This is a genomic window from Candidatus Tisiphia endosymbiont of Dascillus cervinus (assembly GCF_964026405.1).
In the GTDB taxonomy this organism is placed as follows: Bacteria; Pseudomonadota; Alphaproteobacteria; order Rickettsiales; family Rickettsiaceae; genus Tisiphia.
In genome coordinates this window covers 115,343-230,685 of record NZ_OZ032146.1, presented here as the reverse complement: position 1 = coordinate 230,685, position 115,343 = coordinate 115,343, and the positions used below count along the sequence as shown (strand labels likewise).

Here is a 115,343-nt window from a genome sequence, read left to right as displayed (position 1 = left end):
TCAAATAAAGTTAGGGCTTTTAGATCATTATATGCAACAGCAGTTACGTTCACCCTCTTTACGCTATTTAGAACCTTACATAGCGTAAGTTTTGACAATAATCTTAGTATTTTTTTAAGTTCTGGTATAATATCATTTACCTTTTTATCACTCATATTGTTATGTGATAGATCTAGTACTTTAACATTAGTCTCTTCAAGTGATTCTATAAGACCTTTTGCTCTTTTATTGCCTATTCTATTATCTGATAGATTTAGTTCTTGAACATTAGTCCCTTTAAGTGATTCAAGACCTATTGCTCCTTTATTGCCTATTCCATTATATGCTAGATTTAATGTAGTAACTTTAGTATCTGTAAGCATTGTTCCAAAGTTTATTCCTTCTATACTACCATGTAGTATACTTAATACTTTAACATTACTATCTTTAAGAAATTCTCCAATCTTTTGTACTTTTTGAGGATCAATCTTAAGAGCCCATAGACATAATTCAGTAATTTTACTATTTTTGAGTTGTTGTTCGAGCCTGTCTATGTCTAGATTATAGCTGAAAGTTAACTTACTAGCATCACTACCTAGTATAATATTACCATAAGCATCATGTAGTATAAGACCATCTTTTTCCCTAATAAGAGAAGGGGCATGGTTTTGGCTAGTTGAAGTAGTTGCAGGAGTAGTATCAAAAAGAACAGGCATCTTACTCACCCCAGTGGGACTTGTTACTCTACTCAATGAGCTATTTGGATTATCGATAGCTTTATTGGGTGGAGCAGTAGTATTAGGAAAAGCGGCAGAAGCGGCAGAAAGGAGGGTAGCAAGAGTCAAGAAACCTTGTGCAGTAAGAGTATGTGGTATAGCTCCATTAATAGGGTCTATACTATTCTGCTTTGGAAGATTAAGTGCATAATTCGGTATGGCAGGAATATTAGGTAAGGCATCTATGTTTGGTGTATTCTTTTCTTGTATGTTGTTCCCATTATTCATCTTTTTACTCAATAAGTATGATTCAGTATCTTGTTTTTTTAGGAACTCCCCCTGAATCTTCCGAACATGATTAACCCTATTTCCATTACTATACTTAATACGTCCCATATTTTTTCTCTCCAGTTATATTACAAATTATTAAAAATTTATTTACTATAGGATAGTATTAGAATAATATCTGTTAACTAATGTCAAGCAAATAATAACAATACTTTAAATATTTAGGAACTTTTTTGTAAAATAACTTAGTCTAGATAGCATTATATGTAACCTGAGTTCGATGTAAGACATCGGTTTAATAGCCCCGATGTCACCTCTAACAGAGATAATACTGATAACTTGTTACATCGAACTTAGGTTAAATTACCTTATATTCGACAACAAATTTTTGCTCTTGAATAAACTCATGATTAGCTATATCTTGAATATATCTACCAATAATATAACTCTTTTTATTATAGTTATTCAATAGCCTAGTCATGATTCTCTACTTTTTTTGATAATACTTCATCAAGTTCTTGCATAAGATCTTCAGGGAGTTGTTTTACTTTATTGGGAGATTCTTGAGATTGTGATTTTTCTAACACATTTGTAGTATCAATAATCTTTGATTTTTTAGGTAATTTAATGAATTCCAAACTATCTTGTGGTAGAGTTCTTATAAGATTTTTACTTAAATTATCTAGATACGATGTAGTCACAGATTCCTTAAGCCATCTTGGATATTTATCAATAGTAGTATTTTGCATAACGTCTTTTAGGGTTTCTGCTTGTAAGTAACTGTCAGAAAAGAAAATTGTTAGGACTAGGAAGATACATAAACAAATAATCATACCTCTAAACATGCCTGCGGCTAAGCCTAGAGATCTGTCAATGACCCCACCACTTATAACAGAGATCATCAAAAGAAATTTACGGGTTACAAAAGAGCATATGATTAGAGAGATAATATAGGAAATAATCCCAGAGGTAACTACCAATGCAATGTGGTTATTAAAATATCGAGTAATAATGGAAATAGTATATGGAGATAGGTAATAGGCAAAAAGAATTGAGACTATAAAGCCAAGTAAGCTAATAGTAAGCTTTATTATTCCTCCATATGCCCCGAGCATCGATGAAGTAGTAATAATTGCCAATATTATTATATCAAACCAAGTAAACATTAGACTTTTTAAAAAATTACTTTAAGTTTAGAACAGAAGTTGAGTATATTTACTATCATGTTCAAAATTTTTATTAAACCTCTCAGATGAAGTTTCAAAAGAGGTCTATTGAATAGCAGTAATTTAACATTATATGTATCTAAAAGCTAGTATGTTAATAAATTTTAAAATACAATAAACATTATGAGTGTAAACGATAAGATTTTTGATAATTTATCTGGTAAGGTTCTGATCGCTACTCCTTACATGCTTGATGGTATATTTAATAAATCACTTATTTATATGCTGTCTCATACAGCAGAAGGAGCAATGGGTTTAATTTTCAATAATTTGGTAAATCATATAGAGATAAAATCGTTTTTTAAAATATCTGATGATCAAGTAGATAGTAACATTATGATGCCTATATATCTAGGAGGACCAGTTGAGCATGAACGCGGATTCTTCCTACATTCTGATGATTATGATGAAAATCTACTATTGAAATTTCAGAATCATTTAGCAGTTAGCTCTAATCCTAAAATCCCTCATGATATTGCTTCTGGTCATGGTCCTAAAAATAGTTTATTTATTATTGGATACACTGCTTGGAAGGCAGGGCAGCTTGAAACAGAGATTAAGGAGAATTTGTGGATAATAACAAAATGTGATAAAGAATTTATTTTTTCTGATCATCCAGAGAATAAGTGGCACAATGCTTTACACAATCTCGGTATCAAAGAATCCCACTTTACTTCACGAATGGCTAATGCTTAACATCAGATCATAAACTTGAGAATTAATTCTTCAAGTTGTTATAGTAGTTTATGGAGGGAATCTTGACTTGGGTTGTTTTTTGTAACCCGAGTTGCCAATTAATTTATAAGAGCAGAGCTAGGTTTTATGAACATTTGAAGTTAATTTGTAACATTAAAACACTTAATAAAAACTATATTTTTTAGAAATATGTTTGTATTAAAAATGTTTTAGTATCGAGCCTCACATGAAACCAGCGTTAAATATAGCTTTTGCCAGTATAATTAATTGGCAACTCGGGTTTTTGTACAGTGATTGCAGGTTTACTAATCTACGATCTTGGTTTTGCAAACCAAGAAAATAAAGTGATGAGCTTCCGCCAAACTATTTATTTTAGCCTTTTTTATTTAATTATAGCATGCCTCTTCGGTATTTTCATTTTTTTTGATATGGGAGGAGAAAAAGCCCGGGAATACTACACTTGCTTTTTTATAGAGAAAGCTATGTCATTGGATAATATTTTTATTATATTGATGGTTTTTCAGTTTTTCTCTATTCCTTTAATATATCAGCATCGGATATTATTCTTGGGAATTCTAGGTGTCATTGTTTTTAGAGCCATAATTATATATCTAGGTGTCATTGTTATCTCGAAATTCTCTTGGTTATTATATATTTTTGCAGCTATTCTTATAGTTACAGGCATCAAAACTTTTTATATAGCAAAAAAAAGTTTTAAAGTAGAGGAATCGTATATTTATAGAATTCTACAAAAATACTTTAATCTTACTCCTAAAATTTCCGGTTATAAATTTTTTGTTAAAACTAATAATAGGTTAAGTATTACGTCTTCTTGCATCATTAATAATTATAGAAATCATGGATATTGTCTTTGCCATTGATAGTATACCAGCAATATTTGCTATCACTAAGGATCCTTACATAATTTATACTTCTAATATTTTTGCCATATTAGGTTTACGTGCCTTATTCTTATGTTTAGCTAATATTGTTGAGCAATTTAGTTATATAAAATATTCGCTAGCATTAATATTTATTGGTATAAAAATATTCGCTGAACATTTTATTGAGATTCCATCTTACGCTGCATTGGCTATGACTATTACTCTTCTGTTGTTTGGTATTATTGCTTCTATTATCAGGAAAAGGAGTGTATACTAAAATGTAAACCATTAGTAATATTTTAATTTAAGAACTAAAGAAATTTTACACTGGCATAAAATATTTTTTTATGCTAGAAGTTTGGAATTATTGTATCGTCTTATTCAAAGCTTACTTATGTATAGATTATGTTTATTCCATACAAGTCAATCATGAGTGGCTAAAGTTTGAATATTTTACTAAAATTAAATTAAGTTATGAGGTTCTAATTATGGATGCAAGTGTTGCTCAGAATATCATCGAACAAGATGTTATTGAAATCGTTGCTAATACATTAAAAGTAAAGAAAGATTCAATCACCCTTGAGTCTAGATTTGTTGAGGATCTTAAAGCCGATAGTTTAGATACAGTTGAATTAATGATGGCAATAGAAGCAAAGTATAAATGTGATATACCAGATGAAGATGCCAGTAAAATTTTAACTGTCTCTGATGTTGTACAGTACATAAATAAAAAAATAACTAATTAATGAATAATCATGTCGACTAGAAGAGTTGTTATAACCGGTATTGGGCTTATCACACCACTAGGAGTTGGTGTAAAGCCCTCTTGGGAAGGTATTATAAAGAACCGCAGTGGCATCAAGTCAATCACAAGATTTGATACTTCTAACCTTGCCTGTAAAATAGCGGGTACAGTGGATCACTCAACAGATAATGGTTTTAACCCAGAAAAATTTATTGACCCTCGCAATGTCCATAAGATGGATTTATTTATCCAATATGGTATAGGAGCAGCTACTGAGGCAATCGAGGATAGCGGGTGGAAAGTAAAAGATGAATTATCGGGAGATAGAACCGGCTTAATACTTGGTTCAGGAATAGGTGGACTTGGGATGATCGAAGAAACATCCGTAAAGTTTCATAAAGAAAATAATGGCAAAGTTAGTCCATTTTTTATCCCCTCCTCATTAATTAATCTCTTTGCAGGTCATGTTTCCATTAAATACGGATTCACCGGACCAAACCAAGCTGTCGTTACAGCTTGTTCCACTGGCTCTCATGCTATAGGGGATGCTATGCGTATGATTCAATATGGTAATGTAGATGTTATGGTTGCTGGTGGGGCCGAAGCACCGGTTACTCTGGTCGGGGTGGCTGGATTCGTTGCTGCAAGAGCATTATCTACTAAATATAATTCTACGCCTGAACTTGCATCAAGACCATGGGATCAAGATCGTGATGGATTTGTAATGGGAGAAGGGGCAGGTGTTGTAGTACTTGAAGAATATGAGCATGCTTATGCTAGAAACGCTAAGATTTATGCTGAAATTATTGGATATGGTTCTACTGGCGATGCTTATCATATGACCTCACCTCATCCCGATGGAAGAGGTGCTTATAGAGCTATGTCTGAGGCTCTTAAAGATGCAAAAATTGATGCAAGTCTTATTGATTATATCAATGCTCACGGCACTTCTACCCAAGTTGGTGATGCTATAGAGTTAACGGCTGTTCAAAAATTATTTTTGGATGCTAACCCGAATGTTCTTATGTCGTCAACCAAATCATCTATTGGTCATTTGCTTGGAGCAGCTGGTAGCGTAGAATTAATATATTCAATTCTTGCTATGCGAGACCAAGTTGCTCCACCAACTCTAAATTTGCATAAACCGATAGCAGAAGCAAAAATAGATTTAGTTGCTTTAGAAGCTAAAAATACAAAAATTAGTTATGTACTTTCTAATTCATTCGGATTTGGAGGAACTAATGCAAGCTTAATTATTAAGAAAGTATAGGATTTACTTTTGGTTTGTATCATTTTCAAAAGTTGGAGTAGGAAGCTGGTATTTATGTTGGATAATTGTTGTAAGCTCTAAGGGGGATTCAGTAATTGGTAAATGTTTGTAACATAAAGTAGTTAATATATTTTCTAGTTGTTTTGTTCCACAACACATGCTAATACTTATAAAATTTTTAAAAGTTTCTTCTATTATCTTCTGAATCTTTTCTAGAGATTTTATACTAACAGTTTCTAAATTGTTAATTCTGTCAAATATTTTAACCATTATGATATCATATATCTTGTGCTGCTATAATAATTCCATGATTTCTGCCGAGCTAATCTTTCTGTCGCACTTACCCCTAGTTAGTTTTTCTATCTGATCAGCAATTAGATCACTAAAGATATAGGCAATCTTGCTTTTGGTCAGTTTAGTATCCTCAATGGTATCATGCAGTATAGCGGTTACAGTTAAATCGGTTCTAATAGTGGTTGAAATTAATTAAAATAACCTGAATTCGATGTAACTTGTTACATCGAATTCAGTATTATATATAGAAACAATCAGGTTTGAAGCGGCTGCCCACCTGATTGTTAAAATATAATACTCCATTCAATATGTGATTTTAATTATTAAAATCACATATTGAATGATGAAAAAAGTTAAAATGCACTCGCGTCAGCCGCTTCAAGAGTGCATTTTTCCTTATAACAAAGCAAGTATCGATATAAGAATTATTAATTCTTATATCGAACTGAGGTTGAGGTTAAATACAGTGATTCACTTTCGTTCACCTCCATAGGTCATACCTGACTGTTTCCAGCCTTTTCCTTAACACTCACCACCATATTCCTTAGAATACAGCAGCTTAAGGTAGTTTGATATCTGCTCATACCAGCTGATTCCGGTGGACCTACCACCATGTTAAGTACAGCACCACTCCTCACTTCTACAGTGACTCGTACTCTTGGCACACCGAAGATAAGTCGCAAGCAGTATAACAAATATACGTGAGGATTTGAGTCTAATCCCAACGCCCAAATTACCAGCAAAAGTAGAATGATCCAAGAGGTTTAATAATAAGTCTATTGCAGATGAGTCTTTACCTGCACCACTATATCTGCAAAACCTTGTGGGTTGTTGACTGCCAATTCAGCTAGCACCTTGCGATCAATATCTATGGCAGCTTTTTTCAGTCCACCCATAAACTGCGAATATACTAAATCATGCTCACGTACTGCTGCATTAATTCTTTGTATCCAAAGCCCTCTAAAATCACGCTTACGATTTCTACGATCTCTATAAGCATATTGTAGAGCTTTTTCAACTTTTTCAATTGCTACCCTAAAGCAATTATTCGATCTCCCCCTATAACCTTTAGCAAGTTTGAGAATTTTTTTATGACGATTTTTTGAAACTTTTCCTGATTTTACTCGTGACATATCTCACCTATTTCCTTATTTAAATTATTAAATTCCATATGGAAGAAAGAATTTTTTCAAGTTCTTTGCATCTTGATCGCAGAGAATTGTTGTTCCTCTAAGGTTACGAAGCTGAGATTTTGTACGACGTCGCATGAAGTGCTTTTTTCCAGCTTGAGTGGCACAGACTTTGCCAGTAGCAGTAAGCTTAAAGCGCTTTTTTACCGCTGATTTTGTTTTTAATTTAGGCATTATAATTCCTTTATTTGGTATTTTAAGATCAGTCTAGCAAAAACTAGGCATACCAAAGCCACGTTGCTAATAGACGTAAGTATAATGTTTTTAAGTATTATTGCAAGTCAATTTTGCAAATATTTTGGCTAGGATCGTTTATATATGTTATTTTTTTCTTGCATTTTACAGGAGGTTCATACATGAGGTTAGCATATTAATTATATGAAATTATTAAAAAAGCTGTATTACTAAACAAAACTTACGCTATGAGAAAAAAAATGGTACATTATGTTGAGTATAATTTACAAATGCCAAGAGGATAAAATTGCAAGCAATACCAGTTAATAGGACAGATTACTGTCAATTTCTAATAGTGAGTCAAAAGAATTATAGTTTGACCTACTATGCTGAACATGCCAAAAAATGTAGCCATGATGTTATTAATAGATTTTTAAAAAATGAAAAATATACACCTTCTTTGTTATGGGAACATATTAAGGATGATGTTATTTTATCGCCTAACGGATATACAATATTTGATGATACGGTGTTAAATAAAAGAAATACCAAGAAAATAGAAATTGCTAGATCACAGTACAGTGGGGCTACAGGTGGTATTACTACTGGTATAGGAGTAGTAAGTTTGGTATATTATAATCCGGATATTAATAAGTTTTGGGTAATAGATTACCGAATTTTTTCGCCCGAACATGATGGAGCGACAAAAGTAGAACACCTATTAAATATGTTAAATAATGCTGTGTATAGCAAAAAGATTCCTTTTCAAACTGTGCTTTTTGACACATGGTATGCTACGCATAAAATTATGCAACATGTTGATTCCTTGGGTAAATATTATTATGCTCCTATTAAAGCAAATAGAAACGTTACTAAAACTTCCTCTTCTAAGCCTTATAAAGCTGTTAGCAAGTTAACGTTTTCAGATGAGGAAATTAAGAGCGGAGTGGAGATTCATATAAAGGGCTTTGCAAAAGATAAGCATGTTAATTTGTTTAAACTTACTGTTTCTACCAACAGAGTTGATTATATTGTTACCAATAACAAAACTCAAAAATCTTCTAAAGCCGTACAAGATGAGTGTGGCTTTCGTTGGGTAATTGAGAGCATGCATAGAGAAATCAAGCAACTTACCGGTATAGAACGATGCCAATGCAGAAAACAACGCATCCAGCGTAATCACATTAGTTGTGCATTTTTAGTGTGGGCTTTTCTAAAAAGAACTGCACACAAAATAGGTAAGACGGTTTATCAAATAAAGTTAGGGCTTTTAGATCATTATATGCAACAGCAGTTACGTTCACCCTCTTTACGCTATTTAGAACCTTACATAGCGTAAGTTTTGTAAATAAATATTTTGCTAAAAACATGATTTTAATCTTTTAAAATCATGTTTTTAGCTTTAGAAAGGTTTAAAATGCATTCGCGTTAGCCACTTTAAGAATGCATTTTTCCTTATATTAAAGCCAATTCGGGATAAGAATTAACTAATTATTATCCCGAATTGGGGTGTAATGTCTAGATAATTGTTTGAAAAGATGGATATCACTCCTGAATATGCTAACTAATCATACACGCTCTTATTTTATTTGTTTCTTCTTGCTTGGAATAGTTGCAGGGGTAAATTTTTCTTTAGTATCATTTACTATTCATTACCAATTATCACAGGCGGGATATTCAACTGATATTATTGGTGCAATGTTTCTAACATCTATTCCATATTGCTTAAAACCAATATGGGCACCGTTTATTGATAAATATTCTATACCTGTTATATGTCGGAAATTTGGCCAACGTCGTGGATGGACATTAGTTACCCAAGCATGTTTATTAGTCACTACTAGCGGGTTTTTAATTATAGACCCCCCTGTTAACATAATTATTACCGCAATTTTAATTTTTATTATTTCCTGTTGTGCAGCAACTCAAGATGTTGTTTTAGATGCATACCGTATAGAACGGACTATAAAAAAAGAAGATCTCTCAATTGCTACAACTTTTAGCTCAACTGGTTTTCGCATAGGAATACTTATTAATAGTACAGGGGCATTATATTTATCTTGCCTCTTTAATTGGTACTTTGTATATCTATATATCTTTCTTATAACAATGGCTGCACCTATAATAACCTTATATATGCAAGAACCTGTTACAAAAAAAACTCAACACATCTCTACTGATTTAATTTCACCTGCACAATATTTTCAAGTTATTGGTGATAGCTTACTATTGTTAAAACGAAATCATCCAAACTGGATGTTCATTATACTGTTTGTCTTTCTATATAAAGCAAGCGACTCAATTCCTATGGCAATGAGTTCGCCAGTGTTTATTGACTTGTCTTTTACCTCTCAAGAAATTGCTTCTATTTCAAAAGCATATGGATTCATGCTAATGATCTCTGGAGGAGTCATTAGCGGTATTTTAACTGCAAAAATAGGAATATCCCGAAGCATCCTAATATGTGGTAGTCTACAATTACTGTCACCCTTAATGTTTGTGTTTTTATCTATGCTAGGTCATGATATGCTTATATTTACTATAACAATTACTGTACAGAATTTTTGTTGCGGGCTTGGTAATACAGCGATTCTTATTTATTTTTCTAGTTTATGTAGTAGCGAATTGATAGCCACACAATACTCAATTATATCTTCTTTTGGCTCCTTCGTACGGATTATTTTATCCTTTTTATCTGGCATTTGTGCAAATTATATGGACTGGCCTCAACTTTTTTTATTGACTACGTTATTTAGCATGTTATTTGTACCAGCCTTTTTAAGGATACGTAAGATTTAATAGATTTGATACTTTACTATGCTATCTATATACGCGAATTCGGGATAAGAATTTGTCAATTCTTATCCCAAATTCGGTGAAATTATCGAAACAATCAGATTTGAGACGGCTCTGCATCTGATTGTTAAATTAATATTTTGCTAAAAACATGATTTTAATCTTTTAAAATCATGTTTTTAGCTTTAGAAAGGTTTAAAATGCATTCGTGCCAGCCGCTTCAAGAATGCATTTTTCTGATATTCTAGCCAGTTCTAGATTAAAATTAAAAATTTTAATCCAAAACTGAGGTTTCTAGTATATAATCACAGGGGCATGGTTTGATAATTGATCTACTAGAAGTGATTATGAGCAGTTATTTTGAGTTATTAGGCATAGAGAAAAAATATGATATTGACTTGCTTATCTTGGATAGTCAATATTTTGCTATGCAGTTAAAATATCATCCAGATAGAATTAATTCTAACAGCGAAAAGCAAAAAAATTTATCTGTCTCTATTGATATCAATAAGGCTTATGCAACGCTTAAAGACGATTTATCCCGAGCTGAGTATCTTCTCTTGTTAAACAATATAGTCTTGGATGGTATAACAGTTAGGCAGGGTATTTCAAAGGAAAAATTAAATGTTATATGGAATGAATTAGAGCTTGTTGAAACTACTCAACAATTAACTAAGTTACAATCTATGCTAAATAACAAAATTCTTGAAAAACAACAACTTACTAAATCGCTAACTACTGCGTTCCAAAATCACAATATGCAAGATGCTATTGATATTACTATAAGATTTAAATATCTTGAAAACTTAATTAATAATATTCAGCTAAAAATCAAGTCATGCAAATAATAGAAATTAGTGAGGCTGGTTCTTCCCAGCATAAAGAAAATGATAATGATATAGCAGTTGGCATAGATTTTGGTACAACAAACTCATTAATTGCTTGGTCAAATCAACAAATGGTACAAATCATTACAGATGATCAGAATCTAGAACTTATCCCCTCAGTTATAGCCTTTCAGGATAAAAACTTTATTGTCGGTGATAATGATATAGTCAATAATTTTCGTTCTATTAAAAGACTTTTTGGTAAAAAACTATCTGATATACGCAACAACCCTGTGTTTTTTAGTTTAGTGAAAGATTATATTGATTTAGATAGCGAAATTTTACGAATAAGGTTTGCTGGAAAATTACTGACGATTCCAGAAATTGCCGGACAAATCTTTTTGTACTTAAAGAAACAGGCTACTCAAAAATTGAATTCGGAAGTCAAAAAAGCTGTAATAACCGTGCCAGCACATTTTAACGATGCTGCTAGAGGAGAAGTAATGCTAGCTGCAAAAATTGCGGGGTTTAGGGTATTACGGTTAATTGCAGAACCAACAGCAGCAGCTTATGCATATGGTTTAAATAAAGAAAGTAGTGGATGTTATTTAGTGTATGACCTAGGAGGTGGTACTTTTGATATATCAATTCTAAATATGCAAACTGGTATATTTCAAGTCATCGCCACTGGCGGAGATAATATTTTAGGTGGTGATGATATTGATCACTTAGTGATGAAGTATTTTTGTGATAAATATAAGTTAGTAAAATCTAACGAATTAATAAAATTAGCAAAAAAAGCTAAAGAAACACTTAGTGTACAAAATAAATGTAGTATTATATATGAAGAGAAGATATTAGAATTAAATATAGAGGATTTTGAACGATTAATATCACCATTAGTAGAACGTACAATAGCTATTACTAAAGATACGCTAGAACAGGCAAATAACCCTGATATTTCAGGTATTATCTTGGTTGGGGGTTCAACTCGCATACCGTTAATTAGTAAGAGTTTAAGACAAATGTTTAATACTACTATTTTTTCAGATATTAACCCAGATAAGGCGGTAGTATGGGGGGCAGCTCTGCAAGCAGAGAACCTAACTTCGGCAAATATTAATTCCTTATTAATTGATGTAGTACCCTTGTCACTTGGTATCGAACTAAATGGTGGAATTACTGAAAAAATTATTCTGCGTAATAGTCCTATACCGATATCGGTTACTAAGGAGTTTACCAATTATGTAGATAACCAAACTTCTATGAAGTTGCATGTGGTACAGGGAGAAAGAGAAATGGTAGAAGATTGTCGGTCACTCGCAAGATTTGAACTAAAATTGCCACTAATGAAAGCAGGTGGAGTGAGGATAGAAGTAACATTTTCTATTGATGCAGATGGTATTTTATCAGTATCAGCTCTAGAAAAAAATAGTAATATATCACATAACCTTGAACTAAAACCAAGTTATGGTTTAAATGAAAGTGAAATTACCGAGATTTTAGAAAATGCTTATCAAAATGCGACTAGTGATCATAATAAGAAATTGTTGAAGGAAACAATTATTGATACAAAATCTTTGATTTATAATATAAAAAATGCTATTAGGGAGATGCCAAATCTTCTTGCAAAGAATGAAATGGAAAAAATTGATATGGCAATTAAAACTTTAGAAGAAGCAATAAACTCAAATGATCGTGATTACATTATAGAATGTAGCAAGAATTTTGAGAATATAACAGAGCATTTTCTTTCTGAAAGATTAAATAATGCTACTCTGAGCTTACTTAAAGGTAAGCATATTGATGAAATAAACTAAAAAGGAATGATAATTAATGCCTAAAGTAATTTTTGTGGTAGATAAAGATGGTACAGAAAGAATAGTGGATGCCCCTATAGGACTGTCTATTTTGGAAATTGCTCATCAAAATGACATTGATCTTGAAGGTGCATGTGAAGGTTCACTAGCATGTGCCACTTGCCATGTTATTGTAGATGAGGAATTTTATCACAAATTAAAAAATCCTTCTGAGGCAGAAGAAGATATGCTTGACTTAGCGTTTGGTCTTACCCATACTTCAAGACTTGGTTGTCAGATTATTGTTAGTGAAGAACTTGACGGTATAAGGGTTCGCTTGCCATCTGCTACCCGTAATATTAACTTATAATTGAGTATATAGAGTGATACGTAAAATTTTGTTTTTTATTTGTTTAATTTACACCATAATATGGTTTAGCATTGCTTATACTATCAAAAGCAATATAGTAAATACTATAAAAAATTCAGAGACAGATAATACTAAAATATCTTATAGCCAAATCAAAGTTTCTGGCTTTCCTATTCGCTTTCAAATTCATTTAGTCGAGCCAAAAATGAAATTTATCGATCATGTTAATTCCAAAGAAATATCTACTGAGGAAATGACATTTTTGTTTGATTTTAGTTTTAAAAAGGCTAGATTGATTTTAGGAAAACAAGGAATAAAACAACAAGAGAATTTTGATGGTAAATTAGTAGAGTATAGTGTTCAGTCCAAGGAATATATTACAGCACTAGTTAAATTTAATAAACCTATATATAAATTATCCCATGGAGATAGTTTAAAATCTATCGTAAAGTTTCTGCAAGTTAACAATAAATTACTATCCTTCATTCAGGAAGATAAGGAAATTTTTAATATTGCTGGTTTAGTTTTCCTAATCAATAAGGCAAAATCTCAGGACGGTGAAAATATAGCTCTACAATTACGTTTGTTGTACTCTGCGGGGGAAGATTTTCTTAATTTCAAAACAGCACAGCTTGATTTAGCCACACTGATCAATATTGCTACTAACCAGGGTAAAGATACAAATTCTATCAGAAATCTAAATATCGATCGTTTAGTTTTTTCTTGTGATGATAATGCCCAATTAGATTTGGTAGGGTTTTTACAATTTTTTGATAGTAAGTTACCAAAAGGTAAATTATCTTTTGAATTGACTAATTACCATGATATCATCGATAAATTGATTCCTAACAATTTGTTATTACCTAAAAAAATGGTCAAAACTATCATTGAGAAAGTTGTTAATTCTTCTTTACCTGGACTAGTTAAGACAGATGATAATGAATTAGCAACTTATGAAAAGGTGAAATTTGATATTGAGTTTTCTGATAATGGTATACATATAGGTTCAATTAATTTGCTTGAGTTTAAACTAGAGGATAGTAAAGTAGATGAGGCTATAGAAGAGAACAACACTGAAAGTTAACATGAGTTCAATATAACTTACCCCAGCATCGGGATAAGAATTAACTAACTCTTATCCTGAATTCATACTGCTAAAATTCGATTCTACTTCATGTAAATTATGGTAAGCTTTATCAACCAATTCTTTACTCATCAGTTTAATTTCAATCTGTGTTTCAATCGCATAACAACCATCAAGAGCAAATAACTCTTTTTTCTTATCTTGATCAATTTCAACCAATATTTGGTTGCCGTCTAATTTTAGGTTGATAAATTTATCTATCCGCCATTCTTCAGCAATTTTTTGAATATTATTTAAACCAGTTTTTGGCTTTGCTTTCTTATGCGTTGATACATATATATTATGTTCTTCCACCTTGCTAACTAGTTTTTTAACTCGGTTATTCCTATCAAACTCAACTTTTCGGGCTATAGAACCATTTTTTCTTAAAATATATCATTTATCGCAGAATTCTTGTAAACCTTACTCTCCTGCCTCTTCAAGCACTTCTCCCTCTCAAAGATAAGTTGCGGGTTAAGGTTTCGGCTCTCCTGCAAATTCTGCAGAAGAGGATTCTGTAAGAGGTCTATTGTTGCGTGCAATTTAGAAGTACAACTTAGAAGTAGTTTTGTCATCAAAATAATGATAGTGTTGCGAACGGATTCTTTGTGGTAATTTTGTCGTCAAAATTTGCTTCCGTTTCTCACATACATCTGCGTACTGCTTGCGGTATTCAGCTACATTTTTCCTAAAAATTCCTCAAAAATTATCCAGTTTAATTGGCAACTGGGGTTATATAAGGTGTAGGTCCAGATTGATCAATTAATTTTAATCTTTGCATTGCTTTACTATCAATTAGTGCCTCTATAAGTGGATCGTCAACTACTACACTATCCTGCCATATAGTATATAATTCTTTCTTAGCATAAGCAGGGAAATAAAATAAAATATAGAAAATAAGCTTTTTGCTTCATAAAAATACCTAGATTATTAAATAACCCGAGTTGCCAATTAATTTATAAGAGCAGAGCTAGGTTTTATGAACATTTGAAGTTAATTTGTAACATTAAAACACTTAATAAAAACTATATTTTTTAGAAATATGTTTGTATTAAAAATGTTTTAGTATCGAGCCTCACATGAAACCAGCGTTAAATCTACCTTTCATCTCTCCTATTTAATTGGCAACTGGGGTTAGCAATATAAAAATAATAATTTTATGATTAAAAAACTTTTATATACTTTTTTGATTCTTATAATTGCTTCTACTCTTTCTAGTTGCGGTCGGAATCTTGCGGCAAATACATATACTAGTGATTCAACATTAAATATTGTATTGGAAGGAAAGCTTCTTGCCAAAAGGGATGTCAAAATCACGGAGGATGAAAGACTTGGTGATAATACAATTGGTGGTCTAACTGGTGCTGTCGCTGGTGGGGCGGTTGCTGCTAGCGGAACTAATAACGCAGCTATAATTGTTGGTGGTGCTATTGTTGGAGGTGTTACTGGTGCAATAATGCAATCTGCTTTGGGAACATCAAAAGGTACAGAATATATCGTACAGGTTAATAGATCGAATTTGAAAGACGATTATTACGAAGGTAGCAGACTTTTAAGAAATGCTATAGCAGCTGTACGTGCGACAGGTATTATCACCATTGTGCAGGCTAAAGAAGATAAAACCAATCCTGTGATAAATGAGGGGCAAGATGTTCTAGTTATTCTTTCTGAGAAGAGATCTAGACTCATTCCAGCTACATATAAAAATTAATAAAAACACATAGTTAATGGTCAGAATTTTCTTTATAATTTTACTGTTTTTTTCTACATCGGCTTGTACTAAGACGACTTTTGTTAGATCTGCACCTGATTATTCGCAATCACTAACTAAGTCCAAAATTGTTTTACTTTTACCACCAATAGTTGAAGTAAATCAAATTGATGCTTTTAACAAAAAAACGAGAGTTTATAGTTATGAGGATCGCCTTGAAGAAAATATTGTAGATACATTCATAACCAAAATGCAGGACAAAGGGTATAATATTAAACTTTTCTCTAGAACAGAAATTGGTACTAATAAACTGTCAAAATACGTCGTTGACATTAAGGATAATTTTGATGAGACTCTAAATATACTCTATGCTAGTGGAGCTTGGAAAGAGGATGCGGCATATTCTATTGATGAAAAGATTCCTTCTGTAGTTGATCTTGGTGGGAAAGCCGGAGCTGATTTACTAGTTGTAATGAATTTCTATGCGGAGAGTAAAACATCTGGTGCAGTAACTAAGGATTTTTGTACAGAGATTTTGAAGGGATGTATAACTGGTAGAGTCAATTTAGACCCATCAGAATTTTCGCGAGTTAGATTAGCTATTCTTGATGTACCAACTGGTAGGGTACTATGGACACACTCGGTAGGACTGTCTAGTGATATGATTGACACCACTATTGCTAGTTTTTTTGATAGTGACAAAGTAGATAAGAAAAATCTTTCTAAGTTGTTTAATTCAGCACTTGCAGATCTCCCTGACGCGAAATAGGTCTATTATACCTTCTTATATTCATCCACAGATGGCTGGTTGAATGGGTCGATTTTTAGGTGATTTGCAATTAGTATAGTACTCAACATTACGTGAATAATTTGATCTACAATTACCTGTTCATCGATATATACAAAATTCTCTAGCTTCACTGGTCGTTTAACTTGATCTAATGCATTATATATATTATTAGCATGAGCAGTTAGAGCTATTTCAATATCTGAGCTTGCTTTGTTAGTAATAACTTGATAAAATTTATCATCCGGACCTTCTAAATAAAGCTGCAATTGACTGTGTTGATCAAATGTTCCTTTTGCTATTATAGGAGTTATACCAAAACCATTCTTACCAAGTGATTCAGCTATAATCTGTTGTTGCCATCTACATAGACCATCTAATTGATAACAATAATTAAACATAACTAATATATGTCTATTTAAAGAATATTGATTAAGGTAATACTCCGCTATCTCACAAATATTAAATCCATCAAAAATAATATCTGATATTTTTTTTGAAGCAGCTAGTACGACTTTATGTACATCAACTCCTGCAACTGCGGTTGGGAGCAAAGATGCATTAGAAATTACGCCAAATCTTCCACTACGAATGTTATCATGTTCTAGACAATTTGTACCAAAAGACTCTGCTAAATTACGTAATAAATTATTACTAAACGGTACTATTACATAAATATTTTGAGGGGGAACGTGTAAAACTTCTAAAACATACTTAGTTAATAAATAGGTTTCATTTGTGTTCCCAGACTTACTCAATGAGAAAAAGACTGCTTTACTTAAATCAACTAATGCCAGTTTTTCATCAATTTCCAACTGATCTAAACTATCAAGATATATTAGCCTTTTAGTAGCTACTGCCTTTATACTTAATAATGCTCTAACATTTAGAGAAGACGCACCAAAACCTATAACTACCACAATATCATATTTTAAAGCAAGCTGAGCTGCGAGATCCTTTATTGCATCTTGCTTAATCAGATCAAACCTTAAAAAATCATATTTATTGGCTTTAATCTGTAAAATAAGATCGTTATATACCTTGCTAAGCATTTAATCTCCAGTTACGCGAATTTAGGATAAGAATTAAGGTAATTCAGGTTATCATAATTTAAATAAGTTGCCTATACCACTACGCATTAGGCTTTTGGGATTCATATTGCTTGCCTTTTTCATGAAACCACTTATTTGTTTAAATTGTTTCAATAGACTATTCACTTTTTGGACTGATGTTCCAGAGCCTTCAGCGATACGTTTTCGACGTGAGGCATTTAGCAAATCTGGGTTTTTTCGTTCTTTTTTGGTCATAGATAAAATTATTGCTTCTTGGTGGTCTATTAATTTGCCACTTAATTTCGATTGATCGATTTTATCGATAATTTTATTAATACCAGGCAACATACTCATCATACTACTGAATCCACCTAGTTTCTTTATACTCCTCATTTGCGTTAGATAATCTTCCAAATCAAATTTACCTTTTTTAAGTCTAGCAGCCGCTCTTTCTGCCTCTTGATGGTCTATTATGCTTGCTGCTTTTTCAACGAAGGAGATGATATCTCCCATATCTAATATTCTTGAAGCTATGCGTTCTGGGTCAAATAATTCTAGATTTGTCAATTTCTCGCCAGTGCTTAAGAACTTAATAGGTTTCTTGGTAACGTGTTTAATGCTTAGAGCCGCCCCACCTTTGGCATCGCCATCAATACGGGATAAAATCACGCCGGTAATCCCTAATTTTTGATCAAAATTGCTAGCTATAAGTACCGAATCTTGCCCCGTCATTGCGTCAACTACCAAAATTATCTCTTTTGGGTCTATTAAATTTTTTATATTTGAGGCTTCTTTCATCATCTCATCATCGATTTGCAACCTACCTGCTGTATCATAAATAACGACGTCATAGGCAAATAATTTCGACTCGTGTAAAGCTCTTTTCGCAATATCTATAGGAGTATGGTTGGGGACAATAGTTAAACAATCTACCCCTATAGATTTACCAAGGATAGTTAATTGTTCCTGTGCAGCTGGTCGATAAATATCAAGAGAGACTAAAAGTACCTTTTTATTTTGATTTTTTAGCCTAAGTGCTAATTTGGCACTTGCTGTAGTTTTTCCACTACCTTGCAGACCAACCATTAAAATATTTACCGGCGGTTCAGATTTAAGCTGTAAACTACTTTCATCTAGAGACGAGGATAATATATTAATTAACTCATTATGGACAATCTTTACTATCATCTGCCCTGGAGCTACTGATTTTATGACTTCCTGCCCCGTAGCTTTTAATGTTACTTCAGCAATAAAATCCTTAACTACCGGTAGTGCAACATCTGCTTCAAGAAGGGCAATCCTAATATCACGCATAGTATCGTTTATTTGGGACTCCGATAAAGTACCACTTCTTTTGATACGATCAAAAATTTTCGTTAGATTTTGAGTTAATGTTTGAAACATAAAATGTAATAAATTACTTGAATTCACCGCATTGTAGCATATTTACTAATAATCACTAAGCATATTAGCAAAAAAAATAGTAATTAATTTGTGAAATAAAATTTTCGGATTCTATTGAGAACTAGTGATATTGTTACAATCAAGAATTTATTATTTCAATTTTCTATATTATTTTCTCTTGCTATCAATAAACCAAATCAGCAATATATTTACTAAAAAATAGATATATAAAATTAAATCAAATGGTAAAAAAGAATAGCTATATTTTGGCAACTGGCGATGAAACGGATTATAGGCTCAGTATTTTGAATAAAATATATGGCAAATATACTAATATTCTATTGGATAGGCTAGCACTTCGTCCAAATATGAAAGTGGCAATTATTGGTTGTGGATCGGGGGAGTCTATTGATGTAATATATCAGAAAATTGGACAAGATGGCAAACTATTATGCCTAGATATAAGCCAAAAACAGATAGAGCTTACTAAAAGTAAGTTAAGTAGTAAAAACATCGATATTGTTGAATACCAAGTTGCAGATATACAAGATTATCAGGGTAATGAGCAATATGACCTCGTATATTGTAGGTTTGTACTCATACATCTAACACATCCTCAAAAAGCCTTAAATAATATGTTAAGTTTATTAAAGCCGGGTGGAACTATTGCATGTGAAGAGCAGATTATACAGCTATATTTAATTATCCATATGCTCGTTCAATAGAACAATATAAAGAATTATTACATAAAATTGAAAAAAGACTTAGTGTAGATTATTCTTATGGTATAAAGCTATTTAATACTTTGTGTAGTCTTCAATTAACAGATGTAAAATTTGATTTTCATCAACCAGTTTTTAATGGGGCTGAAGAAAAATTATTATTAAAATTATCTCTTTTAGAAGAAAAAGAACATTTTATTAAGCATAAGTTGATCGATAATTTAGAAATAGAAAAGATGCTAAAAGAAATGGATCAGATTATTCAGGATAAGACGGTTATACAAAGTGCAGGTGGGGTGTTTCAATCTTGGGGGAGAAAACTCCAATGAGTAGTATAATTTACTCCCTCATAAATATATTTCAATGAACGCAAATGCAAGGCAAATAATGTTAAAATATCAGCAAGAACAAAGAAGCTTAACTAGAGAACAAAAAGAAGCGGTTGGATTGCTGTCCATTGGCACATTTTTAGAATTTTTTGATTTTATGCTTTACGTACACATGGCTACATTTCTCAATGAGATATTTTTCCCAAAAACAGATCCTAGTACTGCCACTTTGCTCGCAGCAGCTGCTTTTTGTTCATCATATGTGCTTAGACCTATAGGAGCATTAATATTTGGATATATAGGAGACAATATAGGACGTAAATCAACTTTCATTATAACTACTTGTATTATGGCTGCCTGTTGCTTCACTATGGCTAATCTCCCAACTTACGCTCAATGGGGTTATACTGCTTCTGTATGTATGGTTATATGTCGTGTTATGCAGGGACTCTCTTCTATTGGGGAAATAGTTGGTGCGGAGGTTTACGTCACAGAAATGACGAAACCACCTGCTCAATATCCCGCTGTAGCAACTATTGAAGTAATGGGGCTTTTAGGCACAACAATTGCCTTAATTGTTGCAAGTTTTGCAACTTTAGGAAATGTAAATTGGCGGATAGCTTTTTGGTTTGGAACAATAATAGCCATAATTGGAGGAACTGCTAGAAGAATTTTAATAGAAACTCCGGAATTTGCTGATGCAAAACTTCAGTTAAAAAGGGTATTTGAAAAAGCTAATATGGATATTAAAAAATTAAATAATAACCCCATTGTTAATGAAAAGGTGAATAAGAAAACAGCCTTAGCTTATTTCTTATTAGATTGCTCTTGGCCATTAAATTTCTACATTGCGTATTTTTTTGTGGTACTATTCTAAAAAATTCTTTCTGTTTTAGTACAGAACAAGTGATTCATCAAAATTTAATGCTCTCAATAATACAAATTTTTCCTTGGTGCATGTTAGCTTGGCTAAGTTACAAAATACATCCATTAAAATTACTAAAAGTAAAGTTATTTATTTTTCCATTTTTACTGAAAAATGTCACTAACTCATTTAATATGTTATTAATTCAGAGTTTTATTGTTGTCTTTTCTCCAACTACTACACCAGCTGTTCCTATCATTCTTAAAGCCCTTCCTATCTTTAAACGTTTTACATGTAGCGGTTTAATATATGCTTTTTCTCGGGCTGGTGTCTTTATTGTTTGTTCTTTTGGATTAATTTATTTAACAACATATTTTGGCTATCCAGGATTATTATTTATTATGATCCCAGTAAGTATTGGTTATATATTTGGGCTACTTCATTTTGAGAAGTTGTCTCGGGAAACTGAAAATCATCTTTAACCATAATTTTCCATTGTTTTAATAAAGAATGTTTAATAGATAAATGTTGACAGCATAGTTCAATAATTTGTTTTGTTATTGTTGGTATTTCTAAATGTATAGCTAAAGTTACAAAATGTATTACCGTCTCTTCTATAATCTTCTTAATTTTTTCAGGAGATTTTACACCAACAGTTTCTAAATTATGAATCCGATCAAAAATTTTAATCAATGCTACATCATATTTTCTTTGTTGAATTAATAAATCTAGTGTTTCCGCCGAGCTAATCTTGCCATGAGGCTTGACTAGCCACTTGACTACCAAAAATATAGGCAATCATCTTTTCAGTAAGTTCTGTATCCTCGATGGTGTCGTGTAGTAATGCGGTAACTATCATGTCAGTCCTAAACAATCGTGGAATTTCTAGGGCTGTGTACTGGGCAAACATATAAGCCACCTCTATTGGATGCGAGTAATATGGCTCACCGGATTGTCTCATTTGACTGCCATGATATTTTTTAGCATAGTAAATGCCTTTTTTGACTTCATACATGTTTATTGGTTGCTTTACTTTTGCATTGAGCGAAATTAATTCATTAAGTAACCTCTCAGCATATGTACAATACTGGTATCTTGAATTATCCCAATAGTTAATATCTTCCATAAGAACCATAATATTTTTATACTCAACTTATAGATTAAACTAAAATTTAAGCTATTACCAGGATTTTATTATTTATTCATCTTACATATAGCATTTAAAAATTGCAGAAAAGTACAAGACGTCTATTAGCGAGACCACGTGAATGTAGTGGCAATCTACATTCATTAAGATTGCTTCGTCACCACAAAGTGGCTTCTCGCAATGACGCTAGGCTGTTTTTCCTATGACTTTTAAATTGCCATGGGGGTTATGCACACAACTGTTGAAAGTTAAAAAAATCGTCTATTAGCGAAGTGCTGTTGTAAGGCTTAAACCGTCATTGCGGACGAACGTACATGAACGTGGCAATCCATGAAGCTTATCATATTGCTTCGTCGACCTATGGTCTCCTCGCTAATAGACGGTTTTTTAACTTTCAACAGTTATGGGATGACATCCAAAAGGGCAGGGATGATACCCTAGGCTATTAAACCGATGTCTTATAGTCAATTGATGAGAAGTTGGTGACGTCGTCACTCCGTCCGCTCGCCTATTACATATAGGCGTCGCTCCATCGCTCCTAGCACCAAATCCTCCTGAATTGACTATACATCAATAGTTGAGGTTAGGTTATATCTTAAATATTGCTTTAGTTAGCTCATCATAGCTCTTTAACCTAACCAATATAGGTTCTAAATCATCCAGCTTGATCATACAAGGTCCGTCACTTGGGGCATTATCTGGGTCTTGGTGAACTTCCATAAAAACACCTGCTACTCCGACGCTAACAGCTGCCCTTGCTAATATTTCAACATATTTTCTTTCGCCACCACTACTTTTGCCTATGCCACTTGGTTGCTGAACTGAATGGGTTGCGTCAAAAATTACAGGGGTCTTAGTTTCTGCCATAATTGGCAAACTACGCATATCTGATACTAGTGTGTTGTAACCAAAACATGCACCCCGTTCGGTAAGCATGATATTCTTTGCACCAAACGCTTCAAGTTTAGCATACACATTCTTCATATCCCAAGGGGCAAGAAACTGACCTTTTTTAACATTAACAACCTTATTAGTCATAGCTGCAGCATGCAGCAAATCTGTTTGTCTACATAAGAAGGCAGGGATTTGGATTATATCAACAATTTCAGCAACTTTAGCACACTGATTCTCTGTATGAACGTCAGTAAGAATAAGGCAGTTAAAGGCTGTTTTTACTTTAGACAAAATTTCCAGCCCTTTCTCAAGACCGCTACCCCGGATACCATTTATTGAAGTTCTATTAGCTTTATCGAATGACGATTTATAGATAAAGGGTATGTTAAGTTTAGCAGTAAGGGTCACAAGCTTGTCAGCCATAAATAATGCATGATCTAGACTTTCTATTTGGCAAGGTCCAGCAATAAACACAAATGGTAAGGTATTACCAATTTTGATATTATGTAAATCAATTATTTTTTGCATAACTTGGTCCTTAAATTTTACTTGGCAATTGGCAAGCTAGACTCTTCTTGTTTATCGTCAACTTGCTCAATTTTCTTAATTATCCCAAGGTTTTTCTTAGAAGACAGATTGGCAAGAATAATAGCATTAATTATAAACAAGGTGGCAAGCACTACCGTGGTTTTAGTCAAGAAATTAGCTGCAGTTCTGCCTGTTACAACACCCATATTACCACTACCACCGCTCATACCACTTAACCCATCATTGCCAGTCTTTTGCATCAGAATTACGATAATTAGCAGTATTGCTATTACAATATGAACAAAAAGTAATATATTCATCATTTTTCAAAAAACCTATAATTTAATATTTGAACTAAAATTTGATAATCAAGTGAAGATTTGCCAATCATAACCCCATCAATATTCTGTACACTTAATATTTTTTCTATATTACCTAAATTTACAGATCCACCATACACTAAGCTAACATTATTTGCAACTTGGCTTTGCTTGAGAAAATAATTGAGGGCATCAAATATCTCTATTAATTCTTCTTGGTTAGGAATAATCCCTGTTCCTATAGTCCAAATCGGCTCATAGGCTATTATCACATCTATCCCCTCCCCTATTTTATCATTTGGCAGGGATTCCACTAATTGTTTTAATAAAAAATTTTTATAATTATTATTTTTTCGTGTAGCTAGGTCTTCTCCGATACAAATAATAGGGCTAATCTTGGCATTTAAGCAATTCTCTGCTTTCTGTCTGATTAATTTATTGGATTCTTGAAAAAAGCTTCTACGTTCACTATGACCAACAATAGCGTAATTAATACCACTTAGTTTCAGTAATAGGCTTGAATATTCTCCAGTATAACTTCCTTGTTCTTCGAATTGACTGACATTTTGTCCACAAAACTCTATAGATTTAAATTTATCAGATAAATAAGCAAGATAGGGAGTAGGAGGAGCTATAATAAATTTGTTGTTATGTTGCTGCTCTATCAGTCTAGTACAAAATTTAAATGCATCATCTAAACTTATATGCATTTTCCAGTTAGCAATAATAAGTTTTTTCATAAAAATCGCTTGCAGATATTAGTGTACAGAACTATTGTAGTATACTACAAAAACTTGAAGAAGAAATTTATAATTTATGTTAAATAATATTAGAAACGCTGCTGATAGTTTTGTAATGCGTGTTTTACTTGGAATGATTGCCTTTGCATTTGTTGGATGGGGAATTAAAGATGTATTACAGACTACCAATAATTTTGATTTGATTACATTTTCTGATGCAAAAACTATTAGTGAAGAAGATTTTCTAAAGGCAAAAGCCGAACAAATTCGTGTTATTCAAAAACAAACTGGAACACATCTTAGTGAAGAAAATATAAAGCAGTTGAATATTGATAATTTTATTATTAAAAAACTTATCAATAATCGCATTATGAATTATTTAGTACACTATTATAATCTAGATATAACTGATGATACTGTGATTCAGTTTATTAAAGAATCCGCTAATTTTAAGAATGAGCAAGGTCTATTTGACATAGCACTCTTTAAAGGTTTTTTAAAAAATTCTTATATTAATGAGGAGGACTATGTATTTGATGTTAAAGAACATACCTTAAATAATACTCTAATTAGTATTTTTATAGAATCATTTCAAACACCAAAAATAATGGTCAAAAATATCGTAGACTATATGGCTGAAACAAGAGAGGTCGACCTTGTACAAATTGACCTAAAAGCTCAACCTAAAGGTGCGTTTATGACTTATGCAACTCCGACCGAGTTAGAAGAATTATACAAGCAAAACCAAGCGTTATTTGAAATACCGGAAAAACGTAGCTTGTCTTATGTAAAAATATCAAGTGAAGTGTTAGGTAAGCAAATTCATAATAGCGATGAAGAATTATTGAAGTTTTATCAGGATAACCAAGAAGAATTTGCTAATAAAAAATTTAGCGAGGTACGAAAACAGGTTAATGAATTATTGCAACAACAAAAAATAGAAGAGCTGAAGCTACTGTTAGCAAAAAATCTAGAAGATGATGTGGCAGCTGGTTCAAGTTTAACAGAAATTGCCAAAAAATATGAATTACCAATACAGAATTTAGATTCTGTAAGTTATAAGGATTTAACTAATAATATACAAGATGAATTTCAAGAGTTGGCTAAGCCTGCGAGTGGCGAGCGGACTAGGCGTAGTCAAACCGTTGTTCCTACGCGAAGTCCCATCGTGCCACAACGCCAACACTTGAAAGGCAAATTGTATATTGATCTTGACCAAAATGCTGACAGTATTTTTGATCTTGCAGAAGGAGAATTATCATATCCAATGGAGTTAACTGATAAAGGAGCTTTTATATTGGTTGAAATTAAATCTATTCAGCCAAGTAAACTACAAGAATTCTCAGCAGTCAAGGATCAAGTATACGAACTATGGTATAAGCAATATATTAGAAAGATAAATTTAGGAAACATAGAGAGTCTTGCTAAAGAATATAAACCTGGTAAAAGTAAAAAACCTCTAGACATTACTACCAACCAAGCTGCAACTTTTTCTAGGTATGAAGTTCATAATAATCAGCAATTACCAACAGAATTACTATCAGCAATTTTTAATGCTAACATTGATTCCAATACTCCAGTTTTTCAGTCAAAAGATAAGGCGTATTTTGCTTATGTAAAATCAAAAAGAATTGATAAGACGAAAAGGCAAGAAATTCAGAAAAAAAATGAAGTAGATATTGCAGTAGCCATAAGAAACAATGTTATGGATGAGCTGATTAGCTATGCCATCAAGAAAAATAAAATGAAACAAAATAGTATGTGATCATGATATAAATATGACAATTTAGATAACTAATTTTAACTATATTGTTACTAAACCTTGCATATTAATATATATTAAGATTATATTATGTCATATTAATATAATCTTAATATGTGTTTATTATGTCAAAAGATCGTACGCTATTAGTAAGGCTTTCTACCGCAAAACAATTACTTGAGAATAAAATTTATAAGACAGAACGAGCTATAAAGTTGTTTGCTACTGATAGTAGTGTTTATGAGATATTGAAGGCTGCTAATTTGGAGGAATGTTGTAATTTTGTAAAAACTACGGAAGATAGATCATCAGCTAGTCAGGAATTAAAAGCTAGTTTAAAAGGTCTACATAGTCAACAATCTGTCTTATCAAAGTATAATACAGTTAATTGCAAAAAGTTTGAAGAACGTAGTGACCAAATACACACAATAATTCAAGCTAGAAAGTTACTTAAATGTATTGACCAACATGATTTTAAGGAAGCACTGAAGATTGCTGGGTTGAGCTATATAATTAAGAAGGGTGCACCAGGAATAACTAGAATATGGATAACAGAAAATACTTTTTTTAAAAATTTGGATAAATATTTAGAAGATAAACGGGAAGAATATAAGATAATACTAGAATCATATCAAGCTGAATGTGGAGCAAGTGCTCCAGCACTACCCCTATCAACTCTTCTTGAAGGATCAAGTAACTGTAATAATACGTATGTTACTAATAACAACCATCCAGCAGCAGATTCTGCACAACCTAGTGTAAATCAACCTTTATACCCGCAACTACCTCTAGATATTACAACTACATCCCCAATGTACTCTTACCCGAAAGTTCGTAAACATGCTGCCCCACCTCCTCCAATACCACCTCCATATAGTGAAGCAGTGCATGATGTTTCAAGATCAGAATCTGATGAGAATAACCTAGAGTTTTCAGGTATTGTATATCATCATGATTAAGCTCAGCTTTGTGGTTATACCACAATTGTTGAAAGTTAAAAAAATCGTCTATTAGCGAAGTGCTGTTGTAAGGCTTAAACCGTCATTGCGGACGAACGTACATGAACGTGGCAATCCATGAAGTTTGTCATATGGATTGCTTGACCTATGGTCTCCTCGCAATGACGTTTTATAGACGCCTTTTATAGACGTATTCGTAGGTAGCCACGTACTATATGTACGCCTAGCACCTAGACCCTTTGACTCTTACTACTATCAGGATTTTGATTCTATCGTATATCAACTCTTCATTTACGAGTAGTATATTAGACCTCTTTCGAAACTCGCTTGTGCTGAGGGATTTGAAGGAGACGCTTCACCTCGAACCGCAGCGTACTCTAATGTACGTGAGGATTCGAGTACCGCATCGACGTACAAATCACCAGCAGAAGTAGAGTTTCGAAAGAAGTCTATTATTCATCTGTATTGAAATTTAATAGTTCATTAGCAAATTTATAATGGTTTTTACAATAAGTAGCAGCCACGTATAAAAAATAATCATCCTCTATATTTACTTTTTTCAAGAGTACTTTTTTATAGAATCTTTCGTAAGTAGTAACGGTAATTAGGTCGGCAGATGACAAAGTACCAAGTACAGACCAAAGTAGAGTGTTAATTGTTGTATGCCGTATATCTTCATTAATGAGGATGGTGACAGGCTTATTATTGCAGCTCATTACCCGGCGGATTAACTTACCAAAAGTACTGTGGTCATAAGGTCCTTTAGATTCGATAATTTCAACTATTGTTAATCCATCTTGTTCACTAGTAGCACTAACATCATCTCTAAGTTTTAGATCCTTAGGATGGTCATAAGCTGGATCAAGAAAGATGATTGCTTCAGAAGGTAAAGTTGTTGTATATGTCATAGCAGTATCCCCTTTGTGATTAAACTTAAAGTTATCAAGTTTTAACCACCAAAGAACCTTGAGAGATTACTTTGGCGATCGGGGAGTTAGTAAACTGTATAGCATAACAGCTACGCTAGCCTTTAGGTTTAAGGTTTACACCTTAAACCCTGAACATAGCTAACATCTCCCCGATCATAACAATCGAGGATTACACCTTTATTCGGCAGATGTGTTCCGATGCTATAAGAGGTTACTACACCCCAAAATAACTTTGCAGTTACTTCATTTTTAATTTTAAACTATACTCCTATAAAGTCAATAATAGAAAAACTTATGCGAGGATAAAAAAGGTATTATACACAATTTGCTCACAGCAATTATTCTTAAAAATTTTTCTTTTTACCCCTTGAACTGTTACAAAATCAAGCATATATAGAATACACATTATTAAGTATTAAATCTATGGAGGTAAGAATGTCTTTTAGACCATTGCACGATAGAATTGCGGTAAAACCAATTCAACAAGAAGAAAAAACAAGTGGAGGAATTATTATTCCTGATACAGCAAAGGAAAAACCAATACAAGGTGAAGTAGTAGCTGTAGGTAAGGGAACAAAAAGTGAGAATGGTACTGTCCATCCATTAGAAATTAAAGTAGGAGATAAAGTACTTTATGGCAAATGGGCTGGCACTGAAGTAAAAGTTGATGGTTTAGATTTGGTCCTTATGAAAGAAAGTGATGTCATGGGCATAATTGCATAACTATTGAAAGTTAGTAAATACAGCTTCTTTATACGTCTATTAGCGAGAAGGTCGTAAGGTCGACGAAGCAATCCAGTAACATCATTTATCTATAGATTGTTTCCTGGATTGCTTCGCTTACGCTCGCAATGACGTTGTGGTATAGGTATTTGTAAACTTTTAACAGTTATGGGCATAATTAGTTAATAATTTATTTATTGTAAGGAGAATATATATGGCAGCAAAATTAATAAAACACGGTTTACATGCACGTGAACAAATGCTAAAAGGTATTGATATTTTAGCTGATACCGTAAAAGTAACATTAGGTCCAAAAGGTAGAAATGTTGCAATTGAACAATCATTCGGGGCACCAAGGCTAACCAAAGATGGTGTAACTGTTGCAAAAGCCATTGAACTAAAAGACAAAGCTCAGAATTTGGGAGCTCAATTAGTGAAATCTGTGGCTAGCAAAACATCTGATGTTGCTGGTGATGGAACAACTACCGCAACTGTTCTAACTCAAGCAATAGCAAGAGAAGGTAACAAAGCAGTAGCAGCTGGTTTTAACCCTATGGATATAAAACGTGGTATAGATTCAGCTGTTAACCTAGTAGTTGAAGAAATTAAGAAAGCTAGTAAAAAAATCAGCAGCCAAGAGGAGATTGCTCAAGTTGGTACTATTTCATCAAATGGTGACAAAGAAATTGGCGAAAAAATTGCCGTGGCGATGGAAAAAGTTGGTAAAGAAGGCGTAATTACCGTTGAAGAAGCTAAGAATTTTAGTTTTGAAGTAGATGTAGTTGAAGGTATGATGTTTGATAGAGGCTATCTATCACCATATTTTGTTACTAATTCCGAAAAGATGGTAGCAGAATTGGAAAATCCGTTTATCTTACTATTTGAAAAGAAATTATCAAATTTACAACAAATGTTACCAGTACTTGAAGCAGTAGTGCAATCAGGACGTCCTTTACTAGTAATCGCTGAAGATGTAGAAGGAGAAGCACTTGCTACTCTGGTAGTAAATAAATTACGTGGTGGGTTAAAAGTTGCGGCAGTTAAAGCTCCTGGCTTTGGCGATAGAAAAAAATTCATGATGGAAGATATCTCTATTTTAACAGGTGGTCAGCTTATCAGTGAAGAGCTTGGTATGAAACTGGAAAATGTTAATATCAAAATGCTAGGTACTGCTAAAAAAGTTACTATTTCCAAAGAAAATACCGTTATAATTGATGGTGCTGGTAGCAAGGCGGATATCGCTGCTCGTTGTTCTCAAATTCGTACACAAGTTGATGAATCTAGCTCAGATTACGATAAAGAGAAATTACAAGAGCGTTTAGCTAAACTTGCTGGTGGCGTAGCTGTCTTAAAAGTTGGTGGTGCTACTGAAGTTGAAGTAAAAGAAAGAAAAGATCGTGTTGAGGATGCATTGCATGCTACTAGAGCTGCAGTGGAAGAAGGTGTTGTTGCTGGTGGTGGTGTTACTCTTTTCTATGCAGCAAGATCCTTAGAGTCGTTAAAAAGTACTAATGAAGATCAGCAAGCTGGTATTAACATCGTTAAGAAAGCTCTACAAGCTCCAGTAAGGCAAATTGCAGAGAACGCTGGTATGGACGGAGCTATTGTAGTTGGAAAACTTACTGATAGTAAAGAGAAAAACTTTGGCTTCAATGCTCAAGATATGACTTATGTTGATATGATTAAGGCTGGTATTATCGATCCAACTAAGGTCGTGCGTACTGCTTTACAAGATGCAGCATCGGTTGCTTCTTTGATTATTACTACTGAAGCATTTATTATCGATGAACCAGCTGATAAAGATGAGCCTGCTATGCCACGTGGTGGTGGTATGGGCGGTATGGACTTCTAACGCTCATTTCTTCATACGAATAACACTTTACCCCAACTCTAGATAAGAATTAGTTAATTCTTATCCAAAGTTCGCGTACTTTGATGTCATCCCTCTGCTTTTTTGTAGGGATGACATCTTTTTATTAATAGACCTCTTTCGAAACTCGCTTGTGCTGAGAGATTTGAAGGAGACGCTTCATCTCGAACCGCAGCGTACTCTAATTCCGTTACGGATTCGAGTACCGCATCATTGTCCAAATCACCAGCAGAAGTAGAGTTTCGAAGGAGGTCTAATGTACTAAAGTAATTTTTACCGGAAGCTTATCAGATAACTTTAACCAAATTTTATCAGTAGTATAAATTTCCATATTATAATAACTACCAGTTGCTATGCATGCTCTGTCACCTAAAGATAAACCATAATCTTTTGTTAAACTTATTAACTTGCCTGCTTTGATACTTATACTTTCAGAAAATGGTATGATGTCTGGAACTATATCTGTTATAATTGTATCAATTTCATTTTCTTTTATATTAGATCTAGTTAAGACAGAAACTAATTCACTTAAATTAACTGATGATAAGGCACTACTTGCAATAACATCCTCTAATATTTTATAACCTGATTCTTGTTTTAATAAGGCAATGATTGCAGATGTATCTAATAAAAATTTCTTAGTCTTGATTAGAGATTTAGAACTTGTTTGCATCTTCGTTCCTCATCAGTTTTAGCTCTTTTTGTAAATCAATATTCTTGTATTTACTTAAAATATTTCTAGCTTTTTCTATATTAGCATGATAAGTCGAAACTATTAATTCAGAATCTTTATATTTAATGGACACTTCATCACCAGCTTTAAGATGCAGTTTTTTCCTAATTTTAGCGGGGATAGCAAGTCTCCCATTACTGTCTATATAACTTTTTAATGCTGTCATAATATATACCGATAATGTTAAGATTAATATAAAGATATAACTATATACATAGTAACTAAAATTATAAAAATGGTCAATTTAATAAATACTAGATAAATACTAATTTTAATAATCCTGCTTTTTAGTCTAATTTTTTAATTTTAGATTTCTAATAAGCGAGTTTGCCAAAGATATCTATTAATAAAATTTACTTTGCTATAAGCCGGATACATGACTGCATTCGATTTTTAGGTCGCGGGAATCTTAATTCTTGAAGTTCTACCTGAGTATGCTAAAGAACCTAAGCAAGGGGTAGATATGTTTGTTGCTTATCAGAATAAGTAAAAATTTGCCCAGTTTTTATATCAAAAAACCATAAATGAATAGTTAGCTCTTTCTTGGTCACTAGTTTATTAATCCATGGAAACGTCATACAATTTTGATGTGATTGTTTAAGTGCTAATTTTGTATAATCATCAGCATTATGATGTCTAAAATTAGGTGTTTTTATTAGAGCAACCCAGTTGGTTATAAAATCATTCTGCACTCTATCGTCACTATTTAATAATTCTTGAATTCCTCCACATTGGCTATGTCCTAATACAATTAAGTGTTCAACTTTCAAAAAGCATATTCCAAACTCTAAGGCAGCACTTGTGCCATGATGAGATCCATCTTTTTCGTAAGGAGGAACAATATTTGCTACATTACGTACAACAAATAAATCCCCTGGATCACATTGTAGTATTAATGCCGGATCTACTCGTGCATCACAACAAGCAACCACCATAATCTTTGGTTGTTGACCATCACGGGATAGACTCTGCATAATAGATTTATTACCATAAGCATATTTTTTTCTAAATAGCTGATAGCCTTTTAGTATTTTTTCAAAACTTTGTTGCATATATGACCCTCAAGACGTCACTACAATTATAGCAGATATTTTTCAAGCACTAATAGATTTTAAATTTTTGTAGGCATACCATCCCAACGTTTTATTAAATCAGTATTAATATCAAAAATATCAAGAACCCGCGAAATTGAATAATTTATCATGTCATCCAAGGTTTTAGGTAAACTATAAAAAGCAGGTACTGGAGGTGCAATTATCCCACCATAATTCGTTACTTTTAACATATTTTCTAAATGACCTAGATGTAAAGGAGTCTCTCTTATCATCAACACCAGTTTTCTTCGTTCTTTTAGTGTAACCCCTGCTGCTCTACTGATTAAATTATTCTCAATACTGCCAGCAATTGATGCAAGAGTTCTCATGCTACATGGAGCTATGAGCATACCAAATGTCCTAAAAGCACCGCAAGAAACCCTAGCACCAATATCAGAAAGATTGTAACAGTAATCTGCTAGATCTTTTACTTGTTCTATGGAATAATTCGTCTCATGTAATATGGTAAGATGAGCAGATTTTGAAATAATTAGATGACTCTCAATATTTATCTGCCTCAGAATCTCAAGTAACCTTATACCATATATTGCTCCAGAAGCTCCAGAGATTGCCACAAGTAATTTTTTTTTATTATCGCTAGTCATAGCTATATTTTTTCCTTTCAAAGTGTATTTGCTTATATTAAAATGATGCTTGGTTTACAAAAAACCAAGCTTTTAACTGATTATGGAGTTTGCAGATGAGTCTCATGAGCCACATACAAAGTTTACAAAAAAAACATAATGATTTAGAAAGACTAATAAATACCGGATTTTTGCATTTGCAAGATAATACTAAAGTCAGGCAGTTAAAGAAACAAAAATTAATATTAAAAGATAAAATTCTATTGCTATATAAAGGTTTCACCAAGAATGCTACTATCTCTCAGAAGTAAAGGATTAGTTATTATTTTGTCTTCGCCCTCGGCTACTGGTAAATCTAGCTTAGCTAGAGCAGTTTTAAAAATCGACAGTAATCTTAGATTATCCATTTCTGCAACTACTAGAAGGTCAAGAACAGATGAAGTTGATGGAGTAAGTTACTATTTCAAGACCAAAGAGGAATTTAATAAATTAATTGAGCAAGATGCATTTCTTGAATATGCAAATATTTACAATAATTATTATGGAACACCTAAAAAAGTTGTAGAAGACTTACTAAGTCAAGGGTTAGATGTTTTGTTTGATATAGATTGGCAAGGTACAAAGCTAATAAAAAAAACCTTGCCAAATGTAATTACAATTTTTATTTTGCCACCGAGTCTTAGTATTTTGCAACAACGAATTAAAAATAGAGGGCAAGATAGTAAAGAATCAATAAAGTTGCGTGTGAAATTGACCACTAAAGAAGTGTATTATGCCAAACAATATGATTACGTAGTTATTAACGATGATTTTGATACCACTCTTGAAACAATATATTCTATAATCACTGCTGAGCGATCGAAAAGAATAAGACTTGATTTAGGCAAGTTTTATAATGATTGGCATGACCAACTCTGATGTTATCCCACAACTGTTGAAAGTTTACAAATACCTATACCACAGCGTCTATTAGCGAGCATAAGCGAAGCAATCTAGGAAACAACCTATAGATAAATGATGTTACTGGATTGCTTCATCGGTCTTACAACCCTCCTTGCTAATAGACGTATAGAGAAGATGTATTTATTTACTAACTTTCGACAGTTATGGACGTTATTCCAAACAGTAGAGTTTACTATTACCCACAAATATTTATAGGGTTAGCCAACCGCCAACCTTGGATTAGTTAGACAAAATTTCTCTCTAACGGTTCTACATTATTTATTTCTTTTATAAATTGCTCTTGTATTGTTTGCAAGTTATCTTGAAAATTATCCCAAAAATTTTTAATTTCTTGTTCGTAAGCAACCAGTTCAGACATAGTCCAATTAAATTGTTCAAAAAGTTTATATAAATTATTTAGTCCGATGTGCAGAACAATTATATTAAGTAATTCTGGAGAAAATAATTTTTTTATCCTTGCTTCTTGTGCTTCTTTATATTCACCATGATTAGCGATGCCAAACTCTGCTATATCATGCATTTGACTAGTCCGTACTTGTATTTCCACATTACGTCTAGATATACCAATAGTAGTCACAATATGCAAGGAACTATAGCCGTTATCTTTGGGATTAACAATATAGTCTTTATATTTTTCATGGTTACTAGGATATATATCATTAATAATATCCAGTACTTTATAACAGTCTTCTAGCGTATCAACTATAATTCTAAAAGCAATGAGGTCAGTTAATTGATAAAAACCAATACCTTTTCTTACCAATTTCTTTACGATAGAATAAGGGTCTTTTAATCTGCAAGATATCTTCGCTACTATAGAATTCTCTTGCAATTTAGTACTAATAATATCAGTGATATTGTGTAAATTATCAATATCCTCGTATAACATAAAATGCACACTGTTACTTTAATTATTGATTTAGATTATTATATATACTTTACTATCAAGAATTCGCAAGTATTTACGAAGGCAATTCTTCAAAAGCATCGAATATACCTGTAATATTAATAAAAACTATTACTCTGTCAAGATCAAATTATTAATTTATAAATAAGAAAGATTTTCCAAATGATATAATTTGTTAAACAATTTTTATATCGAATTGAGATTAATGTACTTAGTGTTTAGTTATTTTATGTTATTATACAATCAGTTGATTTGAATTTGCTATGTTATAGAGAGGATAGGGTGAGAGTTTTAGTAGTAGGTGCTAATGGTTTTATTGGTTCATATATCACCGCTGAGTTATTAAAAGATAATCATGATGTAGTTTGTGCAGTTAGAGATATAAAAGCTACTAAAAGAAAATTTCCTAACCTAGAAATTTTAGCTTGTGATTTTAACAATGATACTGATCAACAAAAGTGGCTTAACAATTTACAAAATATTGATGTAGTCATTAATGTATCCGGAGTGTTAACTTCAACTAATAACAACAAAATAGAGAATGTTCATTTCTTTGGTCCAAAAGCTTTATTTGATGCATGTATTTTAGCTAAAGTAAAAAGAATTATTCATATTTCAGCTCTTGGTATAGATAATGAGAAAACTACTGACTATGCTATAACAAAGAAAAAAATTGACAATTATTTAAAAACTTTAAAAAATATTGATGGGGTGATTTTACAACCATCGCTTGTGTATACAAGTGGTTGTTATGGAGGTACTTCATTATTTAGATCTCTTTCAGCTTTACCTTGGTTTATTCCTTTAATAGGAGATGGATCACAACAATTCCAACCCATACATATGGATGACTTAACTAAAGTGGTTGTTAATTGCACTAAAAGAGAAGGAAAAATTTGTAGAGTATTAAAAATAGTTGGTCCAGAAATAGTTACAGTAAAAGATATATTGATTAATTTTAGGAGCTGGCTTGGTCTAGATCCTGCCAAACTAATAAAGATTCCTTTAACATTCATTAGAATTGCAGCTAAGTTAGGAGACTTTTTTAGTATAGGGCCACTTAATAGCACTTCATATAATATGTTATTACAACCAAATATTGCCGATAAGAAAGATTTTATCAATTTTACTTCTGTCGTTCCAAGAAATTTTGAGCAAGGATTAGCCACTGAACCTCTTACTGTCCAATCACTATGGCATGCAAGACTTTTTTTGTTGAAACCACTATTAAAAATCATTTTAGGTTTATTTTGGATTATGACAGGCGTCATTACGGGGGTTTTTACTTCAGAACGAGGTCTGAAAATAATAACAGAGTTAGGATTTAGCAAGCAAATTGCACAAATTATGTTATATTCAAGCTGTCTTGCTGATATAATTCTTGGAACTCTGATGATTATTAAGCCAAGAATTATAGGAGTATGTATACTACAGATTTTATTAATGCTAGCTTATACATTTTTTCTAACCTTTCTTAAGCCTGATTTATGGCTAGAACCCTTGGGGGTACTGACTAAAAATATTCCTATAATACTTCTTACTCTTTGTCTTACTTGCTATAGAAAAGGATAAATAATGGATTGGTATTCTGTCGTCAAAACTATTCATATCATTAGCTCCACTATTTTGTTTGGTACAGGTATTGGTATTGCTTTTTTTATGTGGTGGGCGAATAAAACCGGGGATTTAGCAGCCAAAATTTATGCAGCACGTACTACGGTTATTGCCGATTTTCTCTTTACTACCACTAGTGCTATTATTCAACCAATTAGCGGCATAATATTAATCAATATAGTTGGATATGATTTCTTTGATTTATGGCTTGTTCTAACTTATTTAGGATATGCTATTACAGGGGCATGTTGGCTACCAGTAGTATGGATTCAAATACAATTACGGAATATTGCAGTCAAAACATTAAAAAATAATGAGCAATTACCAGCACAGTATTATAAATTATTTAATTTATGGTTTTATCTTGGCTGGCCAGCATTTATCAGCCTAGTTATTATTTTCTTTTTAATGGTTTTTAAGCCGATGTAAAATACGCGAATTCGGGATAAGAATTGACAAATTCTTATCCCAAATTCGCATATAAACGTACATTAGGAATTAGAAATGAAAATAGCTACTTGGAATATTAATTCTATAAGAATAAGACTACAACATTTACGGGACTTTTTAACAGAAGTAGATCCAGACATTGTTTTGTTACAAGAAATCAAGTGTGAGACTGATAAGTTTCCTTTTGATGAACTATCAGATCTAGCATATAATTTCTATGTGTATGGTCAGAAATCCTATAATGGTGTAGCTATCTTATCAAAGTTTCCAGCTGATGAAGTGGTAAAAGACTTTCCGGGTATTAATTGTACTAATCAAGCACGGATTATAGAAATATCTCTACAAACTCCTATAGGTTTTTGTAGTATCACTTCATTATATGCACCTAACGGTTCATTGGTAGGTAGTGATAAATTTAAAATGAAATTAGAATTTTATGATAATTTAATTAATTACTTCGAATCCAAAAGAACTCTTGATACTAAGGTGATAGTTGGAGGAGATTTTAATATTGCTCCTTTTGATATTGACGTATACTCAGCAAAAGAGTTACAAAATACTACTTGTTTTACTAATGAAGAAAAACAACGATTGAGAATTATTTTAAATTCTAGTTTTGAGGATTTATATAGATTATCAAATCCTACTAAGCAAGAATTTTCTTGGTGGGATTATAGAGCAGGTTGCTTTGAACAAAATAAAGGTATGCGTATTGATATGATACTTGCATCAAGCAATGTTGCAGATTATCTAAATGATTGCTACATGCATTATAATCTACGAACTAAAATTAAGCCTTCTGATCATATACCCGTTGTTGCTATCATTAGTTAACCTCAAATATCGATGTACGCGAATTCGGCATAAGAATTTGTCAATTCTTATGCCAAATTGGGGTGATGTAAGACATCGGTTTAATAGCCTAGGGTGTTCCTTGCGTAAATAGGGGGCTAAAAAAATAGCATGTATTGCCAAAAAAAAGTTAAAAAATGGTTACAAAAAAGTTTTATAGAAATAAAGAAGATTTTATTTGTGATATATGTAGTGAATTGGTACAAGGAAATGGCTATACTAACCATTGTTCAGCATGTTTCTATAGCAAACATGTGGATATTAACCCTGGGGATAGAGCCTCTAGATGTAATGGACTAATGCAGCCAGTTTCCTATAAACTCGACAGTAAAAAGGGCATAATTCTAACTCATAAATGCCTTAAATGTGGAGAATATAAAAACAACAAGCTTGCAAGCACAGATAGCGTAGAGAATTTGCTAGATGTTTTCAGTTATGCCTGAATATACCCCAATTAGGGATAAGAATTAGTTAATTCTTATCCCTAATTGGCTTTAATATAAGGAAAAATGCATTCTTAAAGCGGCTAACGCGAATGCATTTTAAACCTTTCTAAAGCTAAAAACATGATTTTAATCTTTTAAAATCATGTTTTTAGCAAAATATTAATTTAACAATCAGATGCAGAGCCGTCTCAAATCTGATTGTTTCGATAATTTCACCTTGGGATAAGAATTGACAAATTCTTATCCTGAATTCGCGTAATATCAGGGCAATGGCATAAATTCTATCACCATTACGATGGCTCAAACATTTTCGGGTTAGCTACAGATTCAGTCTGTTGTGTTTTTATTGCCACAAAGTATCTCTATAACACTATTGATTAATGCTCATAATAGTTTTTTAGTTTGTCTTAAAGAAAATAGTATGCTATATATACCGAACTAGGTAGCCTAAGTGGAATTTGGAGAGATTTGTGTTTCACGGGCATTATTTGAGAATCTAATAAGGGAATTCTTGTCTATATAATTTAAGGAGAAATATTATGAAAAAGTTGTTTTTAATCGCTGCTACAAGTATGGCTCTTTTAACTTCTGCTACATCTTTTGCTGAAACAGGGGGGTTTTATCTTAAAGCTGAAGGTGGTGCAGCTATGTTGAATAAAGAAAAGGGTAAATTACCTAAATTACCTAAAGAAATGGAAAACTTATCTTTGACACAGAAAGTTAAAAGAAGTGCTGTTGTTGGTCTTGGTGCTGGTTATTATGCAATGGATAATGTTAGAGCAGAATTGACACTTGATTTCCTTCCTAATGTAGAATTCAAAGATTCTATTACTGCTGCGATGGAAAAAGAGGAGACAAAGCTCCAAGGAACTCTAGCATCAAAGCGTAAAGGGCAAGTAATATCATTGTTGCTCAGTGGTTATGTTGATTTGTATGATGCAGGTTTTGCTAAGTTCTTTGCAGGAGCAGGTGTTGGTATGGCTCAAATAAAAGAGAAAGCAACTCTAAATGGACCTATAGTGACTACACGTAACACTACAGAGGTTAATCGAAAATCAATCGATATATCCACAAAGTCTAAGAATTCTAATAATTTTGCTTATCAGTTGAGTGTTGGTGCTTCTGCTAATGTGGCTGATGGTATAAATGTTGAGCTTGCCTATAGCTGGAGAGATTATGGAGCAGCAAAACATGGGAAAGGGAAAGAAAGCAAATCAGAGAGTGCTTACAGAGGTCACAATTTAATGGCTGGCTTAAGATTTGATATCTAATAGTAAATAATTTATAGATTTATTATTTTTGTTCTACAAAAGAAGAGGGTTTTTGGTAACCCTCTTCTTTTGTTATTTGTAGGGTTATCTTGAAAATAAGCTAGCGGATTAGTTTAATTTATAGTAAAATGTAAATTAAAAAATAGAATTATGAAAAATTTACTCTTAGTAACGATTATAGCTATTTCACTTTTAGTCTCTTTTTCCTCTTTGGCTATTGAAAATCAATTTTATTTGAAAGCAGAGGTTGGGGCGAATAAAATGGCTAATATTAAGTTAAATGATAAAAAACTAAAGCAAAATACCGCTATGTTTCTTGGCGGAGGTTTGGGTTATTATATTCTAGATAATGTTAGAACTGATCTCATGCTTGCTTGGATTGCTAATCATCAATTTAAGCATTCTTTTGCCGGTACAGACTCAAAAATTAAGCCTCAAATTGCTACTTTAATGCTTAATGGTTATGTGGATATTGTTGATATAAGTATTTGTGAATTTTTTGTTGGTGCTGGTGCTGGAGTTGGTCAACTAAAAAACCAAATTACTAAGAATAATGGTGTATCAGTTTCTGGTGGTAAAAAAAATAACCTAGTCTACCAGCTTACTCTTGGAGCTGCTACAAAGTTAGCCCCAGGAGTAAAAGTTGAAGCAGCTTACAGTTGGAAAGATTTTGGTAGCACAAAAGAAATAAAAAATCATATTAAGTCATTAGCATATAAAGGTCATAATGTATCACTTGCCGTTAGGTTTGATGTGTAATATCATAGTACCCTACATTTTTCTATAATCGTCATAGTAAGGCTCTTTAGATGCCGTAGCGATCTAGGTAAACAGCGAGGCTGTTTTTTTAGAGTAACGCTTCGCGTACTTGGATTGCCGCGTCGCCGCTTTTTCGCGACTCCTCGCTAATAGACGGTTTAAGACTTACAACAGCACTTCGCTAATAGACAATTTTTTAACTTTCAACAGTTGTGGAATAACATCATTGAACAATTCGGACACTATATGAAAATACCATACCATTGTGATGTTGCCAAAAGGGTTATATTAAAAGAATCTGCTGCATTAGTTGAATTATCTAATAATATTCCTAGTGATTTTAACAATATAGTAGATTATATAATTAACTGTAAAGGTAGGGTTATTTTAACCGGTATAGGAAAGAGTGGTTATATAGCTCATAAAATAGCAGCAAGTTTTGCTTCTACCGGTACGGCTGCTTTTTATCTGCACCCAGCTGAGGCTAGCCACGGTGATCTTGGTATGGTAACTGACAATGATGTAGTATTTATGTTGTCTAATTCAGGAGAGACCAGAGAATTATTTGATATAATGAAATATTGTAAGAGATTTTCTATAAAAATAATTGCCATGACTATGAATGCCAACTCTACTATAGCAATCAATAGTGATTTCCTATTATTAATACCAAGAATCAATGAAGCATCTTATATTGCCGCTCCAACAACTTCTTCAGTAATGATGTTATCTCTTGGAGATGCACTTACTACTTCTGTACATGAAGCACGAGGCTTTTCTGAAGATGATTTTCGGTTGTATCATCCTGGGGGGAAGATTGGAGCGAATCTTATAAAGGTAGAGAGCTTAATGCGGGTGAAAGATCAGTTGCCTTTAGTATATGCTGATACCTCATTTACCGATACTATATTGGTTATGAATCAAAAGAGTCTTGGATGTGCTATAGTGGTAGATAAAGATTTGAGTTTGGTTGGTATTATAACAGATGGAGATTTGCGTAGACATATTAATGATAAAATAGATATGAAGTATGCATGCGATGTAATGACTTCTAATCCAAAACAAATTTCTCCTTTAAAATTAGCGGGAGAGGCTTTAGATATAATGAATAGTAAATCGATTACTAGCATACCAGTAACTGAAAATAATATGGTGATTGGTATTGTTCATATCCATGACTTACTTAGGGCAGGAATTAGTTGATGAATGTCCATGATAATGTTACCCCAATTCTAGATAAGAATTAATTAATTCTTATCCAAAATTCGCGTATAATGTTGGCAATATTATGGTTAAGATTCCCTTCATAGATAAAGGTAGTAGTGCTATCATTTCATCTTATAGACGTTCAATTAGTCTATCAAAGATCTTATCTTGTTTAGGAATAATATTAACCTTATGTTTAATTTATATAAATTTAAATCCTATCAGTAATAATTCAAAATCAACGGAGGATAATAGTAGCAATAGTGCTTTTAATCCAAATGATAAAGATTATGAAATAAAAATTTCAAATTCAATTTTTAAGGGGTTCAATAAAAACTTAAATCCTTACCAGATTCAGACTGTGCAAGCAGTTAGGACTTTAGGTAATCAATATAAACTAGAAGAAATTAATGCTACATATAAAATAAATGACAACAAATACTTAGTGATCAGTGCAAAAAATGGTATATTGAATGAGAGTAGTCACATATTAAAATTAGAAAATGATGTACAGTTTTTTTTAGGAGAAAGCACATTAAAAGCACAAGAAGCACAACTGAATCTACTAAATAAAGAAACATATAGTAACACAGGAGTGGTATTATCTTATAAAAATTGTAAAATTACTTCTAATAATTTTAGTGCTACACATGATAATGATATTATAAATTTCAAAGGTAATGTATCGACGGTTATTGATGTATCGGATTTTTAGCATGATTTGCTATGTATTGTTTTTTCTAATCATGAGTTCATCCGTAGCTTATGGGAAACATCCGTACTCAAAGCATTCGAGTATGGATAGATTATATATTCATTCTGACAATTTAATAATTGATCAAACTAAGAATCAAGCTTGTTTTACAGGAGAGGTGATTTTGTGGTTTGATGATATGATGGTAAAAACAACTAATTTAGAAATTTTTTATAAAACAGTTGATAATAAAAAAACTATTGATTACATCTCCATACCGTCAAGATTGATTGCTAAGAGGAGTAATGGTCAAGAGTTACTAACTGCTACTTCTGCAAAATATTTTGTAGAAAGAAAAGAACTAGTACTGCTTGGTGATGTAATAGTACAGAATAAGGATGGTATTATAAAAACTGACAAACTAGTATATTATACGGAACTCAATAATATAGATTATAGCAAATCAAAAAATTAGTTATGTAAGAAATTTTTAAAGTATGCCGCATTTAATAATAGAGAAATTACAAGTAAGTAGTATTTCAAAATCTTATAATAAGAGAGTGATCCTAAACGACGTATCTCTTCAATTAAAAACAGGAGAAATAGTTGGTCTTTTTGGTCCAAACGGTGCAGGTAAAACTACCTGTTTTAGTATTATTATAGGACTTACCAAACCAGATAGTGGAGCATTATTTTATAATGATCATGATATTACTCATTTACCAATTTATTTAAGAGCTAGGTTTGGCTTTAGCTATCTTCCTCAAGAACCATCAATTTTTCGTGGGCTATCTGTAGGAGATAATATTAGATTAATGCTAGAGATTTTAGAAAATGACCAAGAAATTATCGAACAAAAAACATTAGATTTGCTTAAAGAATTTTCTATTATTCATCTAAAAGACATGCCAGCAATAGGATTATCCGGCGGAGAAAGACGTAGGCTAGAAATCGCAAGAACAATAGCACTAGATCCCAAATTTATTATGCTTGACGAACCACTTGCAGGCATTGATCCGTTAGCAATTGAGGATCTTAAAAATTTAATTGTTCACTTACGTAACCGCAATATCGGCATCCTAATTACCGATCACAATGTTAGAGATACTCTTAATATAGTTGACAGAGCCTATGTTATTTACGAAGGAAAAGTCCTATTAGAAGGAACTCCACAAGAAATAGCCACAAGCTATCAAGTAAAGGAAGTATATCTAGGGCAATCTTTTTGTTTGTAATACCATTTCCGAAAACTAATCATCACGTCGTCGTACTTCATGATCTCCGCTCCTCACGTACTAGTTGTCCACACTACTGGACAAAAGAGATGGTGTGGTTGCAAGAGTTAGTAAATAGAGTATTTTAGATTGAACACAAAAAAATCTGTGGTACTCTATGTTACTAGCCGAATTACTATATAATCATTTTGAGATGAAAGATACAAGACTAAATACGTTCAAGGGCATAATAAAATCATTAATGTTGTGTCGAGGAAGCAAATATAAAAATATGGCAGAAGAAATAGAAGGAGTGTAAATTGTAATCAGGTTTTGACCCCCTATTGTAATATTTTTGTCTTACTTGGCATAACCTCTCTCTTCTAATTGAGAGAGACTTATACTCTATTTACGAACAATTACCTTGTTACCAAATACGGTCATACACCTTGTTATCGACAAAATTTTCAAAAATCTATTAGTACCTAAAAAATATATGCTATACTTAATGCTACAATTGTAGTGCTAACGTCAAAACGATGGAGCTACGGCGGGGATCTAAAAAAATCTCCTGAAAGAGGAGGTGTTTATATATTTAACCCCTGCGGGGTGACATAGTAGTGATTGGCAAGGGGTAAGAGACTATTATTTTGCACTCATTTTGCTTTGAAAAAGTTAATCATTTTTTTCATATTTAGGCATTTTAGCATTTAAGCGATATTGATTAATTCCATCAATGTGAGATATAACTTCTTTCTTAATAAGTTCTTTTCTTTCCTCTATTTTCTTTAATACTGCTTTACTATACTCTAAAGATTGATTATCCCCATTAGCTTCAGCTTTCTCACGCATAATTTCATAATGTTCTTGTCTGCGTGCATATTTATCGTTATCTATTAGTGTCTGCTCAATTCTATAAGCACTGTCAATCATATTACGAGTTTGAGTATCCGTTGCTTTTTCTCGCATGAATCGCTCGCCCATCAACACGGGATTCTCCCCCTTATCACCTTCACCTTTAGCTAAAGCATCATATATCTCAAAGGCAAGTTTTTTGTTAGATAGTTCTGCATAATATGCAATATCTGCTGTTCTACCCTGTAATTCAAGCTTGGCTAGATATTCAGGAGATGAAATATCTTCCTGAACAGCAATGGTTTCTTTATTGATTTTAGTTAGAAGTTCTTGATGTTCCAAAGATATTTGCTGATCCTTAAGTGATTCACTATGGGTTCTAAGTCTTGGATCATTATAATTAAAATCTTCCCACTCTGCTCCAGTTAAGTTACCCTCAAAAGCATCCCGTAAATCTTTACCAACAATAGCAGTAAGTGCTTCTCGTTTTAATCCTTCATAACCAGCATATATTCTCTCTCCTATATTTTTACGCTTCTTATCACGTAGCTCTCTCTTTTCATCAACACGCCTATTCATCTCTTGCCAACTTTTGAGAGGTGCTATATTTTTACCAAATAACCCTATTCCCCTTGCTGACATTGCTTGATGTGTATCCACATAAGCTTGCTGGAAATCTTGGGTAAACTTTGCATCACTCGCTAATTCTCGTAAAGTTTTACCATCTTTAGTTTTCATTAAATCATTAAGTTCTTTCTTTTGCTCTTCGCTAAGAGAATCATATTTTTTACCTTCTCCAAATTTAAGAGCTGCTAAATGATCCTTAAGTTCTGCATAACTACTGCCAGTAAATTCTTTAACTTGTCCATCAGGTTTAATAGTTTCCATAACCTCGCTAATAGCCCTTTGATAATCACTTCCATCTTTAACATTAACGTCTTTATAATCTATACCATAAGTTCTTTTTACTTCACTTAAAACACTAGATTTTACTGCTTTTGGGTCAAGTGCCTCTTGGGCTACACCCCCCATCATCCAATCTTCATACTGATCGGCAACAAACATACTTGCCTTCTCAGTTACTTGATCTACCCTTTGCTTGACAGCACCGAAAGCATAATTTGCAGGTCTCTCTATTTGCTGTTGAATAGGGGCAAAAGCAGCTTGTCCAATTGCTTGTAAATTTGTTAGATTACCTGAGGTGCTAGATAAGAATTTAGCACTTGAAACAGCTATATCATTAAATTTACTTAGTAAATAAACACATACAAAAATTAACAATAATCCATCCAGCTGAACAAAGTGACCACTGAAAAAATTATCAATTCTTCTTACATCTTGGACTAAATCTAAAAATGGTAATTCAACATATCTTTCTTCGATACATTGATAAGCTAAACATAGGTTGCCATCAGGCGAGCCATCATCGATGCGATGATCAACAGGCACTAATATATTAGCCTTTGTTTTAGAAAATTTGCCAGCTTTCATTGGAGATGGAAACCACCAATAAAATATTGAGTCTCCAAGACTAGTGTCTAGATCTTCATTCATACTACCAAATATGTCATTTATCGGACCTAAATTTGGGAAGTCATACTTACATACCCCAAAACCAAGTGAAGAATATATTTCTGTTCTGATAATCATTGAAATAAAAGCAATACCAGTAAATAATATAATTGGTTGTAGTGCATAGGAAATCAGCTGTCTTAACCAGTTTTCAAATAATGAACGCGTGATACCAAATAACATAAAGCAAATGAATATTGGAGCCATTATGATAATCATCCCAACGGTTATCAGTGCCGTAAGATATATAATAGTAGCCTTAAATACCATCATGAAGATAAAATAAAGGGCTATCAAGAATAAAATTATATATATAAATCCTAACGGATCGACAAATAGTAATGAAAATAATTTTGCCATAGTTTGCGGGGCTATCATTAAACCTATAATACTCCAAGACCCAGGTCCGGTAGCCGCTGTTTCTTTAATTATTCGTAATATTTCCTCTACCCCTTCCATAAAAAACACGAATAAGTAATCATGAAAAAATTGCCAGCTACTAGTTGAACTAAGTAACGTAGATACTATACTAACTTTTACTATTCTAATTATTAATTCAGTATGTGTGAGATTAACATTGCCAATCAGGAAAGAAAACCCTGTAAACATAATATACAAAGTTAATAGAGCCGAAACAGATACACGATACCCTGGTGTTTTAATAATACCCTCGTAAATTGACCTAACTAGCCCATGATTCTTACCATCACCAAATAACTCAGCTTTTATTAAATTCGTTAAAAATTCAATAGGGTCAGGTCTAGTGTCAGTGACCCCAGATTTAATAACTACACGATACTGACCATTATTATCATCATAAAATTTATCTAAAATCTTAAAATATAATGGGCATTGAACGTATTTAACTTTATCCTCACCTTCATATTGATAACTTATTCCTCCAGCTTTTACTAATTCCCCTCTTTTATTAAGATCATAAAGTTCATAACCAACAAGAGGTTCACCAAGGTGGGCGGTAATGCCATAGGGTGTACGCTGTGTATCCAAAGAGAGATTAGGATTTTTATCACGCTCAGCAATTAACATGTATAGCCCTACACCATTTTTAAATAAACACGGTGCATTACTAATTTTGGCATCCTTACTACTAGTACACATCCTGCCATCTATAAATTGGCATATTTGTAGTCTCTTACAAAATTCAGATAAAGTATTGGTATTCTTTTCTTGACCATACCACGCACTCCAAGCTGATAATTCTGTAGAGTTGTTTTTATCTCCTTTAGAATAATCCCAAGTTTTTACCAATATAGTAAGTGGTTGACCATTTACATTATATCCAGTATTGATCCAAGGAGCTGTTTGATTATCTTGTTGTTGACCACTTAATTCTTCTTTTTTATATCTTGAAGAAATTACAAATTTTATAAAGCCAAAATCATCTGCATCAATGCACCTATCGCCAGTACATCCTGAAAGGCACAACATAGAAATTAATAAAATAGCAAAAATATTCTTCATTTATAAAAACCTAGGATTAAATAGTAATTATTCCTTTTTATTAGATCCATCATCTGCTTCACCACCAGTGTCTAAATCATTTCTTGAGGCAAATATTTTGCCAGTATATTCTTTCTTGCCGTCAAGATCACTTTTCCTAGCTTTATAATTTTGATCTATCACCTTATCTTTAAATATTCTAGCTGGAGCAAAAGCTAGATCCTTGACTGGTCTTGCCACAGATTCCATATCCTGCATAATAGATTTTGTAGGATTATCAGGCCTTTGGAAATCACCCTCTTGTCTTGCAGGTGTTACGTTGGTCAATTGAGCAACTACTATAGTCACATAATCGACGAGTCCATAACACATTAGGCAATAAGCATAGAATAACAAGCTACTGGTAAATATTACCAAGAATGTCCCGGTAGAATTTAATAAATCCTGTGCATTATTAATTTCCGTAACATCCGGTGCAAAGAAAGGTATCCCAGGTAAAAATGGTAATTTAAACGAAAAATTAATCGGCATGTTCATATGCGTTAAATCTAATCCTATCTCTATTGGGATGAACGTACTATCCCAACATGCTCTTACCACAATTTTTAAAAGTTGTTCAGACATCACCTGATCTATTAATAGAAAAAATATTAATAATATGGTTGGTTGCATCATGTAACTAAATAAAGTAGATAACCAGTTATCGAAAATGCTTTTTGTCTTCTCAAATAGTACCAAAATTATGAATAATGGTGCTAAAGATATCATAACCGCAAGACTAATATATGCTATAACGTAACCTATGATAACTTCCAAAATAGCTCTAAAATAAAGCGTCAGAGAATAAATAGTTATGATAGCAACAAAAGTAAGACCATTATGGATTTGGAGTAATTGTATAAATAAAAGCCCCCAAAATCTGCCATTGGTATATTTATCAAATATTGGATCAATAAAACCAAAAATGTTAACTGTAGAACTAGTAAGCCCTACTACATTGGTCATTAGATAGTCAGTACCCTTAATAAAGGCATTAAATAAGTAATTATTGAAAAAGTTCCAACTATCATCTCCTATTAGTATTACTATCAAAGTTATTTTTATAATTCTTGTTAATAAGTCTTTGGCAGTTATTTGAATAGCACCCGCTAAAAAGGTTAAAGCATATATTATTACGTAAAGAATCAATGCAGCTTTTATGATTCGGTGTAATGTTACATTTTTAGTTAGTTTAGTATAAAAATTCATAGTAAATTTATGAAACTCATCGGTAATAGGTTTAACTGCCCCGTTATATACAATATCTGAAAACCAAGTACTCCCCGTATAATTAGCATAATTTACCTTAATTAACCCCATTACCTCTTTATTAGGATTCTTTACTCTAACCCATAAATAGCCATCTTTGTCAGCATCAGTTGCAAAATCTTGGTTGATTTGTGTACCCACTAGCGATGCAAGTGGTGTCCCACCATCTTTCATTATTACATATTCAACTTCTATGTCTTTTTGTTGTGCATCACTAATACTCTTATCACCATTACCTATTTCCACCATCATAATGTAGCGTCCAAAATGTAAAAAACTACTACTTAAGTCTACAGCTGGGCTACTAATATAAGAACTAAGTTCATTAATATCTGAAAAAGCTCCAATCCAATCACTCATTAAAGGTTTGTCTAGGGAGGTAAACATGCCTTGGATTGACCAATCAGTTAAAAAATCTAAATCTCCAGCAATATCAGATTTATAATATAAGAAACTCTTTTTTAGAAATTTAGAATATACAAAACTTTCCGCTTCTCTCTTTATAATCTGGTTATTTACTAGTATCCTCATCCCTCTCCCTTGATCATAGAAGCACACTGGAGAGTTATCTTTATCATTAGCAAAATCAGGACAAATTGTAATAATCTGTTGTATAGAACCTTGGGTTAACGGTTTACCAACTAATACTAACTTATCTAAAGCCTTATATTTGGTACTTGCTCCAGTACCCTGACACACTTTATCCCTTGAGGGGTCAATAGAATAACACAATTTTTCTGCAGTTGAATATAGTATTTTATTATCAAGGTTGCTATTTGTATAAAGTGACGGAATTCCTAACATATTATTGTCAAGCTCTGACTTTAAAAAATCTTCGTCAGTAGCTACACTAAAAAAATCTCCTGCTCCTGCAAGAGTTATATTTATTACATCACCTTTTTCTACCCGAATTTTCTGACGATTTTCAACAAAATTAAAATAGTCTACATAATTCTGCATTTTGCTAAATGCTAGACTTATATAATCTTTAGTTGGATCAGTTGCCTTAAATTTAGGAAAATTAGTAGCTTCATACTTTTTAGTTAAATGATTAAAAGTTTTAATAAATATTTGTGGTCTATTGAACCTTGGATCTATACGGTACATCACTCGGTATTTTCTTGGACTACTTACAGCTCCACTAGTACTCCAGTCAAACTTAATGGCTTTATCTTTTTTGACATAGTTACCAGTAGAATTCCATTCATTTGGTTTTGTAAGGTCTAAAGAAATGCTACCTTCTTGAAAACTATTGAATTTTGGTACTTCTAGACATGCTGAAAATAGAGCTGCAAGTCCACTTAAACTCGAACTCATCCAATCAAATTTAGCATCTTTCTCACTATCATCAGCTTTGACAGGATTACAGGCTAATAGAACTACTAAGGCAATAAACAGTTGCCCTTTAAATAGAAAATCTACCAACAAAATTAGATACCTGAAATTTCTCATCCTATTCACTTCATTTTCAGTTATTACTTTGGATTCGCATTAGAATCACTTTCATTACCACTACCACTCTCAACACCACTTCTTGGATTCTGATCCTTATTATTACCATCACTATCCTTTGTATCACCTTTTGACCTAGCTTTATTCCCTTTATCGATTGCTTTATTCCTATCTTTTAATCTACCGGCAGCTTCTTTCTTAATTGTATCTCTAGATGCCTGATCTAAACCAACCTTTTTTAAAGCTCCTTGTTCCATTGCCGATGACATTGCATGCCCCATAGATGTTGCAGAAGGTCCAGCGGTACTAGTCAACTTTGCCACCATTTTTCCAGAAAATTCAACATAACCATACATTCCATAAGCAATCATAATTAATGCAATATAATGTTGCATATTCAAACCCATCATGCCAGAACGAGAATCCATTCCCCAAGGTACAAACCAATTGATACAAAAAATCTCTAAATTAGAGAAAATCGCAGGAAGACCTGGGATAGCAGGAAATGGAACTTTTATAGGTAAAGCACATTTCCAACACACACTATAACCAGTTGCAAAATCCAAATAAATTGTAAATAACTGAGTAAGTATAATAATTCCTGCCATTAAAATTACTGGCTCTATCATATATCTAAAAGTAAACCTCACCCAATTATCAAATAAATATCTAGTGAAATCAAATAGCATAAACGTAAGAAATAATGGAGCTACACCAATTAATATAGCGATTGCCATAAATGCCATAATATAAACTGCCACGGCTCGAAGAGCGGTGATGATTACTATCATTGTAGCAATAAATACTATAACAAAATAAATCAATCCACTAAGACCCATAGAGATTAAAGAAAGCACTTGACCAGCAAAAGTTTTACTGAACAATATTTTACTCATTAATGCATCTAGGAACATGAAAGGATTTGTTATCTTATTCGTCGATGAAAACATGCTATAGCCACTCATATTGGAGATAATTCCATCTGAAAAATTAGTTACAAAATCAAATATATAATTATTGAAAAATTCAAAAGTACTTTCATTCATTAAACCACTAACTATAGCGATTTTTACTATCCTAATTACCAAATCCTGTTGGTTGATTTTGACCATACCTAGTAAAAACATTGCTCCGTATGACATAACGTAAAGAATTAATACGGCTTTTATATAGTTAAAAAAGTTAGTACAAGTAGTAACTCCCCCACCATAGCAAGTCATGTTCTTAAAAATCATCACAGCTGCATTCTTGATTTTGCCTTTTAATAACTCAAATAAAGGGGTTAAAATATTTAAAGTAAAACTACCAACTTTTTCTGAGGTAAAGAATTGTACTTGGTATCTACCATAACTTTCTTTATAATCCTCTTGTTTATTGTAAATTCTCATCCATAGATATCCATTGGCATTCGCAGTAATTTTTGCATTACCATCTGCATCATCCACTTTAATATTACTAGTGCTATAAATTGTACCAGTTTTGTTAGGATTTTCGTCATATGGTACTACTAAATATTGCACTTTACCACGATTAGCTACAACATCATCAAAACTCTCACCATTAGTTCTTCGACATTTGGTCTGCTTAATGTTTAAGACATAGCCACCAGTATTATTGGTATATTTGTCATCTTTTGACCATAAGCGATATTGTAAATAGCTCTTTGCATTACCAGCTAGAGTCCCGTTATAAATGGTTTGATATTTAATATTAGCAGCTCTACTATTATTTATTGGATCATAATCTTTGTTTCCAGCAATTATTTTAGCAAATTCATAGCCTGTCCCTAAAGATTTTGCATTAGTTGGAGTCTCACTGTTATCCATTCTATATAACAGACCTGTTGGACCATCGGCAGAATACCAAAAATATCTTTTATTTTGGTATTCTCCTTCTATGTAAGCTTTATCTTTAATGCTATGATCAACATCAGGACATCTACGAGATGAAGCACTAGAATTGTTAGAACATTCAGGGTAGAAATTAGTAAATAGCTTATCAGTATTATCATACCAAGGCGAAGTAAAAAAACCGTCATCACGATAAGATTCTGGTGCTGTACTCATCACATTAGCCCAAAAAGGAGTCTTATCACATATTGTTTTCCAGTAACTTCCTACATGCAATGGATCTATGTTACAAACAGTCGAGGGCAATTCCCAGTCATATGGCTTACTCCAACACACCTCATGTGGATTAATATTAACGCAATCATTCGGATTGTTACAATTTGCTGGCCACTTACAACCACTAACATACTGCCCGGAATATATCGAGTATCTACCACATAATGGACTATATGTTTTTTGTCCTTCTGAACAATCTGCTGTCTCTATAAAATTTTTAAATTCACCATCTTGCTTAACAAGCTTAAAGATATTTTTTACACTAGCCATATTATTTGGCAAATCCGGCAATTTCTTGTGATCCGGTGAAACTGATATTATGACCTTATCGTTAATAAACAATTCAGCTATATTTCGCCATTCATCAGTTTTAGCATCAAAAATTAAGGATAGCGGTTCTACATTAGTTTCTTCAACCCTAGGAATGGCAACTTTGTTACCATTGTCATCCAAATCTGAAAGCTGTTGAATATTATTCTTTGGTACATAAGCCCTGCAAAGGCTTATATTACCATCTATTTTAAACTTAATCTCCTGTTCATTTGTAACAGCTAGGTTAGTATTTAACCATTCTCCGTAACGGTTAGGATCATACTCAGTTTCAAGCGACCCATCTGGTTTTGTTTTAGTAATTACAGTATAGTTTGCTGTTGCATTAAGCATGATTGTATTAGTAATACGATCAGTACTACCTCCTTTTGCGTCTTCATCATATCTAAGGAGACAACCGTTGGTAATTTTTACTGACCCTATCATTGCAAGTAATACCATAACAACGCTAACCACTAGAGATGCTATGCCTAATACTATTATAAGTTTTGATAAATTTCCTTTCATACAATAATATCCAAGTTAACCACCGCCACTACCACTCATACCACCACCACCTGAATCTTTTGCTTCTTCTCCTCCTTTTCTTGGTTTTTCTAAAGGATTTTTCTGCGGTGGTTTTCCACCGGAGCTTTGTGCAGCATCGGCAATAAATTCTGCCCCCTTCTTAACCATATCAACTATCTTAGTAGGACTAGCTGTTACAGAATCCATGATAGGACCACCAGTAAGCTCGGCAGCAAACTGACTAATTGATTTTGAAAAATAATAAAAAATAATTGAAAAAATTAATACATAAAGTAAGTCTACTAACAGTGATACGACATCTACAACAATTGATTTAATTGGAAAAAGACTTAAAAGATGCTTCTCCCAACCTTCCCCTGAATAATATCGCAATAATTTATATCCAGCACTATTTTTACAATCATCAGTATTAGCATTTGGTAATCTAAGCTCAAAAGTACTAAACTGAACATCACTGCTATACGTATAGTCATGCCTCATAAACTCACAATTCTTGTATATTGCCGAATCATACATAGTAAGTAACAAGGCAATAAAACCAGCCACCACTGCGGGTTGCACTGCACAAGATATACAAATTTTTAGCCATGCATCAAAATATGCTTTGGTTCTAGTAAATAAAACCATAGGAATAAATATAGGAGAAATATAGGTCATGACATATATGGTAACTAGACATACTAAGTAGTGTGTTATAAAATATAAAATTATTGAAACAAATATTACAGAAAATATTATTCCAGATGCTACTATTATTATTTGTCCAGATAATAATAGACCAAACATTACAGTAAGAAATCTGAATCCTCCCACTTTCCTCAATGCATCCGGAGCTTCATTTCCAGGTTTTTTAAAGTTTACAGGATTATTTTTATTTTTGCCCGGCACACTCCTACTAGGAATGCCGTTTAAAACGGATTCTGTGTTATAATATAGTCCCATACCCAAATAATAACCTATCCTGCAATCAACAACATCCCAAAGTGCATAAAACTTATACCCATCTTTATACTTACTAGTATCGTACTCACATAATCCTCGAGAGCCACCAGCATTAAAAACTATTTGGGCAAATTGTGGAGTAAGCTCCGTGAGTAATGGTAAACCATACTGAAGCATACCATTTTCGGTAGTTTCCTTTCCACCTTTAAAATATACTGGTCCAAGACCTGTAGCAAAATAAGTGACAACTATTAGCTTCATAACAAAAGATGCTATTTTATCTAAATTACCATATTCTTTGCTTAAAATCATATTAACAGCAAAAAACATAACATATAATATTAACGCCACCCTAATAGATATTTTCAAAGATTCTTGGAAGGTTGAGAAAGGATTAAGGGCAGTCAAACTAATCTGATCATTTTTTGGATCACAGCTACTATAACGAAAAAAAACTTTATCTAGAGTTTCCTTTACACAATCTACAGCTAAGCCAGAAAAATTAAGTAATGACTGACTTCTTGTAGTACCCATATAACAAGTTTTACCTATATTCCGGCATTGTTCGTTTGGTGGTGGTATCGGAGTTGGTGTGGTAGTATTTTTACAAGCTAGTGGAAGTTGTCCTTTTGAGGTAGACATGACTAGGCATAATCTTTTATCAATAATTTTTACTGTTAAAATAGTATCTTTTAATAAAGTATTTCCACCTAAATCGGGATTATTATCAGTGCTTAACTCACTAAGACGCTTAGAATCATTTAAATTAAGAGTAATAACTTTACACTCTATAGGACTACCATCTTTATTTTTTAGACAGAATTTAAATTGTGGGTCAGTTGCATCACACCCATTAGGAGTACCGGTCATATCAATACTATATAGAAGATGCCCGTAAGCTGTGTTTTGTCTTAAATAATCATCTACTGCAAATGAAACTGATGGACACGGATCTCCAAAACCAGCAAAAACTTTGCTTGAGAAAAGTACCAAACAACATTGTATAAAAACTTTTATGACTTTAACAAGTGGGCAAGTTTTAAATAGGTATAACAGCCTTAAGGTGTTATTCCTGCTTCCTTTTATATCAATAGACCTCTTTCGAAACTCTACTTCTGCTGGCGATTTGTACGTCGATGCGGTACTCGAATCCTCACGTACATTAGAGTACGCTGCGGTTCTGCGTTCCGCGTCTCCTTCAAATCTCTCAGCATAAGCGAGTTTCGAAAGAGGTCTATTCCTGTTTCCCTTAATGTCATTCCCGCCTACGCTGGAATGACATCGAGGACTATTATACCTACTTAAACTTGTACAGTTGGTGACTTTATGAATTTTCATCAGAGCCATCTTTTTTTACATTAGTTCTAGCAGTTGTAGTTTTCTTAGCTGGTCTAGTTTTAAGATAGCTTTCCTTCCTAACTTTTTCCTCACGATTTTTTATTTCTTGTTTAATGTCACCAGCCTTTCCAGCTTGTATATTAGAATCCTCAAGTCCTCCCAAAGTTTTAGAGAGTAACTCATGGGTCTTTTGCTCTTTTGGTAATTCCTTAGCAGGACTTGATTTCTCTACTGTCCTTCCTAATTCTTGTGTATTTGTTGTAGCTATCTGTGGTGATCTATTAACAAAATCCTCTGTTTCTACTATTTTATTAGTTGGAGGTAGAATAGGTTCGTCAATAGTCTGCAAATTAGCCCTTGATTCCCTTGAAGAACCTCCTGCATTTGAAGAACTCGATTCAGATACACTAGCTGCAGTAGATTCTGCTATATGACGGGTTGGAGAGATAGGAAGTCCACCACCTAGAGACTTACCACCACCTCCTCCTGTTGTTGATACAGTATCTCTAGATGAACCGCTGGTGTCTAAGCTATCTTCTGCTGATTCACCACCAGTAGCTTCAGTATCTTCAGCTGATCCACCTCCACCACCCATATCCTTAGTAGCACCTCTAGCTACTTTATCAGCCGCCTGCATTTTACCAGCAGCTCCAAGAGCAGCCATACCAGCTTTGTATATTGCTTGTGGATGTATGGCAACACCACTAAGAGGTACACCTTCAGTCATATCAGCCGCAAACTCTGCTAATTGGCTACTAAAGTGATACATTAAATACAAAGTAAAGCAGGCAGTAATTAAAGCTAGAGCAATATCCTTAATTTTCTCAAAAACTAATTTGGGTGATACAAAGAACATACCGGGTCCCATAATAATGCCCTGCAAAAATTGGTATTTAGATAAATGATCGCTTGTACTACCACTACCTGGTTTTTCTTTCACTATCTCATTTAGGTTATCTTTGGCAAAATCAAAAACTGTTGCAAGTGGATTATTAAGCATATAACCTAGGCTATTCTTACAACTTTTAACATCGTCTTTATTAAGATATCCATCCCAATTAGTATTAACATAAAATATTTTTACCTTTCTTTTTCCATCTCCTTCACTTTCTATACTATTTTGTATAGGTTTACTTTCATATTTACAGTGACCATAAAAACCGAAATCATAAACTGAAAACATCATAATCAGAAAGGTTACCACTACCATAGGTTGTAGCAAAAATGATATTAATAACTTTACCCATGATTCAAAGTAACCACGAGTATATTCAAATAAAAACATTGGCACAAAAATAGGAGCTAAAACACCTAATATTACTATAGATATCATGCACATCACTGTAGCATTCACCATAAACGCTCCAACAGAAATCACTAATAAAGGATAGGACAGTGCCAAGGATACTAGAGTCATGTTACCTGAAATAATAGCAGGAATCAGTAAATATACATAAGGTGGGGCTGAGAAACTAAAAAAGTCAAAACTCTTGAAATCATGATTTTTATATTGATTTTCTACCAGTAAGGTTGATAGGATATCTAATCCTAAATAATGGCTTACATGACAGTCTAATGAATCCCATAATGCCATATAAGAAAGATTTTTATCGTAATCTTTAGCATCAAATTTACACAACTCTGATGGAGAAGCATTCATAACCCAACCAGCAAGTGTATCTATTCCTCCTAATAATAAAGGAAAAGCCCATTGTACCATACCATCTAGTCGATTATAGTCAGAATTACTACCAGGAGTAATGTTTATACCTACAGAAAAATAGGTTACAAACAACATCTTTAATACAAAATTAATTATTTCATTTTTAGGAGGAACATCACCAGAAAGTATAATTTTAAAACCAAAGAAAATTACATATATAGTCAATAAAGCGGTAACAGTGCGGTGCATATTACGTTGAAATTGAAATAATATGCTACTTTCTCTTTTGCTTGAATTAATTACTTTATTAATATCATCAAATGTACAAACATCTTTACTAACCAGTAATCTTGCTGTCATTTCTTTAATACATTCTATTAATGGTGAAGAGATAACGATGGCTGCCTTAGAATTATTATAAGCTCTTTGGTAACAACTAGAAGATGATAAACCACAATCAACTATTGCCATTGGGTCAGTAGCGGTATTAGGACCTTTCTTAGTTCCACCATCAAGACTCATAAAAGTCGCATAGATCGATTCAGGGTAAGGTTCTCTAATATACTTACAGCCAACTGATACCCAATCTGCTAATATAGTAGGAGCAGCCACACACATGGTATCTTTTATTTTTACTACTTTAAAAATAACTGGTATAGGTACGTCCAACATTACACCAGAATAACCATCTTTTGTGTCCTTATAAATAGTATGAAATGATGCTTTATTGCTTTTCCATGCATTCATAATCTCTTCCCACGGATCAGAACCGGTTAATACGGCTTTAGCAATAGCAAGAGCAGAAATGGTTATTGCCTGTACTCTAACAGCTGCTAGCTTAACATTATTACAAAATGCAAAGGTTAATTTAGGGTCATTTGGATCAATTTTATTATTTCTTGCACATTGTCCTCCAGGGTAATCTCCATCAAATAATTCATGGTCATTTATTTTAAGACGTAGCATGGTATTTGCATATAATCCTGGCGAAATTATATTAGCAACAGCAAAGGTAAAAAATGATGCTGGTATACAAGTGTGAGAGAATTCTGTACGTAATAAGTCGCCAACACCTTGAGTCTCACAGGTTAAACCTAAAAGAATACCAGTTATAGTATCTAAAGTACCTTTTTCTTCTGCATAACTATTATGGATAATAGTAAAATTTAGTAGACTGCATAGCACTACTATTTTAGCAAATATTTTTGTCCCACTAAGTAAATTTTTTATAAAATTATAATGCATAAATTAACTAAAGTGATTTTACTTCCTCATAAAATACCGGTAACCATTTCTCAGGATCATTACCATATTTCTCTCTAATCCGATCTAACAATAACACTGTTTCAACCCGACCAGAAAGAACATTGATAATATCAGTCATACCATCTAAACTTATTTTTGCAACAACTGCATCTACCCCCTGTTTTATTAAGAAATAACGCGATGTTGGATCTGTAGTTTTTATCAAAATATATTCACGTTGACTAAGCATAAAAGCACTACGATAAATATCAGTTGCCTTAAGGTTTGGTAAGAATATTTGTGTTGCAGTTTGTTGGATCAAGGTATCACTAATCCTGCTTTTAGCTGCATCTTCAACACTTTGGGTAGCAAAAATTACAAAAGTATTTAACTTACGCAAAACCTTTAGCCAGTCCTTAATTTTGGGAGCAAATACTGGATTATCAATCAAAGCCCACGCCTCATCAAGAACTATCATAGTTCTTTGACCATCTAAAGAAATACTAATCCTATGGAAAATATATAGTAGCACAGGAGCAAGACTAACTGGATCTTTTAACAGTTCGGTCATATCAAAGCCAAATACTCGAGCTTGCTGCAAATCAATATTATCTGCCTCATTATCAAATATTCTAGCATGAGAGCCTTTACCAACCCACATAGCAATCCTGCCTGCTAAGCTATTAGGACCATCTATGCCTAAAAATGCTACAACATTTTTTAATCTTCTATCTTTTTTCTCTAACTTAAAATTACCACTTACTGCTTGTGATAAAATCTTATTATCTTCTGATGATAACGACTCTCCATTAGAAGTCACCAATACTTTAAGCCATTCTAATATAAATGTTCTATTCTCCCCAGTATCATCAAGTTGCAAAGGATTAAAGTTACATTCTCCTCCTGGATCAATTGTGGTATAAATCCCATTAAGTGATCTAATAAATATTTCAGCACCGTGGTCTTTATCAAAGAAAAACATTCTAGGTTTAAATTTTTGTGCTTGTGCACATAAAAAATTCATTAATACTGTTTTACCAGCACCAGTTGGGCCAATGATCAGAGTATGCCCAACATCTCTAACATGAAAACTGAAATAAAAAGGTGTTCCCGAGGTAGTATCGAGTACAGTTACATATTCTCCCCAGTGATTATTAAAAACCTTACCTAATGGATAATTGTGCATAGATGCAAAACTAGCCATGTTTAAAGTATTTATAGTCGAACCCCTTACTATATAATCCATATTTCCAGGAAGCTGCCCCCAATAACTTGGTTCCATATTAATTCTTTCTCTAACAGGTTGAATTCCAGAATTGGAGAGTTCAACAGAAGCCATAGATAGGGTATCCTCAAGGGATTTTAAATTACTATCAGAGCATAGAAGCGAAAAATGATGCTCTCCAAAACCAATATCACCACTGGTAGCCATATCAAGTGCTCGAGAGATTTCAGCAATTTGTGATACAGCTTTATCCCCTGCTTGAATCATTCTATTTTGTTGTAGTTGCATTTTGCTAATCGCCACTGTCCTATTAGCAAAAACAAAACTTTGGGTCATTACAAACTCAAAAGGCATTTGTAAAAATCCGTCAAAAATTCCAGCTGACGTAGATGGTCCATACTCTAAAATACTTAATATACCGGCGTATCTTCTACCCTTTGGACCACGTGCTTCTATAGATCTAGAACCAAAAAACAATCTATGAGTGGGGAGATATTGGTCTATTGAATTTCTTGGAACGGCCATTTGCATTGAAGATCCACAATTCACCAAAGTACCCAAGAATTCCATAATATCACAACAATAGCCACTATTTGACTTGCGTACGCCAAGTAACCTCGCCGAATAACTATGGAATGTATTAACTACTCTTGAGGACATTTCTCGCAAACTATCCTGCATATCTCGCATGTCATTTTCCCAAGCTGATTTATCAGACTTTTGCATCAGCTTTTTAATGAAATATTCGATTATAGCAACCCCAGCTTTATCTGGTCTATAAAGAATACTAACATATAATTCATTAAAAAACGACCTAGAACCTGCATGTTTCTTACGCCATTCATTTGATAAATAAGTTGTGAAATCATTAGGTACTTTTATGGTAGGGTCAGAGGTATATTCAAGCCCATCAAAAATCACTGGTTTGCGTCTCCTGATCGTGTGGAAATACATCACAATATTGCCTGATGACATATTTTTAAGTAACGAATTCCTGATATTTTTTTTAATATCTAAATCTTCATCATCGGCTGTTTCAAAGGAGAAACCACCTACTTTTACTACTTGTAATAATTCATTATTTTTAGTTAAAATAGTATTACTATCCCAATGGCATTTATAAGGAATAAAATGAGAAGCAGGTTTTTCTTTCCTAGATCTCGACTCTTTGGCTATTTTTGTTACAGATAATTTTATCATTTTGTCATTTTATACTTTGCTCATAAAACCTAGATACCGTATGAATTCGCTCCATAGAATGATTTATTAGGACACTGACTACATTTAGAAGATTTATTTAAAAGCAATTCTATAAATCTTGGTTCTTTAAAACATATTACATACCCTATCATATGAATCACAAAAGCAACAAGCAAATTCATAACACTATTACTTTGAATAAATAATGACATAGATATAATCATATTAAGTGCTGCAAATTTTATACTCACACCAAATATCATTGCAGGTCTTGTTAAACCGACAAATAACGGGTCTGATACTAAACTGCCTGACATAAATTACCTCTCTTTTGCTTTTTTACCAAAAATTAAATCTATAACTCACTACGCGAATTCGGGATAAGAATTAACTAATTCTTATCCCAAATTGGGGTTCACTCATATTCTTTACTTATAAACATACTTAACAATATCGAATCAGGGAAAGCCGAATTGAGAAAATGTACATAATTGCTACTGTTTTGAATAGCACTTAAAGCTGCTTCAAGCAAGCTAACTTTTTCAGGATCAACAGTATTATTCAACATCTCTTTCAATACATTAATATCCCTTACTCGTATGTACTTCTCTCCGGCAAATTCTATCCCATCACATAATAATACTAAATGATCTGCATCTAATGAGGAAGCAATTATCGAGGTCGTCAGATTTACATCCAGTAGATGAGTATTGCCTTTTTCATCACTAGCTACTGGTGTTATAACAGGAATAATATTACTATCTTCAAAATTTATTAAAATCTCAGGGTTTATTATAACTGGTTCACTGACAAACCCAATATCTATTACAGCTTGATTACTGTCTCTCCTATGTGATAATTTTGATTTTTTAGCTTGAATAAGATTAGCATCTTTGCAGGAAATACCAATAGCATAACAACCTAAACTACAGAGCTTTGAAACTATACGCTTATTAATATAGCCAGACAGAACCATTTCCATAATCTGCGAGCTTTTATAATCGGCTACCTTAATATTATTGATAAATTTTTCATCACAGCCAAACAATTTTAGCGTATCATTTACCAAATTAGTATGATCATGAACTATAAAGATTTTAATACCACAACTGTCAAGTAACTGTATTACCTCTGCAAAATTCGTTAACAATTTGTCATCATCAATAATTAATGACGGTAGCTTAAATACCATGACTTGGTCTCTAACTTCACTACTACGTCTTATTATGTCTTTAATTAGGCTAGTATCTTTGACACGGGCAAAACCTTTCCCCTCCTTTTCTTTATAATTTAATGCATTTTGCCAAATTAAACTGCAATTCTTTTGCACCTTCTTTACTCCTGCTACTTGTATAAATTACATTACAGGAGTAGCCTAAAGTTGCAAGAAAATTCTGTGTTATCGTTGTTAGGTTTTCTCTATGTGTTACCTTATCCGACTTTGTAAAAACAATTTGAAAATTTTTATTACAAGAAAGTAATAATTTAGCAATCTCTACGTCATTTTGCTTTATTCCTCTTCTAGCATCAATCAATAAATTTACTAATTTGAGGTTTAAACTCGTTCTGAGATAATATGCTATTAAGGTTTCCCACTGCTGCCTTATGTATATTGGTACTTCTGCAAAGCCATATCCAGGAAGATCAACTAAAATAAGTTTATCGGCAAGGGAGAAAAAATTTATTTGCCTAGTACGACCAGGGGTATTAGACACCCTAGCAAGACTTGAATTATTACATATACTATTAATCAAACTTGACTTGCCAACATTTGATTTGCCGACAAATGCAATTTCTGGCAAAAATATGCTAGGAAACTGATTTATTTTTGCCACACCAGCGATGAATTTTACTTCTTGACGGAAAAGTTTTGTAACCTTATCAACCGACATTATTGTCTAACTTATTGATGTAATATTGTTGAATTATCGATAAAATGTTATTCCAAGACCAGTAAATCAGTAATCCTGCTGGAAAACTACTAAACATTACTAAGAAAACCAGCGGCATAAATTTCATTACTTGAGCTTGAACTGGATCAGCTGGCTCTGGACTCATCCTTTGCTGTAGAAACATAGTCAGAGCCATAAAAATGGACCATACACCAATCATCAGGAAGCTTGGACACGTAAATGGCAGTAATCCAAACAAGTTGAAAATTGTTGTGGGATCCGGAGCAGATAAATCTTTTATCCAACCAAAAAATGGTGATTGACGCATCTCAATAGTTACATTTAACACTTTATAAATTGAGAAAAATACTGGGATTTGTACAATAAGGGGGAGACAACCAGCTATGGGATTAACCTTTTCTCTTTTGTACAATGCCATAACTTCTTGGTTAAGCCTCATTTTATCATCAGCATATAAAGTCCTAATTCTCTCGACTTCAGGCTGAAGATTTTTTGTCTTTTTCATCGAACGATATGATTTATTAGCTAGAGTAAACATTAGCAGTTTTATGATAACAGTTACAATCAAGATACTAATACCGAAGTTACCAACATAGTGATAGAAAAAGTTCATAGCATTAAAGACTGGCTTAGTGATTATATAAAACCAACCAAAATCAATTGCCCGGTCAAATAACTTAATATTATATTGCTTTTCGTATTTATCTAATAAATCAACTTTCTTTGCTCCGGCAAATAATCTTTGTGATATAGTAAATTTGTTTCCTACTTCTATAGTTTGAGTTGGTGAAATGAAGTCAACCTGATATTTTTCAATACCGTTTTTTATTACACAATTGAAATTAGAACTATACTTGCTAATTTTATCCGGAATTAAGGAAGCTAGCCAATATTTATCTGTTATGCCAATCCAATCAACAACGCCTTGCGGAAATTTTTCAGTCTTTTTATCTTTTAAGTCATCAAAGGAATGTTCTTTAAGCCTACCATCAATAGCACCAATTGGTCCTTGATGCAGGATATTAGCCACTTTCTCTTTGCCAGTATATTTACGGTTAATTAGTCCATAATACTGAACTGATATTGGCTGCTTACTATCATTTACCGTAGTTTGATCTATGGTGAACAAGTAATTACTATCCATGCTAATAGTAACCAAGAATTTAACCCCATCTTTGTTAGTCCATGATAAATTTACAGCTTTTTCAGGAGTTAACTCATCATTATCAGCCTGCCAAAGAGTTTCGCTATCAGGAAGGATAGTACTGTTATCTTTATTAAACCAACCTATTTCTGCAAAATAGGCTTCTTCTGACTGAGAATGAGCAAATAATACAACAGGCTTACTGTCTTTTGATAGATCTTGCTTATACTTCAATAAAACCAAATCATCAAACCTTAACCCTTTTAAAGCAATCGATCCGGAAAGTAATTCTGAGTTTATCTGAATTCTCTTGGTAGCAACAAAGGATTCAGCTTCTTTAGAGGCTTCTACTTGAACATTCTTTTTCTTTAACTCTTGAACTTGCTTATTATATATTTTATTTTGCTGTTCTAATTTTTGTAATCTTGGTTTATCGTAAAAATATTGCCATCCAAAAATAATACCAAGGGACAAGACAATGGCAGCTACCAAGTTAACTATGTTATGATTCATCACGGTCTAAAAATAATTTAAGTTTACTAGAATATATCAGAATATTTGATTCCACTAAGTCTTTTTATATATAATTAATTTAGGTACATACAATAAAAATAGCTCCCTCATCTTAGGATCTTCATTAGACTTCCCTATGAGTTCTATAAGATTTAAGCAAAATAATCAAGAAATTTGATTGATACTCAAAGGGTCATTTGAGTATACGTCTTGATTTGCAATCAAACTCTGATATTATGCGAGGTAAAATTTTAATCGTAACACGCGAATTCGGCATAAGAATTTGTCAATTCTTATGCCGAATTGGGGTATAACATAATATTTACAGCCAATTGCTAATTGGGATAATTGTAAACTGATGAACGAAATCTTCTCTAGTACATTACCTGTTTTGTTGATTCCCTTGTTTGGTAGTATTATCAAAAGGAAATGGTTGACTTCTGAAGAATTTTGGCGAGGATTAGAGAAATTATCATATTTTTTTCTTTTCCCTATTATGCTTTTTAATAATATATCTGCAGCCGATTTAAATGCATCGTCTATAATAAAACTGGTATTTGCATTAATCATCTCCACCTCTATTATTTCTTTGGCTTTAATTATCTATCAGAAGAAAACCAATTTTGACAAGGTTCAGTTTACTTCAACTTTTCAAGGTGCAATACGTTTTAATAGTTATATATTTTTTGGTGTTAGTAGTCCTCTCTTGGGTCAGGAGGGACTTGCTATAGTATCTGTGATTTCATCCTATATGATCATTTTTACTAATATCATATCAGTAATGATTTTTGCACGTTATATCCCTGATAGTTCAGTAGCTAAGTCGCCTAAAGCTAGCTTTATATTGATACTTAAATTGATAGTACAAAATCCCTTGATTATAGCTAGTATAATTGGATTTCTTTTTAATTATTCTGGTTTAGAATTACATCTTGGTATAAAAAAAACCTTATCTAGCCTGTCCAACTCTGCTTTAGCTATAGGCATGCTAAATGTTGGGGCAAGTCTCAAATTTTTTATGCGTGGTGCTATTTTACAAAATGTATTGCTTACTAGTTTTGTTAAGTTAGTGGCTTTTCCTGTTGTCACAATAATTGTGTTGTCACTAATGTCAATAACTGGTACTGCTAAATCAGTTGGTGTCCTGTATAGCTGTCTGCCGTGTGCTAGCACTGCTTACGTTCTATCACGCCAACTTGGTGGTGATCCAGAATCTATGGCATCAATCATTACGTTCACAACACTTTTTTCAATAGTATCATTGTCAGTTCTTATGTGGATGATATAACTAATAAACACTTGAAGTAATTAAGAAGGAATAACATCATGGGTGAAATGAATAAAATAAATTATCTCAAAGCCTTAGAATATCATCAAAAAGGTAATCCAGGCAAAATTGCTATTGTGACAACTAAGCCTTTGGATACTGCACATGACTTGGCTTTGGCTTATTCGCCAGGGGTAGCAGCTCCGTGTCTTGAAATTGCGAAAAATATAGATGATATTTATAAATATACTGCTAGAGGTAACTTAGTTGCTGTAATAACTAACGGTACGGCAGTTCTTGGCCTTGGTAGTATAGGTGCAGCTGCGTCGAAACCCGTAATGGAAGGAAAAGCCGTTTTATTCAAGAACTTTGCGGATATTGATTCTATTGATCTTGAAATAGATACGACTGACCCTGATGAGTTTGTTAATGCAGTAAAATATCTTAATTACAGTTTTGGAGGCATTAATTTAGAAGATATTAAATCTCCTGAATGTTTTATAATTGAAGAAAAATTAAAAAGCTGTATGCAGATACCTGTTTTTCATGATGATCAGCATGGCACGGCTATTATTGTTGCTGCAGGTTTAATTAATGCAGCTTATCTTACCAATCGTTCATTTGATAGTCTAAAAATTGTCGTAAGTGGTGCAGGGGCAGCGGCAATTGCTTGCATTGAATTACTAATTGCTCTTAGTGTAGACAAAAAAAATGTTATACTATGTGATAAAATGGGGGTAGTTTACCAAGGTCGGCAAGAAGGCATGAACAAATGGAAAGAATTATATGCAGTCGAGACCGATCTTAGAACTCTGAGTGATGCTATGAAGTCAGCCGATGTATTCCTTGGTTTATCTGTTAAAGGAACAGTATCTAAAGAAATGGTAGCTAGCATGGCTGCAAATCCTATCATTTTTGCCATGGCTAATCCAGACCCAGAGATTACTCCGGAGGATATACAGCTAGTTAGAAGCGATGCAATCATTGCTACTGGACGCTCTGATTATAATAATCAGATTAATAATGTTATGGGATTTCCATATATTTTCCGTGGAGCTTTAGATGTTAGAGCTACTACTATTAATCAGGAAATGAAAATAGCGGCAGCAACTTCTTTAGCTGAATTAGCAAGACAAGCTGTTCCGAATGAAGTTTATAAAGCATATCCTGGTAAAAAAATGTTTTTTGGTCCAGATTACATAATTCCTGTACCATTTGATCCAAGATTAATTACCACTGTTCCGGTAGCGGTAGCTAAAGCTGCTATAGATAGTGGGGTTGCTAAAATTACCGAATTTGATGTTAAGAATTATGCAAAGGAGCTGGAAAGTAGGTTAAATCCTACCTCTCATTACATGAATCTATTATTTGAGAGAATTCAACAGTCAACACCTCAAAGAATAGTTTTTGCTGAAGGTGAGGAGGAAGAGGTAATTATAGCTGCTATGAGTATGCGGGATACTTCGCATGCTCATCCTATCCTAGTTGGTAGATCTGATAAAATATCTGCTGTTTTAAATAGAATAGGTATGAATTATGATTTAGATGGTATTACCATAATGAATGCTGCTATTAACCAAAATCTTGATAAATATATAGATACTCTTTATAGCCGGTTACAGCGTAAAGGTTACTTATACCGTGACTGTGCTAGACTAGTTAAAAGTGATAGAAATATATTCTCAGCTATCATGGTAGCTTGTGGCGATGCTGATTGTATGGTTACTGGTGTAACAAAGAGCTATTATAGTAGCTTAGAGGATATTATGAAGGTAATGGAAGCCAAAGAAAATAACAGAATTTTAGGTTATTCCATTCTGATTGCCAAGGAGCATAATATAATTATTGCTGATAATAGTGTGGCTGAACTGCCAAATGAGCAAGATCTTGTAGAAATAACCTTGCAGACTGCTAATATAGCAAAAAATATGGGAATGACGCCAAAGGTTGCACTACTTTCCTTCTCAACTTTTGGTAATCCAATGAGAGAAAAGGCAAATAGAGTACGGGAAGCTGTTAGAATTTTAGATAGTATGAGTCTAGATTTTGAATATGATGGCGAAATGTCAGCTAATGTTGCTCTGAACCCTAATCGTAATTCATATAAGTTTTGTAGGCTATCAGGCCCTGCTAATGTATTAATTATGCCCGGTCTACATTCGGCTGCAATATCAACACAATTGTTGCAAGAATTAGCTGGAGGTGTTTTTATAGGACCAATAATTAATGGTTTTGAATATCCGGTACAAATAGTACAAATGGGAGCGTCGGCAAGTGAGATAACAAAAATTGCCACATTTGCCTGTATAGATGCAATAAATCTCTTGAACGAAAGATAATTAATTTTCGGATTTTATATTATTTATGAATAGGTTATAATAACTCTTTCGAGGAATTTTAATGATATATACGTTAATTGCTTTAAGCTTGACTACATTAGTCTTAGTGATAGGGATTGTCTCTATGGCTATTGGTGGGAAATTTGATAAAAAATTTAGCTCAAAATTAATGTCACTACGGGTTATATTTCAGGCAGTTGCTGTATGTTTGCTTGCTTTTCTCTATCTTTCAAAATAGTATATATACTCGATGAAAATCAAGAATTGCGTTGTCGTCTTCAAGGGACAACTGTTGCAAGTTAGTAAATACAGCTTCTTTATACGTCTATTAGAGAGAAGACCGTAAGGCCGACGAAGCAATCCAGTAACATCATTTATCTATTAGATTGTTTCTTGGATTGCTTCGCTTATGCTCGCAATGACGCTGTGGTATAGGTATTTGTAAACTTTCAACAGTTGTGCCTTTGACACGACGACCTTAATTCTTGAAGTTCTACCTGAGTATACTCGAATGATTTGGAAAAACTTGTAAGTTAATACCATAATATGTCTGATCTATTTAGTTTTAATGATAAAAAGCCTAAAATTAATAATTCATATACTGCAAAAGATATTGAAGTATTAGAAGGGCTTGAACCTGTACGCAAGCGTCCTGGTATGTATATTGGCGGAACAGACGAAAATGCTATGCATCATCTTGTTTCGGAAGTACTGGATAATGCTATGGATGAAGCTGTTGCTGGTTTTGCTAACATTATAACCATAAAAATGCATGTGAATAACAGTATCACTATTTCTGATAATGGTAGAGGAATTCCTGTCGATAATCACCCCAAATTTCCTGAAAAATCTGCTTTGGAGGTGATTCTAACTCAGCTCCACTCGGGAGGTAAATTTGCGAATAATGTATACCAAACAGCAGGCGGATTACACGGAGTTGGTATTTCTGTTGTTAATGCTTTATCTGACTATTTAGAAGTTAAAGTGTACAAGCAGGGTAAATTATTTAAGCAATCTTATTCTAAAGGGCATAAATTGAATGATTTAGAAAGCGAAGATGTTGCAAAAAAATTAAAGGGAACATCTATACACTTTCATCCTGACCTAGAAATTTTTGGTGAAAAATCGTGTTTTTCTCCTAAAAAAATATACGAATTAACTAAATCAAAAGCCTATTTGTACAGGGGAGTAATGATAGAGTGGCAATGTGAGATTGAGACTAAAAGTGATGTACCGACAACAGCCCTGATCCATTTTCCAGATGGTTTGAAGGATTATTTAATATCAAAAATAAATCATGACGATTTAGTTAGTGGAGAGATTTTTTGTGGTAATATTGACTGGGACCAAGATCACGTAAAAGTGGAATGGGCAATTGCTTGGCATAAAAATGAATACCAACCCTTCATACAATCATATTGTAACACTATTCCCACCCCCCTTGGTGGAACTCATGAACAAGGTTTGCGTAATGCATTACTTCGCGGCTTAAAAATATACGGCGAGATGATAGGTAATAAAAAAACAACTCTACTTACTATTGAAGATATTCTTGAAACTTCTTCTATTGTTCTCTCTATATTTATCCAAGATCCAATATTTCAAGGACAAACAAAAGAAAAATTGGTTTCACTAGGGGTTAATAAAATAGTAGAAAACATTATTAAGGACCATTTCGATCATTGGTTGAGCAGTAATAAAGTAGCCGCAAACCAATTAGTTGAGCATATAGTCAATATTGCTGAATTCCGAATAAATAAGCGTAATGAAAAAAATACCTTACGTAAAACTGCTACACAAAAATTGCGACTACCAGGTAAATTAGCCGATTGTACAAGAACGTCTCCTAATGGGACGGAGCTATTTTTGGTTGAGGGAGATTCAGCTGGAGGATCAGCTAAGCAGGCAAGAGATCGAGAAACACAAGCTATTTTGCCTCTTCGGGGCAAAATCCTAAATGTTGCCAATGCGACTCTAGAAAAGATTACTAATAATCAAGAAATTCAAGATCTAGAAGTGGCACTAGCATGCGGTAGCCTTAAAAATTACCGAGAAGAAAATTTACGTTATGAAAAAATAATAATTATGACAGATGCTGATGTTGACGGAGCTCACATCGCCTCACTGTTAATGACGTTTTTTTACCTTCGTATGCCAAAGCTAGTATCATCGGGTCATTTATATATTGCAAAACCACCACTTTATCGACTAACACAGTCTAATAAAACTTACTATGCAATAAATGATCAACAAAAGACTGATTTAACTGCTAGATTATTAAAAAATAGTAAAGCTAAAATAGACATTGGTAGATTTAAGGGACTGGGGGAAATGATGCCAGCTCAGTTAAAAGAAACAACAATGAATCCAAAAAATAGGTCACTTTTAAAAGTTACTATAGATGATTTTGATAATATTGCTAAGATGGTAGACAATCTTATGGGCAAGAAACCAGAAAAACGTTTCCAGTTTATTTATGATCAGGCTTTAATTAAAATGGATACTATTATAAACAATCTAGATATTTAAAATTGCGTCATCTACCAACTACTTATAAATTACAGGAGTACTATGTTCTTACGTTTAATTACAATATTATTATCAAGTTCTATCATTTTTTCTAATATAACATTTGCTGAAGAAGTAAAGAAGAAAGAATTACCAAATTCAGCTTATTTAAAACAATTCCAAGATATCTTTGAACGTGTTAATAGAGACTATGTCCAAGATCCTGAAAAACAAAAAATGACTGATGCAGCTATAGAAGGCATGTTAACTTCGCTAGATCCTCATTCTAACTACATTACTGATGAGGATCTAGAATATTTTCTTGACCACACTAAAGGAGAATTTGGAGGTATTGGTGTTGAAGTGCAGTATGACAATGGTGCTATCAAAGTCATTTCCCCTATTGATGATCTACCAGCTTATAAGGTAGGTATAAAAGCTGGAGACTATATTGTGGGGGTTAATAATGAGTTGGTATCAAATTTGGGATTTAATAAATCGGTCAGAGAGATGCGTGGAGAACCAGGGGCAAAGGTAAAATTATTGGTAATCACGGAAGGTGAAAGCAAGCCAAAGGAACTTGAACTTACTAGAGAAATAGTTACAATTACACCAGTAAAAGGCCATTTAGAGAGAAATAATATCGCTTACGTAAGGATAGGGAGTTTTAATGAACATACTATTGCAGAATTAAAAAAATCTATAAAAACTTTAAAAAATGAAAGTAAAAATGGTCTAAAAGGTATTATCTTAGACCTACGTAATAATGGTGGTGGTTTGTTAGATCAGGCTGTTGCGGTTAGCGAATATTTTATTGATTCTGGGGTAATCGTTACTACCAAAGGCAGAAGCAAAAATAGTAACTCGGTATTGACTAGCAATAAATTTGCAGAAAAAGCACCATCTGTCCCGATTGTTGCTCTTATTAATGTTGGATCTGCTTCAGCTGCAGAAATCGTAGCTGGTGCATTGCAAGATCATAAAAAAGCAGTAATACTTGGAACAAAATCTTTTGGTAAAGGGTCCGTGCAAAGCTTTGCTACAATTAGTCCTAGAGCTGCTATAAAGCTTACAACAGCTAAATATTACACTCCTAGTGGTCGTTCAATTCAAGCAGAGGGTATTGAACCTGACATAGTAGTTGAGATGGCAGAAGTTAAGTATCCCGAAACAAAATCAATAGATAAGAGATTTTCTGAATCTTCTCTAAAGAATTATCTAAAAAACGATAATAATAAAAATGATGATAAAAAAGTAGATACTACAGATAAAAATAAAGAACTTATTAAGAAAACAGATGATACTACAAAAAATACCAAACCAAAAAATACTCTAGAACAATTATCTGATCTTTATAAAAAAGATTATCAATTTGCTAGAGCTTATGATTTAATTATGGGATTAATCTTGACTAATAAAAGTAGCAATGAATTGAAAAAATAAAGGGTATACTCGGTGAACTTCAAGAATTGGCGTCGTCGTGTCTAAAGATCGAAGCTGCTCACGTACTAATGTACGCCTAGCAGCTCGACTTTACTACTGCTAGCTCTTCTTGAAGTTATACTATCGTCTACCAACTCTTCATTTACGAGCAGTATACAATGGGTAGGGTAATTGGGCATAACTGTTGAAAGTTAAAAAATCGTCATTGCGAAGGGTTGTTGTAAGGCTTAAACCGTCATTGCGAGCAAACGTACGTGAGCGTGGCAATCCATGAAACTTGTCATATAGATTGCTTCGTCGACCTTATGGTCTCCTCGCAATGACATGCTAGATTCTTAAGTTGACGCCTATGCGAATTCGTGTGATTAGGAATGATAAGGTTACAAAGGAAATATCAGCTATTAGTTATGACTTTAATATTGTCATGTGTCTATATGTGTAAGTAACCCGAGTTGCCAATTAATTTATAAGAGCAGAGCTAGGTTTTATGAACATTTGAAGTTAATTTGTAACATTAAAACACTTAATAAAAACTATATTTTTTAGAAATATGTTTGTATTAAAAATGTTTTAGTATCGAGCCTCACATGAAACCAGCGTTAAATATAGCTTTTGCCAGTATAATTAATTGGCAACTCGGGTTAAGTAATATATGTGCAAACCTAATGATTCAAAATAAATATATTGTTAGACTGTCATCCATTGGCTTATTTATAAACATTATTGTAAATATGATTTACTATCGTTACTTCATTATTGAAGAAATGATTTTAAAGCAAGTCGGAGAAACAAATATTAAAATAGCTGATGTTTATACAAAAAATGTTTGGGATAGGAATAGAACTGCTGTAGATAAGATACATGAATTTGGTTATATAAATTTATTACAAGATACAGATTTTATTAGGTTTGCAACTACTTCAGTTGATATTTTTGTTAATCTTAATGCCTATATTTCTTTATATGATCTACAAGGTAATAAAATTATAACTAGTTCGCCAATTCAAGTAACAAGTCACATGAATTTTCCTGAAGATACTCTGTATCAAAAAATTCTTACCAAAATTGATAGATATTTTTTAAAAGAATTGAGTATAGAACAAGCCTTTAACAAAGCTTTTAAAGGGATAACAACTCATCTATTAATTCCTAGAGCCATGTTACATATATCAGGGGAGGTAAAGAAAGCATCTTGTATAACAAGTTATATCCCAATAATAAACCGTGATCCATTGAACTATCCTGTTGATGGTGTATTAGAGATACATACCAATATTACTAGTTTATGGTCAAGTATTATAGAGCTTGAAAGAAAAGTATTATTAACTTTTGTTATCATTTTGGTAATATTTTTAGTTATAGTTATGAGCAACACAAATTATGCACAAAAAATTATAGACCGGCAATTTGAGGCTAATAAAGCATTAGAGGAAGCAGTAACTAAGGTTAGAAATGAAAGTTCTGCTCATACTAAATTTTTTGCCAATGTTAGTCATGAGCTGCGTACCCCTCTAAATGCTATTATAGGTTTTTCAGAAATTATGATGTCTACACCTTACAATAAGGAACATGATGTTTATGTAAAAGATATTCATAACGCAGGCAAGCATTTACTAGGTATAATAACCGATATATTAGACTTGTCAAAAGCATCTGCTGACAAGCTATTAGTTGATTTTGTAGAGTTAGACCTAAATAAATTAATTACTTCTACTATAAGGATAATGAAACCAAGAGCTGACCAAGCGAATGTAGCATTAATTGAAAAACTACCAAAAGATCATATTATTATAAAAGCAGATCCCAAAAGGCTTAAACAAGTATTTTTTAACCTTTTATCTAATTCTATAAAATTCACCAACGCATTAGGTTCTATAACAATTCATGCTGAAAAAAATGAATCTCAAGGACTAGTTTATGTGCAAGTTATAGATACTGGTATAGGAATTGATGAGAAAGATATTCCAAAAGTACTCTCAACATTCGGTCAAATTGATAGTGCCGTTGGCAGAAAATATCAAGGGACTGGTCTTGGTTTACCACTCACTCGAAAGTTGGTTGAACTAATGAGAGGTAAATTTGATCTACAAAGTAAAATAGGTATAGGTACAACTGTAACACTAACTTTTGCTTATGATAGTAGTATAGAACAATAACTACCCCAATGTTGGGAATGCAGGTGTATGATTATTTGACTATATTTAATGGAGAACTGGTAGTTTTTATGGTGATAGCATGTAATTTATTATTATTCAGTATTTCTGCTAAAGCTTTTTTTACCATCTTGTGCTGATTAATTAGACTAATTCCAAAAAAAGCATCATCTTGTATTTCTAAGGAATAATGATCCTGATCTCCAGCTAAATCAACAATTTTTATTTTGGAATTTGGAAAACTATAACGTATAATTTCTTCAAGTTCTTTAATAGATATTGCCATTGTTCTTTAGAGTTTTTTTATGTAACATACAACAAAAGCTTAAAGTCTGCAATCAGAGAAATTTAAAAGTCGGTCGACTGGCAAAGTAATACATTTTTTACTTTCTAATAACAGTCAACTAAGTCGTCAGCATGCTCGTATAGTGTATCCTGTCCCTCAAGTTTAGTCACTTCTTGAACATAAGACATATTATACTTATCATCATGAGAGGTACTAATTATTAATGACTTAATATTTTCTAATAGCTCTGAACGACTCTCTGTATCTAACCCTACAATCCATTGAACGGTTTTCTGTACTTCTTCAGGTAGTGATGCAATTGTAGTAAGATCTAACTCTTCAGGAGATACATTATTAACATATTCTAAATATTCTAATGCACATTTGGAATCCTTTGCATATAACTCTTTAATCCACTGAAGTGTTGTTGTAAATTTCTCACTACTTACAGTAGAATCTGTTTCTCCATTAGTCACTATAGTACTACTAGATTCTAATTCATTACTTACCATTGCATTTAAGACTTCAGGTTCTGCAGTAGCCACCACTATATCAGAATAGTCTGATTTTCTATCACTTTCATAATCTTCATCATTAGCTCCATTACTTACCATTATATTTGAGACTTTAGATTCCTCAATATTATCTTTCCAATCAACTTTTAACCTATCACACAGATCTTGTACTAACTTGGAATTATTTTCCAAATATTGCTCAGCAACTATTTTTAACTTTGCTATATTATTTTGGCTAGAACCGTCTAATTTGCTACATTCTTTTGGAATAGGAAGCCATATCTCTGTATTTTGTCCTTCACTTGTTAGATCTAACCTAACCTCATTTACATCAGCTTCTTTGTCATTTTTCATAAGTGTATCAATTAAGCCGTTAATTAACCACCCTAATGCTCCATCAAAATTAGGTGATGGTATTTGGGCTTTTGTTTGCTCACCTTTTCCAAAATTGATAGAACAAATCATAGTGCGTTCCATAATGTCTGCTTGTTCATAATAACTAAGCCCTTCTTTAAGCACCTGTAGCACTGTAGCAGCTGGACGATTAGCACCAAGACCACCATCGGCAAAAGCATAAGGCTTACCCGCAGCATAATCATAATCTCTTACAGCTTCTTCATTAATAACAGCTTTAAAATAGGTTGGGGCTGCTGTAGTTGCAAGAAGCACATCCTTTATTCTAACATGTGGACTATGTTTATCATGACTGTCAAAGATCTTCATACTATTCTTTCCTTCATTCAAATCAGCAACTGGTATAATAAGACGGCATAGACTATCATCTAATCTATTATCCCCTAAATGCTTTTCTAGCATTTTCTTCAAAGGTTCTTGACTATATTTGTGTTTTATTATTCCCCAGTTAAACCAGCTTTGGGGGAAGATTTCAGGAGCAGTATTTTCAAATAATTCCAAAGCTTCTTTAGCTGAATAACGAGGTTCTGTTGATCCTTCTTCTTTAGGAATTGTCAATAAGGCTGCAATTAACCCACCAACACTAGTGCCAGAAATAATATTAAATAATTTAGATATAGGTTGCTGGGTTATTTCTTCTATTTTCGCTAGTACAACTAACTCAGCTATTCCTTTTACCCCACCACCTGAAAGGCAAAGAACTTTATTTTGTCCTGTTTGATTTGTAGTCATAAACTATGCCGCCGTAACCTTTTAAAGTTTCCTAATATTTAGGTTATCATAAAATTTATATTGTAACAAATAAAATTTTGCATCATAATAAATAAAAGTAAAAAAATAAATTATATAGTATCATAGGAAACCCTAAAATATTACACACCAAATTTGTAAATTGATTTATCAATTTTTCAAAGCATTTGAGTATATAACCTAACATGCTGCAAAATTTTCTTTGCAGCCTCACTAGCAGGAAGGAGTGTAACATCAAGCTCAAATAAATTAGGATGAGAAATTTGAATCAAAGGATATTTTGGATAAACATCTTGTATATCGATTGATTTGTAACGAAGCAGCCTATCTAGTTGTTGAATTCTCATAATATTTTCTTCTTCTGAAATCAATAATTTTACAGGAATAAATGTTGATTTATGGTTTGATGCTAGCTGTTGTACTTGATTAAAAAGCTTATGATCACCATCAATCTCATAGAGACAATTAGTAAGAACATAGTTATTATAAGTTTCTTGGCTTAGAAAATTAAAAATACCATCTCGTATATGTTTAATTGTATCCCAAGCAAATTCTGGAATAGGAGTCAACCCATCATAATTTAGAAGTGAGAAAATAGGATTATTGATATGCTGGTTGTCACATATGCTGTAGCCAGCTTTTGCTATTTCCTTCGCTATAGTATACTTGCCAGTCCCTGGTTTACCTATTAGGTAGATAACGGTAGTCATTTTGTTTAATCTCACTAAAAGCTAACTATACTAATTTTATTTATGTTAAACTCTAAAAACTTAGACATTGATTTATTAATTTTTCAAAGCATTTGAGTATATATTACATTAATTACAACATCACCATTCTTTAATACTTGATTTGTTGATGAAAATTGCTCAACAAATTCTATGGTGCGAGCAGACGTAACGTTTTTGAGATCTATTATTAACTCATCAGAAAGTTTTTCTCCTATAATTTCTAGTATCTCAATATCAGCTTTGACTGACAAATTCTTTTCTGCTTTAGCTTTCCTAACCAAGTCTAGTATTTCAATAAGTCTATCAGGCTGAATTTGATCTACCGGAAAAGATAAATTTTTGATTTGAGGCCAGTTGCCCCTTGTATGTATAGATTTTGTACTATACAAAATTTGCCAAATTTCTTCTGTTATATGTGGAAGGAAAGGAGCTAATAATTTAAGCAAGATTTTTATAGAATGATATAAGGTTATTATGGCACTATACTGCCCTTTATTATCTGAACCATCCATATTATAAGCTCGGGTTTTAGTTATCTCGAGGTAATTATCACAAAATACTGACCAAAAAAACTTTTCTATCAAATCCACAGCATTGGCATACTCATAATTTTGCATATCTGATTCAATTTTTCTTACTAACTCAACTAGTTTAACTATTAACCACTGGTCAAACTTATGACAAATCTTGCTTTCTATATCAGATATTTCAGCATTTTTATCTAGTGAGTCTAATTTATTGAAGTGAATAGCAGCAAATTTAGCAGCGTTCCATAATTTATTAACAAGCCTCTTGCCATTTTTCATTACGTCTTCAGAGTAAACAGTGTCTGCCCCAAGCTTAGATTTAGAAGTCCAATAACGCGTTACATCAGCACCGTATTGCTCAAGCAATTTTTGTGGTACAATAATATTCCCTTTAGATTTTGACATTTTGCTACGATCGAATGCAAGACACCATCCACTAATCATGATGTTTTTCCAAGGTAGGGTATTTTCATGCAATTGCGCTTTAAGTATTGTGTAAAAAGCCCATGTCCTAATAATTTCATGAGCTTGCGGGCGTAAATCAGCTGGAAATAATTTATGGTGACGCTCAGCATCTATATTAAACTTTTTAGATATACCGTGACTACTTAATTGCGGCGAGATGGCACTAGTAGCCCAAGTATCCATAACGTCATAATCTGGCTCTACCTCTTCTCGTGAATAGCCAATTGGTAAATCTTGGGTGGGGTCTACTGGTAGTTGGGTTATATCTGGAAAGATAGCTTTGCCTACTTCACCAATTCTTTTAGAATACCAAACAGGGAATGGTACACCAAAATAGCGTTGACGACTTATACACCAATCCCATGATAGGCTATTTATCCAGTTCTCAAGCCTAATTTTCATATTTTGGGGATACCAATTAATCTCATTTGCTCGTTGCATTAAAATGTCTTTATGTTTTATCGTACGAACAAACCATTGAGGTGTTGTAAGTATTTCTAGTGGTGCCCCTGAACGTTCAGCACATTTTACTGTTTGAGTAATTTCTACTTGTTTAATTAATAAATTTTTCTCTTTTAAGATTTCAATAATTTTACTTCTGGCATCTTTTATTTTTAAGCCATTTATCTGATTATAAGAAGATGAATTTGATAATTCGGCTGGGAAATCTATCGCACCTTTTTTATCTATAATAATCTTCATAGGTAAATTATGTGTTCTCCACCAAGTTATGTCGGTTACGTCACCAAAAGTACAGCACATAACAAGCCCAGTTCCTTTATCTATTTGCACTAAATCATCTGCTAAAATAGGTACTTTAATATCAAATAGCGGTGTTATGGCAAATTGCCCTTGCAAATGTTTGTATCTATCATCATTTGGGTTATAAAATACCGCAACGCACGCTGCTAACAATTCTGGTCTAGTGGTAGCAATAATAATCTTCTCACCCTTATTAGTTTGGAAAATTATGTCATTCATCATTGAGGTTTTTTCTTGATCTTCGATATCAGCCTGAGCCAAAGCTGTTTGATCAACTGTATCCCACAATATTGGTTGATTATTGCGGTAAATTTCTCCTTTATCGACTAAGTCTAAAAATGACATTTGTGATATTTTTCGTGATAACGGATTAATTGTTTGATACTCTAAGGTCCAATCAACCGATAAAGCCATTTGATTAAATAATGAACGAAACTTTTCTTCTTCAGAAATAACGACTTCTTTACATATTTCAATAAATTGCTCTCTTGCCATACTAGCTGCTTTTAGCTGTTTTTGTTTTTCAACTAAACGTTCGGTAGGCAAACCATTATCATCAAAACCGATTGGATAAAAAATATTTTTACCTAACATCCGTTTAAAACGGATAATAAAATCCGCCTGAGTATAACTGTAAACATGTCCTATATGCAAATGTCCTGAGACTGTTGGTGGCGGAGTATCTACTATAAAACTATTTTCTCTTGTTTCATTTTTATCCCAAAGATAAATTTTTTGTTCTTGCCAAAATTTTTGCCATTTTCTTTCGCTTTCACTAAAGCTATAATCTTTTGGAAATGCTATCATAATAATATCCTAATTATATAGGGAGTGTTGCTAACTAACCTGAATTCGATATATAGCTAACTTAGTATTACGCCGTCATTACGAGGAGACCAAAGGTCGACGAAGCAACCCATATCTCATCATTGATTGCTTCGTTGCCACTAAAGTGGCTTCTCGCTAATAGACGTTTGTGAGTTTGGTATAATACTAATCGGGTTAGCTATAACGAGTTATGCCAAATTCGGTCATATTTGTGAATATAGCAGATTTTTATGTTCCACTAATAGCTATTATCATTATTTTTGTGGTATTGCTCATTTTTTTAACCAAGATATATTATAATTAATAGTGATGCCAAATAAATTTTTTCTGAGCCTTAAATTAATGAGACTGCAAAGTCCTACTGGCTATCTGTTACTATTTTTCTCAACATGCTTTGGGGTACTTCTTACCAATATTGCAATTTATAATTTAGTAAAATTATTATCATTATTTTTTATCGGAAGTATCATTACTAGGGGAGCTGGTTGCATTCTTAACGATATTTTTGATAAAGATTTTGATAAGCATGTTTTACGAACAAAAAACAGACCTTTGGCGAATGGATCATTGAATGTAAGTGACGCGATGATTTTATTAACTATATTATCAATTATTTCCCTGACCATGTTATTGTCATTAAATAAAACAGCAATTTGCTTAGGGTTCTTTTCCTTTATCTTGATCGTTTTATATCCGCTAATGAAGAGAATTACTTTCTTTCCACAAATATTTCTAGGGTTAACATTTAATGGAGTTTTAATTGGTAATAGTGCGGTAATTGATAAAATATCACTAGAAGCTGTTATTATGTATATTGCCTGCTGTTTTTGGACTATCGGTTATGACATTATTTATGGTTTTATGGATATAAAGGACGATAAGAAGATTAAGATCAAGTCAATGCCACTTTTTTTAGAAAAGAGAAATTATAAATTACATTTATATGTTTACTATACCATCTTCATATTATTATTCATACTTGCTAACATTATAGCAACCCATCGACCTAACTATATAGTTATTCTCTGTGCTTATATAATGCTAACTTGGCAGGTAGTAACACTAGAAATCTCAGACCCACAAAATTGTCTTACTAGGTTTAAAAATAATAATTACGTTGGTTTAATCTTGGCTTTAGGTGCATTAGATTTGAATAATTAAATAATTGTGCTGATGTTCCCAACTTAACTCTACCCCTTAATTATCAAGGCTTCTTCAAGCAATTTTTTCTGTTGCTCATTATGTATGATCGGTGAGCCAACTGCTGGTGAAGCAGACTCATTCCTACCAACATATACAAATTGATTATTAATTGATGCATTTTTTAGGCTCTCATTTAAGTGATCTTTAACAAAATTCCATGCCCCCATATTTTTGGGTTCTTCTTGACACCAAATAAACTCTTTAGCTTTATTATATTTACCTAATATTTTAACGATAAAATCCGTTTTAAACGGATATAACTGTTCGAGTCTAATAATCACAATATCTAAAATATTCTTTTCTTCTCTTTTTTCTAATAAATCATAGTAGACTTTACCACTACATAATATAATTCGTTTCACTTCCTTGGCATTTATAGCATCATTAATTTCGTCTAGTACAGGTATAAAGCTCGTATTCTTATCAAGCTGGGAGAGAGGTGATACAACCATTTTATGTCTTAATAAAGATTTTGGTGACATTACTATTAGTGGTTTACGAATATTACTGTATATTTGACGACGTAATAAATGAAAAAATGAAGATGGCGTCGTAGGATATGTAACTTGCATATTATTTTCAGCAGCAAGCTGCAAGAACCTCTCGAGTCTTGCAGAGCTATGCTCTGGACCTTGTCCTTCAAGTCCATGTGGTAGTAGTACTACTATACCGCTCATCCTGAGCCATTTGCTTTCACTACTGGAAATGAATTGGTCGAAAATTATTTGAGCTCCGTTAGCAAAATCACCAAATTGAGCTTCCCAAATTACTAAATCTTTTGGATTAACTAATGAATAACCATACTCAAAACCTAAAACTGCATATTCAGATAAATTACTGTCAGCAATTTCAAAATTTGCTTGCCCAAAATTTTCTTGGTTTTGCGATAAATTATTTAATGGTGTATAAGTTCTATCATCCACCTGACTATGTAACACTGAATGACGGTGAGAGAAAGTGCCACGCCCACAATCTTGACCAGTAAAACGTATTCTAGTGCCTGAATTTAATAAACTAGCAAAGGCTAACTGTTCTGCAGTTGCCCAATCAATAGGTCTATCTTGCTTTAAGGTATTTTCTCTTAATTCAAATAATTTTGCAAGTTTGGGATTTAAAGGAAAATCTTTTGGTATCTGACAAAGCTTTATACCAAGTTCTTTTAAGGTATTTTTGTTAACACCAGTAGAGAGCATTTGAGCATTTGATCTAGTATAACTAGACCATAAACCTTCTAAAAACTGAGCTTGCGGTTGATAATTTTTGGCTTGTTCATATTCTTGATCTAATTTCAGTTTAAATTGTTCTTTTAATGTAAGAAAATAATTTTGGTCAATTATTCCACCTGCTACTAGTTTATTTGCAAAAATAGTTGCCGGGGATTGCTTATTTTTTATTACATTATACATAACAGCTTGAGTATACATAGGTTCATCACCTTCATTATGACCATATTTACGATAACAAATGATCTCAACTACTATGTCTCTAGCAAATTTATACCGATAATTCACTGCAATATTGGTAGCCTTGATCACTGATTCAATATCATCACCATTTACATGTAGTATTGGACTATTAATTATCTTAGCAAATTCAGTAGAATATCTACCTGGTCTAGTGTCATAACTATTCGCTGTAAATCCAAGCTGATTATTAATGACAAAGTGAATAATCCCGCCAACATTATAAGGCTTTAGATCCGACATAAATAAACTCTCAGCTACTACACCCTGACCACAAAAAGCACTATCACCATGAACCAAAATACCCATTACTTTCTTACGATTAGTATCTTGAATGCTATCCTGTTTTGCTCGTACTTTACCAGCTACTACCGGATTCACCGCTTCTAAATGCGATGGATTATCTGCCATAGAAAGATGTACCTTAACCCCCTCTCTTATCTGATCTGATGAATAGCCAATATGATACTTCACATCACCTGAAACACCTAAATCGGTTGGCAATATACTACCTGTTATAAATCCAGATAAAATAGCTTTATAAGGTTTAGTCATTACCTTAGCTAGTGTGCTAAGTCTTCCTCGGTGAGCCATACCTATTACTACATCTTCTATTCCATGGATAATAGACATATCTATAGCTTTATCTATAGCCACTACACTTGCCTCTCCACCTTCCACTGAGAAGCGTTTTGCTCCAGGAAATTTGGTATGTAGATATTGTTCAAATCCTTCAATTTCTACTAAGTCTTGCAATATATTCTTCTTGTTTTGTTCTAATTCTAATAGACTCTGGTTATTTTCTATCTGCTCAAAAAACCAAATTTTCTCATCTTCATTGGTCACATGAGCAAGTTCTACGGCAATATCTTTAGTATAAGTTTGATCAAGTAAATTAACTAATTCCTTAAGTGAACATGCTTTTATTCCAAAAAATTCATCATCAATTTCTATAATATTATTCAACTGATCTGTGGTAAAACCAAAATCTTCTATATTAAGTCTCAACTCATTTTTAGTCTTAAGAACTTCAAGATTCAAGGGATCTAGCTTGACTAAATAATGTCCATAATTACGGTAGCTGGCAATCATTGCTTTTGCTCTGAGCTTGTTAGTTGCAGCAGAAAATTCCGTAACATACGGCAGAGGTTTTTCTTGAGGTGAAGTAATAACATGAGCAATAGTTTTATTAACTTGGTAACTATTATTATTCTCAATATTTTGGAAATAATTTTGCCAGCTTTCATCAACTGCTTTATGATCTGATAAATATAGCTGATATAGTTCTTCTATAAAAACAGCATTACTACCAAATAAAAAACTAGTTTGTTTTAAATTCTTATCCATAAACTCCTATTCCTGATTAGTAAAAAACCTAGATAGCATTCCCCGTGGGGAATGTTATCGTTCTTGGTCTTGTAAGTATCATTTCCAATTTTCCAAATCATGTGAGTATATACAATTACGTTACTTCTGTATTATTAATTCTTTCTAAACAGATTCTTTCAGTAACTGTCTTTAATTCTTCTACCCGGTTGATAAGATAAAGTAATTGTTCTTTACTAATTTTATAGTGTTTATCATATCTTGCACCAACATAAGCATTTAGGAGTAACTTAAAGCACTCTTCTTGTTCAAGGGTCTCAAGTGGAAATATCTTGTAGAGGTCATAATGATAAATTCTAGCCTGCTTGTTAAGTTCCAGTATATCATGTAACTTTGGTTTATAACCAGTAGAAACTAGCAGAACAGCATTATAAAAGCTCTCGGTAGCTTGATGAAGTGAAAAGGCTGATAAAGCATTTTCATTATTTTCAAGATAAGCATTTACGCCAATAAGAAATCCTTTACCTCTTCCAAACCAATATTCATATTCTTCCTTAGCTAGTGGTCTTCGTTCCGACCATGGTAATTTTTTGGCTTCAGATAATATAAATTCACCACTATCATATAAAAGAACTCCTTCTTTCTTGATATCACAAAAGAAATACTGACCTTTTTCCAATTGGCTATTTACCCGCTTAATAGGCTCAAATATCAGGGTAACTGACTGCCTTTTTATCATGGTATCTATAGTAATTGGAAATTTTTTATCGAGCCTTTTTTCTATCGTATATTGTAATTCTCTAGCTTGATGACCTGCATATTTGCCTTTCTTTAAAATCAACAAAAGATCAAAATCACTTTGATAGCTGTAGGTAATATGCTCTTGCTGATATATGTCTTGTACCCAATCGCCTCTAGCATAAGAACCAAATAAAATAATCATCGCTATTTTTGATTTGCCTACGTCTAGAATTTCTTTAACAATATTGTCTAGTTTTTCTTTAATAACTAGTGATCGGCTAGGTAAGGTAGTTTTCATAAAGCTATTTTTTTGTCTTAGATCAACTATATAGCAAATAATTAAATAATCAACAATAATTTAATCGTAGACTGTAAAATAATTTAAAATTACAATCAATAATTGTGCATGTCATAATCAGCAATAATAATACCATTTCCCAAAACTAAATTGCTACTCGGAGTACGAGTGTCAAGCACCGGAGCGGAGATCATGAAGTACGACGACGTGATGATTAGTTTTCGGAAATGGTATAATATATATAATCAATTGATGAGAAGTAGGTAGTGCCGTCTTCGATCGCTCCTGCTACCCAATCTTCCTGAATTGACTATAGCTTTTTTACCGCAGTTTTAGCGAGGATAAACCAATTAGAGCAAATATTATGGCTATAATCCAAAAACGTATCACAACTTTTGATTCCGGCCAGCCATGTTTCTCAAAATGATGGTGCAGCGGGGCCATTTTGAAAATTCTTTTACCATTAGTAGCTTTAAAATAATATACTTGGATAATTACTGATAAAGTTTCAATAACAAATAATCCGCCAATAATTGCTAGTACAATTTCATGTTTAGTTATAACGCTAATAACACCAAGAACGCCACCAAGACTTAGGCTTCCAGTATCCCCCATAAAAATTTCTGCTGGCTGAGCATTAAACCATAAAAATCCTAAGCTAGCACCAACAATTGAAGCACAGAAGATAGTTAATTCAGAAATATTTGGTATATATATAATTTGTAGATAATTTGCATAAAAACTATTACCGACCAAGTAAATAATTAAGGTAAAAGAAGCTGCAGTAATAGCAATAGGTACTATAGCAAGACCATCAAGACCATCTGTTAGATTCACCGCATTTGATGCACCAACTATCACAAACATGCTAAATGGTATATAAAACAAACCTAAATCAATCAATAAATTTTTAAAAAATGGAATAGTTAGCAGATTGTTTCCTTGACTATTGGAATCTCTTAATAGTAAACAGGCAATTAGACAAATAGTGAACTGAAATAATAATTTCTTCTTTCCGCTAACGCCTTTATGGTGGTTTTTTGTTACTTTAGCATAATCATCCATAAAACCAAGTACACCAAAACTAACAAAGACAAATAATACTATCCATATATATTTATTAGTAAGGTCAGAGAATAATAGAGTGGAAAGACAAACGGTGAAGAGAATCATTATCCCCCCCATAGTTGGTGTTCCTACTTTTGTTTTATGCGTTTCTGGTCCGTCGTCACGAATTGGTTGACCATATTTTTGTAAATTTTGTAAAAATCTAATTAACCTAGGTCCTATTAGAAAAGAAATGGTCAGACTAAATAATATGGCAAGTCCAATACGAAAAGTAATATAGTGAAATAAATTTGCTATATGTAATTTATGTATATGGGGAGCAAGAAGGTTGTATATCATTGTAGCAATTCAAAAGATTGTATAATTTTACTAAGTTGGATACTGTTCGATCCTTTTAGTAAGAGCAATTCATTGCCTTTAAGTAATTTATTTAAGTTTTCTATCAACAAATCAACATTATCAAAATGCATTTTTTCTATGTCATTTGGCAAAGAGTCGTATATATGTTTGGTAAGATTACCTACTAAAAAAACCCTCTTAGTACCGGAGTCAATAATTGCTGGTATTAAGTCTTTATGGAATTTTATGGAATTTTCTCCCAATTCTAGCATATCACCTAGTATAGCAACTTTTTTCTGTCCACTAAGCTGTTTTAGATATAATAAAGCAGCTTTTACTGATGCTGGATTAGCATTATAATAATCACAGATGATTTGATAGTTCTGACCATTATATTTAGCGTTGACTAGTTTACCACGTCCTTCAGTTAATGATATTTTGTTTAATTGTGTTGCTGCAGCATTAATATCTAAGTTCAGTATTGCTGCCACCTGAAGAGCGGCAGTATAATTTCTAGCATAATGTTCCGGTACAAAAGGAATTTGTATATCTATTTTAGTGTTACAGATAGAATAATGTAGACGTACTTCTTGTCCAATATGCTCATATGATATTAATCTAGAATCTGTGCCTTCAGACTTACCAAAACTATATATATTATTAATCGATAATTGTTTAAAATTCTGTAAAATTCGGTCATAATATTGATGATCTGAATTTACAACAGCTATGCCATTTTTTGGCATTCCTTCAAAAATTTCACATTTGGCATCAACCAAACTAAGCATAGATTCAAAAAATTCAAGATGAGCTTCCGCTATTGTAGTGATTACTGATATATTAGGTCGTACCATTTTTGTCAGTTCTCTTATTTCTCCTAAATGATTCATACCCATTTCAAAAACAGCATATTCTATACCATCAGGCATCGAAGCAAGATTTATAGGCACGCCAAGGTGGTTATTAAAATTTCCTCTGCTAGCAAAAGTAGGTCCAAAATAACTTAATATAGTTTTGATTGCTTCCTTAGTACCCGTTTTACCAATACTACCGGTAACACCAATAAACTTTGCTTGAGATTTCTTCCGTTTATACTCTGCCATCTGATGCAAAGCACCTAAGGTATCAGATACCTTAATTGCTTTGGTCTCAGGCAACCCCTCTATTTCTTGGCTAATAATTACCGCATTTGCCCCACGTTCTAGAGCATGTAATGCATAATTATGTCCATCACTAGCCCCTTTAAGAGCAATGAACAAATCACCATCTGTAACGGAATTAGAATTGAACTGAATTTGTCTGCCATGAATATCAGGATGTAGTTCAATATTCAATGCACTACTTAAGTCTTTTGCTGACCAAATCATCATTTTCTCAAATATAATCAGTTTTTCCTAGCTTTGCATGACAGCTGCAACTTCGTCTGCAAAATTCTTATCTTCTTGCTTTATGCCTGCACCTAGTTCATATCTTATAAATTGTGTAATTTTAATCGAAGTTCCTAATTCCTTTGCAGCGTTATCCATAACTTCAGAAACTGTTAATTTATCATCAAATAAAAAGTTTTGTTCAAGCAGAACAACTTCTGCTAGGAACTTACGTATTCTACCTTCAACCATTTTTTCAATGATATTGTCCGGTTTACCGGAAGCTTTTGATTGTTCAAAAAATATATTTCTTTCGCGTTCAATTAATGTTTGATCCAAACTTGATGCATCAAGGCTATAAGAATTACTTGCCGCTATATGGGTAGCAATTTTCTGTCCTAATTCTAGAAGCTTAGCTTTATCTTTGGTAGTTGATTGTAAACCAACAATGACAGAAATCTTACCTAGACCATCAGCAACGGTATTATGTACATAAGATGCAATCACACCTTCTGATACCCGTAAAACATCCATACGACGTAGATTTAAATTTTCACCAATTGTAGCAATATTGTCTAATATTTCTTCTTCAACTGATCTACCTGTTGATGTTTTTGCTAATTTTAGTGATGGTAAATTATCTTGTGTCAAAGCTAGTTCAGCAATATTCCTAACCAATTGCTGAAACTTATCGTTTCTTGCAACAAAATCTGTTTCCGAATTTACTTCTATAATAGCCCCAACATTATCTTTAATGCTTATTGCTGTTAGTCCTTCAGCAGCAATTCTATCTGCTTTTTTTGCTGCAGCTGATAATCCTTTTTTTCTTAACCAATCAATAGCTGCTTCAAAATCTCCCTTTGCTTCAAGCAAAGCCTTCTTGCAGTCCATCATTCCTGCAGCAGTTTTCTCTCTTAATTGTTTTACAAGTTCAGCATTTATCATTTTACTCTCCTTTATTTAAGGTTTATAGTTATTTTTATTGGATTGAGGAGTAGTATACTCAAGTATAACTTCAAGAATTGGTGTTCCTGCGACCTAGCATCCCTACACCTTCAATAGACCTCCTTCGAAACTCTACTTCTGCTGGTGATTTGTACGTCGATGCGGTACTCGAATCCGTAACGGAATTAGAGTACGCTGCGGTTCGAGGTGAAGCGTCTCCTTCAAATCCCTCAGCACAAGCGAGTTTCGAAAGAGGTCTAATGTCATCCCAGCCTAGACTGGGATATAAAATGTCCAAAGCACCATTCCTGTCTGTTTCTTTAGATTCCGCACTGAAGTAGGAATGACATCGAAGGGGAATCAGGGATAGCATCAACCCTAACAGGAATAACATCGAGGCTACTTAATTAAGTTAATACCCCCATAAGTACTAGTTATTTTGTTGTTGCAGCAACTTCTGCAAGCTCTAAAGCTGTCTCAAACTCTGACTCTAGTGCTTCTTGATTATTTAGATCTAGAGTCTTAGAAAATTTCTTGGTTGATTTTAACTTAGTAACACCTTTTATATTTGTACCTTTTTCTTCATGAGTAGCTATGCTTCCTAAATCAACACCAGATGCAGCTAAAGCCTCTTCTATACCGGCAAGTACGGCATCAGCAAACAAGGTGCAATAGAGTCTTATAGATCTTATTGCATCATCATTACCGGGAACAGGGTGGTCTATATTATCTGGATTGGAATTAGTGTCAACAATAGCAATTATTGGAATACCTAACTTTACTGCTTCTTGGATTGCTAAATGCTCCTTATTAGTATCAATTACCACAAGCAAATTGGGTCTTGTCCCAATATGTCTAATACCCCCTAAGGATTTAAGTAATTTATCCTTTTTACGGGTCATTTCCAGTATTTCTTTCTTAGTATAACCGGAATATTCCTCTTCATCCCCCAAAACTTTCTCAAGATTATCCAGCTTTTTTATTGAGCCAGAAATTGTCCCCCAATTAGTTAACATACCACCAAGCCATCTGTGGTTAACGTAATATTGCCCACATTTCTCTGCATACTCAGCTACTATATCACTGGCTTGAACTTTAGTACTGACAAATAATATTTTACCGTTTTTCTTGACAGTCTCATAAATTACACCCAAAGCTACCTGCATTAGAGCAGCAGTTTGTTGTAAGTCAATTACGTGAATATCATCTCTTACACCATAAATGTAAGATGCCATTTTTGGATTCCAACGTGAGGTTTTATGACCAAAATGCACCCCAGCATCAAGTAAATCTCTGACATTAACAGCTTGTAGTTTAGACATTATTAAATCTCCTTAAAATGTTAGTTATGTACCTACATATTATAGGTACTCCTCCGCAAGAGTTGATACCAAAGAAATTGGACTAACAACTAGGCTCTTACGTGTGAATTTTGCTTTAATATTAATAAGCAAAGCTTATTATATATTTGATCAACATATTTGCAAGGGTTATGTTGAACGTAATATTCTTAATTAAACTTTTCTCCAACTAGTTGATCCATCTAGTTTGTCTTCTAGAATTATGCCATCTTTTGATAAATTTTGACGAATTTGGTCAGCTAGTAACCAATTTTTTTGTAATTTAGCTTGCCTACGTTGCTCAATATGTTGGAGAATCGGTTCATCATTTATTTCACAGTAAAACCACCTACTAGCTGGTTGGGTCATTAGACCTATAAAATTGCTGCATGAAAGTAAGTAAGAGGCATATAAGTATTTATCATCTTCTTTGTTACTTGCAAAGATCAGTTTAGCATAATCGTTTATTACTTTAATGGCTAGAGGTGTATTCATATCATCGAATAAGTGAGATAAAAATTCTTCTGGAATGTTCTGAACGTCAAGTTTGTTAATGTCTAAATTTTCTATCGCTCTATACCAATAATTTATGGTTTTTGTAGCATCTTCTAGAGCTTTATTGTTGTAATCTAATGGTTTACGGTAGTGGCTACTCAGTAACAGTAATCTAACTACGCTACCAGGGATTTTTTTATCTATCAAGTCTTTTACAGTAATAAAATTATTAAGCGATTTACTCATTTTCTCACCATTGCAGGTCAGAAATCCATTATGCACCCAATATTTAGCAAAGTGAGAGTTCGGGAAAGCACATGTACTTTGTGCTATCTCATTAGTATGATGAGGAAAAATTAAATCTGCCCCTCCACCATGAATGTCAAAATTTTCTCCGAGATATTTATAGCTCATCGCTGAACATTCTATATGCCAGCCTGGTCTACCTCTTCCCCAAGGACTATTGAAATTTGCCAATATTTCTTCATCTTTACCAGCTGGCTTCCATAATACAAAATCATGTGATTGCTTTTTTGATGGATTATTTTCAATACGCACTCCCTCTAGCATTTCATCAAGATTACGATTTGATAATTTTGTATAATTCGGGGCGGTAGAAATATCGAAATAAACGTGATTATCTGCGATATAAGCGTGATTTAGGTCAAGTAATTTTTGAATAATCACAATCATGTCATCAATATGCATGGTGGCTTTTGGCTCGATATTTGGCGTTTTGCAACCTAGATATTGCATATTAGCATGAAATTCTTCGGTGATTCTAACTGTTAAGTCAGAAATCGTTATTTTGAGTTCTTTGGCTCTATTTATTATCTTATCATCAACATCGGTAATATTACGCACATATTTTATATGATTTTGACCAAATATTTTGCTTAGTGAGCGGTATAAAATATCGTATACTACTACGGACCTAGCGTTACCAATATGGGGATGATCGTAGACAGTTGGTCCGCAAACATACATTTTTATTAAATTACTATCTAGCGGTACGAAAACTTCTTTCTTGTGAGTAAGTGTGTTATGTAATAATAATTTCATGTTTTTTAATCATAATCAATAATAGACCTCTTTCGAAACTCGCTTGTGCTGAGGGATTTGAAGGAGACGCTTCACCTCTAACCGCAGCGTACTCTGGTTCCGTTACGGATTCGAGTACTGCATCGACGTATAAATCACCAGCAGAAGTAGAGTTTCGAAAGAGGTCTAATGTCATTTTACAACTAATTTTTATGGATATCTACCTAGAATGTCAATTCAAAGAAATTATTTTGAAAAACTAAAGAAACTACCGATTACTTTAATTATTCTTATTAGTGTGATTTGTAGCATTGGTTTTGTTGTACTGTATTCCGCTTCAGATAGTAATATTCACCCTTGGGCGTATAAGCAGATGATGCATTTTCTCCTGTTTTTACCAGTTGTGATTATTATTGCAACCATTGATATAAAATATATATTTAAGTTTTCATACATATTTTATATTGCTATTATTATCTTATTAGTTAGTGTTGAGCTTTTTGGCTCTATTTCTATGGGAGCAAAGCGTTGGATAGATTTAGGAGTTATCCGTGTTCAGCCTTCTGAACCAACAAAACTAGCATTAGTGTTAATGTTAGCTAGGTATTTTCATCAACTAAAAATTGAGAACTGTGCTAGATTTTACAGGATATTATTGCCTATAATAGGTGTGATAGTACCAGTTATACTGATAATAAAAGAACCGGATCTAGGTACTGGAGTGATTAATATCATTATTGCTAGTATTATTTTTTTTGCTGCTGGTTTTAGAGTGAGAAATTTTGTGATAATTGGTATTATAGTCCTTACTTGCATACCAGTTATGTGGCAAGTGATGCATGATTACCAAAGAAAACGAATCATGGTTTTTTTTGATCCTGAAAAAGATCCTCTTGGAGCTGGATATAACATTATTCAATCAAAAATCGCTATTGGTTCTGGTGGGTTGTGGGGCAAGGGGCTAGCTAAAGGTAGCCAAAGCCATCTAGATTTTTTACCAGAGCATCAGACCGATTTTATCTTTGCTACTTTTTCTGAAGAATTTGGTTTTGTTGGTAGTTTGTTTCTGTTAATTCTTTATTCTGCAATTATAATAATTTCATTAATGATTGCTGTGAATTGTAGGGCTATATTTAGTAAACTGATGGTAATAGGCATAACATCAATCCTATTTAGTCATGTATTTATAAATATAGCTATGGTAATGGGATTATTGCCAGTGGTAGGTGTGCCTTTACCTTTTATATCTTACGGCGGTACAATGATGGTATCAATGCTTATTGGTTTTGGATTAATAATGAATGCTCAGGTACACCAGCATAGTAATATTTCTTAAATAGACCTCTTGCATAATACCACTTCTGTTGGTAATTTGTACGTGCTGCCGGTATCTGCTCATCACATACATTTGAGTACGCTGCAGGTTGAGGTTTCAAGTCGCCTTTAAATTCCTCAGCATAAACGAATTCTGTAAAAGTTCTATTTATTTTTTATAGATAAAATAAGAAAATACTGGACCATAGTCAAAAGATTTGTTATAAGAAACCTAGTCTATATAAAGGCAAATGTTCCTCGGTAGCTCAGTGGTAGAGCAAACGGCTGTTAACCGTTCGGTCGCTGGTTCGAGTCCGGCCCGGGGAGCCATTCAAGACTAGTAGTAGTTTTTTCGGATATATCAAACGGGAGTATTTTAGTAAGCTACTTTATCTCTTGAAATCATAGCAGTGTATTACTCAAACTTAGTTCTTTTTGTAAATTTTTCCATAAAAACTGATCTGATTGAACTAATTTAATCAATTTATCTAGGGCTACTTTATCTTCATTACCATTTCCATGGATTAGTACTATGTCACCATCTTTAACTGTCTCATGTTCAGGAAGCTTATGTATCCACGCACTTGCACCTAATTGTATTAGCCCATAAGAAGTTAATATATCTAATATTTCTTGACTGGCTACTAACCCAGGAAATCTAAAAAATGGAGAGGGTAATTCGCCCCTTTCAATTAGCAAGTGTTCGGTTTGTAATATTTCATTTTCTATATCAGTATTTGGTAGTAATAAAAAATTGTCTGTAAAATCTTTATCAGGGTAGAAAATATGACTAAAACTATGATTAACCCACGTGATTTTATATTTTGGGTTGGAAGAGTTTGTAACCACATAAAGTCTTCTAGATGTGTTGCTATCCATAAACCACTTACAGCTATTAATAGGTTTATTTCTTGACTTCTTTTAGCAGTTTTTAAAATTGCATCAAATAAATTATGTTCTAACATTTTTATTGATGGACACATATCTATGGATAAAAAACATCCTTTGACTCCTGGAATATTCTTGAGTCCTTGATTCTCTCTACTATCTTTTATATTATTAAAATAATACAATGATCTATAATATACAGAAGATTCAAGTTCCTTTAATGAGAAATATCTGCCATATTGATCACTCTTACGGTAAGCACATAAGTTCTGAGCGACTATCTTAACTTCTAGAGTATTAATATTAACTATTACAAAATAGTCCTCATTACTACTTTTAAATGACCGAATTACAATAAATGACTGATTATTAAATATGCATGGTATATGAGATGTTTTTTTGTAATTAAAGATTAACTTATTTGTTTGTTGCATAAACCTCTTTTTCTTATTACATATTGGAAATTAGGTACAAACTTATAACACTAAAACCTCACTGTTTCATGACTTAGTATAATCCCATGATAGACCATATGTTCCTGAATATCACGATAACTGTTATTGAACCTATGATATAACCATACTGTATGACTGATAATACTAACTGGAAAACGATGTCTCTTTGGAGGTTTATTGATGTACATAAATATAAGTAATAGATTACGTGATTATTATGAAACCATTCTATAAATATATACTATCTATTATGCAATCCAAATTATTTTTTAGCTTAACTTGACGATGCCATTATGAATGTTTACAAAAATTTTCAAATAACTGCTTGCATAAAGTGAGAATGTAGTATATCAGGAGTTTCGCACTTTATATAATTAAGAAACAGTTAAAAGTAATTTAATATTTTATGATATTGCATATTTTATATGTTACACTTTGTGCAACCAAGCTAACTTTTTTGTCCAGTAGTGTGACTAAATATATGTTCCGCTCACTCGCCCCGCATTTTCAAATCACCTGAATTCGATGTAACAAGTTACACTTCTCCAAATCATTCGAGTATACACATAATAAAACCTTGATTGCAAAGGCAGCCCCATAGTACCCTACATTTTTTATATAACCACTATTAAAATGGCTACTGATCGTCTATTAGCGAGGAGTCGCGAAAAAGCGGCAACGCGGCAATCTAGGATACGCGAAGCGTTACTCTAAAAAAACAGCTTAGCTGTTTACCTAGATCGCCACGGCATCTAAAGAGCCTTGCTATGACGATTATAGAAAAATGTAGGGTACTATGAGGCAGCCCCTACACCACATGGAATGTTGAACTAGGATATAATACTCCTATACTCAGCAAAGCATGTGAACTTAGGGTTTACTTGGTTTTTGTTGGAGTATTTTGATCAGTCTGTTGATCTAACTGTTGATTTGACTGTTCTTGTTTCAAAAGCTTACTTTTTTCCTCTATTGAATTAAGAAAGAAATAAGTAAACGTTAGAAACCCAACCAAAAGTGGGATAACGACAAATATAATTGCCTTTAATTTTCTAGCCGATTCTTCACGATCTAAGCGGTTTTCTCTTTCTTCTTCTGTTTCTTCAATCTTTTCTGTTTCAACATTTAATTCGTTAGTAATAATTTCTGAATTTAAATTGTCTTTTAACATTTGTATAACCTATTAATTCTATAGTTAAGAAAGATTTTAATAAACCCTAGCATAGTTGTTTGAGTCTTACAAGTAATAATATAAAATTAATTTATAAATATCTAAAAAAATCGTTAAATCATTAAAATAATAATAATTAAGTTAATTTAAGTAATTATTTTACAACACAAGGTATTTGTGATAAGATTTTATGAGTTGATAAATCCAGTATGTTCATAATTGTATTTGGTAACAAACCTAAATAAATTATTGCTACACAAAGCGGCATAATTGCAAGTATCTCATAAAGATATAGATCTTTAAAACTTATAACCTGATTATTAGTAATTTGTCCTAGCATTACTTCCTTATAAAGTTTTAGCATATAAACAGCTCCAAGAATAATGCCAACACTACTTATAATAGCTGCTACTACATTAGCTTGATAAATACCTACCAAACTTAAAAATTCTCCTATAAAACCGCTAGTGCCTGGTAAACCTATAGAGCCAAGCATGGCAATCATGAAAAAGGTGGCAAGTATTGGCATTTTATTTGCCACTCCACCATATTTGTCTATCTCCTTAGTATGCAATCTATCGTACAAAGTACCAATTATCAAAAACAAAGCAGATGCCACAGTACCATGACTAATCATTTGATATACGGCTCCCTTAATCCCAGCTTCTGTTAAGCTAAAAATCCCTCCAGTCACATAGCCCATATGAGCTATCGATGAATAAGCTATCATCTTTTTCATGTCTCTTTGAGTCAGTGCTACTAGTGAACCATATATTACAGCAAAAATACTCAGCACTAATACATAAAATGCAAATTCTTTTGATATATTTGGAAACATTGGTAATGATACACGTAAAAACCCATATGCTCCAAGTTTTAACAATATACCAGCCAAAATGACAGATCCAGCAGTTGGTGCTTGTACGTGTGCATCAGGAAGCCACGTATGGAACGGCAGCATAGGAACTTTCACTGCGAAGGCTATAAAGATTGCCCACCATAAAACCCTCTGCACCGGTAATGTTAATGAAGGTACTAATTCATTTAGATCAAGCATATTAAAACTATGAACTTGGCTATAAATATATATGAGTGACAATAAGAAAAATACCGACCCCAAAAAAGTATAGAGGAAGAATTTTACAGCAGCATAAACTTTATTTTCGCCTCCCCAAATTCCTATAATTATATACATAGGGATCAATATTACTTCAAAAAATAAGTAAAATAATAGTAAATTCATTGAGCAGAAAGCCCCAATGCAAAAAGACTCAATTAATAAAAAACAAAATAAGAATTCTTTGATATATTTTTTGACGGTAAATAAGCTAGCTATAATACAGATAAGGGTTAAAAAGCTTGTCAGAACAATAAAGAATATTGAAATTCCGTCAACTCCAATGTGGAATTCAAGACCTATAGATTGAATCCAACTATAGCATTCTACAAATTGATAAAGTTTTGATGTATTATCAAATTGAACTAATAAATAAATAGTAGATATTAGGGTTAGGATAGAGCTTAAAACTGCGACATACATCGCATAAACTTGTTTATTTTGGGCTTGCTTATTTACTGACCTACTTTGGTTGATAAATAGCAGAATATATAATGCACTTACTAAAGGCAAAAAAATACTTATTGATAAGATCGGTAACCCGGACATTTTAAGCTCTAATAATCAAATTAACTCCGATAACTTTAGCGTTTATTAGAATATACAAAACTAATATCTCTTGAACCACGCTCAATTGCTGCTGCTACCTTTAGAGTATTATATTCATCAAGGGCTTTTCCTATTACTTGCATGCCAAGAGGCAAACCTCTAGAAGATAATGCAGCAGGTACAGAGCAACAAGGAAGACCGGCAAGACTAGCTGGAATAGTAAATAAATCGTTTAAATACATTGTCACAGGATTATCTTGTTTCTCACCTAAGTTAAAAGCTTCGGATGGTGCAGATGGCAAAATTATTGCTTCAACTTGTGCAAAAGCTTTCTTGAAATCATCTGAAATCAAGCGTCTTATTTTTTGGGCTTTTAAGTAATAAGCATCCATAAAAGCAGATGAAAGTAAATAAGTACCAATCATAATACGTCTTTTAACTTCAGCACCAAAGCCAGCAGTTCTTGTTTTTTCATACATTTCCTCAATGGATATTCCCTCATTTCCTACCCTGATTCCATATCTTATACCATCATATCTAGATAAATTAGATGAGGTTTCAGCAGGTGCTATAACGTAATATGCAGCTAGAGCATATTTAGAATAGGGTAATGAAATATCAATAATTTCTGCCCCATCATTTTTTAGAATATCAATAGTATGCTGCCACATCTTAATAATATCCGGTTGTATACCATCTTGTTTCATAATATCAAATGGTACACCTATTTTCATGTTTTTTGCACTACTATTACATGCCGATCTTAGCTCTAGTATTTCAGAGTTTATAGAAGTAGAATCCTTTTCATCAAAACCAATCATGGCTTGTAGCATTAAAGCAGTATCTTCAACAGTTCTTGTAAGTACTCCAGCTTGGTCAAGCGAACTGGCAAAAGCAATCATACCATATCTAGAACAACGACCATATGTTGGTTTGAATCCGACAATCCCAGTATAACTGGCAGGTTGGCGAACAGAACCTCCTGTATCACTTCCAAGAGCTGCCATAGCTAAAAAGCTACTGACAGCAGCTGACGAGCCTCCAGAAGACCCACCAGGGACTATCGGAGTTGTAGGTGCATCTATCGCTTTCCAAGGACTAATAACGTTACCAAAATAGCTAGTAATATTAGCCGATCCCATGGCAAATTCATCCATATTAGCCTTACCAAGCATTATTGTACCGTGATCTTGAACATTTTTACTTACAGTAGATTCATATGTTGGTACAAAGTTGCTGAGTATTTTTGAGGCGGCAGTAGTTAGTACTCCTTTTGTACAAAAAAGATCTTTTACAGCAATAGGAATTCCTTCTAAGGGTCTTGCTATTCCATTATGATAATTTTGATCAGCAATTTTAGATTGCTCTAAAGCAATATCTGTAGTTTCAGTAATATAAGCATTTAACTCTTTATGTTTGTCCATTTCTTTAATATGTGCTTTAGTCAGCTCAACACACGAAAATTCTTTATTTTTTAAGGCTTTAAGGGTTTGTGTGATGGTTAATTTTATAATTTCTGACATATTTTACTATACTACTTTTGGTACTACAAAACATTTTACTTCTTTGGCAAGTTCTGCTTTATCATTTGGCAAGTTAGCAAATAATTCATCAGAAATGTCACCATACAATACTTGGTCTTTTCGCATTCTTTGGTGCATATCACAAACAGAAGTAAGTGGTTCAACGTTACTACAGTCTACATCGTTTAAAACGTTGATCATATTCATCATATCAGTTAATTGATGGGCAAAACTGCTTATCTCTTTTTGGGTAAAATTAAACATAGCAAGTTTTGCTATTTTTTGTACTTCTTCATTTGTAATCATTATATACCTTAAATATTATAGTCATTATAGCATGAAATATGTCTGCACTAATAGTTTATGGCTATTTTATGAAAAATATACCTAAGTCATTTAGGTGGCATCTCTTTGAGGAATGACACCTATTTTTAGACTTAAATAGTCAGTATTTCTTGTTCTTTTTGTTTAACATGCAAGTCTACTTTATTACTATACTCATCAGTTAATTTTTGGATTTCTTCTGATAGGTTATGTTGTTCATCTTCAGTTATGATACTGTTTTTTTCTAACTTTTTTAAATCTTCATTACCATCCCTTCTTATATTACGCAAGGCAATTTTAGTATTTTCTCCATATTTGTGAGCAAATTTAACAAGTTCTTTGCGGCGTTCTTCAGTAAGTAACGGTATTGTGATTCTTATTAGCTGTCCATCTGATGATGGGTTTAGACCCAAATTTGTATCTATAATAGCTTTTTCTACAAATTTTACTATAGATTTATCCCACACTTGTACAGTAATAGTTCGTGCATCTGGAGTTGAGAGACTTGCTACTTGCGACAATGGTACTTTATCTCCATATGCTTCAACCAATACAGGGTCAAGTAAGTTAACTGAAGCTCGACTAGTTCTGAGTCCCTTGAGTTCGTGATCTAATACTCTTATCGAACTATCCATTTTTGATTGTAATTCTTTACGTATAGTTGCTTTATCCATACTTTATTCACCTTCTTGAATTTTTGTGTATTCACCTTTTCCTTGCAGTACTTTTGCAAAATTACCTTTCTCTTTAATGGAAAATACCTTGATTGGCAAGTTGTTTTCTCTAGCCACAGCAATAGCAGCAATATCCATAACTTGCAAATTATCTTTTAAAAGATTAGTATAACTTATAGTAGAATATTTCACTGCATTAAGGTTCTTTGTCGGATCTGCATCGTATACACCATTAACCTTAGTACCTTTTAGTAATAAATCACAGCTCATTTCAATTGCTCTTAAAACAGCTGCACTATCAGTAGTACAAAATGGATTACCAGTACCACCGGCAAAAATTACTACTCTACCTTTTTCTATATGTTTTTTTGCTTTACGACGTATATAAGGCTCACAAACACTCATCATAGGGATTGCAGAAAGGACTCTAGTATGAACACCTAAACTTTCCATAATATTTTGTAGAGTAAGTGCGTTTATTACCGTGCCAAGCATGCCAATATAATCACCAGCAGCTCTTTCCATGCCAAATAAGACATCAGTGCCACGATAAATATTACCACCGCCGACGACTACACATACTTCTATTCCAAGATCAATTGCTTCCTTTATATCTTCAGCAATTCCTAAGATTATAGAGTACTCATGACCAAATTGTTTGTTGCCCATTAAGGCTTCGCCAGAAACTTTTAACAAGACTCGTTTATATTTCAAAGAGGACATAAATTAAATTCTTGATTTTATAAATTTTCTATGTAAACCCTAAATATACTCTCGATGTACCCCCATTCGGGATAGGAATTAACTAATTCTTATCCCGAATTCACATGATGTCATTCCCGCGAAGGCAGAAATCTATAGTATTTAATAGCCTTTTATGCTATTTTGATCCCTATTTCAAGAGTAGTTTGCTAAGTTTATTTTAGTTAACATAGTATCTGCCCTTTTTTCAAATGCATCAACCATTTTTTCAGTAGCATCAGTAAAAAATATATTAACTAACTTGTCAACTATTGCAAATTTCATCTTAAAATCAATAAAGAACTCTATTTTACTACCACTATCTTCTTGAGAAAATTGCCATAAATTTTTTAAATATTTAAATGGTCCGGAGATTGCCTCTACTTCAATGAAATATCTTTGCTTATTCAAATCATTTGAGTATATAATTCTTGATTGATAATTGTCTGAAAAACCTTTTAGCTGAATTACTAATTCAGCTATAATTTGATTCTCACTCTCTGAGATGATTCTAGCCGCCCTACACCATGGTAAGAATTCAGGATATGACTTTACGTCAAGAACTAAGTGAAATAATTCTTGTACATTATATGGTAGGATTTTGGCTTGATGAAAACTTGGCATAAATTCTTTAAAAATCAGTTACTCTACCTTTATGCTGCCAATCTCCGTGGGTAGTGGGTTCTTGACCTTTAAAACCACCTATTTCCTTTGGCTTTTCTTTTTCATCTTTTATGGTAGTGTCTTTTTTGTTATCCATAAATGTACTAGTTTCCTCTTGCAATAATTACGTATTTGTATAGCTAGGAGTCTGTCGAAGATAACTAATTAATTATCTCCGACAGACTCCTAGTGTTGTATCATTGTAATCAATTTTTGTATTTAGTATATTCTATATTGCAGTTTTTTCAACCTCTTCTCTATTCCGCATAAGGTGAAATTATATGACATTTAGTTTGCCAAATCCCTCTAAATAATAAATGATTGACTTTTTTACTGGTTTAGGATACTTTTTAACCTCAATTTCGGATTAATGCAATTAATCCGAAATTGGAATGAGAAGTAAACAATCAGGCTTAAAGCGGTTTGACGCCTGATTGTTAAATATTTCATTTGCTAATAAATTAAAATGCATTCGCAAAACCGCTTTAAGAATGCATTTTTCCTTATATTAAAGCCAATTCTGGATAAGAATTAACTAATTCTTATCCAGAATTGAGGTTTTTAGAATATATTACTATATTTTGGGTGCTATTATTATGTATAGGCTAATAATAATATTATATATTTTTTTTATAAATATATTGCAAGTAGGAGCTGCTGATTTTACAGTAGAGCCGTTATCTGAAGCATCGAAACAAGAAATGATCAAGAAGAAAGTATGGCATGATGGATGTCCAGTTAATCTAAATCGATTGAGACTTATTAAATTCCCTTATTATGATTTTAATTCTGTAATACACCATGATGGAGAACTAGTTATTTTTGATGCTGCTTCTGAGCATGTTGTCGTCATTTTGAAAAGAATATATGCCTTAAAATACCCTATTGCTAAAGCACGTACTGTTGAAAATTATGATGGTGATGATGACAAAAGTATGGCAGATAATAATAGCTCTAGTTTCAATTGTCGTGAAATTACAGGAGGGGGGCTTACCTTCTATACATTCATATGGTCTTGCAATTGATATTAATCCAATTCAAAATCCTTACCTTTCTATTCCAAGTGATATAAATCAGACAGGGTCAGTTGCTGTGGAGCCTGCGGCAGGATCAAGTTATCTCAATCGAACCAATATTAGACCCGGAATGAGTGAAGTAATAATCGATCTTTTTGCTAAGAATGGTTTTAGTGTTTGGGGAGGAAAGTGGAACACTCCTATAGATTGGCAACATTTCCAAACATCTGGGGCTATGGCACAATTATTAGCAGTTATGAACTATAATGATGGATGTATTCTTTTTAAGCTCTACACTAAAACGCCACAAATGTTTAACTCAATGGATCGTAATAATAATCAGTTTGTTGAACTTTATAAAAAGAACCCTAACATGTTTATGCAATGTTTAAAAAAATCACCAGAAATATTAAGTCTAACGTCAGAACAGGCATATGAGATTTTATCAAAGTGTATTGTAAATCATTAGTAAGTAATACAATTATTTCTTCTTAATTATAGCAACTTTTTTACTCCACTATGTTATAGCACTTAACATATATGTTCATATTAGTGCTAGGAGGCGTCGGAGATGACTAATTAATTATATTTTGAGCTGTTTTTCGGCGAGAATAAATAGGATTTTTGATAGGATGTGTATCTATTTCAAGAAAATCCTGTTTATTAGCAGCCAAAAAGAGTCAAATATAGAATTACTTTAGTTATTGCAGGCAGCCTCCTAGGTTATAAGAACAAACAACCGTCATCGCGAGCCACGGAGTGGCGTGGCGATCCAAATAAACAGCGTGCTGTTGCAACTTTTGGATTGCTTCGTCGCCTAAAGTTGCTCCTCGCAATGATGGCATGGACTCCGTCCAAACCCATCCAATGGACTTCGTCCATATATGACGGTTAGAGAATTTATTCAATCTACAACTGTAGCACTAATATGAACATATATGTTAAGTGCTATAACTAAAAATTCTGTCAACCTAGTAATTGACTGTTGAAGTTAAAATTATGAAAATTTCTCGTCTTCATAGAATATATAGCAATGTCAAATTAATTGAAAATTATTCGTTAAATCTTGCAGAAGATCATAGTCACTACCTTAAAACAGTATTAAGACTAAAGGTTGGCGATCATTTTAGAATTTTTAACGGCACAGATGGTGAGTTTATAGCACAAATTACTGGTATTACAAAAAACAATTTACATGTTGGACTTACTAATATTTTAAGAAAAGCAACAGTTGAACCTGAACTTACTTTAGGAATATCTATTATTAAAAGTGATAGAATGTTAGATGCCATAGATATGGCTGTACAACTTGGGGTGACAAAAATTATTCCATTAATCACAGAAAGATCTCAATTTCGTAATGTTAATAATCAAAAATTGATGAAATGTATTATTGAGTCTACAGAACAATCCGAACATTTAACACCGCCCATTCTTATGCCATTAACATCACTTAGTCTTTTCCTCGACCAAAACCTAGATAATTCTATAATATATGCTAATGAAAATGAAGATGAAAATAATACATTATTAAAAATCATGCCTATACACTCATCAGATATTTCGGCAAATCTTTCAGTTGTTGTTGGTCCAGAAGGTGGTTTTTCACAAAATGAACTCCAAATGCTTTCATTAAGACCTAATACTTTATCAATAAGTCTAGGGTCAAATATCCTCCGAACTGAAACTGCTGTAGCAACATGTCTAGCACAAATTAAATTATTCACAGCTAGTTGCGTTGCAACTAAACCAATCCTCCTAAATTGACTAATAGTAATGGTGATAGCCTGATGTCTTTATCAAACTCAGGTTATTTCAGTTGATATTTAATAGTAACATTTAAAGTTCCTCCACCAACTATTCCCACACAAGTATTAATATTATTTTTACCATTTTGTAAATGTGGCATAAGATTAAGTTGTGCTAGGTTATTAGCTCTACCTATGTCGGATGCTTTTACAAATTTGCCATTTCTAGAAATGTAAACATCACAGTGAGTACGGTCAGCATTGTAATTTCTACATTCCATAGAGTTAAAGTTATCAGGACCAGTATGAATAAGCTGATTATTAACTTTAATCATTATGTAATCATCATAATATGAGCCAGTACCACCTATGGTGAAAGAGTTTAGCATGTTAGTATTTGGTATATCAAACTCATAATTTACGCAATAAAATGTATCGTAAGTATGTGCTGCAGAACGGTATGGTCCACCAAGTATAAAGGTTCCAACCTTAGTTAAAGTATCGTAGTTATTGTTAACAGGAAAATCTTTTTTATCACTTGTATATTTGAAATTAAGACCAATATTCTCTTTACATCCAACACCATCCGGTAAGGCTTCAAAGACCACTGTTTTAGTATCGATATTTGATAGACAATAACGTTGTAGTGGTTTATTCGGATCAATTAATACCCAACCAGGCTTACAAGTACCTAGTGCCAAATCACCTATTTTTGTGTCAGGATCATCTGTTTCTGTGCTAGACCATGTTGCGTTACCACTGGCATTAGTCGGGGTGGTAATTGCTTGACATTTAGGGGCAAGAACTGAAGTACAAAAACCTAATTCTTGTGGGGTTTTATCTCGGATTGCAGCAGTTTTGTCAAGAGAAATACCATCCTTATCGACAAGAATACCTTGCTCATTAAACTTAGCAGTATAATGCTGCCCATCAGTGTTTATTGTAGGACCTAGTGACGGGGAAGGATCGATTCTATTATTACTATCTACAGACACTTTACATACTTCAACATTTGGCTTACGATTATTTTTATAACAATACATAGAGTTATCACATTTATAAATCATAATACCCTTTGTCTTAAGATCGTCTATAGTCTCCGCAGAGTTACAACCAGTATGAGTATCCTGACAGATTTGCAGACCTAGGTATTGCATACTTTTTGTCTTAAATTTTGAGCAATCAACTGTATCTGATTCAAGTAGTCTTGCTAGTATACAGTTAGTATTATTTACTCCAGGAATACATTTGTCTATATCTTTTAATTGTAAACAACCATGCGTTGCACCTTGAATATATTTACCATTTATATATTCAAGACTCTTTAAATATACAGCATCTGTAGTAGGAATTCCCGTCTTAGCATCATAGGGGATCTTGTCGTCTTTATAATTACCATATATCGTTAAAGGATTCATAGATTTTTTGCCAGAAAATGGCATAGCAGTATATATAGTGGGGGGGGTATTAGAAATATATGCCATGAAGGAAGTAAAATTAAATCCTGCTAAATTTATTATTGCTTCTGTCTCGCCTGCTATTGACTGAGTAACCGACAATGGTGTAATAACAGTACTAGTTGAATCAACAGTATTCCCTTTATCGTCTGACACTATTGACGCAATAAATTGAGGGTTATAATAGCTATTATTATGGCAAGTAACTCCAGGAAGTCCTCCACACGGATAGGTTAGGATTTGGTAACCATCTGTTACTCTGTCTTCACAACCAACCAAGTTATCTCCTTCCGCTACACAAATAGATTTTGGATCACGACGAAGATTAGGATTTAAGGTAGTATCCAATATAGTATTCCTAGTAATTGAAGCAACAAAAGTCCTGTCACTGACATTATCTCTGAGCTTAAAGGTTTTTTTGAGCGGTAGTAAACTTGTAGGATCTTGACCTTGTATAGGAGGAAATGCAAGACTAACATCAATAAACTCACCAATATTTATGCCCCATATTTCTTGACAAGTAATCTTACCATTTGCTTCTTCGCTATTACAATCAGGTAAATCATCAACATAGTAACTACTTGGTGTAGAATGATCACCTACTTTTTGTGCGTAAACTATCCTAAAGCCATCTTTGCAACCATCCTCAATAGTACATTCAAAGAGAATTTTTGTGTTAACACAACGTTCTTTATCATTAGCTGAACATTTTTTTATTGCATCGCGTTGAGCGGTAGCAATATGAATTCCTTTGGCTGAAGAAAATGGACCAAGATTATCTATTACTACACATTTATCGGTTTCTTGTGGATTTTCTTTATTTCTACAAAGAGGTACAAGATTGTCTAAACTAACACGTACGACATTATGAATAAAATTATTTCTTAATTTAGACACCACACATGGTGCATTTGAAGATTGAACAAATAAATTACCTTTCTTTTTACTGCATACAAGCTTTGTCGTAGGAGTAATAATGAACTGTTTTAATTTAGGGCAATATGGTGGTGGAAAAGGACCTAATGGTAATTCAACGCAACCAAATTGGTAGTCATCAACAGAACGATTTAGTGCACCAAGTGCTTCTACTATTTTTTTTGCCACCTCATACATCCATTGTTGTTCAAAAATATATCCTATCCATTTAACTATTTCTTTTATAACATCAAGACCTGGTGTATTGTCAGAAGCAATCATGTCTAATAACTTACCTAATAGTACTGATATACTCATACTAGACTTAATTTCTATTAAAAACTTTAGAATTTTTGCAATAGGGTGTAACTCATCTGTTTTATGAAGAGGTTGTCTTATTGGATTCCAGTCCATCGGATCTAAGTGAACTCCGGTAGCTGAGACGAGGTTTACCAAGCCAGGATCACTATATGCACATAGCTTTGGTCTATTAAACGGTTTTCCATCATCTCCAACGATCGGTTTTCCATCACTTCCAATAATCGGTTTATCATCTTCTGTAAAGCCAACATCATTCAAATGTTTTCCAGGTGTATAACCAGGGTCTGCTGGCGTTCCTTTACTATTCAAGGCTGTTGGTGCAACTGCAGGAACAGCAACCCTAGCACAAATTCTGAGTAAGGGTAGGGCATAAGCCCCAGGCCATATTATGCATTCACCATCCCAATTCAAAGTAGTGGATTGATTCCAGCATGCAACTGCATTACAACTTTGAGTTCTTATACGAATCTTTGGTGAAAAATAAGAGCTTTCTGGTGTACGTTCCGCACAGTGCTGAAGATAAAATCCAATAAATATCTCAGGAGGGTTAAATTGAACCAAGCAATTATCTGTATCACGTCCATCCCGCCTATTCCATGGTGGGCATATAGGATTTGGCTTTATTGTTCGTTTTATACTTCCATTCCATGTTTCATTTATCTCACTATACCCGCAATTGCAAGGATCACTTAGACATTGTGCAACTCCATCCCAAAATGAAGAATAACTCTTGCTAGAGTAAATCAACAAAAAAAATGCTAGATAATATTTTTTTAGCACCAAACTCCTCTTACAACTAAATATGATTTAATGCTATATACAAAGGATTAATCCAATTATCAGGATGTCCTGGATATTGTTGTAATATTTCTTGATATATTTTTAATTCCTCGGTTCTACAGGATAGAATCTTGATAATGCCAATTAAACTTCCTATACTTAACTCCAAAGCAATAGATTGATTATTTTGATTTATTAAGAACATTCTAGAAGCAATTGTAAATTTCGATAATTTATTTATTTCTGATTCATTTAATCCTAAAATTTGTTCTAAATACTGTGATTTTATTTCTGATGGTAAAATTATTTTAGTGTCTATTAAATCCAACCAATTCTGTAGCACCTTTGTTTTTGTTGACTGTAGATAACTAAAATTAAAATTACTAACCATTATTCCATTATTACTCAGCAATCTATCAGAAATCATTTGTGATATGTTATCAAAATTTTCCGGTCTATACAAGGAATCTAGATTATCTATTGCTAATATTTTTGGACTCTTCCCTATAATAGTTAAGTGATAATTAAAAGCATATATTAATCCTGCACATAAACTATTATGCTTAGTCAAATTCATTGAAAAATCTTCTAGAAGTTTTCTATCTGTTGGATAAAAACGTTCAGTAAAAGACTTCCCAGAAAAAGGATACAAATTAAATCCGATTATGCCGCCTTCAGATAAAGGGAATTTATCACTATCAAATATACCATCATATAATCCTCCTTTTGTATAATCAGTCAACCTTAGTTTAATTAAATCTCCATCTTCTATAGAAAAGTCCATTGTTTTTAAAATGGAGGAAAAATTACGATCTTTATTATCTAAAGTCCAAATTTTATCAGCGAAGTTTTCTAGAAAAGCTAATTCTGCTTTGGTTAGAGGGTAAAAAGAATGATTGCAAATTATCTTAAGAAATTCGATAACGAAATGCCTTGACTCTAGAGTATCATCTAGTAGAAATGGATTTATTAGGTTCTTCTCCTTTTCAAACCACTGCCCTTCAATTGATTCAACAAAAATCTTTGAATTATTATTATTGGAAAGATATAATATTGTTGGCTTGTATTTAGTTGCTTCAGAAATTAAAAAATTTGTTAGTACAGTCTTACCAGTATTAGCTGTGCCAAAAATACAAGTATTTCCTCTATTATTACTTTTAGCATGAAAATTCATAAAGTAAGGAGTTCCTTTTTCTGTTCTAAGCAAAGTCACTGCTTTACCCCATATGTTATTTTGGTTTCCGGTCGGGAAATTATGTAATGAGGCCAAAGCGGCGGTATTTTCTATAATTGTGGGAGCGAGCCTCCTAACATAGGAAAAGTTCCCTGGGAGCTGTGCCCAAAATGTTTGCTCTAAGTTTATATCTTCCCGCACATGGACAATACCAATTTTAGCAAGTTCCTTAGATGCTTGGGCAATTGATTGATCCAATTTCTCCAAATCTGACCCTATAATAGCAATAGAAATTTGTTGTTTACAAAATTGGTTCGGGATTGAAGCATCAAGGTTCATTATCTTATCTATTCCTGTAATTTCAGCAAGTTTAGTATCCTTACTAACTTGTAAAATATATGCCTGTTGTTCAAATGTTTTAGATACTTCTTTTTTATCAACGAAGTAAAATATTTCTGTTGCTATTAATTCCACAGGTAATTGTAGGAATCCATCAAGTGCAGCTGATGATACTTCTTGATATTCCTTTATTGAAATAATGGAGGCAAACTTTTTATCATGCCTACTTATTACTTCAATCTTATCGTTACCAACTGCATATTGATTAGAGGCTAAAGCATTAGATAGATTTGCAATCGGTACTAAGCAATATTCTTCGTTGAGATGAATTATTCTACGATATAAAAACATCAAATCAGAGTAAGATTCTTCCCCTTCAAATCTTATTCCTAACTTTACTGCACCGAAATCTTGTAAATCCAAAAGTATTGTATCAACAGTGCTATTTAGTATTTCAAAAACACTACTTAAGTACTTATTTTGGAGACTGACAACTTTATCAAAAAACAAAGAAGTTATTAAAGAGTTGAGATTTTTAACTTTAATTTTAGCAGAATCATAAATTATTGAGATATATAAGGTGTTAACAAATTTATCATCCCAGTAATTCTTTTTTTGCCATAAATTGTGAATATTAGCTGGTAACAATTTATTGTAAGAAGTTGGGTCATCTAAGTTTGTCTTACGTCGTACAGTATGTATCCAAAATGCAAAATTTTTATTACGAACATTTTTCTTAATCGCATTACGCACTACTTCTCGTAAATTGAATAACTTAGTGCTAATATTTTCTGCATTGATACCATTTATTTGGATAGTTTGGAGTAGTTCACCATTCTTAGTTAACAAAGTATTCTCATTATAATGACAAGCAATTGGAATGAAATCCTCTGCAGAATTATTATATAAATCCTTATCAACTTTTCTTGAGTTGCTAGCTATTTTGAACACCAATGATACCTATCAAATACATGTTATTTATACTCTTTAGTGGTATGAATTCGCTCCAACCCACCCATGTAACTCACCAAAACATCTGGAACTGTTATTGAACCATCTGCATTTTGGTAATTTTCTAGAATTGCGATTATTGTCCTACCAATTGGTAAACCAGAACCATTCAAAGTATGGGCAAGAGTGGTTTCGTTGCTACCAAATTCTTTATATCTAGCTTTCATCCTTCTAGCCTGAAAATCTCCACAATTAGAACAACTTGAAATCTCACGGTATAGATTTTGACCAGGCAACCATACTTCCAAATCATAGGTCTTTTTGGCAGTAAATCCCATATCTCCAGTACAAAGCAACATAACTCTATATGGTAGATCAAGTTTTTTTAGAATGGTTTCAGCTGCATTAGTTATATATTCATGTTCACGCTGAGATTCTTCTGCAGTAGTTATTGTAACCAACTCAACTTTACCAAACTGGTGCATACGTATCATACCTCTAGTATCTCTACCACTACTTCCAGATTCTGATCTGTAACAGGGTGTGTAAGCAACATAACGTATAGGCAATTCTTCCCTAGCTATTATGGTATCGGCCACCATATTAACGAGAGGTACTTCACCTGTTGGAATTAACCTGTAATTATTCACCGTTTCAAACGACTCTTCTGCAAATTTTGGCAATTGACCACTATTATACATAGCAGCTGGTCGCACCAAAGATGGAGGAGATAGTTCAGTAAAATCAAATTCTTGAGTATGTGTATCAATCATAAAATTAATCAATGCACGTTCTAGCCTTGCTAAATCTCCCTTTAGAGTCACAAACCTACTACCAGACATTTTAGCAGTACGTACAAAATCCATCATCCCTAAACTTTCACCAAGTTCAAAATGTTGCTTAGGTAATGGAAGAGATAGTTTTGTTGTAATGTCTCCTACTGTTTTAAGCAGTTTATTCATACTGCCATCAGTGCCATATGGTACGTCAGGATCAGGAAGGTTTGGCAATACCTCTAACATATCGTTTAACTGGTGATTACTATTTAATTTTAAATTCAGTTCTTCCAGTTTCTCATTTATGTGATCCACATCACGCTTTATTTCTTCAAATTCTTTACTAAATTTGTTAGGCATGTTGCCTAGATGATCCCTAGATTTTTTCCTTCTTGCATGCTGAAATTGCTGAATAAGATTAGTTAGCTGGCGTTTGCTTTCATCTAGTTTAGTAATTTTATCGGACATTGGGGGAATTCCCCTTTTGATAAGTAGATCATCAAATTCCTGCTTATTCTCCCTAATCCACTTTATATCTAACATTTAACTTCCTCGATTTTCTACAAATTTACACATAATAATTGAAGTTTCATATAATAAAAGCATTGGTATTGCAAGGGCAAATTGGCTAAGTACATCCGGTGGAGTTAAAATACCAGCAATAATAAAAATAATTACTATAGACGATCTTCTTTTGTCCACTAAGTCTTTTGCTGTTAATATTTTTAATAAATTTAATATTAACATAATAATTGGTAATTGGAAAGCTATACCAAACGCAATAATTAACTGAATTACTAAGTTTAAATATTCACTAATTCTAGCTTCTAGAATTAGTGGAATAATAGCATTATTATCTTCAAAGCTTAGAAAAAATTGCCATGCACGCGGCATAACAAAATAAAATACAAAGATGCTCCCACACCAAAACAAAACAGGCGACATAAAAAGAATAAAAGCAGCATATTTCTTCTCACCTGAATATAACCCAGGTCTTATAAATAAAAAACATTCTATAGCGATAATTGGCATAATCATGACAAAAGAAACAAAAGCTGCAAGTTTTATATAAGTAAAGAATGCTTCAGTAAGACCAGTATAGATCACTTTCCTTATATCAGCATGATCTAATTCTGCAAGTGGCTCTAATAAAATGTTATATATATCGTTACTGAAACAATAACAAATAATAAAACCAATAATGAATGCAGCAAATACTCGTAAGAACCTAGCCTTTAGCTCTAAAAAATGCTCTTTAAAAGTATATAACTTCATAAATTAACCAAATGTACAAGTTTAAGTAGGTATATAACCTCAGTTTGATGTAAGACATCGGTTTAATAGCCTAGGATGTCATATATGGACGTTCCTGCTTTCGTGAGGAGGTATTACTAACGTGGATAGTCAAAATAGGTTGTTATGAACCTAAAAATTGAATAGAATGATAAAAAACTCATCAGAAGTATACTATATACTCTAGAATAGAAAACCAAAAATTGCGTCGTCATTATCCAAGACTCTAGCGGTATACTCAAATGATCCTACGAGCAGTATACCATCTATAAAAAAGGTTTGTAACTAGAATGATTATAACAAAGCTTTAAGAAAAATGGGAGAAATAATCCTTAGTTTTGATGAAAATTATACTAGGAGTCCTAGAAGTTTTGCTATTGTCTTTTCTTCAAAGCAAAATAGTATAATCCCTATAATGTGTCATAAGGGTAGTCTAAATCTCCTAGGGAAGGAAGAACTTTATCTAACAGTTCTAATTTACTCTCTGTTGGCTGATCAAAGTTAATCTGTATTTGATTTTCTTTTTGTTCTTGTGTTGTAACTATCTCAAAAGCCTCATTTAAATACTCAATACCCTCAACATGTATCCCCTGCATACCATTTTTCTTTGCGATATTCACATTATTTGGATCATCATCTATTAAAACAACCTTCTTATTCTCAGAAACACCAAAATGCCTCTTGGCTTCCTCTATATGCTCCTGTTTGCCTTCATAGTCATCTCTACGAGGATGCGACACTACATAAATTTTTTCCAATAGAGTCGATTCTAAAGCAAGTTGCTCAAGAGCGTATTTGATCCAATCAGGATATGAGACAAAAGATACAATAGCTATATGACATCCTATAGTTAATGCTTTTTGTAACAATTCTACTAATAGCTCTTTATTTTTCCAATTTTTTGTTTCATCTGCTAGAAATTGATCTACACAATTTTTACGATTGAAAGTACTACTAAGAGCATTGTGTAAGGAACCTTTTACTATTGTTCCATCCCAATCAATACATAATAACATCTTATCAGATTGAGTTTCTGTTTTCGAATAATCCTTTTGCTGTTTAACTTTTGGTTGGTCAGAATTTGGAGTGTTTATTACCTGTTTATCTTTTACTATGCTAAAATCTAAAGGGGCGAGTTCTGATCTTGCCTGTTTTAATTTTGACATCTGTTGTTCTCTTATATTTATTTTTTATTCTTTTTGAACCCAAAAACTCAGAACTTAATAAATTAATCTTAAAATTTTTGCAGGCAAATTATTAAGATTATTTAAGTAAAATGAAATAGATTAATCACTGTGATTAGCATATTGCATTGCTTATTAAAATATAATAAACTAGTTAAATTAACTAGTTTATTAAAGAGGATTCATGAGAATAGTTGGTATGTTTAAAACAAAAACTCACTTAACGGAGCTAATAAAAGAAGTAGAAGCAGGTGAAGAATTATGCATAACAAACAGAGGAAAAGAGGTAGCTTTTGTTATACCTGTAGCTAAATATTATTCCCAACGATTTGATGATCTATTTAAAAAACTTGCTGAACTTAAAAAACGTAGTCCTCTTGGCTCTACAGATGATGTTATTAAAATGAAAAATCTTGGTAGAAAATGAATTTAGTAGTAGATTGTTCATTCATCATGTCATCGATTGTACCGGATGAACAGCAGCTTAAGGTCGATAACATTTACCATCAGATTTCTAACAAAGTATATAATATATTTGCCCCTGCTGTCTTTTTTTTAGAATGTAACAACGTGCTTATATCATCCTTAAAAAAACAGCGTATTATTAAAAGTAATTATGAAGAGTATTTACACCTCTTAAATACCCTTCCAATTAATATTGATAAATTTTGTTCTAGCCCTGAATCTCTACATATAATAGCAAGGATTGCAGCTAAATATGGTCTAACGTCTTATGATGCTTCTTACCTTGAATTATCCCTACGCCTTGAAGCAAGCATTGCTACTCTAGATAATAATTTGGCTAATAGCTGTAAGATAGCAAATATAGAATCTATAATTTAAAATACTAAAATACTTCAAATATGTACTTATAGTGAATTCAGTTGAATTATGTCAAAGAAATCTCCACTCGACCTTTTAGGTTGTATTAAGTACTAGTATATTGTTACACTAATAGTTTAATTATTTTAGCCTACTATATCATTTTTTCTTGCTATTAATTAACCAAATTATCAATATTTATAGTACTATTAAAATTATAAGGTGAATGAATGATAGGGAACTATAAAGAACAAAAAGGTTTAACAAGGAAACAAAAAGAAGCCATCGGACTGCTTTCAGCCGGGACATTCCTAGAGTATTTTGACCTGATGTTATATGTTCATATGGCAGTATTTCTTAATGAGCTATTTTTCCCAAAGTATGATCCACATACTACAGCAATTTACTCTGCTACAGCTTTCTGTTCTGGCTTTGTTTTTCGACCGGTTGGTGCATTAATTGTTGGTTGGATAGGTGATAATGTAGGGCGTAAGAATACCGTTATCATCACGACTTTTATAATGGCTTTATCATGTCTTATAATAGCTAATCTACCTACCTATGCCCAAGTAGGTATTACAGCTCCTTGGTTGCTCACCATATGCCGTATACTACAAGGAATGTCCTCTATGGGAGAGACAGTAGGAGCAGTACTTTATTTAACTGAATCTATAAATCCACCAGCCCAATATCCAGCTGTTTCGTCAGTTTCGGTTTTTGCTACTTTAGGAGGAGTCGCTGCTTTAGGCATAGCATCGTTAGTGACCTCCTATGGATTTAATTGGCGTATAGCATTTTGGATGGGAGCGAGTGTAGCACTAGTTGGTACAGTAGCTAGAAAGAGTCTTAGAGAAACGCCAGAATTTGCTAATACCAAACGTCAACTAAAAAAAACTCTTCAGCAGACTTCAAATGTTGCCGGTATAGTTCTCAAAAAACTGGAAAACAACCCGATATGGCAGGAAAAAGCTAATAAAGTAACAGTAATAGCCTTATTCTTAATAACCCGAGTTGCCAATTAATTTATAAGAGCAGAGCTAGGTTTTATGAACATTTGAAGTTAATTTGTAACATTAAAACACTTAATAAAAACTATATTTTTTAGAAATATGTTTGTATTAAAAATGTTTTAGTATCGAGCCTCACATGAAACCAGCGTTAAATATAGCTTTTGCCAGTATAATTAATTGGCAACTCGGGTTTAATAGAATGTATGTGTCCCGTATGTTTTTATTTTGCTTATATTTATTGCGGAAATATTTTAAAAACTTCTTGTGGCTATAGCGCTGAACAGGTCATTCATCAAAATTTTATTATTTCAATATGTTCCTTCCTAAGTACTTTGGTATTAGCATATTTAAGTTATAAAATATATCCGTTAAAAATTGTAAAAACTTTGTTATTAATATTTGGTGTATTTGTTTTAGCTTGCCCTTATTTATTAAATAATATTAATAGCTCATTTGATGTATTTTTAATGCAATTATTCGTTATGTTATTTGTACCTAATGGTCCCAGCTTAGGATAGCCAATTTATTATAAACATTTCCCTGTCTTTAAACGGTTTAGCTGTGCTAGTCTTACCTTTGCCATATCTCGTGCCTTAATGTTTTTAGTTAGCTCTTTTTTGATTGCTTACTTAACTGAGTATTGGCATCATTGGGGGATAATGATTATATTAGTTCCAGTCTACATAGGTTTTGCATTTGGGATATTTCATTTTGAAAAGTTGGAGAAAGAGACTGGGAATTATCCACAAAAGCCTTATGTAGGGGTATAGATAAATGTTGACAACATAATGTAATAATTCGTTTTG

The 115,343-nt window shown here is 32.9% G+C and carries 101 protein-coding genes, 1 tRNA gene and 2 pseudogenes (2 of these 104 running past the window's edge); 47 read left to right on the top strand and 57 right to left on the bottom strand.

From position 1 onward, the window contains the following. Together AAGD19_RS01065 and AAGD19_RS01060 are read right to left on the bottom strand one after the other, a co-directional pair. Positions 1 to 1,091 carry the 5' portion of a hypothetical protein gene (locus AAGD19_RS01065; protein ID WP_341747963.1) on the bottom strand. It extends 67 nt beyond the left edge of the window, so the window shows 1,091 of its 1,158 coding nt (coding positions 1-1,091); its start codon is at positions 1,089 to 1,091; its stop codon lies off the left edge, out of view. A 365-nt stretch (positions 1,092 to 1,456) separates the two neighbouring features. Further along, complete coding sequence (locus AAGD19_RS01060; RefSeq protein ID WP_341747962.1) at positions 1,457 to 2,149, bottom strand: CvpA family protein; 693 nt, start codon at positions 2,147 to 2,149, stop codon at positions 1,457 to 1,459. Positions 2,150 to 2,332: 183 nt separating this feature from the next. Here AAGD19_RS01060 and AAGD19_RS01055 point away from each other — a divergent pair, with 183 nt between their 5' ends. The 4 genes and pseudogenes from AAGD19_RS01055 (at position 2,333) to fabF (ending at position 5,804) form a co-directional block, all read left to right on the top strand. Continuing rightward, positions 2,333 to 2,905 carry a YqgE/AlgH family protein gene (locus AAGD19_RS01055; RefSeq protein ID WP_341747961.1) on the top strand — a complete coding sequence of 191 codons (573 nt, stop codon included), beginning with the start codon at positions 2,333 to 2,335 and terminating at the stop codon, positions 2,903 to 2,905. A 266-nt stretch (positions 2,906 to 3,171) separates the two neighbouring features. Next, positions 3,172 to 4,066 (top strand): annotated as a pseudogene (locus tag AAGD19_RS01050) (TerC/Alx family metal homeostasis membrane protein). A gap of 211 nt (positions 4,067 to 4,277) precedes the next feature. Further along, complete coding sequence (acpP, locus tag AAGD19_RS01045) at positions 4,278 to 4,535, top strand: acyl carrier protein (RefSeq protein WP_341747960.1); 258 nt, start codon at positions 4,278 to 4,280, stop codon at positions 4,533 to 4,535. A gap of 9 nt (positions 4,536 to 4,544) precedes the next feature. Next, positions 4,545 to 5,804, top strand: coding sequence for a beta-ketoacyl-ACP synthase II (gene fabF / locus AAGD19_RS01040; RefSeq protein WP_341747959.1), 1,260 nt, complete (start codon positions 4,545 to 4,547; stop codon positions 5,802 to 5,804). A 3-nt stretch (positions 5,805 to 5,807) separates the two neighbouring features. Here the strand turns inward: fabF and AAGD19_RS01035 are convergent, their stop codons facing one another. From AAGD19_RS01035 to rpmI, 3 genes are all read right to left on the bottom strand, one after another. Beyond that, complete coding sequence (locus AAGD19_RS01035; protein ID WP_341747958.1) at positions 5,808 to 6,074, bottom strand: hypothetical protein; 267 nt, start codon at positions 6,072 to 6,074, stop codon at positions 5,808 to 5,810. 800 nt (positions 6,075 to 6,874) lie between these two features. Further along, positions 6,875 to 7,231 carry a 50S ribosomal protein L20 gene (gene rplT / locus AAGD19_RS01030; protein ID WP_341747957.1) on the bottom strand — a complete coding sequence of 119 codons (357 nt, stop codon included), beginning with the start codon at positions 7,229 to 7,231 and terminating at the stop codon, positions 6,875 to 6,877. A gap of 27 nt (positions 7,232 to 7,258) precedes the next feature. Next, the gene (rpmI, locus tag AAGD19_RS01025; protein WP_341747956.1) at positions 7,259 to 7,462 is read right to left on the bottom strand and encodes a 50S ribosomal protein L35; all 204 of its coding nucleotides are present in this window, start codon (positions 7,460 to 7,462) and stop codon (positions 7,259 to 7,261) included. A 355-nt stretch (positions 7,463 to 7,817) separates the two neighbouring features. On the opposite strand from rpmI, the gene AAGD19_RS01020 reads away from it, so the two are divergent. The 6 genes from AAGD19_RS01020 (at position 7,818) to AAGD19_RS00995 (ending at position 14,338) form a co-directional block, all read left to right on the top strand. Beyond that, on the top strand, positions 7,818 to 8,801 hold the full coding sequence (locus AAGD19_RS01020; RefSeq protein WP_341747233.1) for a transposase: 984 nt from the start codon (positions 7,818 to 7,820) through the stop codon (positions 8,799 to 8,801). A gap of 218 nt (positions 8,802 to 9,019) precedes the next feature. Beyond that, positions 9,020 to 10,261, top strand: a complete 1,242-nt coding sequence (locus AAGD19_RS01015; protein WP_410520817.1) for an MFS transporter — start codon at positions 9,020 to 9,022, stop codon at positions 10,259 to 10,261. A gap of 317 nt (positions 10,262 to 10,578) precedes the next feature. Further along, a complete protein-coding gene (gene hscB, locus AAGD19_RS01010) occupies positions 10,579 to 11,106 on the top strand; it encodes a Fe-S protein assembly co-chaperone HscB (protein ID WP_341747954.1) in 528 nt (175 codons plus the stop codon). Further along, positions 11,097 to 12,905: a Fe-S protein assembly chaperone HscA gene (hscA, locus tag AAGD19_RS01005; RefSeq protein ID WP_341747953.1), complete on the top strand. Its 1,809-nt coding sequence runs from the start codon at positions 11,097 to 11,099 to the stop codon at positions 12,903 to 12,905. Before hscB ends, hscA begins: the two co-directional genes overlap by 10 nt. Before the next feature lie 16 nt (positions 12,906 to 12,921). Continuing rightward, a complete protein-coding gene (locus AAGD19_RS01000) occupies positions 12,922 to 13,254 on the top strand; it encodes a ferredoxin family 2Fe-2S iron-sulfur cluster binding protein (RefSeq protein ID WP_341747952.1) in 333 nt (110 codons plus the stop codon). Positions 13,255 to 13,267: 13 nt separating this feature from the next. Then, positions 13,268 to 14,338 carry a hypothetical protein gene (locus tag AAGD19_RS00995; protein WP_341747951.1) on the top strand — a complete coding sequence of 357 codons (1,071 nt, stop codon included), beginning with the start codon at positions 13,268 to 13,270 and terminating at the stop codon, positions 14,336 to 14,338. A gap of 51 nt (positions 14,339 to 14,389) precedes the next feature. Here the strand turns inward: AAGD19_RS00995 and AAGD19_RS00990 are convergent, their stop codons facing one another. Then, positions 14,390 to 14,692 (bottom strand): hypothetical protein, encoded by a 303-nt coding sequence (locus AAGD19_RS00990; protein ID WP_341747950.1) that lies wholly within the window; start codon positions 14,690 to 14,692, stop codon positions 14,390 to 14,392. Positions 14,693 to 15,536: 844 nt separating this feature from the next. Here AAGD19_RS00990 and AAGD19_RS00985 point away from each other — a divergent pair. Continuing rightward, a complete protein-coding gene (locus AAGD19_RS00985) occupies positions 15,537 to 16,088 on the top strand; it encodes a hypothetical protein (protein WP_341747949.1) in 552 nt (183 codons plus the stop codon). 16 nt (positions 16,089 to 16,104) lie between these two features. Further along, positions 16,105 to 16,857: a hypothetical protein gene (locus AAGD19_RS00980; protein ID WP_341747948.1), complete on the top strand. Its 753-nt coding sequence runs from the start codon at positions 16,105 to 16,107 to the stop codon at positions 16,855 to 16,857. Positions 16,858 to 16,862: 5 nt separating this feature from the next. Here the strand turns inward: AAGD19_RS00980 and AAGD19_RS00975 are convergent, their stop codons facing one another. Both AAGD19_RS00975 and ffh read right to left on the bottom strand, forming a co-directional pair. Then, complete coding sequence (locus AAGD19_RS00975) at positions 16,863 to 17,927, bottom strand: hypothetical protein (RefSeq protein WP_341747947.1); 1,065 nt, start codon at positions 17,925 to 17,927, stop codon at positions 16,863 to 16,865. Positions 17,928 to 17,978: 51 nt separating this feature from the next. Then, on the bottom strand, positions 17,979 to 19,331 hold the full coding sequence (ffh, locus tag AAGD19_RS00970) for a signal recognition particle protein (RefSeq protein ID WP_341747946.1): 1,353 nt from the start codon (positions 19,329 to 19,331) through the stop codon (positions 17,979 to 17,981). A gap of 242 nt (positions 19,332 to 19,573) precedes the next feature. On the opposite strand from ffh, the gene AAGD19_RS00965 reads away from it, so the two are divergent. The 3 genes from AAGD19_RS00965 (at position 19,574) to AAGD19_RS00955 (ending at position 21,259) form a co-directional block, all read left to right on the top strand. Next, a complete protein-coding gene (locus tag AAGD19_RS00965; protein WP_341747945.1) occupies positions 19,574 to 20,056 on the top strand; it encodes a class I SAM-dependent methyltransferase in 483 nt (160 codons plus the stop codon). A gap of 80 nt (positions 20,057 to 20,136) precedes the next feature. Next, positions 20,137 to 20,382 carry a hypothetical protein gene (locus AAGD19_RS00960; RefSeq protein WP_341747944.1) on the top strand — a complete coding sequence of 82 codons (246 nt, stop codon included), beginning with the start codon at positions 20,137 to 20,139 and terminating at the stop codon, positions 20,380 to 20,382. Positions 20,383 to 20,440: 58 nt separating this feature from the next. Beyond that, entirely contained in the window at positions 20,441 to 21,259 is an 819-nt protein-coding gene (locus tag AAGD19_RS00955; RefSeq protein WP_341747943.1) for an MFS transporter, read from the top strand. 387 nt (positions 21,260 to 21,646) lie between these two features. Here AAGD19_RS00955 and AAGD19_RS00950 read toward each other — a convergent pair whose 3' ends face one another. From AAGD19_RS00950 to AAGD19_RS00930, 5 genes are all read right to left on the bottom strand, one after another. Then, entirely contained in the window at positions 21,647 to 22,045 is a 399-nt protein-coding gene (locus tag AAGD19_RS00950; RefSeq protein WP_341747942.1) for a bifunctional (p)ppGpp synthetase/guanosine-3',5'-bis(diphosphate) 3'-pyrophosphohydrolase, read from the bottom strand. Next, positions 21,993 to 22,373, bottom strand: coding sequence for an HD domain-containing protein (locus AAGD19_RS00945; protein WP_341747941.1), 381 nt, complete (start codon positions 22,371 to 22,373; stop codon positions 21,993 to 21,995). Before AAGD19_RS00945 ends, AAGD19_RS00950 begins: the two co-directional genes overlap by 53 nt. 609 nt (positions 22,374 to 22,982) lie before the next feature. Further along, entirely contained in the window at positions 22,983 to 23,816 is an 834-nt protein-coding gene (gene kdsA / locus AAGD19_RS00940) for a 3-deoxy-8-phosphooctulonate synthase (RefSeq protein WP_341747940.1), read from the bottom strand. Between the two features lie 17 nt (positions 23,817 to 23,833). After that, positions 23,834 to 24,139, bottom strand: a complete 306-nt coding sequence (gene secG / locus AAGD19_RS00935; RefSeq protein WP_341747939.1) for a preprotein translocase subunit SecG — start codon at positions 24,137 to 24,139, stop codon at positions 23,834 to 23,836. Beyond that, positions 24,136 to 24,876: a triose-phosphate isomerase family protein gene (locus tag AAGD19_RS00930; RefSeq protein ID WP_341747938.1), complete on the bottom strand. Its 741-nt coding sequence runs from the start codon at positions 24,874 to 24,876 to the stop codon at positions 24,136 to 24,138. The genes secG and AAGD19_RS00930 overlap by 4 nt, the downstream gene beginning before the upstream one ends. A 76-nt stretch (positions 24,877 to 24,952) precedes the next feature. Between AAGD19_RS00930 and AAGD19_RS00925 the strand changes: the two genes are divergently transcribed. Both AAGD19_RS00925 and AAGD19_RS00920 read left to right on the top strand, forming a co-directional pair. Further along, positions 24,953 to 26,641 carry a peptidylprolyl isomerase gene (locus AAGD19_RS00925; protein WP_341747937.1) on the top strand — a complete coding sequence of 563 codons (1,689 nt, stop codon included), beginning with the start codon at positions 24,953 to 24,955 and terminating at the stop codon, positions 26,639 to 26,641. A 122-nt stretch (positions 26,642 to 26,763) separates the two neighbouring features. Continuing rightward, complete coding sequence (locus tag AAGD19_RS00920) at positions 26,764 to 27,597, top strand: hypothetical protein (RefSeq protein ID WP_341747936.1); 834 nt, start codon at positions 26,764 to 26,766, stop codon at positions 27,595 to 27,597. 452 nt (positions 27,598 to 28,049) lie between these two features. On the opposite strand, the gene AAGD19_RS00910 is transcribed toward AAGD19_RS00920, so the two are convergent. Next, positions 28,050 to 28,505 carry a hypothetical protein gene (locus tag AAGD19_RS00910; protein WP_341747935.1) on the bottom strand — a complete coding sequence of 152 codons (456 nt, stop codon included), beginning with the start codon at positions 28,503 to 28,505 and terminating at the stop codon, positions 28,050 to 28,052. A gap of 456 nt (positions 28,506 to 28,961) precedes the next feature. On the opposite strand from AAGD19_RS00910, the gene AAGD19_RS00905 reads away from it, so the two are divergent. Together AAGD19_RS00905 and groL are read left to right on the top strand one after the other, a co-directional pair. Beyond that, positions 28,962 to 29,249: a co-chaperone GroES gene (locus AAGD19_RS00905; protein ID WP_341747934.1), complete on the top strand. Its 288-nt coding sequence runs from the start codon at positions 28,962 to 28,964 to the stop codon at positions 29,247 to 29,249. A gap of 214 nt (positions 29,250 to 29,463) precedes the next feature. Next, complete coding sequence (gene groL / locus AAGD19_RS00900; RefSeq protein WP_341747933.1) at positions 29,464 to 31,101, top strand: chaperonin GroEL; 1,638 nt, start codon at positions 29,464 to 29,466, stop codon at positions 31,099 to 31,101. Positions 31,102 to 31,372: 271 nt separating this feature from the next. Here the strand turns inward: groL and AAGD19_RS00890 are convergent, their stop codons facing one another. From AAGD19_RS00890 to AAGD19_RS00875, 4 genes are all read right to left on the bottom strand, one after another. Continuing rightward, entirely contained in the window at positions 31,373 to 31,792 is a 420-nt protein-coding gene (locus AAGD19_RS00890; protein ID WP_341747932.1) for a type II toxin-antitoxin system VapC family toxin, read from the bottom strand. Continuing rightward, positions 31,776 to 32,018, bottom strand: coding sequence for an AbrB/MazE/SpoVT family DNA-binding domain-containing protein (locus AAGD19_RS00885; RefSeq protein WP_341747931.1), 243 nt, complete (start codon positions 32,016 to 32,018; stop codon positions 31,776 to 31,778). Before AAGD19_RS00885 ends, AAGD19_RS00890 begins: the two co-directional genes overlap by 17 nt. Before the next feature lie 280 nt (positions 32,019 to 32,298). Continuing rightward, positions 32,299 to 32,904, bottom strand: coding sequence for a carbonic anhydrase (locus AAGD19_RS00880; RefSeq protein ID WP_341747930.1), 606 nt, complete (start codon positions 32,902 to 32,904; stop codon positions 32,299 to 32,301). Positions 32,905 to 32,963: 59 nt separating this feature from the next. Continuing rightward, positions 32,964 to 33,551 (bottom strand): UbiX family flavin prenyltransferase, encoded by a 588-nt coding sequence (locus AAGD19_RS00875; RefSeq protein ID WP_341747929.1) that lies wholly within the window; start codon positions 33,549 to 33,551, stop codon positions 32,964 to 32,966. Positions 33,552 to 33,646: 95 nt separating this feature from the next. On the opposite strand from AAGD19_RS00875, the gene AAGD19_RS07440 reads away from it, so the two are divergent. Together AAGD19_RS07440 and gmk are read left to right on the top strand one after the other, a co-directional pair. Beyond that, the gene (locus AAGD19_RS07440) at positions 33,647 to 33,841 is read left to right on the top strand and encodes a DUF465 domain-containing protein (protein WP_341762615.1); all 195 of its coding nucleotides are present in this window, start codon (positions 33,647 to 33,649) and stop codon (positions 33,839 to 33,841) included. Continuing rightward, positions 33,819 to 34,448: a guanylate kinase gene (gene gmk / locus AAGD19_RS00870; RefSeq protein ID WP_341747928.1), complete on the top strand. Its 630-nt coding sequence runs from the start codon at positions 33,819 to 33,821 to the stop codon at positions 34,446 to 34,448. Before AAGD19_RS07440 ends, gmk begins: the two co-directional genes overlap by 23 nt. Before the next feature lie 268 nt (positions 34,449 to 34,716). Here the strand turns inward: gmk and AAGD19_RS00865 are convergent, their stop codons facing one another. Then, the gene (locus AAGD19_RS00865) at positions 34,717 to 35,382 is read right to left on the bottom strand and encodes a bifunctional (p)ppGpp synthetase/guanosine-3',5'-bis(diphosphate) 3'-pyrophosphohydrolase (RefSeq protein ID WP_341748409.1); all 666 of its coding nucleotides are present in this window, start codon (positions 35,380 to 35,382) and stop codon (positions 34,717 to 34,719) included. Positions 35,383 to 35,682: 300 nt separating this feature from the next. Between AAGD19_RS00865 and AAGD19_RS00860 the strand changes: the two genes are divergently transcribed. The 11 genes from AAGD19_RS00860 (at position 35,683) to AAGD19_RS00810 (ending at position 44,225) form a co-directional block, all read left to right on the top strand. Continuing rightward, positions 35,683 to 36,972 carry an SDR family oxidoreductase gene (locus AAGD19_RS00860; RefSeq protein ID WP_341747927.1) on the top strand — a complete coding sequence of 430 codons (1,290 nt, stop codon included), beginning with the start codon at positions 35,683 to 35,685 and terminating at the stop codon, positions 36,970 to 36,972. A gap of 3 nt (positions 36,973 to 36,975) precedes the next feature. Continuing rightward, the gene (locus AAGD19_RS00855) at positions 36,976 to 37,443 is read left to right on the top strand and encodes a DUF2269 domain-containing protein (protein WP_341747926.1); all 468 of its coding nucleotides are present in this window, start codon (positions 36,976 to 36,978) and stop codon (positions 37,441 to 37,443) included. 75 nt (positions 37,444 to 37,518) lie between these two features. Beyond that, a complete protein-coding gene (xth, locus tag AAGD19_RS00850; protein ID WP_341747925.1) occupies positions 37,519 to 38,298 on the top strand; it encodes an exodeoxyribonuclease III in 780 nt (259 codons plus the stop codon). A gap of 155 nt (positions 38,299 to 38,453) precedes the next feature. Next, the gene (locus tag AAGD19_RS00845; RefSeq protein WP_341747924.1) at positions 38,454 to 38,759 is read left to right on the top strand and encodes an RNHCP domain-containing protein; all 306 of its coding nucleotides are present in this window, start codon (positions 38,454 to 38,456) and stop codon (positions 38,757 to 38,759) included. A gap of 542 nt (positions 38,760 to 39,301) precedes the next feature. Beyond that, a complete protein-coding gene (locus AAGD19_RS00840; RefSeq protein ID WP_341747923.1) occupies positions 39,302 to 40,033 on the top strand; it encodes an outer membrane protein in 732 nt (243 codons plus the stop codon). A 150-nt stretch (positions 40,034 to 40,183) separates the two neighbouring features. Beyond that, the gene (locus tag AAGD19_RS00835) at positions 40,184 to 40,792 is read left to right on the top strand and encodes an outer membrane protein (protein ID WP_341747922.1); all 609 of its coding nucleotides are present in this window, start codon (positions 40,184 to 40,186) and stop codon (positions 40,790 to 40,792) included. 246 nt (positions 40,793 to 41,038) lie between these two features. After that, positions 41,039 to 41,995, top strand: coding sequence for a KpsF/GutQ family sugar-phosphate isomerase (locus AAGD19_RS00830; RefSeq protein ID WP_341747921.1), 957 nt, complete (start codon positions 41,039 to 41,041; stop codon positions 41,993 to 41,995). Between the two features lie 85 nt (positions 41,996 to 42,080). After that, the gene (lptC, locus tag AAGD19_RS00825) at positions 42,081 to 42,713 is read left to right on the top strand and encodes an LPS export ABC transporter periplasmic protein LptC (protein ID WP_341747920.1); all 633 of its coding nucleotides are present in this window, start codon (positions 42,081 to 42,083) and stop codon (positions 42,711 to 42,713) included. Between the two features lie 82 nt (positions 42,714 to 42,795). After that, on the top strand, positions 42,796 to 43,167 hold the full coding sequence (locus tag AAGD19_RS00820) for an LptA/OstA family protein (RefSeq protein ID WP_341747919.1): 372 nt from the start codon (positions 42,796 to 42,798) through the stop codon (positions 43,165 to 43,167). 22 nt (positions 43,168 to 43,189) lie between these two features. Continuing rightward, entirely contained in the window at positions 43,190 to 43,927 is a 738-nt protein-coding gene (lptB, locus tag AAGD19_RS00815; RefSeq protein ID WP_410520816.1) for an LPS export ABC transporter ATP-binding protein, read from the top strand. 157 nt (positions 43,928 to 44,084) lie between these two features. Then, positions 44,085 to 44,225, top strand: a complete 141-nt coding sequence (locus AAGD19_RS00810) for a hypothetical protein (protein WP_341747918.1) — start codon at positions 44,085 to 44,087, stop codon at positions 44,223 to 44,225. A 356-nt stretch (positions 44,226 to 44,581) separates the two neighbouring features. Here AAGD19_RS00810 and AAGD19_RS00805 read toward each other — a convergent pair whose 3' ends face one another. The 10 genes from AAGD19_RS00805 to yidC all read right to left on the bottom strand — a co-directional run bounded on the left by AAGD19_RS00805 (position 44,582) and on the right by yidC (position 64,721). Next, positions 44,582 to 47,815: a type IV secretion system protein gene (locus AAGD19_RS00805; RefSeq protein WP_341747917.1), complete on the bottom strand. Its 3,234-nt coding sequence runs from the start codon at positions 47,813 to 47,815 to the stop codon at positions 44,582 to 44,584. A 27-nt stretch (positions 47,816 to 47,842) separates the two neighbouring features. Beyond that, positions 47,843 to 50,530, bottom strand: coding sequence for a type IV secretion system protein (locus tag AAGD19_RS00800; protein WP_410520815.1), 2,688 nt, complete (start codon positions 50,528 to 50,530; stop codon positions 47,843 to 47,845). Positions 50,531 to 50,577: 47 nt separating this feature from the next. Then, positions 50,578 to 53,517 carry a type IV secretion system protein gene (locus tag AAGD19_RS00795; RefSeq protein WP_341747915.1) on the bottom strand — a complete coding sequence of 980 codons (2,940 nt, stop codon included), beginning with the start codon at positions 53,515 to 53,517 and terminating at the stop codon, positions 50,578 to 50,580. A 15-nt stretch (positions 53,518 to 53,532) separates the two neighbouring features. Further along, positions 53,533 to 55,818 carry a palindromic element RPE1 domain-containing protein gene (locus tag AAGD19_RS00790; RefSeq protein ID WP_341747914.1) on the bottom strand — a complete coding sequence of 762 codons (2,286 nt, stop codon included), beginning with the start codon at positions 55,816 to 55,818 and terminating at the stop codon, positions 53,533 to 53,535. Then, positions 55,805 to 58,726, bottom strand: a complete 2,922-nt coding sequence (locus AAGD19_RS00785; protein ID WP_341747913.1) for a type IV secretion system protein — start codon at positions 58,724 to 58,726, stop codon at positions 55,805 to 55,807. Before AAGD19_RS00785 ends, AAGD19_RS00790 begins: the two co-directional genes overlap by 14 nt. Positions 58,727 to 58,733: 7 nt before the next feature. Continuing rightward, positions 58,734 to 61,148, bottom strand: a complete 2,415-nt coding sequence (locus tag AAGD19_RS00780; protein ID WP_341748407.1) for a VirB4 family type IV secretion/conjugal transfer ATPase — start codon at positions 61,146 to 61,148, stop codon at positions 58,734 to 58,736. Between the two features lie 32 nt (positions 61,149 to 61,180). Next, positions 61,181 to 61,468 (bottom strand): VirB3 family type IV secretion system protein, encoded by a 288-nt coding sequence (locus tag AAGD19_RS00775; protein ID WP_341747912.1) that lies wholly within the window; start codon positions 61,466 to 61,468, stop codon positions 61,181 to 61,183. Between the two features lie 98 nt (positions 61,469 to 61,566). Beyond that, positions 61,567 to 62,481, bottom strand: a complete 915-nt coding sequence (locus AAGD19_RS00770) for an acetylglutamate kinase (RefSeq protein ID WP_341747911.1) — start codon at positions 62,479 to 62,481, stop codon at positions 61,567 to 61,569. Further along, positions 62,435 to 63,043, bottom strand: a complete 609-nt coding sequence (gene yihA, locus AAGD19_RS00765; RefSeq protein ID WP_341747910.1) for a ribosome biogenesis GTP-binding protein YihA/YsxC — start codon at positions 63,041 to 63,043, stop codon at positions 62,435 to 62,437. Before yihA ends, AAGD19_RS00770 begins: the two co-directional genes overlap by 47 nt. Then, positions 63,033 to 64,721, bottom strand: coding sequence for a membrane protein insertase YidC (gene yidC / locus AAGD19_RS00760; protein ID WP_341747909.1), 1,689 nt, complete (start codon positions 64,719 to 64,721; stop codon positions 63,033 to 63,035). Before yidC ends, yihA begins: the two co-directional genes overlap by 11 nt. 358 nt (positions 64,722 to 65,079) lie before the next feature. On the opposite strand from yidC, the gene AAGD19_RS00755 reads away from it, so the two are divergent. The 6 genes from AAGD19_RS00755 to AAGD19_RS00730 all read left to right on the top strand — a co-directional run bounded on the left by AAGD19_RS00755 (position 65,080) and on the right by AAGD19_RS00730 (position 74,434). Continuing rightward, positions 65,080 to 66,009, top strand: coding sequence for an AEC family transporter (locus AAGD19_RS00755; RefSeq protein ID WP_341747908.1), 930 nt, complete (start codon positions 65,080 to 65,082; stop codon positions 66,007 to 66,009). A 38-nt stretch (positions 66,010 to 66,047) separates the two neighbouring features. Next, positions 66,048 to 68,327 (top strand): NADP-dependent malic enzyme, encoded by a 2,280-nt coding sequence (locus AAGD19_RS00750; RefSeq protein WP_341747907.1) that lies wholly within the window; start codon positions 66,048 to 66,050, stop codon positions 68,325 to 68,327. 61 nt (positions 68,328 to 68,388) lie between these two features. Then, complete coding sequence (locus AAGD19_RS00745; RefSeq protein ID WP_341747906.1) at positions 68,389 to 68,565, top strand: twin transmembrane helix small protein; 177 nt, start codon at positions 68,389 to 68,391, stop codon at positions 68,563 to 68,565. Positions 68,566 to 68,873: 308 nt separating this feature from the next. Further along, on the top strand, positions 68,874 to 70,856 hold the full coding sequence (gene parE, locus AAGD19_RS00740) for a DNA topoisomerase IV subunit B (RefSeq protein ID WP_341747905.1): 1,983 nt from the start codon (positions 68,874 to 68,876) through the stop codon (positions 70,854 to 70,856). A 42-nt stretch (positions 70,857 to 70,898) separates the two neighbouring features. Beyond that, a complete protein-coding gene (locus tag AAGD19_RS00735) occupies positions 70,899 to 72,278 on the top strand; it encodes a S41 family peptidase (protein ID WP_341747904.1) in 1,380 nt (459 codons plus the stop codon). A gap of 665 nt (positions 72,279 to 72,943) precedes the next feature. Beyond that, on the top strand, positions 72,944 to 74,434 hold the full coding sequence (locus AAGD19_RS00730) for a HAMP domain-containing sensor histidine kinase (RefSeq protein ID WP_341748406.1): 1,491 nt from the start codon (positions 72,944 to 72,946) through the stop codon (positions 74,432 to 74,434). Between the two features lie 31 nt (positions 74,435 to 74,465). Here the strand turns inward: AAGD19_RS00730 and AAGD19_RS00725 are convergent, their stop codons facing one another. The 4 genes from AAGD19_RS00725 to AAGD19_RS00710 all read right to left on the bottom strand — a co-directional run bounded on the left by AAGD19_RS00725 (position 74,466) and on the right by AAGD19_RS00710 (position 79,688). Further along, entirely contained in the window at positions 74,466 to 74,717 is a 252-nt protein-coding gene (locus tag AAGD19_RS00725; protein WP_341747903.1) for a BolA/IbaG family iron-sulfur metabolism protein, read from the bottom strand. 104 nt (positions 74,718 to 74,821) lie between these two features. Next, positions 74,822 to 76,378 carry a patatin-like phospholipase family protein gene (locus tag AAGD19_RS00720; protein WP_341747902.1) on the bottom strand — a complete coding sequence of 519 codons (1,557 nt, stop codon included), beginning with the start codon at positions 76,376 to 76,378 and terminating at the stop codon, positions 74,822 to 74,824. 176 nt (positions 76,379 to 76,554) lie between these two features. Continuing rightward, positions 76,555 to 77,106, bottom strand: a complete 552-nt coding sequence (locus AAGD19_RS00715) for a hypothetical protein (RefSeq protein WP_341747901.1) — start codon at positions 77,104 to 77,106, stop codon at positions 76,555 to 76,557. Positions 77,107 to 77,189: 83 nt separating this feature from the next. Then, positions 77,190 to 79,688 (bottom strand): valine--tRNA ligase, encoded by a 2,499-nt coding sequence (locus AAGD19_RS00710; protein WP_341747900.1) that lies wholly within the window; start codon positions 79,686 to 79,688, stop codon positions 77,190 to 77,192. Positions 79,689 to 80,012: 324 nt separating this feature from the next. On the opposite strand from AAGD19_RS00710, the gene ubiA reads away from it, so the two are divergent. Continuing rightward, positions 80,013 to 80,870, top strand: a complete 858-nt coding sequence (gene ubiA / locus AAGD19_RS00705) for a 4-hydroxybenzoate octaprenyltransferase (RefSeq protein ID WP_341748405.1) — start codon at positions 80,013 to 80,015, stop codon at positions 80,868 to 80,870. 29 nt (positions 80,871 to 80,899) lie between these two features. Here the strand turns inward: ubiA and AAGD19_RS00700 are convergent, their stop codons facing one another. The 8 genes from AAGD19_RS00700 to cysS all read right to left on the bottom strand — a co-directional run bounded on the left by AAGD19_RS00700 (position 80,900) and on the right by cysS (position 91,356). Then, a complete protein-coding gene (locus AAGD19_RS00700) occupies positions 80,900 to 83,722 on the bottom strand; it encodes a 2-oxoglutarate dehydrogenase E1 component (RefSeq protein WP_341747899.1) in 2,823 nt (940 codons plus the stop codon). A gap of 115 nt (positions 83,723 to 83,837) precedes the next feature. Beyond that, positions 83,838 to 84,740: a HEPN domain-containing protein gene (locus tag AAGD19_RS00695; RefSeq protein WP_341747898.1), complete on the bottom strand. Its 903-nt coding sequence runs from the start codon at positions 84,738 to 84,740 to the stop codon at positions 83,838 to 83,840. Between the two features lie 321 nt (positions 84,741 to 85,061). Then, on the bottom strand, positions 85,062 to 86,147 hold the full coding sequence (mraY, locus tag AAGD19_RS00690; protein ID WP_341747897.1) for a phospho-N-acetylmuramoyl-pentapeptide-transferase: 1,086 nt from the start codon (positions 86,145 to 86,147) through the stop codon (positions 85,062 to 85,064). Continuing rightward, positions 86,144 to 87,514, bottom strand: a complete 1,371-nt coding sequence (locus AAGD19_RS00685) for a UDP-N-acetylmuramoyl-tripeptide--D-alanyl-D-alanine ligase (protein ID WP_341748404.1) — start codon at positions 87,512 to 87,514, stop codon at positions 86,144 to 86,146. Before AAGD19_RS00685 ends, mraY begins: the two co-directional genes overlap by 4 nt. Before the next feature lie 27 nt (positions 87,515 to 87,541). After that, entirely contained in the window at positions 87,542 to 88,459 is a 918-nt protein-coding gene (gene tsf, locus AAGD19_RS00680) for a translation elongation factor Ts (RefSeq protein WP_341747896.1), read from the bottom strand. A gap of 70 nt (positions 88,460 to 88,529) precedes the next feature. Then, entirely contained in the window at positions 88,530 to 88,757 is a 228-nt protein-coding gene (locus tag AAGD19_RS00675) for a palindromic element RPE1 domain-containing protein (RefSeq protein ID WP_341747895.1), read from the bottom strand. 136 nt (positions 88,758 to 88,893) lie between these two features. After that, positions 88,894 to 89,781: a 30S ribosomal protein S2 gene (gene rpsB / locus AAGD19_RS00670; RefSeq protein WP_341747894.1), complete on the bottom strand. Its 888-nt coding sequence runs from the start codon at positions 89,779 to 89,781 to the stop codon at positions 88,894 to 88,896. Between the two features lie 192 nt (positions 89,782 to 89,973). Beyond that, positions 89,974 to 91,356, bottom strand: coding sequence for a cysteine--tRNA ligase (cysS, locus tag AAGD19_RS00665; protein WP_341747893.1), 1,383 nt, complete (start codon positions 91,354 to 91,356; stop codon positions 89,974 to 89,976). 214 nt (positions 91,357 to 91,570) lie between these two features. Here cysS and rodA point away from each other — a divergent pair, with 214 nt between their 5' ends. Together rodA and AAGD19_RS00650 are read left to right on the top strand one after the other, a co-directional pair. Then, positions 91,571 to 92,671: a rod shape-determining protein RodA gene (gene rodA, locus AAGD19_RS00655; protein ID WP_341748403.1), complete on the top strand. Its 1,101-nt coding sequence runs from the start codon at positions 91,571 to 91,573 to the stop codon at positions 92,669 to 92,671. 233 nt (positions 92,672 to 92,904) lie between these two features. After that, positions 92,905 to 92,979 (top strand) — tRNA-Asn (locus AAGD19_RS00650). Positions 92,980 to 93,051: 72 nt separating this feature from the next. On the opposite strand, the gene AAGD19_RS00645 is transcribed toward AAGD19_RS00650, so the two are convergent. The 10 genes from AAGD19_RS00645 to AAGD19_RS00595 form a co-directional block, all read right to left on the bottom strand. Continuing rightward, complete coding sequence (locus AAGD19_RS00645; RefSeq protein ID WP_341747891.1) at positions 93,052 to 93,348, bottom strand: hypothetical protein; 297 nt, start codon at positions 93,346 to 93,348, stop codon at positions 93,052 to 93,054. A gap of 26 nt (positions 93,349 to 93,374) precedes the next feature. Then, positions 93,375 to 93,971 carry a hypothetical protein gene (locus AAGD19_RS00640; protein WP_341747890.1) on the bottom strand — a complete coding sequence of 199 codons (597 nt, stop codon included), beginning with the start codon at positions 93,969 to 93,971 and terminating at the stop codon, positions 93,375 to 93,377. A gap of 898 nt (positions 93,972 to 94,869) precedes the next feature. Next, positions 94,870 to 95,160 carry a hypothetical protein gene (locus tag AAGD19_RS00630; RefSeq protein ID WP_341747889.1) on the bottom strand — a complete coding sequence of 97 codons (291 nt, stop codon included), beginning with the start codon at positions 95,158 to 95,160 and terminating at the stop codon, positions 94,870 to 94,872. Positions 95,161 to 95,314: 154 nt separating this feature from the next. Continuing rightward, a complete protein-coding gene (locus AAGD19_RS00625; RefSeq protein ID WP_341747888.1) occupies positions 95,315 to 96,826 on the bottom strand; it encodes an NADH-quinone oxidoreductase subunit M in 1,512 nt (503 codons plus the stop codon). A gap of 35 nt (positions 96,827 to 96,861) precedes the next feature. Further along, positions 96,862 to 98,349, bottom strand: coding sequence for an Asp-tRNA(Asn)/Glu-tRNA(Gln) amidotransferase subunit GatA (gatA, locus tag AAGD19_RS00620; RefSeq protein ID WP_341747887.1), 1,488 nt, complete (start codon positions 98,347 to 98,349; stop codon positions 96,862 to 96,864). A gap of 6 nt (positions 98,350 to 98,355) precedes the next feature. Then, positions 98,356 to 98,655: an Asp-tRNA(Asn)/Glu-tRNA(Gln) amidotransferase subunit GatC gene (gene gatC, locus AAGD19_RS00615; protein WP_341747886.1), complete on the bottom strand. Its 300-nt coding sequence runs from the start codon at positions 98,653 to 98,655 to the stop codon at positions 98,356 to 98,358. A gap of 131 nt (positions 98,656 to 98,786) precedes the next feature. Next, complete coding sequence (gene frr / locus AAGD19_RS00610; RefSeq protein ID WP_341747885.1) at positions 98,787 to 99,347, bottom strand: ribosome recycling factor; 561 nt, start codon at positions 99,345 to 99,347, stop codon at positions 98,787 to 98,789. Between the two features lie 3 nt (positions 99,348 to 99,350). Then, on the bottom strand, positions 99,351 to 100,070 hold the full coding sequence (gene pyrH / locus AAGD19_RS00605) for a UMP kinase (protein ID WP_341747884.1): 720 nt from the start codon (positions 100,068 to 100,070) through the stop codon (positions 99,351 to 99,353). Between the two features lie 174 nt (positions 100,071 to 100,244). After that, positions 100,245 to 100,712: a type II toxin-antitoxin system RatA family toxin gene (locus AAGD19_RS00600; RefSeq protein WP_341747883.1), complete on the bottom strand. Its 468-nt coding sequence runs from the start codon at positions 100,710 to 100,712 to the stop codon at positions 100,245 to 100,247. A 7-nt stretch (positions 100,713 to 100,719) separates the two neighbouring features. Then, positions 100,720 to 100,848: a DUF1674 domain-containing protein gene (locus AAGD19_RS00595; protein WP_410520814.1), complete on the bottom strand. Its 129-nt coding sequence runs from the start codon at positions 100,846 to 100,848 to the stop codon at positions 100,720 to 100,722. A 499-nt stretch (positions 100,849 to 101,347) separates the two neighbouring features. On the opposite strand from AAGD19_RS00595, the gene AAGD19_RS00590 reads away from it, so the two are divergent. From AAGD19_RS00590 to AAGD19_RS00580, 3 genes are all read left to right on the top strand, one after another. Next, a complete protein-coding gene (locus tag AAGD19_RS00590; RefSeq protein WP_341747882.1) occupies positions 101,348 to 101,776 on the top strand; it encodes a hypothetical protein in 429 nt (142 codons plus the stop codon). Continuing rightward, the gene (locus AAGD19_RS00585; RefSeq protein WP_341747881.1) at positions 101,721 to 102,236 is read left to right on the top strand and encodes a M15 family metallopeptidase; all 516 of its coding nucleotides are present in this window, start codon (positions 101,721 to 101,723) and stop codon (positions 102,234 to 102,236) included. Before AAGD19_RS00590 ends, AAGD19_RS00585 begins: the two co-directional genes overlap by 56 nt. A 530-nt stretch (positions 102,237 to 102,766) precedes the next feature. Next, a complete protein-coding gene (locus tag AAGD19_RS00580) occupies positions 102,767 to 103,534 on the top strand; it encodes a 16S rRNA (uracil(1498)-N(3))-methyltransferase (protein ID WP_341747880.1) in 768 nt (255 codons plus the stop codon). A 43-nt stretch (positions 103,535 to 103,577) separates the two neighbouring features. On the opposite strand, the gene AAGD19_RS00575 is transcribed toward AAGD19_RS00580, so the two are convergent. The 5 genes and pseudogenes from AAGD19_RS00575 to AAGD19_RS00555 form a co-directional block, all read right to left on the bottom strand. Further along, positions 103,578 to 106,988, bottom strand: coding sequence for a hypothetical protein (locus tag AAGD19_RS00575; protein WP_341747879.1), 3,411 nt, complete (start codon positions 106,986 to 106,988; stop codon positions 103,578 to 103,580). Between the two features lie 16 nt (positions 106,989 to 107,004). After that, positions 107,005 to 109,443: a VirB4 family type IV secretion/conjugal transfer ATPase gene (locus AAGD19_RS00570; protein WP_341748402.1), complete on the bottom strand. Its 2,439-nt coding sequence runs from the start codon at positions 109,441 to 109,443 to the stop codon at positions 107,005 to 107,007. Between the two features lie 32 nt (positions 109,444 to 109,475). Then, positions 109,476 to 110,771 (bottom strand): serine--tRNA ligase, encoded by a 1,296-nt coding sequence (serS, locus tag AAGD19_RS00565; protein WP_341747878.1) that lies wholly within the window; start codon positions 110,769 to 110,771, stop codon positions 109,476 to 109,478. Beyond that, positions 110,749 to 111,503, bottom strand: a pseudogene (tatC, locus tag AAGD19_RS00560) (twin-arginine translocase subunit TatC). Before tatC ends, serS begins: the two are co-directional and overlap by 23 nt. Positions 111,504 to 111,931: 428 nt before the next feature. Further along, complete coding sequence (locus AAGD19_RS00555; protein WP_341747877.1) at positions 111,932 to 112,687, bottom strand: hypothetical protein; 756 nt, start codon at positions 112,685 to 112,687, stop codon at positions 111,932 to 111,934. A 217-nt stretch (positions 112,688 to 112,904) separates the two neighbouring features. On the opposite strand from AAGD19_RS00555, the gene AAGD19_RS00550 reads away from it, so the two are divergent. From AAGD19_RS00550 to AAGD19_RS00540, 3 genes are all read left to right on the top strand, one after another. Next, the gene (locus AAGD19_RS00550) at positions 112,905 to 113,132 is read left to right on the top strand and encodes a type II toxin-antitoxin system prevent-host-death family antitoxin (RefSeq protein WP_341747876.1); all 228 of its coding nucleotides are present in this window, start codon (positions 112,905 to 112,907) and stop codon (positions 113,130 to 113,132) included. Continuing rightward, positions 113,129 to 113,548, top strand: coding sequence for a type II toxin-antitoxin system VapC family toxin (locus tag AAGD19_RS00545; protein ID WP_341747875.1), 420 nt, complete (start codon positions 113,129 to 113,131; stop codon positions 113,546 to 113,548). The genes AAGD19_RS00550 and AAGD19_RS00545 overlap by 4 nt, the downstream gene beginning before the upstream one ends. 209 nt (positions 113,549 to 113,757) lie before the next feature. Then, on the top strand, positions 113,758 to 114,549 hold the full coding sequence (locus AAGD19_RS00540) for an MFS transporter (RefSeq protein ID WP_341747874.1): 792 nt from the start codon (positions 113,758 to 113,760) through the stop codon (positions 114,547 to 114,549). A 651-nt stretch (positions 114,550 to 115,200) separates the two neighbouring features. Here the strand turns inward: AAGD19_RS00540 and AAGD19_RS00535 are convergent. Continuing rightward, positions 115,201 to 115,343, bottom strand: partial view of a hypothetical protein gene (locus AAGD19_RS00535; protein ID WP_341747873.1) — the 3' portion only. The gene runs 136 nt beyond the window's last position; 143 of the gene's 279 nt are visible here — the last part of the coding sequence; its start codon lies beyond the right edge, outside the window; its stop codon occupies positions 115,201 to 115,203.

What these genes read in the sequence shown, in the direction of transcription:
- AAGD19_RS01060 (WP_341747962.1), bottom strand. Translation starts at nt 2,149, where the DNA reads ATGTTTACTTGGTTTGATATAATAATATTGGCAATTATTACTACTTCA.
- AAGD19_RS01055 (WP_341747961.1), top strand. Translation starts at nt 2,333, where the DNA reads ATGAGTGTAAACGATAAGATTTTTGATAATTTATCTGGTAAGGTTCTG.
- acpP (WP_341747960.1), top strand. Translation starts at nt 4,278, where the DNA reads ATGGATGCAAGTGTTGCTCAGAATATCATCGAACAAGATGTTATTGAA.
- fabF (WP_341747959.1), top strand. Translation starts at nt 4,545, where the DNA reads ATGTCGACTAGAAGAGTTGTTATAACCGGTATTGGGCTTATCACACCA.
- AAGD19_RS01035 (WP_341747958.1), bottom strand. Translation starts at nt 6,074, where the DNA reads ATGGTTAAAATATTTGACAGAATTAACAATTTAGAAACTGTTAGTATA.
- rplT (WP_341747957.1), bottom strand. Translation starts at nt 7,231, where the DNA reads ATGTCACGAGTAAAATCAGGAAAAGTTTCAAAAAATCGTCATAAAAAA.
- rpmI (WP_341747956.1), bottom strand. Translation starts at nt 7,462, where the DNA reads ATGCCTAAATTAAAAACAAAATCAGCGGTAAAAAAGCGCTTTAAGCTT.
- AAGD19_RS01015 (WP_410520817.1), top strand. Translation starts at nt 9,020, where the DNA reads ATGCTAACTAATCATACACGCTCTTATTTTATTTGTTTCTTCTTGCTT.
- hscA (WP_341747953.1), top strand. Translation starts at nt 11,097, where the DNA reads ATGCAAATAATAGAAATTAGTGAGGCTGGTTCTTCCCAGCATAAAGAA.
- AAGD19_RS01000 (WP_341747952.1), top strand. Translation starts at nt 12,922, where the DNA reads ATGCCTAAAGTAATTTTTGTGGTAGATAAAGATGGTACAGAAAGAATA.
- AAGD19_RS00985 (WP_341747949.1), top strand. Translation starts at nt 15,537, where the DNA reads ATGATTAAAAAACTTTTATATACTTTTTTGATTCTTATAATTGCTTCT.
- AAGD19_RS00980 (WP_341747948.1), top strand. Translation starts at nt 16,105, where the DNA reads ATGGTCAGAATTTTCTTTATAATTTTACTGTTTTTTTCTACATCGGCT.
- AAGD19_RS00975 (WP_341747947.1), bottom strand. Translation starts at nt 17,927, where the DNA reads ATGCTTAGCAAGGTATATAACGATCTTATTTTACAGATTAAAGCCAAT.
- ffh (WP_341747946.1), bottom strand. Translation starts at nt 19,331, where the DNA reads ATGTTTCAAACATTAACTCAAAATCTAACGAAAATTTTTGATCGTATC.
- AAGD19_RS00965 (WP_341747945.1), top strand. Translation starts at nt 19,574, where the DNA reads ATGGTAAAAAAGAATAGCTATATTTTGGCAACTGGCGATGAAACGGAT.
- AAGD19_RS00955 (WP_341747943.1), top strand. Translation starts at nt 20,441, where the DNA reads ATGTTAAAATATCAGCAAGAACAAAGAAGCTTAACTAGAGAACAAAAA.
- AAGD19_RS00945 (WP_341747941.1), bottom strand. Translation starts at nt 22,373, where the DNA reads ATGGAAGATATTAACTATTGGGATAATTCAAGATACCAGTATTGTACA.
- kdsA (WP_341747940.1), bottom strand. Translation starts at nt 23,816, where the DNA reads ATGCAAAAAATAATTGATTTACATAATATCAAAATTGGTAATACCTTA.
- secG (WP_341747939.1), bottom strand. Translation starts at nt 24,139, where the DNA reads ATGATGAATATATTACTTTTTGTTCATATTGTAATAGCAATACTGCTA.
- AAGD19_RS00930 (WP_341747938.1), bottom strand. Translation starts at nt 24,876, where the DNA reads ATGAAAAAACTTATTATTGCTAACTGGAAAATGCATATAAGTTTAGAT.
- AAGD19_RS00925 (WP_341747937.1), top strand. Translation starts at nt 24,953, where the DNA reads ATGTTAAATAATATTAGAAACGCTGCTGATAGTTTTGTAATGCGTGTT.
- AAGD19_RS00920 (WP_341747936.1), top strand. Translation starts at nt 26,764, where the DNA reads ATGTCAAAAGATCGTACGCTATTAGTAAGGCTTTCTACCGCAAAACAA.
- AAGD19_RS00910 (WP_341747935.1), bottom strand. Translation starts at nt 28,505, where the DNA reads ATGACATATACAACAACTTTACCTTCTGAAGCAATCATCTTTCTTGAT.
- AAGD19_RS00905 (WP_341747934.1), top strand. Translation starts at nt 28,962, where the DNA reads ATGTCTTTTAGACCATTGCACGATAGAATTGCGGTAAAACCAATTCAA.
- groL (WP_341747933.1), top strand. Translation starts at nt 29,464, where the DNA reads ATGGCAGCAAAATTAATAAAACACGGTTTACATGCACGTGAACAAATG.
- AAGD19_RS00890 (WP_341747932.1), bottom strand. Translation starts at nt 31,792, where the DNA reads ATGCAAACAAGTTCTAAATCTCTAATCAAGACTAAGAAATTTTTATTA.
- AAGD19_RS00885 (WP_341747931.1), bottom strand. Translation starts at nt 32,018, where the DNA reads ATGACAGCATTAAAAAGTTATATAGACAGTAATGGGAGACTTGCTATC.
- AAGD19_RS00880 (WP_341747930.1), bottom strand. Translation starts at nt 32,904, where the DNA reads ATGCAACAAAGTTTTGAAAAAATACTAAAAGGCTATCAGCTATTTAGA.
- AAGD19_RS00875 (WP_341747929.1), bottom strand. Translation starts at nt 33,551, where the DNA reads ATGACTAGCGATAATAAAAAAAAATTACTTGTGGCAATCTCTGGAGCT.
- AAGD19_RS07440 (WP_341762615.1), top strand. Translation starts at nt 33,647, where the DNA reads ATGAGTCTCATGAGCCACATACAAAGTTTACAAAAAAAACATAATGAT.
- gmk (WP_341747928.1), top strand. Translation starts at nt 33,819, where the DNA reads ATGCTACTATCTCTCAGAAGTAAAGGATTAGTTATTATTTTGTCTTCG.
- AAGD19_RS00865 (WP_341748409.1), bottom strand. Translation starts at nt 35,382, where the DNA reads ATGTTATACGAGGATATTGATAATTTACACAATATCACTGATATTATT.
- AAGD19_RS00855 (WP_341747926.1), top strand. Translation starts at nt 36,976, where the DNA reads ATGGATTGGTATTCTGTCGTCAAAACTATTCATATCATTAGCTCCACT.
- xth (WP_341747925.1), top strand. Translation starts at nt 37,519, where the DNA reads ATGAAAATAGCTACTTGGAATATTAATTCTATAAGAATAAGACTACAA.
- AAGD19_RS00845 (WP_341747924.1), top strand. Translation starts at nt 38,454, where the DNA reads ATGGTTACAAAAAAGTTTTATAGAAATAAAGAAGATTTTATTTGTGAT.
- AAGD19_RS00840 (WP_341747923.1), top strand. Translation starts at nt 39,302, where the DNA reads ATGAAAAAGTTGTTTTTAATCGCTGCTACAAGTATGGCTCTTTTAACT.
- AAGD19_RS00835 (WP_341747922.1), top strand. Translation starts at nt 40,184, where the DNA reads ATGAAAAATTTACTCTTAGTAACGATTATAGCTATTTCACTTTTAGTC.
- AAGD19_RS00830 (WP_341747921.1), top strand. Translation starts at nt 41,039, where the DNA reads ATGAAAATACCATACCATTGTGATGTTGCCAAAAGGGTTATATTAAAA.
- lptC (WP_341747920.1), top strand. Translation starts at nt 42,081, where the DNA reads ATGGTTAAGATTCCCTTCATAGATAAAGGTAGTAGTGCTATCATTTCA.
- AAGD19_RS00820 (WP_341747919.1), top strand. Translation starts at nt 42,796, where the DNA reads ATGGATAGATTATATATTCATTCTGACAATTTAATAATTGATCAAACT.
- lptB (WP_410520816.1), top strand. Translation starts at nt 43,190, where the DNA reads ATGCCGCATTTAATAATAGAGAAATTACAAGTAAGTAGTATTTCAAAA.
- AAGD19_RS00810 (WP_341747918.1), top strand. Translation starts at nt 44,085, where the DNA reads ATGTTACTAGCCGAATTACTATATAATCATTTTGAGATGAAAGATACA.
- AAGD19_RS00805 (WP_341747917.1), bottom strand. Translation starts at nt 47,815, where the DNA reads ATGAAGAATATTTTTGCTATTTTATTAATTTCTATGTTGTGCCTTTCA.
- AAGD19_RS00795 (WP_341747915.1), bottom strand. Translation starts at nt 53,517, where the DNA reads ATGAAAGGAAATTTATCAAAACTTATAATAGTATTAGGCATAGCATCT.
- AAGD19_RS00790 (WP_341747914.1), bottom strand. Translation starts at nt 55,818, where the DNA reads ATGAAAATTCATAAAGTCACCAACTGTACAAGTTTAAGTAGGTATAAT.
- AAGD19_RS00785 (WP_341747913.1), bottom strand. Translation starts at nt 58,726, where the DNA reads ATGCATTATAATTTTATAAAAAATTTACTTAGTGGGACAAAAATATTT.
- AAGD19_RS00775 (WP_341747912.1), bottom strand. Translation starts at nt 61,468, where the DNA reads ATGTCAGGCAGTTTAGTATCAGACCCGTTATTTGTCGGTTTAACAAGA.
- yihA (WP_341747910.1), bottom strand. Translation starts at nt 63,043, where the DNA reads ATGTCGGTTGATAAGGTTACAAAACTTTTCCGTCAAGAAGTAAAATTC.
- yidC (WP_341747909.1), bottom strand. Translation starts at nt 64,721, where the DNA reads ATGAATCATAACATAGTTAACTTGGTAGCTGCCATTGTCTTGTCCCTT.
- AAGD19_RS00755 (WP_341747908.1), top strand. Translation starts at nt 65,080, where the DNA reads ATGAACGAAATCTTCTCTAGTACATTACCTGTTTTGTTGATTCCCTTG.
- AAGD19_RS00750 (WP_341747907.1), top strand. Translation starts at nt 66,048, where the DNA reads ATGGGTGAAATGAATAAAATAAATTATCTCAAAGCCTTAGAATATCAT.
- AAGD19_RS00745 (WP_341747906.1), top strand. Translation starts at nt 68,389, where the DNA reads ATGATATATACGTTAATTGCTTTAAGCTTGACTACATTAGTCTTAGTG.
- parE (WP_341747905.1), top strand. Translation starts at nt 68,874, where the DNA reads ATGTCTGATCTATTTAGTTTTAATGATAAAAAGCCTAAAATTAATAAT.
- AAGD19_RS00735 (WP_341747904.1), top strand. Translation starts at nt 70,899, where the DNA reads ATGTTCTTACGTTTAATTACAATATTATTATCAAGTTCTATCATTTTT.
- AAGD19_RS00730 (WP_341748406.1), top strand. Translation starts at nt 72,944, where the DNA reads ATGATTCAAAATAAATATATTGTTAGACTGTCATCCATTGGCTTATTT.
- AAGD19_RS00725 (WP_341747903.1), bottom strand. Translation starts at nt 74,717, where the DNA reads ATGGCAATATCTATTAAAGAACTTGAAGAAATTATACGTTATAGTTTT.
- AAGD19_RS00720 (WP_341747902.1), bottom strand. Translation starts at nt 76,378, where the DNA reads ATGACTACAAATCAAACAGGACAAAATAAAGTTCTTTGCCTTTCAGGT.
- AAGD19_RS00715 (WP_341747901.1), bottom strand. Translation starts at nt 77,106, where the DNA reads ATGACTACCGTTATCTACCTAATAGGTAAACCAGGGACTGGCAAGTAT.
- AAGD19_RS00710 (WP_341747900.1), bottom strand. Translation starts at nt 79,688, where the DNA reads ATGATAGCATTTCCAAAAGATTATAGCTTTAGTGAAAGCGAAAGAAAA.
- AAGD19_RS00700 (WP_341747899.1), bottom strand. Translation starts at nt 83,722, where the DNA reads ATGGATAAGAATTTAAAACAAACTAGTTTTTTATTTGGTAGTAATGCT.
- AAGD19_RS00695 (WP_341747898.1), bottom strand. Translation starts at nt 84,740, where the DNA reads ATGAAAACTACCTTACCTAGCCGATCACTAGTTATTAAAGAAAAACTA.
- mraY (WP_341747897.1), bottom strand. Translation starts at nt 86,147, where the DNA reads ATGATATACAACCTTCTTGCTCCCCATATACATAAATTACATATAGCA.
- AAGD19_RS00685 (WP_341748404.1), bottom strand. Translation starts at nt 87,514, where the DNA reads ATGATTTGGTCAGCAAAAGACTTAAGTAGTGCATTGAATATTGAACTA.
- tsf (WP_341747896.1), bottom strand. Translation starts at nt 88,459, where the DNA reads ATGATAAATGCTGAACTTGTAAAACAATTAAGAGAGAAAACTGCTGCA.
- rpsB (WP_341747894.1), bottom strand. Translation starts at nt 89,781, where the DNA reads ATGTCTAAACTACAAGCTGTTAATGTCAGAGATTTACTTGATGCTGGG.
- cysS (WP_341747893.1), bottom strand. Translation starts at nt 91,356, where the DNA reads ATGAAATTATTATTACATAACACACTTACTCACAAGAAAGAAGTTTTC.
- AAGD19_RS00640 (WP_341747890.1), bottom strand. Translation starts at nt 93,971, where the DNA reads ATGCAACAAACAAATAAGTTAATCTTTAATTACAAAAAAACATCTCAT.
- AAGD19_RS00630 (WP_341747889.1), bottom strand. Translation starts at nt 95,160, where the DNA reads ATGTTAAAAGACAATTTAAATTCAGAAATTATTACTAACGAATTAAAT.
- AAGD19_RS00625 (WP_341747888.1), bottom strand. Translation starts at nt 96,826, where the DNA reads ATGTCCGGGTTACCGATCTTATCAATAAGTATTTTTTTGCCTTTAGTA.
- gatA (WP_341747887.1), bottom strand. Translation starts at nt 98,349, where the DNA reads ATGTCAGAAATTATAAAATTAACCATCACACAAACCCTTAAAGCCTTA.
- gatC (WP_341747886.1), bottom strand. Translation starts at nt 98,655, where the DNA reads ATGATTACAAATGAAGAAGTACAAAAAATAGCAAAACTTGCTATGTTT.
- frr (WP_341747885.1), bottom strand. Translation starts at nt 99,347, where the DNA reads ATGGATAAAGCAACTATACGTAAAGAATTACAATCAAAAATGGATAGT.
- pyrH (WP_341747884.1), bottom strand. Translation starts at nt 100,070, where the DNA reads ATGTCCTCTTTGAAATATAAACGAGTCTTGTTAAAAGTTTCTGGCGAA.
- AAGD19_RS00600 (WP_341747883.1), bottom strand. Translation starts at nt 100,712, where the DNA reads ATGCCAAGTTTTCATCAAGCCAAAATCCTACCATATAATGTACAAGAA.
- AAGD19_RS00595 (WP_410520814.1), bottom strand. Translation starts at nt 100,848, where the DNA reads ATGGATAACAAAAAAGACACTACCATAAAAGATGAAAAAGAAAAGCCA.
- AAGD19_RS00590 (WP_341747882.1), top strand. Translation starts at nt 101,348, where the DNA reads ATGTATAGGCTAATAATAATATTATATATTTTTTTTATAAATATATTG.
- AAGD19_RS00580 (WP_341747880.1), top strand. Translation starts at nt 102,767, where the DNA reads ATGAAAATTTCTCGTCTTCATAGAATATATAGCAATGTCAAATTAATT.
- serS (WP_341747878.1), bottom strand. Translation starts at nt 110,771, where the DNA reads ATGTTAGATATAAAGTGGATTAGGGAGAATAAGCAGGAATTTGATGAT.
- AAGD19_RS00555 (WP_341747877.1), bottom strand. Translation starts at nt 112,687, where the DNA reads ATGTCAAAATTAAAACAGGCAAGATCAGAACTCGCCCCTTTAGATTTT.
- AAGD19_RS00550 (WP_341747876.1), top strand. Translation starts at nt 112,905, where the DNA reads ATGTTTAAAACAAAAACTCACTTAACGGAGCTAATAAAAGAAGTAGAA.
- AAGD19_RS00545 (WP_341747875.1), top strand. Translation starts at nt 113,129, where the DNA reads ATGAATTTAGTAGTAGATTGTTCATTCATCATGTCATCGATTGTACCG.
- AAGD19_RS00540 (WP_341747874.1), top strand. Translation starts at nt 113,758, where the DNA reads ATGATAGGGAACTATAAAGAACAAAAAGGTTTAACAAGGAAACAAAAA.